Origin of the sequence: Parabacteroides leei (assembly GCF_023369805.1) — a bacterium.
Classification (GTDB): Bacteria; Bacteroidota; Bacteroidia; order Bacteroidales; family Tannerellaceae; genus Parabacteroides; species Parabacteroides leei.
Map to the genome: position 1 here is coordinate 1 of NZ_JAMBQG010000008.1, position 115343 is coordinate 115343.

The following is a 115343-nucleotide window of genomic DNA, read 5'->3' on the forward strand; positions in this document are numbered from 1 at the left end:
TAATCGCCCAAGAGGAATACCATGCTGAATTTTCGTTACAATGTTTAGTTTCTCTTCAAAACTGTGATGTCTATACATAAAAAATGCACCCCTAAAGTTTTATGTCTAACTTTTGGGGTGCACTTCAGTTGATAAGACAGGGGATTTTTAGTTTATATGGCGAAAGAAAAAATATTTACTTACATTTGTATGAATTGCAAGCAAACAATATAACACAATTGTAAAACATGAAAAAACATTTACATTTACTCTTATTAGCGTCAGGGCTTTTTCTTGTTCAGGGCGTGAGTGCACAAACAAATTCAGCAGACGATCCGCTTCCGGGTTATACGCAAGCGGAACGGTTTGCCGGTGATAAATTGCCGACGATGTTGTTTTCTACTTCAGTAGATCCACATTGGTTTAAGGCTGGTAATTGTTTCTGGTATGAATATAAAACCGGAAACGGGAATGTCTGGTATGTGGTTAATCCTTCTGCTAAATCGAAACGTCCTCTATTCGATCAGGATAAGCTGGCAGCAGAACTTACGGAGATCGTAAAAGACCCGTTTATCGCTCAACAGTTACCTATCCGGAAACTGGAGGCAGGAGAGGACGGACGTACTTTTACGTTTCAGGTGACCTCTTCACAGGATGCGAAGAAAGATAGTACGGATAAAGATAATAAAACGAAGAAAGAAGTTTTCTATTTCTCTTATGATTATCCTACCCGTAAACTGACGCATCTGGCCGATAAAAAGAAAGATACGGAATATCCCGACTGGGCTTCTATTTCTCCGGACGGTAAAACCGTTGTTTATGCAAAAGACCTGAATCTGTACCGTATGTCGCGTGAAGATTACGAGAAACTGAAAAAGGATGACAAAGACAGTACCGTTACGGAAATACAGCTGACAACCACCGGAGTAAAAGACTTTGGTTTCGGGCAGCCTTACAGCATTTTAAATACGGATACATTATGTAACGGCAAAAGAAAAAATCCGGGTTACTTATTGTGGTCACCCGATTCACGTCACTTTGCCGTATCTATCTCAGATAGCCGCGAGGTGAAAGACCTGTGGGTGATCAATGCCATGGCAACCCCGCGTCCGACATTGGAAACATACAAGTACCAAATGCCGGGTGAAAAAGAAGCGCCGATCAGCCATCTGTATCTGTTCGATATGACCAATAACTCTTATAAAGAGATCAACACCTGGGCTTTTAAAGACCAGACCATCCGCATGGCTCGTCAACCCCGCTTGCAAAAACAACGTGATATGAAGGAGCTGCCAAATATCTGGCTGGGTGATAATAACCGTTTCTTCGTTACCCGTTCCAGCCGTGACCTGCACCGTATCGACATCTGTACGTATACCATCGGTGAAGATTCGATCCGTCCGATCATCGAAGAGCGTATGAATACCTATATCGAAGTCCGTCCGCTGGCATCCGTAAACAATGGCAAGGAACTGATCCATTGGAGCGAACGCGACGGCTGGGCACATCTGTATCTCTACGATGATAAAGGCAACCTGAAAAACCGTATCACATCAGGCCCCTGGCATGTCGACCAGATCGTAAAAGTAGACGAAGCCAAGCGTGTCGTTTATTTCCTTGCCAATGGTAGGGAAAAGGACGAGAATCCCTATTATGAACATCTTTACCGGGCGAACCTGGATGGAAGCGGCTTGCAGATGGTTTCAGTCGGTGATTATTTCCATGATGTCCGCATAGATGATAATGCACAATTCATTGTCCATAATTATTCCCGCATCAATACGGTTCCTAAGACAGACCTGTTGGATAATACAGGCCGGAAGATTATGGACCTGGAAGAAAGCGATTTCTCACAACTGTTTGCAGCCGGTTACCAGTTCCCGGAACCGTTCAAGGTGAAAGCTGCCGACGGTGTGACAGACCTTTATGGTGTTATGTACAAACCGTTCAACTTCGACTCGACTAAAGTATATCCTGTTATCGATTACGTTTATCCCGGTCCTCAGGTGGAAGCAACCCGTTATCCGTTTACCCGTATGAGCGTTCGTACAGACCGTTTGGCTCAGGCTGGATTCATTGTTGTTTCTGTCGGTAACCGTGGCGGTCATCCGAGTCGTTCGAAATGGTATCATAACTTCGGATACGGTAATTTACGTGATTATGGACTGGCAGATCAGAAAACGGCCATTATCCAGTTGGCTGATAAAAATAAGTTTATCGATATCCATCGTGTAGGTATCCATGGACATTCGGGAGGCGGTTTTATGTCGACAGCAGCAATCCTGCAATATCCGGATTTCTTCAAGGTGGCAGTTTCCTGTGCCGGTAACCATGATAACAAGATCTATAACCGTTGGTGGAGTGAAACACATCATGGTGTGAAAGAAGTAGTATCGGAAAAAGGCGATACGACATTTACATACAATATAAAGAGTAATCAGGAACTGGCAAAACAGTTGAAAGGCCATTTACTGTTGGTTCACGGTGATATAGACAACAATGTCCATCCGGGTAATACGATGCGCGTTGTAGATGGTTTGATCCGTGCCAATAAGCGCTTCGACATGCTGCTTTTACCGCAGCAACGCCACGGTTTCGGCGATATGGACGAATACTTCTACTGGCGAATGGTCGATTACTTCTCTGAACATTTGTTAGGAAAATCGGATAAGTCGGTGGATATACCGAAGCGATAAGTTTTTCAGAAACGTTCGAAAAATCTTTTGACGGTAAGACTAAAGGGGCTTCTGCATCGAATGCGGAAGCCTCTTTTTGCATAAATAGGACAATAAAAATGAAACATAGATAAAAAAGAATAGTGCAAAAAAAGATGACAAGAGAGAAAAACGATCTCTTTTAGTTTATTAACTAATGAATTTAGTTTTAAAACTAAAACTTTTAGTTTCTTTGCCGTAAACAATGGAAATTATGAAGCGATTGACTGCAAAAGAAGAAGAGATCATGGGCTATTTCTGGGAGAAAGGCCCTTTGTTCGTGAAGCAACTGCTAGAATATTATGAGGAACCTAAGCCTCATTTCAATACCTTGTCGACTATTGTCCGGGGATTGGAGGAGAAAGGTTTTCTTTCACATAATACATTCGGTAACACTTATCAGTATTATAGTGCAGTCAGCGAAGCAGAGTACAGTAAAGGCACATTGAAAAATGTCATTGCCAAATATTTCAATAACTCTTATCTGGGAGTTGTTTCTTCGCTGATAAAGGAGGAGGATATTTCCGTGGATGAACTCCGGCAATTACTGAACGAAGTGGAACAAGCAAATAAGGATTAATATTATGGGAGATTTCTTTGTTTATATCCTTAAATCGTCTGTATGTCTGGCAGTATTTTACCTGTTTTACAGATTGTTGTTAAGCCGTGAAACATTTCATCGTTTTAACCGGATCGCATTGTTGAGTGTCGTTATTCTCTCCGTAGCCATTCCTTTTATCCGTATAATGACGGATGAGCCTGTAGCCATACAACGCCCGTTACAAAACTTGGAGTACCTTTTACAAATGGCGCAGATGCAGACGGAAACAGAAGTACAGACACCTCAGTCTTTCTGGCTTCCGTTCTTGTTTGTCGTTTATCTGGTCGGCTGTATTTTCTTTTTTCTTCGTTTCCTTTATTCTACATTCCGTATATGGCGGATGGTCGGGAAAGGAGAGAAGCAGGTTCTTTCCAAAGGATGCAAACTGGTAGTTACGAACGACCTGATCTGTCCATTCAGTTGGATGGGATACATTGTTATTTCCCGGAAAGATATGGAAGAAAGCGGCGAAGAGATATTGACACACGAACTGGCTCATATAGGTGCTCACCATTCTTTGGATATGTTGATTTGTAGTTTTTGTGTGATACTTCAGTGGTTCAATCCTGCCGTCTGGCTGCTGAAACAGGAGTTACAGAATATTCATGAATACGAAGCCGATGAGAGTGTGATCAATCATGGCATCGACGCAAAACATTATCAATTATTATTAATAAAAAAAGCTGTTGGTTCACAGCGCTTCACTTCTATGGCCAACAGCTTTAATCACAGTAAACTAAAAAAACGAATTACTATGATGTTAAAACAAAAATCAAACCCCTGGGCGCGGTTGAAGTATCTGTATGTACTTCCGCTGACTGCTGTAGCAGTAGTCGCTTTTGCCCGTCCTGAAATCTCTCGCGAACTGGAGAAAATTTCAAGTGCCAAAATTAGCGAAATTGTTTCGGTTAAGGAAGTTATTGAGCCTAAAAAAGCTGAACCTATGGCCGAGGCCGTACTGGCTCCTGTGGACAAACCGGTTGTTCCTGTTCCGCAGAAAACGAAAACCATAAAGACTGAAACGGTTCCGGAGGAGAAAAAAGAGAATGTGAATCCTTTGGAAACCATGCAAAAGCAACTGGATGATTTGGGAAAAGGATCTGAAGAGCGCATGAAAAAGATCAAGACGAAAGTGGAATGGTCCCGAAATCTGATCCTGATCGACAATGAAGTGGCAACTTATGACCAATTGGATGCTATCCCTCCGGAAAATATCCATAGCTTCTCGATAAGTCCAAAAGAAAAGTCAGGAGAACTTTTAGCCAAATATAACGCGACGGATAAACATGGCGTTATTTCTCTTATAACTAAAAAGGGGGTTGATTCCGGAAAAGTAAAAGCGGATGAAATAAAAGTTGTCGGGTACGGTCCGATAGAAGATCATTTGCCGGGCGAGGTGAGATTCCGTATTAGAAATGAAAAAAACGGCGCGGAAAAACCTCTTATATTTATCGATGGGGTAGAACAGATAAGAGAAGGTGCATTGGAAAAGATAAATCCTAACACGATTGAATCGATCTCTGTCCTGAAAGACGAATCAGCCAAAAGTCTATATGGAGAAAAGGGCAAGAATGGAGTGATTTTGATCACAACAGAAAATGCGTCAGCAAAAAAAGCAGTAAAATGAAGATGACTTATTTGTGTCAATTAACCGTTGCCTCCTGTCTTTTTCTTGCTGCATGCAATGGAGATAAAACAACAGACGGTAAACTATCCGTGATCCCGTTGGGAACAGCCATTGAAAGACCGGTAGAGCTGAAGGCATCCGATTATTTCAAACAGGTTCGTTATGTTCCGCTGGAAACGACCGACAGCAGCCTGATTGGGAAAGGTCCCTATGTACAGATTATCAAAGACAGGATATTGGTTTCTACTAACCAGAGTCAATGCCTGATGTTTGATAAGGGAACTGGAAAATTCATCAAACAGGTTGGGCATATCGGGAATGATCCGGAAGGGTATAATAGTGTTTTCTGTTGGGGTGATAACGAAACGGGAATGATTTATTTCAACGGATGGAATAAAGATTTGGTTTGTTATGACTCAGAAGGAAACTTTCGGGGGAAGATTAAGATACCTTTTGATGTACAGGGAGCCTCTTCGTCATCTTTTAGTTACCAGAATGACGGGACATTTGTTTTGCATAAGTCCGGATTATTCGGGAATGGGGAAAGTAAGCTGCTTTTTTTTAAGGACAATATGCCGATAGATTCATGTTCAACCATAGCAAGTAAAGGTGAGCCGTTCGATCCTTCTAATATAGCATCGATTTCTGTCTTTAAAAGTGAGACTGGCATCGAAGTTTTTGGCCCGACTGCGTATGAAGGTACGATCGTTATTGATTATAAAGAGCCGGAGACCGGTATTATAATTATTATTGCTAATACAAGTCTATGGTCCCGAGGCAAGGATATTTATTTCAAGGAAGCATACAATGATACGATATATCAGGTAAAAGACAGGATCTTAGTGCCTGCTGTTGTTCTTGACTTGGGTAAATATCATTGGAATTTTCTGGAACGCTTTATGAAGAATAAAGATAATGCCGTCCTGATAACGCAGATACTCGATAGTGAAGACCGGATGATCATCCGTTTTATCAGGGAATTATTTCATAAACCGACCCTGTTCAATGCCGTGGTTACCAAATCGACCGGAGAGGTTAAAGTCAGTTTGTACGTAAATGGTCTGAAAGATAACCTGACGAATTTTTTGCCTATACAACCTATGTCGGTTTCCTCAGCCGGAGAGTATGTGGGCTTGATTTCTGCAGGTGATGTGGTTGAATGGTTTGAAGATAATGAAGAGGTAAAGGATATTCCGCAGCAGGTAAAAGAGTTGAAGCGGATAGGGGAAGAAGATAATCCCGTGGTTGTAATAATGAAATAAAGAAAAGAGCCGTAAGTGTGTATGACCTACGGCTCTTTTTATTGTTTGATTGTCTAGTCCTAAAATATCGTTACACCTAACAAAGTAACGAAATGGAAAAGTCAGAAAGCAAGTACGTTAGACATACACAAAAGGATTACAGCATGTCCTTTAAATTATCAGTAGTTCACGAATATGAAACAAATCGGTTAAGTTTGGAGTCTATTCAGCGTAAATATGGTATACAAGGAAGCCATACAGTAAAGCGTTGGATTGAAAAATATGGTAACTTTGACGTGTCAAATCGATCTCATATTCCCATGAAAAAAAGCAAGGAACAGCAACTGCTTGAATTGGAGCAGAAAGTAAAATTATTGGAGCGCAAGAATGCCCGTCTAGAAAAGGAGCTTGAATTAAAAGATATGAAAACTGAATTTTTTGATATGATGATAGATCTCGCAGAAAAGGAATATCATATCGATATCCGAAAAAACTCCTTTCCCGAACAGTCATCCAATACAAAGAAAAAAAATCCGTAAGTATTAGCGGAATCTGCCGACTGCTCGGGATAAGCAGGCAGAAATATTATCGTCAGCACTGGAGTATAAACAAAAGTCGCCAAAAAGCTACTGAAGTTGTAAAGATGGTACAGGGCCTCCGTTTGGAGATGCCCCATATAGGTACCCGCAAACTCTATCATATACTTCAGCCGGTATTGAAAGAGAAGAAAGTCGGCCGTGACAGGCTGTTTGACATACTGCGTGCCAACCACATGCTTATAAAGCCTGTTCGTTCCTATCATGTGACGACTAACTCTCACCATCGGTTCCGCAGGTACAAGAACCTTGTGGCCAATATAGAGCCTACACGTCCGGAAGAAATCTGGGTGTCGGATATAACTTATATAAGGAATAGAAACAGGCACTTGTATCTCTCATTGGTTACAGACGCTTATTCAAAGAAAGTTATGGGATATGACCTTTCCTGCTCTTTGGATACTCTAGGTACCCTTAATGCCTTAAAGATGGCTAACCGCAACCGATTGTACAGGGAGGAGTCCTTAATACATCACTCAGATCGTGGTATACAATATTGCTCCGATGCATATCAGAGATTGTTGAAACGGTATCATATCATACCGAGCATGACTGAATCCTATGACCCTTATGCTAATGCCATAGCGGAAAGGATAAACGGGATACTCAAACATGAGTTTATGCTTGAAGATCTTAATCTCCCTTTGACGGAGATGAAATGTTTGGTAAAGGAGGCCGTCTATAAATATAATAATCTCAGGCCGCATTACTCATGCGGATACAAAACACCGCAGTATATGCACCATCAGAGGCAAATTAAAATTAAAAGTTATAAAAACAAACAGTTCAGCAAGGCTAGCCTTGCTGAACTGTTCTGAATGTTTTATTTTTGTCCAATAACTGTAACGGTTATTTAGGACTAGTCAGATTTGTCTTCTCGTATTAAACTGGTATATAGATCTATTTCATATTTAATACACTTCTCTCGTCACTGATTGTCGACTTTCCTGGAGTTGACTTACGTGTGCAATAATCAAACTCTGCTGATTTATCACCAGAAAACGATTTCCATTTCAGTTTCAGTTTAACCGTTTTACCATTCGTATCTGGTAGTTTAGCCAGATTAAATGCAACCAATCCGTCTCCTTCGATTCCATGAACATCACCATAAGCATTGTGACGGAATTCCACCTCATACGGATTTGCAGGGTCTTCGCTTACCAGCAGGTTTACAAAATGAGCCTTACTGCGATCTCCCCATAATGTTCTGAAACGAAGTGTCAAATAACCGTCTTCTGCAATTGTAACCCAGTCCTTAAGCATTTCGACAGGATCGGTACCATACACAGAGTCATTTTCTACTCCAAGATCCGGAGCTATTTGTTTGGTCAGGATACTGTCTATCCAATTCACGTACACAGCTTTGCTGTATCCTTCACTCGGCTTATCTACGAGCCTGCAATTAACCAAAGCTCTTACCTCCTTGTCACCATAAGGAGAAGAAGTTATGTTTACAGGGAATAATGTTGTAGTATCATCCAGTTGTAGGAAAAATGAATCATTGCTAACCGGCTTTACAGTTACAAGAGCATTTGCCCGCCAATTGCCACCATAGTAGTAATCATCATCATCCAAACAAGATTGGAAGGTTAGAGAAGTGAATAGAACTCCCGTGGCCATTAAAAATAATTTCAACGTCTTCATAGCTTAATATCACTAAATTATTAATTGTTATATGAATGAAGATGGATAAGAGCTTGAAAATGCTGCAAAGGAGAATAATAAAATATATTAATAGCATTCTTGCCCGCCACTTTGTAAATTGCAAAAACGATAGCCCATGAAATACCGAAAGCAACAACCGCTGCCAATGGAATCTGCAAGCCAAGAGGAACACCGATATCTTCTTTACCAACATAAATACCGGGGCAGTCATCATTACAACATTCAGGGAGTTATAGGTAAAGAACAGTTCCAGTTGTTCATCTGTGAAATCCGGCAAAGAAGTTACATGACGGAATCCCAAAAAGGTAACGGCATATCCGATAAGGAACATCGGAACACCTATAGCTAGTATCTTACTTACCGGCTAATCCTGTTTACGCAAGTAATGGCTTAGCAATAAAGCACCGGTAATCATAACAAAGAGGGGTACACAAGGACGAAGTAGTGCTCCATAAGTGGCACCCCAGAATTTAATATCTGCAATATTAGCTGGAACATCTCCTGGATAAAAGTTAAAAGGATCAGCACAATGACAACATACGACAGTAAACATAGCGACAAACCGCATCACATCCAGCCACACCACATGCGGCTTTACGGAAAGAATAGTTTTGTTTTCCATAAGATTTAAAAGTTGATATAAGATTGTTTTACATTATTGTTTAGTGTAATTGTAAATATCATTGATTTTGTAGAGCATCAAGCAGGAGGGTGATATTGACTGTAAATAATCTAACGGAAATAGCCAGCAAAATAATTCCAAAGAATTTACGTATGATATAGATACCGCCTTTACCTAGTAAGCATTCCACTTGCTTGGTCATACGCACCACAAAATAAACCCAAAGCATATTCAGAATCAGCGCTACAACAATATTGACACTGGCATATTCTGCCCTCAAAGATAATAAGGTAGTAAACGAACCTGCACCGGCCAATAAAGGAAAGACAAGGGGTACAAGTGTTGCTTCCTTGATAGGTCCCGTATTTTTAAAGATTTCAATATCGAGAATCATTTCAAGTGATAACAAAAAGATAACAAACGCCCCGGCCACGGCAAACGACTCTATGTCTACATGGAACAGTTTCAGTAAAAAGTCACCGGCATAGAAAAAGCCGATCATTAACAGAAAAGAGATAACCGTTGCCTTCAGGGCATTCACCTCTTTTCCTTTATCTTTCAAATTAATAATAATAGGAATAGAACCGATAATATCAATTACAGCAAACAGTACGATAAAGGCACTGATCATTTGTTGGAAATTAAAATCTTCAAACATAACTAACCTTCCCTTTAGAATAGAATAATAACTAATTTTGTGAAGATAACATTTTTTTGTTAAATGACAATTTTTGTAACCATGAATCTTCCTATAATTGCTGATTATTAATAATTATAATATCTTTGCTGCGAACAATCAGGAACCTGATATGAGGTTTTAAACTTAAATGTTATGGGAATAGTAATTGGTATAGACGTAGGAGGGAGCACTACCAAAATAGTAGGTATCGACGGGAAGGATATAAAGAATCCGATGTTTGTCAGAGCTACCGATCCTGTTACCTCATTATTCGGTGCATTCGGTAAATATTTATATGATAATGATATAGCCTTGTCGGCAGTCGAAAAGGTAATGCTAACAGGTGTTGGTAGCGCTTATATAAATCAACCGTTATACGGTCTGCCTACTGCCAAAACCGACGAATTCCTGGCGAATGGTCTGGGTGCACAATATCTGACCCGGTTAGATAAATTGATCGTTGTCAGCATGGGGACCGGGACTTCTTTTGTCAAAGTGGAAGGAGAGAAGATAGAGCATATTGGTGGTATAGGAATCGGAGGCGGAACGGTATTAGGATTATCCAAATTACTTCTTAAAACACAAGATATACGTCAGGTCGTGCAGTTGGCCCTAAAAGGCGATATAACAAACATTAATCTGCAAATACAGGATATATGTAATATTCCACTTCCAGGACTGCCTTTGGATGCAACGGCTTCTACATTTGGGAAAGCTGATGCCAACACTTCACAAGAGGATGTTGCCCTGGGTATCATTTATATGGTACTTCAATGTATTGGTCAGTCCGTAATATTAGCAGCTTTAAACAGCGATATACATGATTTTATTCTGATCGGAAATCTAACCAAATTACCTCAATGCGAAAGTATCTTCCCCAAACTCGAGGCTATGTATAATACTCGTTTCCATATTCCGGAATATGCAGAATATCGTACAGCTATAGGAGCGGCACTTACCTATATAAATAAAAGAGAATATATGAAAGTGATTTAATATAAAAAGGGTCGGAAACGTTTTTTATTTCCGATCCTTTCCTATTATATTAACCGAAATATAATCCTTGTTGAATACCGTTACTTACAAAAACCTGCCCATTCTTTCGTTGTATAAAAACCTTATTTTCACGGGCGAGCCATCCAATAGCTAAAGTGGTGTCTTCGTGACTCAGATCAATCAATCGACTCAATTCGGGGATTGATAATTCTCTTCCCTTATTCAACTCGTGCCAAACTTTACCGGCATGCTCTCCGATCTTTTCTAATTCCATAATCGTAACATTTTTGATAAAATAGATTTACTCTTTTATATAAAACAAAAGAAAGTGTATTCTGTTCATTTCGTTTTTCTTCTGAATTTTCTGCAAAGTACAAGGTTTTGACCGGATTGATCAATTCCTATTATTGGGTTTCTATGTTCTGTTTTTGCGATTATTCATTGTATAAAAATCAAATGTACTATCTTTGAAAATCATAAATCTGAACAGTATGGAGGAAAACATGCCTATATTTGATATTCCTACGGATTTTATTGCTAGTGACAATATTACGGGAGAGATATTGAAACGATATGTCAATTACTCTAGTAAAATGAAAGCCGTACTTTTTGCCTTATGTGTAAAGGGTAAAGTGCGTATTACACTGAATTTATCCGAACATACGATCAAACAAAATGATTTCCTGACACTTACTCCAGACAGTTTCATACAGATCAATGAAGTTTCACAGGATGCCCACTTTTATTACGCCTGCTTTTCCCGAGAATTCATGGATAGTAATAACCTGATCCTGACTACAATCAGGCTGCTTCCTATGTTGACAGAATACCCTGTTATAAACTTGTCGGAAGACCTTACACAACTCTATCTGGATGTTTTCAAGCCTCTTTTACATGCCTATTCTCTCCCTTGTACTCTGGAGAATAAAGATATCATTAAGTCCATATTCACCATCTTTATACAGGGCACGGCTGAGCTATACAAAAATCATGGGAAATGGAAAAATCCGTTCCATACCCGGAGTAAGGAAATATGCCGGGAATTTACAAAACTGGTCATGTCCCATTACACTACCCAGCGTAATGTAGCCTTTTATGCAGAACATTTGGGAGTTACCGTTTCTCATTTTTGTTCGACCATAAAAAAGGAAACGGGTAAGACTGCATTGGAAATCATCACAGCCATTGTGTTGATGGATATTAAAGCACAATTAAAATCGACTGATCTGCCGACAAAAGAGATTGCCTTTTCGTTAGGATTCAATAACATGTCTTTCTTTAACAGGTATTTCAAAAGACATACAGGAATGACACCCCAGGAATTCCGCAACAGCTAATACGATTAAGATTTAAGTAAACGGATAATATCTTCCATACGGATCACTTCGAAACCTTCCAGAGTAGGAAGGATTACCTGACGTTTTTCAGTTTCGATTCGCGAAGACTTTCTTCCAGTATTTTCTTCCGGTTGAATATTTCCCGGTTTATAATATGTTACTGTACTTTATTTACAGCCAGTATCAGTTCCTCATAACGATAATATACAATAAAAATCCCTTGTTCCAGCAATTATCTGAAACAAGGGGTTCTTATTTATCTATGGAAGATATTAAAACTTACATATATTTAGGTCTTTATCGACTAATAAGCCATCAATAGATTTCAGATTGAATTTTACTTTGCGTTTTGCTTTCAGTTTTAGGACAAACAGGTCGGTTGTTCCTTCTAGTGTTTCTTTGTCACCGAGATTTACAAAAGTAGGATACAATGCTTTCTGATCGTTTGTATGCAGACGGTCGTAAGTAAGATTTTCCATTGTTTTCAGATTCAACGGTTCCACTCCGACAAATTCATAATCCTGTTGATCATAAGGCAAGGCAAAGCTTAAAGCGTTGACAGCTTTCAGATCTGTTCCTTTTACCTTTACTTCTACGATTTCGTCTTTATTATACATCTGCTTCGGCGTACTGATCTCAATTGTGCCGGAAACCTTCTCTGTCCCCAGGTTTTCTATACCACCATCCAACTGAGTGGTAACAACTGAAATATCATAAGCATCGATCAAACCGTTCTGGTTAATATCTCCTGCACTGACATAGTCGAAATCACTGTCACCTTTACGAAGACCAGTATAGTTCATATATGAAGTCAGGTCGTTATTATCGATCTTCTTGTCCTTATTGATATCACCCGGCAGATAGCTTTCGGTTCCAGGAACTTTAAACACATACAATTCACGGCCTGAACCATAATTACCAACACCTTCGGTTACATTTAGTTTAATGTAACGTGCTTTGGGTTTATCCTTGAATTCGAAGATTTTGACATCACCGTTACGTTCGAAGCGGAAAGAGTCCACCGGAATCCAGTTTTCTTTATCCATACTATATGAAACGAAACCTCTCAGCATTGTACCATTGCCACCATCCTGACGAGACAAATAATGGAATTTATCCAGTTGATTAATTGTACGAAGATCGATAATCATATCAAACGGTATAGCATTCTTACGATATTTCGTATGGAACATATCGCCCAGTTCGGCAAAGTCAAATAAACGGAAAATCTCGAAACCTTCCTGTTCTTCGGCTGTCACTTCACCGCGAATACCTTGGATGGCAAATTCCAACGGATTGGATTTTGTTTTCGTACTGAAAGTATTCCAGTTTGAATGACCTTCTTTGTTTACGGCACGAAGTTTGAATGTGTAATCCGTTTCGGCTTCCAGTCCATCGAATAACAGTTCTGTATTCCTTATAGTAGTATACAACATGTTATTGAATTCGATTTCGTAGTAGTCGGCATTGTTTACCTTATTCCAAGTTGGTTTTAAGGTATAAGCTTCGACATTTTCGGCAGTAATCTGTCCGTTCGGGGCAGTCAGCGTTCCGGTGGTTACTTTCTGCGTATTTGCCGTATTGAAGTTATAACCTTCAACGTTCAATGTAATTTCATCGGAGGTAATATCGGTAGAAGCCAACTTCACCAGTAACTGCGGATTCTTTATTATCATGAGTTTTTCAAACTCGCTATCTTTAGTAGCGAACTTATTCAGGTTCGGGGCTGCATCATAGAAGTATGCGTTTTTTGCATTTTGGAACTCTGCCATTGAACGTGCCTCTGTCAGTTTTACTTTGTTCTTACCCACTTTGGCAGCAAGCTTTTTAGGCATTTCAGATACGTTGATCCGCAGTTCGGTCGCTTTTTCTTTTAAAAAACCGCTAAAGTCACCCACAGTCGGATGAATTGTGATCACCACATTGTTCTTACCGTCAACCTTCGATTCGATCAGCGTAGTTGTACCTTTTCCTAATTTGTATGCTTCTGTAAGTCCATCGTCATCATATTCAGTAAATGAGCTGTTACCGGCAGGATAGAATTCATAAATACGTAGATTCTTATTGATTTCAGAAACATTATTGTTCGGGTTGGTCATTGGTATGATCGCACCGCTTTTCACGAATACTGGAAGTTTCCAAAGTGGGGAAGCGAAGTTATTGATAACACAATTGCCTTCATATTTTTCTCCGGTGAAGTAATCGACCCAAACTCCTTCGGGCAAATAAATACCGTCGCGAATATCATTTCCTTTTTCATCTACTTGTGTTTCCTGATAGATAGGAGCGACCAGGAAATAGGGACCGTACATAAACTGATATTCAGTAGCCTTTCCATAGGTGTAAGGATTTGGATATTCCAGGAACATCGCACGGATCATCGGTTTGCCGTCAACAGCTTCTTTCGCGATACTGTAAGCATAAGGCATCAGTTCCGATTTCATTTTCAGATACCAACGGTTAATAGAAGTGGCCGGTTCGCCAAGAGCATGCGGATATTTCTCATTCGAACCCCAACCGTCCATATTCAGTTCCATTGGTGTCCATGTCTTCCACTGGAAATCGCGTGTATTCATTGCCAGATTTTTACCACCAAAGATACCGTCCATATCAGAGGTAATATTGGGTTGTCCGGACAGTCCGGAGCCGATATAAGTCGGGATATGGAAGCGGATATATTCCCATTGTCCACCTGTCTGGTCACCTGACCAGATACCGGCATAACGTTGTGTTCCGGCCCAACCATCCAGAGAGATGATAAACGGACGGGCATCGTTACCATAATAAGGCATGATATGACCAACATCAGCTACACCGTTCAGACCGAATGAATAACCATCGCCTACCCATGCCACATCTGTCTTAAGTACACGCACGCCGGCATCGCGAACCTCTTTCACTATGTCGCGTTGCAACAGTGCACTCACTTCGGGCTTCGGATGCAGATCCGATTGTGTCCAAAGGCCTATTTCCACTCCATTTTTATGGGCATAATCGGCAAGGTTTTTTAGATTCTGGATATTTCCATCCAGTGTTTCCGTTTGTCCGTATCCGGCGCCATAACCATCGTTTGGTAATAACCATCCGAGCGGCATATCATAGTTTTTATAACGGTCGATCACAGCACGGGCAGAGAACTGGTAATTATCCTTTTCTCCGTTCAACGATTCTTTAACACCGCCATTGTCCTTCTGACTTTCCTTATAACGTTTGCCGTCTTCAAAAAGAATACCTTTCTCATCTTCAACCCAATAGTCACGATTGTAGGCATTCAGGTGTCCCTGATAGAAACCAAACTTAGGCAATAATACCGGATTACCTGTCAACTGATAAAAATCATTTAACAAGGCCACAGGTCCGTCACTGATCATATAAAAAGCATCCAGGTAATCAGTGTCGTGGGATAATGTTACGATACCTTTTTCTGCTGCACCAAAATCATATTTACCTTGTTTAAAGGTGTACCACATAAAGCCATAACCATTGGTAGACCAGTAATAGGGAGTAGGAGAGGCCACACCGCCATCAGTCCAGCTATTTTGATTTTCTATAGCTATCGCTTTACCCTTATGGGAGAAACGCCCGTTCTGAACACCACCGCCATAGAAATATTCCCCGGGGTTCTCTTTCAGAGTGAGAACCGTTTTTCCTTTCTCAAAAAGGATCGGTTTCACTTCTTCCAGAACCACTTTATCGGTTTTAAGATTGGAGACTTTCAACAAAGACGTGTTTTTATCCAATTCTAGTTTTACTTTATCCGTACTGATAAAAATACAATTATTGTCTTCTTTCAGGGTTAACGAAGTTAGCGGTTTTCTGGGATTATCGACCAGTATTTGTGCTTCCGGTTTAGCTTCCGGATCACGTATGATACCTCCGTTTATATCCTGGAATACACGGAAGATGTTTTCTCCATAAAAGTCAAAAGCCATTCTTTGATTATCAGAGAACTGGATTTCGATGGTTGTAGAATTGATTTGTTTCGCTCCGACTATTTTCTTAGCCTGTTGCATTTCCATACAGATATTATCTGCTTTTTGTATGGCTTGCATGGACAAGGGCGAAAACAGCGGAAAGGCTAAAGCTAATATCAGCACTTTCTTTTGTTTCAGTTTTTTGATAGAATCATTCATGTTATTAAATGTTGTTTTAACGTATAAAATCTTTTAAACAACAAACTTACGGGATATAATTTTCATACGCAAGAATTTACAATATATCCTACAAGAAAATACTAACAATCAAGCATTGAAGGGGCATTTGAACAAAACAACTACACCCGTATCGACACCTCATGGAATTTAGGGATAAGATGAAAGAAGACAGAAATATACTTTCTAATATTCCGAAAACTTCCTGAAGAGTTGAAAGATAAATCGTCTGAAAAATAAATTATTCTTTCGGCAGGAAATAAAATTATCATATATTGTGATAATTTATTCGTACATATTATGCCAATGCTTTATCATAATATATGACAAAAGAATATTATAAAATGTGATAAGATACTGGCATATATTATACAAAAAAGGAGTCCCGAATGGAACTCCTTTTTGTTGTATTGGATTATATCCGGCTGTTATCCTATCATCTGAACGCTACGTTTAATGAATTGGCTTAACGCTTCACCTTTCAGCATACCGTTAGCTAATAAAGCCAAGTCGATCAACTGGCTGACCAGCTTGTTGCTACCGGCATATTCTGCCAGGATTGCATTACGTTGTGAAGATAGTTCGTCGATCTTATGATTTGTATTCGTCATATCTTCTTTTTCTTCAGAAGTGATCTCTTCCTCTTTCTTCTTGCTTTGTGCTTCGCGCAAATCAGTCTGGCGAGCTTTCCAGCCTTTCAGATCGGCGAGGATCGGTTTCAATTTGTCTTCGCAGTTCTGTTCTTCTTCGGAAAGTACTTTCTTAACCAATTCGTGATCTGTATTCAATACCAGATTATAGTTGTCCGGCATCTCACCGTAGAATGACATACCCGGCTGCATAGCGGACATTTCACGCATTCGGCGCATATATTCACTCTGGGTCAGCATCACCGGATTGGAGTTTTCCCCCAATGCTTCGAAAGTAACGATAAAGTCAGTCTTTTCGATCTTCGGTAGCTGGCTTTTGAACATTTCCTGTAAAGCATTCTTTTGATCTTCGTTCAGTGTTACCTGGTTTGCATTTTCCTTACGAATCAGATTGTCGACCGTATCGCTGTCCACACGAACAAAACGAGTCTTTTCAAACTTCTGTTCCATTTGGCTGATAGCATGAATATCCAGCTGGCCGTCCATGATCAAGACGCTGTATGCCTTTTCTTTGGCAGCATGGATATAGCTGTATTGGTCGTTGGCATTCGTTGTATACAAATAGATAAGATTACCTTCTTTATCTGTCTGATTAGCTTCAACCAACGCCTTATATTCTTCAAATGTATAATATTTACCATCTACGTCTTTCAGAAGAGCGAATTTAGCAGCACGATCATAGAACTTTTCATCGCTAAGCATACCATATTGGATGAAGAGTTTCAGGCTGTCCCATTTTTCTTCAAACTGAGGACGGTCGTTTTTGAACATTTCTTCCAGACGATCAGCCACTTTCTTTGTGATATGGTTAGAGATCTTTTTCACGTTCTGGTCGCTCTGCAAATAAGAACGGGATACGTTCAGAGGAATATCCGGAGAGTCAAGTACGCCGTGCAACAATGTCAGGAATTCAGGAACAATGCCTTCTACTGAATCGGTAACGAATACCTGGTTACTGTATAATTGAATCTTATTACGATGTAAATCGAGATTACTCTTGATACGTGGGAAATACAGGATGCCAGTCAGGTTGAACGGATAATCCACATTCAGATGAATCCAGAATAAAGGTTCTTCCGACATAGGATACAAATCCTGATAGAATTTTTTATAATCTTCATCCGTCATATCAGCCGGTTTGCGAACCCATGCCGGAGTGATATCGTTGATAATGTTATCTTCGTTGGTATCAACGTATTTGCCATCTTTCCATTCCTGCTTCTTTCCGAATGCGATAGGAACGGGGAGGAAGCGACAATATTTGGTCAACAGGCCGCTGATCTTTTCTTTATTCAGGAAATCCTTATTTTCGTCGTCGATATATAGGATGATATCTGTACCACGATCATCTTTCTGTGTCTCTTCCAGTGTATATTCGGGGGTACCGTCACAACTCCATTTCATAGGAACTGCACCTTCTTTGTAAGATTTGGTTACGATCTCAACTTTCTTAGAAACCATGAAAGAAGAATAGAAACCAAGACCGAAGTGGCCGATGATAGCAGCAGCATCGTTCTTATATTTTTCTACAAATTCTTCTGCACCCGAAAAGGCAATCTGGTTGATGTATTTGTCGATCTCTTCAGCTGTCATACCGATACCACGGTCGGATATCTTGATGATCTTGTCGTCAAAACTTACATGAACAGTCAGGTCGCCCAGTTCTCCTTTGAATTCACCGACAGATGAAAGTGTTTTTAATTTCTGTGTAGCATCTACAGCATTCGATACTAATTCACGAAGAAAGATTTCGTGATCACTGTACAAAAACTTCTTAATAATAGGGAAGATGTTCTCGCTTGTAACACCAATGTTTCCTTGTTTAGCCATATCGTTTATATTTTATTTATGTATTAATAATTCGTTTGACGTTACGGTATAAACAAAAAAAATGCCAGATAGGTTCTATCTGACATTTTGACTTTATAACCGACAGAAACGGCTTATGCCTGTTCTTTCTTCTGTACGGATGTTACTATTTTCTGTTCCTCCTTATTGAAGTCTACAACAATTTTGTCGCCTTCGCCAACGGAAGCGCGGATAATCAATTCGGCCATTTCGTCTTCCAGATATTTCTGGATAGCACGTTTCAGCGGACGGGCACCGAACTGTACATCGTAGCCCTTTGTGGCGATGAAGTCTTTAGCCTCATTGGTAAGAACCAACTCGTAACCCAGACCACAAACACGCTTGTAAAGTCCCTGTAACTCAATATCGATGATCTTATGGATAGCATCTTTATCAAGCTGGTCGAACATGATGATATCGTCTACACGATTTAGGAATTCCGGAGCAAAAGCTTTATTCAATGCTTTCTGAATAACGCTGCGTGAGAAATCTTTATCCATTTCACCGGCTGCTTGCGAACTGAAACCGACACCACGGCCGAAGTCTTTCAACTGGCGTGTTCCGATATTGGAAGTCATGATCAGGATCGTATTTTTAAAGTCAATTCGTCTGCCAAGACTGTCAGTCAGGCGACCTTCGTCTAATACCTGCAACAACAAATTGAATACATCCGGATGCGCTTTTTCGATCTCATCGAGCAATACGACAGAGTAGGGTTTACGACGAACCTTTTCGGTCAGTTGACCGCCTTCTTCATAACCGACATATCCCGGAGGTGCTCCGATCAAGCGTGATACCGCGAACTTTTCAAGGTATTCACTCATATCAATACGAACCAATGCATCTGCCGAGTCGAACAAATATTCCGCCAACTTCTTAGCCAGATGCGTCTTACCGACGCCCGTCGGACCAAGGAACATGAATGTTCCGATCGGTTTGTTCGGATCCTTCAATCCTACACGGTTACGCTGGATAGCTTTCACAATCTTCTGAACGGCATCATCCTGACCAACAACCTGCTTTTTCAAATTCTCGGCCATTTCCAGCAGTTTCAGATTTTCAGCCTTTGCTATTCGTTGAACAGGAACACCTGACATCATGGCTACCACTTCGGCAACTTTGTCTTCGTCCACTGTTTCGCGATGTTCCTGTAATTCCTGTTCCCACTTGGCTTTGGCAGCTTCCAGTTGCAGCAGGTACTGACGTTCCTTATCACGGAAACTTGCAGCCAACTCAAAATTCTGGGACTTGACGGCCGTCAGTTTTTCGGTCTTCGTTTCTTCAATCTTTGCTTCTAATTCTTCGATACTTTTCGGAACTGTAATATTAGATATATGTACGCGAGAACCAGCTTCATCCAGTGCATCGATCGCCTTATCCGGGAAGTTACGATCACTGATATATCGTTCTGTCAGCTTCACACAAGCATCCAGGGCGTCGTCAGTGTAGATCACATTATGATGTTCTTCGTAACGGGGTTTGATATTTTTCAGGATCTGCAATGTTTCTTCTGCCGTAGTCGGATCAACGATCACTTTCTGGAAACGACGTTCCAATGCACCGTCTTTCTCGATATTCTTGCGATACTCGTCGAGTGTAGTTGCACCGATACATTGTATTTCTCCACGTGCCAATGCGGGTTTCAGCATATTAGCAGCATCCATAGATCCGGAAGCCGAACCTGCACCTACAATTGTATGGATTTCATCAATGAACAGGATGATATTCGGATTCTTGGAAAGTTCGTTCAGGATCGCTTTGATGCGTTCTTCAAACTGTCCGCGATATTTTGTACCGGCTACGATAGATGCCATATCCAAACTGATCACACGTTTGTCGAACAATACGCGGGATACTTTTCGCTGGATAATACGCAACGCAAGCCCTTCTACAATAGCAGATTTACCAACACCCGGTTCACCGATCAACACCGGATTATTCTTTTTGCGGCGGCTTAGGATCTGGGCCAGACGTTCAATTTCTTTTTCACGGCCTACAATCGGGTCCAGACGATTCTCGGAAGCGGCTCGTGTCATATCCGTACCGAAATTATCTAATACCGGGGTATCGTTCGGTGATTTCGGCTGTGCTGCACCTGTACCGGAAGAGGAGCGGGAAGACTCTTTACGGGAAGAGAAGTCTTCTTCTTCTTCATCTTCGTCGTCAGTGTAACCATCACTGATTTCATCCACTTCTTCCAGTTCTTCCATGCGATTCATATCTGTTCCGCTTGCTAGATTATTGTATACATTGCGGTAGTTTATACCAACTTCGCTCAACGCTCTGGCAGCTACATTGAACTCTTCTTTCAGGATAGCCAGAAGCAGATGTTCCGTACCCGTCTCGTCTGTTCTGAACAAACGCGACTCCAGCATACTCATACGTAGCACACGTTCTGTTGTTTTACTGATAGCGATATCGTGAAGTTCGGACTCTTCCGTATCAAACGTATTTTTGATCTCTTGTTCAATTCTCTTCTTTATATCGTGTACGTTAGCGTTCAGATCACGCAATAACTGCATGGCTCTTCCTTCTCCATCGCGTATGATACCAAGCATCAAATGTTCCGGTCCGATATAACTGTTCTGAAGCCTGGCAGCTTCCTCGCGGCTATATTCAATAACGTCCATCAGTCTTTTTGAATAATTATTTTTCATACCTATATGAATCCTATCTATTATATTAATGTACTGTGAATGCAAAATTAATAAACTCTCCCTATATATCTAACAAAATTCGTGCCATTATTCCTTAAGAAAGGCTCAATATTTCTGAATAATAAAATTTCAGGGTAAAAACTTTCGTGATAAAGGGAAAAGCGTTACCTTAGTGCACTTTTTGAAAGGTGAGATATTGAGTGTAATTAATATAAAACTAAATGGTTGATCAAGACAGAATTATTAAGATTAACATCGAGGAGGAAATGAAATCAGCATACATTGATTATTCAATGTCTGTAATTGTTTCGCGCGCCCTTCCGGATGTTAGGGATGGTTTTAAACCGGTTCACCGTCGTGTGTTGTTCGGGATGAATGAATTAGGTAATACATCCGATAAACCTTATAAGAAATCTGCGAGAATTGTTGGAGAAGTTTTAGGTAAGTACCATCCACATGGAGATTCTTCCGTGTATTTTGCGATGGTTCGTATGGCACAAACATGGTCCTTACGTTATCCGTTGGTGGACGGACAAGGTAACTTTGGTTCAGTCGACGGTGACAGTCCGGCGGCAATGCGTTACACCGAAGCACGTTTGAGCAAGCTTGCCGAAGAAATGCTTCGTGATATTGACAAAGACACAGTAGACTTCCAGCTGAACTTCGATGATACGCTGAAAGAACCGACAGTACTCCCGACTCGTATCCCGAACTTGTTGGTGAACGGTGCTTCCGGTATCGCAGTAGGTATGGCAACGAATATGCCACCTCACAACATGAGTGAAGTGCTGGACGCGTCTATGGCTTATATAGATGCCCGTGGAGAAATTGATGTAGAAGGTTTGATGGAGTATGTAAAAGCTCCTGATTTTCCGACAGGCGCAACAATCTACGGCTATGCAGGTGTGAAAGATGCTTTCGAAACCGGTAGGGGACGTATTGTTCTTCGTGGTAAAGCAGAAATTGAAGTAGAAAACAATCACGAAAAGATTATCATTTCGGAAATCCCTTACCTTGTTAATAAGGCTGAACTGATCAAGTACATCGCCGACTTGGTAAACGAAAAACGTATCGAAGGTATTTCCAATGTAAACGACGAATCAGACCGTAATGGTATGCGTATCGTCGTAGATGTGAAACGTGATGCAAATTCAAGTGTAGTACTGAACAAGTTGTATAAGTTAACTGCTTTACAATCTTCATTCAGTGTTAATAACATCGCTTTGGTTAACGGTCGTCCGCGTCAGTTAAACCTGAAAGACATGATCAAGGCTTTTGTTGATCACCGTCATGAAGTCGTGATCCGCCGTACAAAGTTCGAACTGAAGAAAGCCGAGGAAAGAGCTCATATTCTGGAAGGTTTGATTATTGCTTCCGATAATATCGACGAAGTAATCGCTATCATAAAATCATCCAAGAGCCCGAATGAAGCGATCGAACGTTTGATGGAACGTTTCTCATTATCTGATGTTCAGGCCCGTGCTATTGTAGAAATGAGGCTTCGCCAGTTAACTGGACTGGAACAGGACAAATTGCGTGCTGAATACGAAGAAATTGAGAAATTGATTGCCCGCTTGAAAGATATCCTGGAAAATGAAGACACTCGTATGGTAGTGATTAAAGATGAGTTGCAGGAAATTAAAGATAAATATGGTGACGAACGTAAAACCGATATCGTATATGCTTCTGAAGAATTGAATCCGGAAGATTTCTATGCCGACGACGAAATGATTATTACGATCTCACATATGGGATACATCAAACGTACACCGTTGAGTGAATTCCGTGCTCAGGGTCGTGGAGGAGTAGGAGCTAAGGGATCAGAAACCCGCGATGAAGACTTCGTTGAATATATTTATCCGGCATCTATGCACGCAACCTTGTTGATCTTTACAGCAAAAGGTAAGTGTTACTGGCTGAAGGTATTTGAAATTCCAGAAGGCGCTAAGAATGCAAAGGGTAGGGCAATTCAAAACTTATTGAATATCGAACCGGATGATAAAGTAAATGCTTTCATCCGTGTTAAGAAACTAACAACCGATACGGAATTCATTAATTCACATTACCTGTTATTCTGTACGAAGAAAGGTGTCATCAAGAAAACATTGCTCGAGGCATATTCACGTCCGCGTCAGAATGGCGTGAACGCTATTACTCTCCGTGAAGACGATGGCCTGATTGAAGTCTGTATGACAAATGGTGACAACGAAGTCTTAATCGCAAACCGTAACGGACGGGCTATTCGTTTCCACGAAAGTGCAGTTCGCGTTATGGGACGTACTGCTTCCGGAGTGAGAGGTATGACACTTGACAATGACCCCTCTGACGAAGTAGTGGGAATGGTATGTATCAAAGATAAAGAGACCGATACTGTGTTGGTTGTTTCTGAACAGGGGTATGGAAAACGTTCGGTTGTGGAAGACTATCGTATGACCAATCGTGGCGGTAAGGGTGTTAAGACACTCAACATTACTGAAAAGACCGGAAAACTTGTTGCCATTAAAAATGTTACGGAAGAAAATGATATCATGATCATTAATAAGTCTGGTATTGCTATTCGTATGAAGGTAACCGACCTGAACGTAATTGGTCGTGCAACACAGGGTGTCCGTTTGATTAACTTAGGAAAACGTAATGATGAAATAGCCTCTGTATGTAAGGTTTTATCCGAATCGGAAGAGCAGGTGAACGAAGAAAATGCTGAACAAGACGCTCAAAATGAAAACAAAGGGGAAATAACCGGTTTTGGAGGATCTGAGGATATCGCTAAGGATACTGAAGAGACAACAAATGGATAATTTAAACAAATAGAAATATTAATCTCAAATTACTATCACAATGAAACGATTATTATTAACAGTTGCATTATGTGTTGCAGCATCTGCCTCTTTCGCTCAAAAGAAAGCCGTTAAGGAGGCACAAGGAATAGCAAAAGGAGACAAAGCTGACTTCACTGAAGCCAGATCGTTAATCAAGGGTGCCCTCGAAAATCCTGAATCAAAGGATGACGCTCAGACCTGGTATGTTGCTGGCTTTATCGAAGATCAACAGTTCAGTGCAGAGAGAACTAAACAAATTCTCGGACAACAACCGAACGAACCCGTTATGTATGATGCATTGATCGCTATCCTTCCTTATTTTAAGAAGGCTTACGAACTGGATCAGCTTCCTAACGAAAAAGGTAAGATCAAACCGAAATATACAAAAGACATCAAGAGCATTTTGAGTGCTGACCATGTATATTATTTCAACGGTGGTGCTTACTACTTCGATCAGAAAGATTATAAGAAAGCATACGATTTCTTCAACCAGTACCTGGAAATCTCTGAATTACCAATGTTCGAAGGAACTCAGACAGCAGAAAAAGACTCTACATTCATGACTGTTCAGTTCTATGCAGCCGTAGCTGCTACTCAATTGGGTGATTCTCCTACAGCTATCAAAGCTTTGGAACGTGCAAAAGACACAGACTTCAGACAGAATGACGTTTATCAGTATCTGTGCTACGAATATCAGCAGGCTAAAGACACTGTAAACTTCGAAAAGACACTAGAAGAAGGTATGGCTAAGTTCCCGAACGAAGAATATTACCTGATGAACCTGATCAACAACTATATCTATTCAGGAAGAAACGAAAAAGCTATCGAGTACCTGAACACAGCTATCGCTAAGGATGCTAACAATTCTCAGCTATATCACGTAATGGGTATGGTTTACGAAACAGGTTTGAAAGATTATGCAAACGCCGAAAAATATTTCTCTAAAGCATTGGAACTGAAACCGGATGCAGTAGAATCTCTGTCAAGTCTTGGCCGTGTATATTACAACCAGGGGGTAAACAAACAAGGTGAGGCTAACATGATTAACGACAGCAAGAAATATCAGGAAGAACTGACAGTTGCTAAAGATCTTTTCAAGAAAGCTCTTCCTTATTTCGAAAAAGCTCACCAACTGAAACCTGAAGAATCAGAATATATGATCGCTTTAAGAGGTATCTACTATAATCTGAACATGGGTCCGGAACTGGAAGCTATCGAGGCTGAAATGAACAAATAATAATCATTTCCATTAGATATAAAAATAGCCACTCCCAATGGAGTGGCTATTTTTATATAAATAAAGTCCGTATATAATCGCTTACATACGGACTAAAATAACAAACTCTACTTTTTATATAGTCGAAACAATATCCTTATTATAAATAAGGAATGATTGTAATATAAATACCTGTAATAATTGCAGATGTAATAACACCGGATATATTAGCACCTAATGCATCTCCCAAGATGAAAGAGTCTGGGTTTTCTTTACTTACCAGTTTCTGTGCGACTTTAGCTGTTGTAGGAACACAACTCACGGCAGCAATACCGATTACCGGATTATAGTTACCACGTTTAATAAAATACATGATATAGCCGCCCATAATACCTCCGATACCGGAAAGGAGTAATGCCGTAACACCTAACACCAACAATTTTAAAATTTTGGGATCAAGAAGTAGTTGAGCATCACACAATACACCAAGCAATAACCCCAACATAAAAGTAGAACCATATAATAACGGTCCGCTCACAAAGTCATAAATATGTTTCATACCTGATTCGCGAACTGCAACTCCCAGGAATAATGAGAAGAAAAGGGGAGAGGCAACAGGAAACAGAAAGCATAAAACGGCACACAAAATAACAGAGAATGCCAGTTTAACCTTTGCATCGTAATTCTTAGGTGGCTTTGTATTCGTCATCTTTATTGCACGCAACCGTTGCGGAATCAGTAACTTTACCAGGTAAGGATACCCTCCATAAGTTAACCCCAGATACAAATAAGCAACGACAGTAATAGGAACGAACAGGTGCTTAGCCAAAATCAGTGATGTAAACAAAACCATCGGGCCATCAGCACCACCCACCATAGCGACAGAGGCACTTTCCTGTAAAGATAATCCAAAAGCACTGGCGATTGGAACAGTCAGGAAGGTTCCCAGTTCGGCACAAAGAGCCAGAAAAAGACTGGCAAACGGTTTTTGGAGTAAGAAACCGACATCCAATAAGGTGCCGATTCCCATAAACACAAAGCAGGCAATTAAACCATTACTAAACGTAAGCGTATAAACTGGTTGAAGAAAGTCTATCTGCATAGTATTCATTAATTCGTCTGTATCGGAAAGCATTGGGTCTAGAAACAGGTTTCCAAGACCACCTTCCGGCATAATCAGCGTACCACAATTGATAGCAATCATACCTAATCCCATAGGGATCATTACCATTGGTTCCAAAACACCTTTCCAGCCCAGATAAACGAGCAGGCCACCAAGGGTAATCAAAAAAACACGAGCGATAGCCAGTATCCATCCACCGGCAACCATTGTTCCAAATCCTTGGAACAAACTTAAAAAATCAACGTTTTCCATATCTGTCTTTATTTTTCGGTAGAAGGATTCTCCTCTTTGTTTGTATTGTTTTTTCTCATCATCTGTTCTTTTTTCTTCAGATACATGATACGAGTATCCTGTGGATAATAATAATCCATCAGATCCAAATGAGATGCACCATGGCTTACACCATGATAATAACCGGATGGTTTTATATGAAGAAGATCGCTGTTTACACCTTGACGAAATTCTTCACGTTCGTCATCCACCTGTTCTTCTTCTTCATTAACTGAATCCAATCCGAGTATTTCTCCAATTTTGGCACGTAATTTGTTCAACTTGCTAAACTGTGAAAGTTCTTCATTATGATGAAACTCCAGAGAGTCGGCCCAAACTGCGATAAGTTTGATCACACCGGCTACAACAAACCCGATAATGAAGGTCAACGCCATCATTTCCAGGGTAGAAAGTAATAGACTTAACATAATTATTTAATTTAATATCTGATATAATGTACTCCAAAGAGCACATGAATTAATCATTGTTTACAATTCCGCGTAAACAATAAAGAAACAATGATAAATAGTAAACTAAATAATGATTTTTCGTAATACGTAGATCCAATGACCAGATCGCATACGAAGAGACGAGAAGTTTATAGATTGGGTTATTAAATAGGTTTCAGAGATTTTATTCAGAATATTTTGTTCTTTCTGTAAAGACAACTCTAAAAGCCGGGTAGTTACTTTAAATGGACGATCACATCTGGTAGATATAACTAAAGAACGTGTAGTGAGACAAAAAACAGTATTATGGGTTTGATTCAAATCATAATTTCTCAATTCATCCTGTAATGGATGCTTTATATTATTGCAGATATAAGTAGTTTCTTTTGGAGATAAAATATCTTCATCTTCAATCTTTACCTGCATATTCAGTAACAACAGGAAGAGAAACGATAATATCAACACTATTTTTTTCATCAAGATGCGAAGATAGAATAGTTATTTAACATACAACACTCTTTAGATAATAAATGTTGAAAAAATTTGCATCGGCTGGAGAATTTGGGAAAGAATAGGCAAGGATAAAGAGTTTACAAAAGTCTATTAAACATAATCGTAATCAGCTATATAACTATCACTACGCCACTATTTTAACGAATCCCGTATCAAGTGTTATAGATAGGAGAGGGGCACTCGTAAAGCTATCCAATCGTGAACTGTATCAACCCGACTTTTCGTATACATTTGTCAACTTCCTAGCGCTTTACGGCTTGAAATTTAAGTCGATCAGCCGAATAGATTTATGCTATGACTGCAACGAATTTGTAGGTGGAATGTCGCCACGTCGCTTGATCAATTCGTTCTTGTCCGGTAAATTCTTAAAAAACGGGCAACCGTCGTACACGTTACAAGGCGATACGACCTCCGATAAACGCGAACAACTGGTCGATGCAATAATAGGCGCTCTACGCGATCAATCACCCGAAACAGAAAGTGACACAAAACGAATTTTACAGTCAGTTGTAAATGAACGTATTAAGCGAACAGACGACAGTCGATGCACTTTAAGAGGTTCCGCCAAAAACATACGCGACATTAACTATATAGCATTCGGAAGTCGATCGAGTTCCGTGTGTTCCTATATGTACAACAAAACGAAAGAGTTGCGAGAGGTAAAGGAAAAGCCCTATATCCGTCAGTTGTGGAAGTTGAACGGCATAGACGATAGCCGCGACGTTTGGCGTGTCGAAATATCTATCAAGTCAGACGCGAAAACGCTTCTTAAAACAGATACAGGCGAAATATTTACGATTAGTACTGATATGCTTAAATTGCAGGCAGATATAGAATCACTGTTCTACATCTACGCAGCCAAATACTTCGATTTCAGAATTAATGATCTCACCAAGAATAAAAGCCGAATGCGGTCAGTTCCTATATTTGAACATATGCCAACGATCACAACGCGTCCTATCCGGCTTACTCTAAGGCAGGATAGCACTAAAGCAGATAAAATATTCTTGCGTAAGCTGGTAAGCATTGAGTGCGAAGTACCGCACCCAACAGACCAATTTCGTGACGCTCTTAGAATCGTACAATATGAATATACATTTGCTAAGAACTTAGCCGCCTATCTCGCGTATAAAGCCTACCCCGAACAACGGCGACGACCCTAAAGGCGTGCCATAGGCAACCGTATGTTTTCCCCCCCCCTTAGCGGAGCGTAATTAAATAATCCTATTGATATATGAGCAAAGATATTCTATTAAGTAAACATTTTAAACTGTCTGAATTTACAGTCAGTCCGACGGCTTTAAGATTGCATATCGACAATTCCCCAGGTATCGAAATTGTTGTTGCGTTGTCTACTCTTGTTGCTTGTTGCCTGCAACCCCTGAGAACCGTTGTTAATACTCCGATTATCATCAATAGCGGTTATCGTTCGGAACTATTGAATAATGCAATAGGGGGTACCTCGCGATCTCAACACCTCATAGGCGAAGCCGCCGACCTATCAATCAACGAAGACATAACAGTATTAGTGTCAGCATTATTAAAAACTGGAATACCCTTCGATCAATGTATTGTTTACGTCTCACGTAAGTTTATGCATATTTCCTATAAACGACTATCAACCAATCGTTATAATCTTATATACAAATAACAGCCATGAAGAAAAGAACAGCTAAAAAATCACTTAAAAAAGCAGGTTGTCAAATCCTATATACCGATGGTCAACCAACGTTAGTTATCGACCAATACGGATTAATAGAATTTGCAGGTACATGGACTAAAATAAAAGCATATCTATGGGAACAATAATAGCTGACGGGAAAGAACTTGATAGCTTTGAAAATATGGACTTATTAGTTTATTATTCCCTTTGTGCTTTAGAAGCTATTAAGTCAGTACATCAATACCTAGACATAAGCGTAGATAACCAGCGGAACGCAATTGATCTCGCCCTATATTTTATGTCCCATGACCCGGAATGCATTATCATGGATATAGAGGTTAGCTTACAGTCCATTAGGCTCATTAAGCGAAAATCGAACCAAATACCCCTGCGTCGCATCATCATCTCTTGTTAAGCCTGTCGAGTTGAACCGCGCGCCCAAATATGGTCGTCCGGTTCGCACTTCGCGCGCCCCGACCTCCCGGGCGCGCTCCGCCTGTTCTATCCTGTAACGCCCTCATAACTGGACGCCTGTTATCAACCTTAGCGCCTTTTCGTCGTTCTCTGCCCGGTTCCTATACTTCCGCCGTCGTGCCGTCCGGGGCGCCCGTGTCGCCCCCTGCTGCGCCCCGATCGCCCCGAAGGACACCGCAGGTGTTTCCCCTTGGCGCCCTCGTAACTGGACGCCTGTTTCAATACGTACGCCTTTCAGTCGTTCTCTGCGTGGGCTATATCTATCCTAAAGCGAAGCGCCTGTGAACCGGGCTATATAACATAACGAAAGTTGTTAGTGTCCGCTTATACGCCGCGTCCCGCGTGCGCAGCGTCCCCTAAAACTTGGCGTTATGTTAAATAGCCCTACGCCAGTATTATTATTATCCGCAGGCACCAATACCGTCAGCAAGCTGCCGTTATCCGTGCCTGCGGATAATAATAATACTTACTCTGTTTGCCTTAATGTCTGCTCCGTTCAAAGTTGCTCTCAGTCGTTTCCTCTGCTTGTGTGTTGCGTTATGCCGTGCCCGTTCGCCTTATGCGGTGCCGCAAGCGCAAGCGCTTGCTTCCGCTCCGCAGGCGCCCGTTCCCGGCTACCGAACGGGGTAGGGTAGCGCCTGTTCTATTCTCAGTTACTCCCGTCGCTAATGTGCCACCGTCGACCCAACCTCTGACCGATACCGCCTGTTTCGCCTGCCGCGGGGCGTCTCCGTGCCGCTCGCGCCTTGTCCCAAGCCGCTCCCGTCCCGGAGCCTTAGCCGGGAAATTTCGAATAGCCAAATTATTTTCTTATCCAGTTAGTTCTTTTATCCCGCCTGTTAGAAAAGTAGCCTTTGTTGCCCCCTTTTACAGCGCTGACGCGCTGCCTTGTGCGCCTCCGGCGCTCCATTTATATAACATATATTAATATAATACATATAGTTATTAACATGCCTATTTGCTATCTTAGTGTATTGAAAATCATCGCATTAACGTTTCACGTGAAACATTTTGCACCAGTATTAATTATTAAATATTGTATATTATGGTTTATAGGCAAGCTTTAGAAAAACTGGATGAGTTCAGAGAATCCCCCTTTTCATCAACTCTGTTCCCGAATTTTGAATATTACGCGATTCGTGTCGCAAGGGCTAAACCTCGTGGTTTATGCTGGTGGGTAGACGATATGCCGAAGACTATTGAAAACATAATAGTGATCTCGCGTAACGGTAAGCATTCAACGTATATCAAGTTATACGGTGATGTTCACGCCTATTCTCCGGCGTGCCTGTTCGAATCCTACGAAGACGCTATCGAGGAATGTATAACCCGGAACGGTGACCGTAATAGTACCAAACTATTAGATGTTAATGGTTTGGAAATACGTTATCAGGAAGTTTTGGAGCTCGTCGCCCGTTAAGTAGAACGGGCGTAGATTTTACGCCCAACCCCTAATAACATTTTATTAATCAGATAATTAATATTAAAACTTACAAATATGATTGTTATACAAAGTCTCGAAGAAGTTTTGGCAGAAGCTAACAAACATTTCGAATCAGAATTAAAGAAAAGCGTCTTACTCAAGGAATCCGATCGTATACTATACGTCTCTGCATGGCTTAGATATGCCTATAATAATTTGTACATAGCATACACCTTAATAAAACCTGAATCGCCATGTACAGAATGATAGTTTATCCCTCTGACCGCATAATAGCCGTTGCTTACACCGACGCCGGGCGCTTCGTCGCCCGTCTCGACGGCGACCAATATCGCGGAATAGGAGAGGTCTTCGCCGACCTCCGTCGCGATCAATCTCTTTTGATCGACGAACCTGTCAACGTCCTAGTCATAAACTGTTGCCGAAACCTGGTTCACAACTATATTCTAGCTCTCGACTTTTGGCGAAATGCTTAATCGGTATAAAGTATAAAAAAGATAGGGCGGCAAACATTCGAGTTGCCGCCCTATCTTTATGATTACAAAAACATATAGGCAGTTAAACAAACGTCCTCCGCGTTCATCATGCAGATAACTATCGCAGGTATATCCGGCGCCCGGATAATAAGAATCGAATGTTCATCTAGTATTCCCGGAGCCTTGTTGATTTCCAAAGGAGTTAATCTACCTCTAATCTCTTTCTCCGATAAACCTTTGTAGGTTTCAATAACGAAAATCTTTGTTTTTTCTGGGTTTCCCCACGTTTCTGACAATGACATAATACTAGTGCATTGGCGCTCTCTGTCCCTGCGGAGCGGTTAACAAACGAAAAGCGTGGGACGTTAACCCATCGGTCGTAACAGGTACCGCCAAGCACCTAAGTACACGAATGAGAAACACCCACGCCATGCGCAGGCATCTAACATTTTTTCGTGTACTCGTAGTTCAATTGGCGGTTTCGTTACGACACAAAAAAAGCTAAACGCTTTTATATTTTCAATACAATTGTCCCAAATTTGCCCCCTTTCGGGCGCTTTTCGGGTGCAAATATAGGAATTAGTTATTAATCCCTATATAAAAATAACAATCCAGCATGAATAAAGTTTCCCCTAAATACATTTTCTCCCCATGAAATTTATACTGACTGGAATACGAAACCAACAAAACAAACCACAATACAGTTAATTATATATAAAAATGAATAGAGTAGGGGTGTGACTGAATTTGACAATATGTTACGCAATACGGATATTTGGCTATCATATTGCAATGTTCTTCGGTCAATCTCCGTGTTCCCTCCGGTCTTGCTCCGTGTCGATCAATTTTGCACCTTTGCCGGACGCTGGAACTCGTTCAGGACTTAACCTCTCGGATAACCCCAGCGTATTCCGTTTATATGGGTATATATAAAACATCAAGTATTGGCGTCCGTCGTAAGAGTGTAGGAGAAGTCACCTACAAGTCGGTTAGGGGTCGCGTGATCGCATCTGCTAAGATCACCGAAAACGCATCGAAGACTTCGGCGCAAACTGAGCAACGATCAGCATTCGGTATCATGGGACAGTCTGCGAAAGTAATGGCGTCTTGGATTGATTTAGCATTTTCAAAAACGAAGTACGGTTCACAGCGCAATCAGTTTGTAAAACAAAATTCGCTGGTTATGTCATGGTTGAAAGAAAACAAGAAAACTTTAAAGGGCAATTCCTTAGAAAAATTTTCTATGGCGGTTGCTTCCGGTATTTCTGTTCTTTCCGGTTATGGCCCTAATTTTGCAGAACCAACATTCACTCAAGCTGGTTCGGGGTTGACTGTATCTGTCATGTTTTCAAAAGACTTTATCGTAGGTGACATTGTGAAAATTGGTGTTATGCAGACCTATTCAAAGCCCGGTGCAAATGGAAATGGTCTTGTTCTTATTTCTCATTTTTCATCTGTAAAAATATATGAATATGTGATTACAGATGATGATCTTGGTAACAATATTATTTCTATTGGTGTCGACAAAATCGCTGGATTAGGAACGGCAGTTCAAGCGCCTGCAGGTTTTACACAGGAAAGTATTATTGCGGCAGTTTCTGTATTATCCAATAAAGAAACATGTCAATCTTATTTCTCGTCTCTCAATGTTTATAATAGTGGTGGTGACGATCGTCCCGAAATAGAATAATCGTGAAACCATTTTGGAAATATACCGTAGGTTTGTTGATCGAGGTTGTGATTAAGGTTTTACAGACTATTATAGGTAAAGATGACAATATAATCAAGGGTACAGGGAGTAACAGTTCGCGCAAAGACTAAACTGTTAACGAATTATAAAACAAAAAGGTGAGCTATTGTAGTTCACCTTTTTTTTGTTTTGCTTTGTGACGGGTAGAGATAACCTGACGGCTGGGGGGCTGTCAGCTAACGGTAACCCAACTAAGGCAAGCCCGGCGACCTCGAAAGGGTCGCCGCTTCTGTTTGATCTTGGTTGATTATGTTTAATTCCCCCAAAAATATACGGGTTAGTCCCGGCAGAAATACAGCCTTATGAGAAGCACGAATACAACCCCCGAAAAAGTGCAGCCATACGCGATAAGTGTAGACTGGTTGCAGGTATATTGCTTTGTTGACAATCCTAATATAGAGGAATTTACGCCTTTATTTTGTTCACAATTCGAAATTGTCAAAATGTCACACGGTACAAGGCAGTTTAGTAATGTATATGAAGTATATACCACTGATAAAGAGCAGAATAGCAATAAAAAAAGCCCAAATAATCCTATTAAACATAATCGTAATTATAAATAATAGGATCATAAAGATATCGAAGGCATTTCTAGGCAATAAAAAATCCGTATATAACTTCACAGTTACATACGGACCAAACAAATAACAAACTCTACTTATATGAAAAAACAAATACTACTAACATAATTATTACAGAATCTTGTAAATCCTGTGTTTATCATTATAACAATGATAAACTTTATTTGGTTCTGACTCCCGGAATAATTTTCTATTATTTTTTCTATACCTTATAATGTATATCCTAAAACTAATTCCGGCACAAGAACTATTTTTTATTTGATATTATAACAAGACATTTATTCTATATGTTTTGGAATCATATACTAATAAATGCTAAAAAGGCATGTGTGTACCTTTTCCTGATACTTTACATGCCTTTTCATTCAATATTTATTCTTTTCAAACAAAAGCAATATACATATCCATATATTTAATATTCTGCCTGTTAGCTAAATTCTCCTTCGCTATTTTTTCGCAATCTTCTATATCCATTCCATTTTCAGGAACACTCCAGTACCACAGCATGGGTGCTTGATTTTCTCTTTCTGTTGTTTCCATTTTTTTCCATTTTAAATTCAACTTCATATATAAGACAGGAAAAGATAAAATACCCCTATTGTCTTCCTATATATTTTTTATACAACCTATTTCTTGCACTTTTTGTTATTTTATTTCACATCAACAGTGATTTACATGCACTTTTGCCAAACTAAATTTTAACGATTATGATGAATACAGAAACTTTGAAAAATTATCCGCGACTAAAGGATTGCTTTGAAAAGCAAATCCACATGAAAGAAGAAGCGGGCAAAGAAAGAACTGCTGCTAATTACCGAAGCGCATGGAACAAATTTTCATCTTTTCTTGGAAAGAAAAGATCTGAGGAGATAACTTTAGTCGATTTGACTATCAATCTCATTCAACACTATCTGTTGTGGCTCCTACAGGATGAAGATACAGGTAACGCTCTTCTTTCTCCCGGCAGTCAGGATTTTTATCTGCGCAATCTGAAAGCCATGTATAACAAAGTGATTAAGGAACTGCGATTTATATCTCCGTCAGGTAGTCCCTTTTCAAATCTTTATATACAGGTCCCTCCCACTCGCAAACGAGCTCTAGCGAAAGAGGAATTAAAAAGATTATCTGAACTCGATCTTTCTGATAGCCCTGAGAAGTTTGCGGCTCTTCATCTGGCTTTGTTTCTTTTCTATGCCAGAGGAATGTGTTTCGTCGATGCATTCAAACTAAAAAAAGAAAATCTGAGCGGTGATTATATACATTATATACGTAGTAAAACCGGAGCGACCCTACAAGTTAGGATCACACCGGAAATGAATAAGATTATCCATATGTATCACCGTAAAGACAGTCTCTGGCTTTTTCCTTTCCTTCATGATAGAATACAGGGAAAAGGTACGGTCACGGCTCAATCGTCACTTCACCGTATTAACAGCTATCTGAAACAAATTGGTGATGACCTGGGTTACCTTCAGCCGCTTACGACCTATGTCATGCGTCACAGTTGGGCCTCCATGATGCTTGAAGCTGGTGCAGAGATTGGGGTAATCAGTCAGTCTATGGGACACACTTCGTTGCATACGACAGAGATTTACCTCGGCCAACTATCCATTACCAAGATGGATAAGGCAACAGACAAAATGCTCGACATCTTGGTCCGCAAAACAGGTCCGGAAAGAAAAGGGACATATTCGAAAACGGCAAATAATAAACGGTCCAAAAAGACAACATCCCATCCCCACGTAAAAACATTGAGAATGAGATGTAAAAACATGCTGGCATCGATAGCCAAAATATTAATGCTTACTACTTAACCGGATCAGTTTTCCTGTTTAGAACTTCCAGTAATTGTTTGCCAGGTTTAAACTTGACACTATTGCGTGCCCGGATAACAGCCGGAACTCCTATCCTGGGGTTCCGGCCTTGTCGCTCTGTCTGCTTCCATAAAGAGAAAGTTCCGAATCCCTGAAAGCCCAGAGATTCTTCCTGAGCCAGCGATTCAGTGAGCACCTTACCTAATGTTTCTATAAACAGTAGTGCCTCTTTTTGAGGTACAGACATACGTTTTGCCACTATTTTTGATAATTCTGTTTTGTTCATTGCTTAAAAATCTACTTCGTTTGTTATTTCCTGTACTTCGTCAAAAACGGCAACATTGCCGTTGGTAATAGTGACACGCAGGTCGGCGCTATTGGCACCTGTTATATTAACCGTTAGATTATAATGATGATCCCGGCGGATATTATAGTCGTTAGTCAGGTTAGAACCTAAATAGAAACGATATTCGACATCGATCGGGGTTTGAATATAACCGCCACCTGGTGCTTGAGTTTTATCATAATAATACTTCCCTTTTATCGTCAAGTATGTGCACCCGTTTAGGTTACCATCCGGTCCGTTGGCAACCTGGTTTTTTCCTTGAAAAGTAAGCGAACTTCCTGTTCCACGGATATTTTCAGGCATGTAAAAGCTTTGTTTTCCTCCATTTACAACAATGTCTTTTATACTGATTGAACTCGTATACATCGTTGATAACTCCGGATAAGGAGTTTTACTTCCTCCTCCGGCAAATAAAGCCATATTTTTAGGGATATTTGTTACTGTCGCACTCTCTACAACAAAGATATCATTTGCAATTGTCGGAAACGTTACACTTAATGACAGTTTAGCAAAAGCCCTGTACACCCGCGATATCACTATAACCTTCTCCGCTTCGCCTGTGACCGTATATTCCGTTGGCCCGGCAGTTAATAATATAGGCACAGAAGTAATTGCCGGACTACCATCAACGTTGCTTGGTGCCGCACATATCTTTTTTAACAAAGCTTCTTTAGAGTTATCAGAAGCACTCTCAAAATCTTTTAACAGCTCTGCTCCTCCATTCAATATCACATAAAAAGAACTGCTAACCAATGAAAATTGATCGTTTTTAGTTGTTATTGTCACCGTATATCCAGTGTTCTCTGTCGTAAACCCACTGTTTATATAAACACAATGAAGCAGATTGTTACCGGGAGAAGCATATTGAACGATCCATGCATCTTTAATATCAATTTTTTCATCTCCTCCTCCCAAAGAAGCCTTCGTTTCGACTTCTAATGCTTTAGGTATTTGTACACAAAACTGAAACCCGTTTTTATCGGAAATATCTTCGTCAACGGATGTACTGCAACCGGTAACGAACAGCCAAAATATTAATGTAACCAATCCAGTTGTATATATAATCACTCTATTTTTCATATTCACTATTTTTTATTTGCCGACATCATCCGTTGATAAATCTTCCTCGGTATATTCCAACAACGACACTGTCATATCTCCCGGTGTAAGTATACCGAAGAAGGTTAACGTAAATTCAAATTTATATTTCATACCTTTTAACAAAGCCTTGGCGGCAGAAGCCTGATAGTTAAATATCCGGGAGGTCTGAGTTCCTGTGCCTTCTGCATCATAAACCATATAAGACACATTCAACGCCAAGTCGAATACCAGATCAACCGAACCATCAACCGGCAACAGGACTACCGGATCGGTGTTGTCATGCGGTTGAGTCGGTTGACCCGAACCAAATTTGATTACTGAATATTCTGCATTATAGGAAGAACTGCCACTATTCCAATCCGAAGCTCCTAACCGATAGGCTAAAGGAGATGACAAACTCTTAATCGTTATTTTTTGAACAGCTAGCCCTGTTACCGGTACGGGTGAACCGGCATTTGCTTTCACAGACAGATCGACTTTAGTCCCCAGACGAACAAACGGAGTTCGCAGTGTTACTGTCATCGTATTCTGGCCGGGGCTTTCAGGCTGTATGACTTCATTGGTAATGGTATTATACATAAAGTCGTTGCCATTATCGACTGTTACATAATTAACGCCGGCATCCAGTGACGGAGCCTGATTCGTATTATTGGAAATCAGATAAAAGTCATAATTTCCACGATAAAGCGACAAGTTTCCGGTCGATTTACCATTTGTGTCCACAACAGTATACATGGCTGTGGCAACAGGGTTGCTAAGGTTCATTTCACCGGCCTTAAAGGCATAAATCCGGAAAGTGGATCCGACAGGCATTACCGTCTTTGTATTTTCGCCAGCCTTGGATACTACCGCGCTGTATAAATTGAAAGCGAGTTCGATCGGTTCTCCTTCTCCCTGCTGTTCGCCGGAGTCGGGCAAGCTACTATTGCAGCCGACCAGCAAAACACTGCCAAGCAAGATTATTAGTTTACTTATCATTTTCATACCTTTCTATTTTTATTTTTCAGATACCTACACTTGTATTCTGGCTGGCATCGTTCCTCCAGTCCTCGATCAATACGCCCTCCACATCGCCACTCATTTTGTTGACTGTGATTTTGTATACATAATGGAAACCGGCCACCCACTTTACTGCCGGAGAAATAGAAGAAGTGAGAAACGTACGATTGACAGAACTACCTTCTTCGCCTACAGTCAGACTGAAAGAAAGAACCGACTCGGCCGTATTCATCGGAGCCACCAGGCACGTCACATTTGCTCCCGCATGTGAGGTTTTCAACTCCATTCCCACACTATTATCCAGTGTTATCTCGGAAGTCGAAGCAAGACCGTTTAAGGCTCCGGTTGTAGTACCGTTCAACAACATGTATCCCGTACCCGCCTGCAGCAGGTTGGTGCCACTCAGGATCTTTACTTGCTTTAGCACCAGAGGAGCGGTAACATTGGTTGCTTTGACGATATCGAAACTTACTTTTGCCATCGCATGCTTCATAGCAAGTGAAATTGTTCTGTTCTGATAAGAGGCATCAACTTCTCCCGAATACAAATAATCGTTTTGCTGAGTCCCCTGGAAATCCAACGTATTCCCCCCTCCTTTCAGAACTTCCACACTTACCTTCAGGCTTCCGCCTTCATCGGTTATGGGAATATTATCGGGGTATACACCATATACTTTGGCAGGCGTACCATCCAGTATAACAACCGATTTATCAGAAGTCCAGTTACCGGATTTATTGGTAAAAACCAGGGATGGGACAGTTGGATCATACACGGTATTGTCAGTTTTTGCAACATATACATTTACCGTATTGACAGTAGTACCGGCAACGATTGCTTTCGATATGCCTTCCTCATGTATTGAGACAGAGCTTAGCTGCAATGCTGTTTCAGCCTCATTATTTTCCGGCAGGTTACCGGTACACCCCATACAGGCTACCAGTAAAAATGTTTTATATATTATTGTTCTATTCATAATTCATACGCGATTAAAAATTAAGATGCCCCCCAGTCTGTTCCGGTACCATTTCCCGTACCGGGCTTAAAGGCTTCCACAGTAACGTTATTCAGGATCAGTCCAAACGTAGAAGTAAAATTGTATATATAATTATGTCCGGCCTCAAGGGTTTGTGTCTCATTGCCGGTTGACGGATATGTTTTTGTATCTTCTGTACCACTACTTGCTGTTGCTTTACTGGTTACTGCTATTTTATATTGTTTACTTACCCCCGGATAAACAATGGCAACATACATATGTGTTTTACCAGTCGCTGTCACCGGATAGAAAGTAATGGGATTGGATGAAGATGCTCCGGTCAGATTACTGCCTGTCAACTGGACCTTCACACCGACATGCACATCATCCGTATAATCGACAATAACCGTAACTTTTGCTGCGGCAGGAGAAAAAGAGAAATTTATCCTATTCACGGAAACAGGGGTTGCATCGGTAATCAGCCTGTTGCTTTTTATGTAATTTACCGCAGCAGTTGCACTTTGATCCGCAAGAATACCGATATAGCCAATTGGGGAGTAAGAGGCATAATAATAGCCACTGCCGGTAGTTGTCAGGCCATCTCCTCCGCTTGTCGGGAGCCACCGCAGGGTCTGAGCCACATCTTTTTTATATGTATAGGAAGTACCCGATGTTTCGAGGGAAGTCGCTGATGTTCCTATCTTAATTACGTCATTTTCTGCAAACGACGACTTCTCATAGTTGACTGCCCCAAGTGCACGGCTTACAACCGGCTCCGAAATGGAAGCCCCGATTTCAAGAGGCAACCTTGCTCCTTCTCCGTTATTTACCGGTTCTTCGCTACTACAGGTAACCAGCAACAAAAGCAGAGATCCTGCCAGATAAATTGTTTTTATATTCGTTTTATTCATGATATTTCAATTTAGAGGTCCTGTATGAGCATTGTCATCGATCCACCCGGCTATGTTACTCTCCTCCGGCACCAAAATATCATTATGAAGTTGCAACGTATATTTATAATGTGTACCGGCTGCCAAGGCACAGTCGATGGTCGAGCTGTAAGTCACCTCATCGTAGGTCATCTTAATGGAAACAGAGGTTGAGACTCCTTTGGGATAAACGATACCGCACCAGGTCAAATCGCCCGGATGATACAGCTTGATTATTTCAATAGTTGTTCCTCCTGTCAGAAGTCCGGCACCGCTCACTTGGAAACTAAAGTCGGCAGGTAGAGTACCTGTTTGCTTTGGTTGAAACACAAGTGTCAGCTTTGTATTCTGATGCCCGAAAGAAAAGTTCAGCTTTTCCGTAGCAGGAGCATTAATAATAGCGGAGACAAGCCGGTTGCTTTTTATGTAATTAGCAGCCGATGACTGGTCATACATAATTCCGGCATCACTACCTGCCGGATAAACGGCCTGATAGGAAGCTCCGGCCAGTAGCGTGAGTGGTGTGGCTACAGTCCATTGATTGTCTGCTCCCAGTTGATAATCTACCGCCTCGCTCTTACTAGTCCGGGTCGTTCTCGTAATACGTATCCTATCGTTGGTGATAAACGTCGATCTGTCATAAGTATTTTCTTCTGCCAATGCGCGGGAGGTTATCTCCGAAACCGGTTCGTCGCTTATTTCAGCATTCACTATGACCGGCTTTCCCTCTCCGGATGGAGACAGCAGTGTCTCACCGGTACAGGCGGTCAGGGCTGCCAACAGTGAAATACCTGTCAGCAGACATAGCCATTGTTTGTTCTTTTCTTTTTTCATATTTATTGTGTTTTATCTTTTAGAAGCCATCCGGGCGAAGTTCTCCGTTACCGGTTGCAGGTGTCCAGGCAGTAATGCTTGTTTCGCTCACTACTATCGCACGGTCGGTCAGGGTCAGGTTATAAACATATCGTTTCCCTTTTTCCCATTGTACACTAAAGGCAGCGTCGTTTGTTACGCTCAATATCCGTTTATTCGTGTCGGAGGTTTTATCTCCGATCTCGATCGTTAAAGTAACGTTGGATAATTGGGCGGATAGAGGAGCTACTAACCCGTAAGCAACCACTTTTGCCAGACCGTTCGCACCGCATTGGACAGGATTGACCGAAGGTGTAAAAGAAATCTCTTTTGCTGTACTGAGTGATGCTATCACCCCGTCTTTGAGTTGCATCGTTCCCGAGCCTGTCAGGAAAGAAGTGCCGCCGTCAGTCTTCATCGTGATCTTTTTGATGTAATCGTATGTATCTACCGGACGTCCGGAGGCTGTTTGCATCTTAAACACCACCTGTGCCAATGCATGACGCATCCAGATGGCAGGTTCGAAGGATTGGTTACTGGCTGTAATCGGAGCATCGGATACCTGTTGGGCAGAGCCATATAGATAATCCGTCACATTGCAATTCCAGGTGTTTGCACCGTCAAAAGTCTGGGTGTCGGTTATATTTGTTACCGGAATTGTATGTGTATCGCCGGAAGCATGTGTTGGAGTCACATTTACCGGATAATAAGCATAAATTCGAGCCTCCTCATTATGAAGATTCACTGTAGGATTGCCCGTCCATGCCGTACCATTGTAGGTAAATTGCGAGAGGCCGGTTGTCCCGTTCAAAGTTATACCGGGATAGACAGCATTATCCGTATTTTTGGTGACATACAGGTTTATCTGATGGACGTTGCCACCACCGGTTGTGGAGGCGGTGCCGCTCACCAACGAGCGGGTATCCGTCGTTCCGGTCAGGAAATGTGGCTGGAGGGAGACTACTCCCCGACCGTCGTCCGGCAATTCCTGCCCGGTACAACCGATAAGCAGGAAACCGAGTCCTGCGGTCGTGATTTTGTTTGCGATGTGTTTCATATTCTTATTCTTTATTTTTTCGTTATACATTGACATCGGGACGCTGTTCATCGTTCCAGCCTGTTATGTTAAACCCATCCAGGGTAAGCCCTGTCGGGTTGATTATGATTGTATAGGTATAGATATTGCCGGCTGTCCATACAGGATCGGTATAGGGCAATAGTGTCATTTCTTTGCCGTCGACTGTTACTACGAGTGTGGATTGCTTGGCAGTGGTGCCGTACGGTATTACATAGTTGGTAAGGGTAATCTGGGTGATGGTAGAAAGAATTGGAGCCACGGCATTGTCAAACGTATATGAATATGTTACCTCGGCTACGTCTGCCAGACTTTTCAGTGCTCCATCAGTCAGGTTCATGGTCGTGGTGTTGTCGGCTTTTAATGCCGGCATCTGGCGCGTATGGGTCACCTTGGTGACCTTGGCCATACCTTTATAGGCATCACTCTTTTTGATAATAAAAGAGACTTGGGCAAAGGCATGCTTAAGGCCGATAGAGACTTCATGACCGACGGGGGGAACAGCCGGTGTAGTGGCCGACTGGTGGCCGTTGTCGGCTACGGGTTGTATCGAAAGGTACTTATCAGTTTCCGTTGGCTGGCTATTATCGTATTTTACACCATACATATAATCGTTGGAAGGGAGGGCGAAGTCATAGAGGTTATCAGCCTTTGCCGCACTGATGGTTTGCGCGGGTATGATGGCTGATGCCGGGATTGTAATGGTTGGGACAAGAGCCGTGCCATTTCCTCCGGAAGTAACGGAAACACCTGCTGGAACCGGGTGCCAGGAGAAGATAATAGCTTGCTCCTGATTTAGCCATAACGCTTCTCCATCGGGGGTAGCACTACCGTTATTCAGCGTATATTTACGAGAAGTACCTGCGGGTGAAGTCCCGTAAAATGTTTCGCCGGCATTTTTGTTGACGGCGTAAATGCCTAAAATCCGGATAGCATTGGCATCACCGGCTCCTCCACGGGTAATGAGGGATACCCCGGCAATACGGGGGGTCAGTGCGGCAGAGGCATTCGGGTCTTCTCCAACCTCCCGTGAACAGGATTGAATGGCGAACAAAGGGGGTATCTGTAGCAGGTACTTATATAGTTTCATATATTCAATGTTGTCTTATTGTTAATAGATTAATTGACATTCAGATCTCCACCGGCCGTTGTATTCCATGCAGCAACTTTAATACTGGTGATGGATAGTTCCTTACCGCTCAACTTGGCTGTATAGAGATAATTCTTTCCTGATTCCCATTTTGAATTTGCATCATCAGGCAGTATGACCGGATAGTCTATATTATCGATCTTAAAAGTAACCTTTACAGTTTTTTTGTTAGAAGTCGCTGTTTCAGGCATGACGAGGATACTGAACTTCTGAGAGGCTTCTTTGGCTTGAGTATCTGTTGTTACATTAGCAGTTGTGTTCACTTTTACTAAATCCAAACCGGAATCACCGATAAAACGAGTATACGTAACTGCTGCTGCGGCACCCGGAGTAACCCCACCGTCTGAAATCTTCATCGTAGGACTTGTTCCTTTTGTTAACACTGTTCCACTTTCATTTTCCAATGTTATCTGCGTTAACTTTCCTGCTAAAGTATAAGTACCATCATTATAGATACGGAAGCTAACCATCGACATGGCATGTTTCATCTCTAATGCGACTTTCTCATCAGTAGTGGCGCCAGAAGCTTTTCCATTACTGGCCTGCACATTAGCCGGCGTTGTACGATCAGCCCACATATAATCGACTTCACCGGGAGCGGATGCAATTTTTCCGGCATTGGTATTAGAGACCCAACCGGTAGTATACGTTTTATCTGCATTGGAAATATTCGCAGGTATCTTATTATTGGCATCACTAGTGGTTGCGCCCGGATATACAGATATAGCAATCGTAGTATTTGTCAATGTGGCAGGGTTAGCGGCCTTCAATGCGGTACCGGAGCCCTGCATAACACCTGCAGCAGTCGGCTGATAAGCCGGATGGTAAGCATAGATATCGGCAACATCAGCCGTCAGATAGATTTTATGAGCAGCATCACTATTAGTCCAAGTTCCCGAACTTTGTTTATAAATAGCATAATTATTATTGGTCCCGTAAGAAGTTCCCGTATTCACATTCCCCGCATATACTGCCACACTTTGCATCACATCGGTGCCTGTACCGCTTTGTGCGGCATTATCTCCATTTATCGCACTTTTCGTCAGCGATACACCGGCGGTGATACCCAGTTCTACGGCATCGGTTTTGTCGATTGGGTTTACCGGGTCGTTCTCATTGCTACAACTTGTGGCAACGAGGGTGGCAAGGAGCAGATAGGATATTTGTAATTTTTGTTGTTTCATTTTGTTTACTTTTTGAATATCGTTTACTAATGTGTTGTTTATCGGGCGGTTATTTTACCAATTCCATATCGCCGTCCGATTTAACTGTAATCCAGTCGGCTACGGTGACGGAGATGACTTCTAACTCGCGGTCACCGATATTGAGGGTGATTTCGTATGAATGCCCCTTGGCAAAATGACCGTTGCTGCTACCTCCTCCATTTACAGCGTCGAAGTTGATGTCGAGATCCTTGAAGGTGCCGATTGAGGTTTCGACAGTCAGCTTGTAAGCCTGACCGCTTGTCAAAGGTGGCAAAAGCAGGCAACCGAGATCGGTAGCCGATGTCGTTCCACTAACCTCTGTCCCTCCACTTGCCAAGGTCAATTTCAGTGCTCCTTTGCTACCGCTAAAGGAGGTTTCACCGGAAGCCAGATTGACCGTTACAGCCTTTTGTCCTTCTACGGCGATGCTTTTCACTTTTACAGCCAGTCCCCCCGTTGTTTTTTTCAGTGCCTTAAACTTAAGCTGGGTAAGCAGATGGACATATTCGAGCGGAGTATCTTTCGTTGGATCCGTATTACAGAAACGGCTCCCATCCCATCGGTTTCCCCTGATTTGTTTGGCATACATCAGGTCGGTCAGGCCTGTGAGGGTATAAGATACCGAGCCGGCGGAAGTGTTGTATGCAGACGTTTCGGGGGCAACGGCAACCAGATAGATCCAATCGCCGTTTTCCGGATAGAAAGGATTATCAGGCAATGAAACCGAACCGTTTGTCTGCACAGTCGCGTCTTTCTGCCATTCGTCGTTGCCGGCCAGTATGCCGGTATAAATGCCATTGCGTTTGGTGGCAAAGATGGTTGTTTTGAAAGCCTGCCCGATAGCCTGATATGCTTTCGTATTCACCTCCCCGTCTCCTGATACACGCAACTCGATCGGTACTTGTTCAAACCCGGAATGCTCCGGGTCTGAACAACTCGATACCGACAGCAAAGCCGGAACTAACAGCAGATATATGCTTTGTAGTTTCATTTGCTATTGGTTTACTTGTGAATTATTTAATCTCGACATTACCCTTTTCTCCTGCTGTCCAGTCTACAATTTTGGCAGTGGCTGCGATCGCTGTACCATCAGTAGCTGATTTCGGCGGAGTAATAGTGAAAGTGACTTCATGTGATTTAGCTTCCTCTGTCGTCAAATCGCCGGTACTTGTTGAATTTTGGATTGTCAGGTTATTGTACCACTTGATATCACCATCAACCGACAGTTCCAGATTAACCTTTATACCGGAAGTAGGTTGCACCATTACAGGAACGCTCGGTTTACAAGCGGTGGTTGTCAGTTCTGTATTACAACCGGCAACTGAAAGATTTGCTCCGTCTGTCCAGGAAACTGTTCCACTGCTAAAATTCAAAGAAGCCGGAACTTTTGCACTTTGGATAACAATACTTTTCACAGTCACTTTCTTTCCATTCCAATCGCTACCGGTCAATACATCGGAAAGTTTTGCAACGAAAGTAAGTTGGGTTGTTTTGTGTTTGAATGTTAGTTCAGGACCAGAAGCATGACTATCCTTACTACCTGCGTCAGCCTTTTCTGCATACATCACATCCTGCAAACCGTCTGTTTGAGCGAATGTTACTATCGTTCCGTTTACGCCCCCCATCGGAGAAACGCCGAATAAGAAGGTTTTCTTAGTACTGCTGCCTGTTTCTACCGGATAATACAATTTGGGAGTCAATGTAATAGTTGCTGCAGCTGTTTTTGCTTCAAACTCGGTTGTGGCTACGGTGGCACGGTTAGCATCCTGCTGTAATTCAGTACCGCTTCCACCCAGCGTATTTTCCGTTTTTGCAGTGAATGCTGCAAAGTCAGGATTTCCGTCGTTTCCTGCATCTACCATTATAATATTCGCCTGCATCTTAGTCCCCGGCGTTACCGCCGCTTTCGACTCTACCCCGGCTACTTTCTGGCTGATCCGGATAGCGACGGCATTTGTTGCCTCGCCATTGTCGTTCTTTACATTTTCATCGTCATTCGAGCAGCTTGCCATCAGTAAGGCCAATGCTGCCATACTCAAAATCTTTTTCATGTTTTACTAGTATAAATTATTAATAATAAGTGATATATATATTCTTATCCGATTGATTGCTTTAAACACCGACGTTGCCGCCGTCTCCCTTGTTCCAGTCGATCACTTTGGCTGTTACCGTTACCTTTACGCCGTCTGTAGCATCCGGTTCCGGGGGCGTCGGGGGATCAGGATCAGGACCTGGGCCGGGAACGTCGGGTGCTACCGGATCATCGGGATCGGGAGTCGGATCAGGGTCCGGGTTAGGTTTAGGCGTATCGGGCACTTCGAGTGAGATCTCTACCTCATAGGCACTACCGCCCGTTGCACCGCCTTCACCGAATTGTACGGGAAGATCTTTGAATGTCAGGTCGTTCGCCGGGTTGTTGTCTACAGCCAGTACCAGATCGAGCATCAGACTGGCTTCGGGCTGCACCAGTACATATCCCGGCAACGTAACCACTCCGTCCACTACCGGAAAACCGCCTGTGCCCGGGTCGGCATACACCACCACAGGGCCTGCCATACCGACCGGTTCCACCTTACCCGAGAAGAGGTTGACTACGGCAGTGGCCGCCATTCCATTGAGGTGTACCGAACGTACATGGTAAGTATTCGGGACCCCTTTCAGGCGCAATGTGAAGTTGAGTTGCGAAAGCAGGTGGCTGTAGGTCAGCGGTGTCTTAACGGCACTGAAACGGTTGGCCAGTGAACCGCTTTGTTCGACCGACAGCATCAGGTCTTCCTGTCCTGTCAGGGTATATTTTACTTCCCCGTTGGTCAGCGGAGCCACCGGATGGTAACCGCGCAGGAAAACGGGGGAACCATCCACCGGATAATATCGTTCAGGGGTCAGCGTGATCTCTTCTTCGTTAGCTATAGCGTCCCAATTTTCGGTGTACTGACCGGCTGAAGTTCCGACGGCTATACAAACGGGGGTTTGTTGAAATTCGTCTATCAGGGTGCGGGTCCGGATGCCGGTATACAGCCGGATAGGTACGCGGGCACTGGCATTAACTGTCAGGTCGAGCGTATCGGCACCGGACTGGCTGGGCTTAAAGAGTTGTTCGGAGACGTCTTCACTGTACGTTTGTTTCGTTCCGTCGGCCGCTTGCCAGGTGAGCGTTAATAGATGGCCGTCGGTAACGGCTGCCGATTCGTTTTCGCGCGGCCAGGCGATACCGAGTATACCGGCCAGGACACCGCTGGTTTGTTTCGCTCCGGGAGCCGGAAGAGACAGACCTAAGGTTGCTGTTGAAACGGGTTCGCCTGTTGCCAGGTTTACCTCCCGGGCTACGCCGTTCAGGGTGGCTTCGACAGGGCCGGAAATAAGACCGTCGGGAGCCGTCACGGTGAGGCGCAGGATCTTACGGATATCTTTCGGGGCAAGCGTCAGTGTCATGGCTTCTTCTGCGGAGATGGTAATACCGGAACTGACAGCTGCATAGACTGGTTCGCTTAAGGCTGGTAACGCGGATGAACCTTCGGGGATATTCAGGCTGACGGTAGCCGATTCGAAACGGTCGGTTCCGCTAACGGTGATCTCTTTCTGTGCAGTGGGAAAGACAAGGGCCCTGTACTCTCCCACCGGTAACCATGTATCTAATGCACCCGTGGTGCCTGCTGCATCGAAACGGCTTTCGAGCGGCTCTTTCATTCCTTCACCAAAGATACGAAGGGTTAGTGCCTGCCCGCCGGGATTCCCGACCGTGACAAGAAGTTGCCCCTCCCCTTCATGTCCGGTTCCGGGCTTGTCATCATCGTGGCAGGCAGCCAACAAAGCTACGGCGGCCAGCAGAAACGGTTTAACAACTAAGTAATTCAGTCTCATATTTTTTGTTTATAAATTTATCTTCTTGTTTTGCATCAACTGTCGATGCAGCATTGCACCTGATATCGATGCAACGTTACACTTGGTGTCGATGCAACGTTACACTAGATGTCAGTGCAACGTTACATCGATTATCAATGTAAATTATTCAATTACAGGACGGTCGTCTTCTCCGCCACCGCCACCCTTGCCTACAACCAACTTCGTTGAATATTCGAGGGTACGAGGTTCTTTCAGGGTGGTGCTGCTTTGACTGAACTGTGTAACGATACGCAACGTATAGTTACCGTCGGCCAATGCCGGAACACGGGCGATCAATTTGCTGGGGTCGTTCTGGGTGAGACGGCGGGTAACCTTGGTTGCCGTACCGTCTGCGGCTACGAAGAAAACGCCTACCACTGCATCGTCGCCAGTTATTTTAATGTTATTTCCTGTGATCATAATGTCATCGTTTGCCGTGATCGATCCATCGAACAGACCGGTCAGGGTATCGGTGACAAGGCCGATACGGGCTACAGTAGCTTTTGCGCCCATGTTGATGACTTTGACGTTTTTCAAGGCGTCGCGAAGTCTCTTCGTGGGAGTAATGTCGAATGTCAGCCGATGGATTGCCGGGTCGAATTGGGCTTCGGAATTTGCAAAAACACCCAGGATACGCGGTGTAAACTGGCAGAGGTCGGTTATCACGCTATCGCCGTTCAACAAGGCCTCGAGTATAATATCACTGTCCTGCGATGTAACCGAAAGGATAGTCGGATATTTCAGTTCGGAACCGGTACGTTTGATTTCCTTGGCCGTATCTTCTTTGGTCAGGGTCTTCGGACCGGTTTTCACTTCGGCAATACAGTCTTTCGTATTGTCTTTTGTCAGTGGGTTATCACGCAGGGTGAATTCCCAGTAATGGTCTTTTTCGTAATCAGCCATGATGTTTCATGTTTAATTGTTAATACTAGTTGTTTATTTGTCCGGCACGGGGGCCGGAGGTCGTTATTTTTCTTGTATGCAGCGGACGGACATGCCGTAGGATCTAACTGCAGTAGCACCTGTTGTAAACATCAAAACTCCATGAGCTTTAACCTCTGTATAATAAGCAGTCGGGAAACCTAAAACAGAGTTTGATACACGCGCTGAATACATGACAAAGCAAGCATCGGTTCGTCTTAAGTTTCCTGAATCGCGTTCTCTCATCCAATACATCGGGAACCAGGCCGATTTCGTGGTATAATCCATATACGTTTCTCCCGGATACAAATACAAAAGTCCGTTGGTTGCATTTATCTTTGCGGAAGATTGAGATATAGCCGTAGTAAACCACCTTTGGTCATTGAGCAATGCCAGATTGGAACCAAAAGCAAAGCCATCGAACATCACTGTTGTTTCGCCCGGATAAAAATCGGGGACTTTCCACCCTTTCGGACAAGGATCATAGATTGTTTTTGTTATTGGCCCCCATGAATCATCAGCTAAATACATATTATAATAAAAAGTAGATGGATTAGCAATGGAGTTTTCCTGGTTTCCTCCACCTGATTTGCTCAATGGTATCGTTACTCCATCGGCATTAAAGATGGTATTGATTTCTTCGTATGAGCCATCGGCCGAACCCGGCATCGGATCTTTACGCCCCCACTGGTAAAGTACGCCGTAGGTACGGGCCGATTCAATATTGCTATTCAGAGCCGGAACAGCGCGGATAGCTCCCAAGTTACGATCCATGATGATCTTTTTGTAGAAAGTACCGGATGAATTAGTCCAACTGGCCCCCTGATACGTATGTACCATCCCCCCGCGGGTGGCATTTTGGGCAATGGCTATTGCATTGGTACGGCTGTTTACATCGCCTTCAGTAAAGTTGCCAAGCAGAGCGGGTACATAATCCGAAACCCAGATATGCCAGCTCCAAAGAGCTTTTGCTTCATCGTCACCATAAGCGGCTACTACTGCGTTTCCTCCACTGGTAACGGGTACTTTCAGATGTATACGAGCGTTATCTACCCTGTTTCCGTCAGTGAGATTTACAAGATTCTGATGATTGCTTTCACTGATAGCATAGCCCATCACAAGCTCACCCGATGTTCCTGTATCTTTATTCTGCCAAAGGACTTTCACCTTTTTTATTTCTTTTCCGGGCTGTATCGAACCGCTTGATGCCAGTACCGTATTCCAACCATCCGGTCCGGCCTCATGCTTATAGGGGTTAAAACAGATGTTTGTACCCGGACGCATCATGAAGCAATTGGCAGTCGGTTGCAGGTTGGTGCTGATTACCGGGGTCTGGTCGAGCAGCTGGATGCGTGGATCGTTGGTATAGTTGGCATTGTTGATATTCACTGTCCAGTGATAGTTATTGTTTTCCAGCAGGTTGAAATCATTCGTTTCGTTGCCGCCCAGATAGGCGCGGTAATAAAGACGTTCTTTCTTGACACTGTTATCTACCACAAATTCGGCATAAGTAGCAGCTGCATTGGCGTTCTCTTTATTCCGGTAGATCGGTGAAGTGGCATAAGAGGATATACCACGGGCATTAGCTGGGATCCAAACAAATTTCGAATTACCGGCGTTAACCAGATCCGTTCCTGTCAAGCGGTAGACATCGACAAACTCGGCTACAGAGGTCGGATATACATCGCCCCATTTATCAGTTGTTTCTGTTTGTGGCACCAGGCGGTAATGGGCCGGAGCCTGGCAAAGTTTGACCTCTTTCAGGACATATCCGGCATTTATCATAGCAGGACTGATAGTCCAGTCTAACTGAACCTTTACGGCCAGACGTTTGAGCAGCAGGCGGACGTCTTTGCCTGCTGGGCTCTGAATCTTGCCGTCGGAGGTGATATTGACGTCTTTCAGCAGGAGATAATATGGCATGTTTGCTAGGCCACTACCAGTAGCATCGGTTGGGATGGCGTTGATTTTGCTACCTTCTACTTTCACGGCCATAGCTTGTACATCGGATAGGCTTTTATTGGATAGTGAACTGAAATCGGCAATTGCTCCCCTGGCAATGAGCAAAAGTTGGCAGTTGTCTGCTTCCGTCAGGGTGGCGGTGAAGGATGAACCGATTGCTTTATTACCCAATACCTGACCGTATTTCTGGCTGTTTATTTTATTCCCATTTGCATCATATTGCCATATTTCAAGATTGTACAGTTGATCGGGTTTGTCTGTACCCGCTTTGGTTTGCACACCGGAAACGGGCACTACCTCGAAGGCAGACCGACTGTTGCTTCCATACCCCGTCTTACTACCCGGAGAAGTGCTTGCCCCTGTCCCGTCCTCTTCATCGGTAATACCCAGATCGAGCATAACTTCAACAGTCTTTCCTTCCGACGGATTCACCGCCGGACTGTCGATCTTGTCCTCGCAACCTGTGTTCATTAATACCAGTGTTAAAAGTGTCATTGCAATAACTCCTTTCGTTTCTAATTTTCGTCCTATACTTACCATCCTCATATCATTTTTTAACTACATCATTTATGTTAAATCCAACCGTTTCGATTGTCTCTTTATTCCGTAGAAAGAGACAGGGGACTGACGGTTTCTTATTAACCACTGTATACCAGTGATTTAAATAATGCAGTTTGTCAATGATCGCTTACACTCCGAAGGATGGCGTAACTTTAATATTTCTGAATTCTAATCAAAATGTCACCAAATACTTGCCCTACTCGTTAAAAGTTGCTACTTTAGCCCTCGAAATCGAATAAAAATCAAGCAATCTGACCGCCTGTCTCTTTCTACGGAATAAAGAGACAGGCTCTTTTTTTTCTATCCGTTGATTGTCATTCTTTATGTTTACTTCCTTTGTTTCCATTTTTATACTGTTTTCAATCATTATCTCTTTCCTTTTTTGATACACATTAACATATGTTCCAATGACACACCCCCTGCCCCCTCTCGAGAGGGGAAAATGTTACTCTTAGACACACAAAAAGCGGCGCAACACCCGGCAAGATGCTGCGTAACTATTGGTGCATCTGTTATCTTTTACAGATGCGATTGATAAGAGAAAAGGTTGCTTATTTCAAGAATCTCCGGTTACCCGTATCCTCCAAGATTCTCATTTGCGAAATGGCTATTTGATTCAACTTCAAAAGACGCTCTTTTTGAGTCAGGCCTTCGTCGATAAATACGGCATTCAGGTTCTCCATGTTCGATAGGCAGATCAGTTCGTTGATGGAAGCATAGTCACGAATATTCCCTTTCAGTTCGGGATGTTGTTCGCGCCACTCTTTGGCTGTCAGACCAAACATGGCGACATTAAGCACATCGGCTTCACTGGCATATATAACAGATGCTTGCGCTATCGTTAATTCAGGCGGAACCAGATTTTGCTTAACAGCATCGGTATGTATATGGTAATTGATCTTTGAGAGTTCGCGCTTGGCACTCCAACCGATTTGAGCTTGCTCCTGGGCTTTGAGACGTTGGAATTCTTTGATTATGTACAGCTCAAATTCGATGGATATCCAACTTGCAAATTTGAAAGCAATATCCTTATGTGCATAAGTTCCGCCATAACGCCCAGATTTAGTAATTAATCCGATAGCATTTGTCGATTCAACCCATTTTTTAGGAGAAAGTGTAAATGCATTCAGTCCTGCTTCTTTTCTAAACCTATCGAATTCGATAGGTTTAAAACTTGGATTGTACAAAGTTTCCCATACACCTAAATACTCAATTGTATTTCGGTTCCTTAACCAATTACAAACAACAATAAATGTATCTGTTGTTTTAAACCGTGCTATATCCGTAATACAGATATAATCTTCTTCATTCACTTTGATAACTGTTACCTCCGTGTCTTTTACCGTAATTTTTGCCATAGTGTTCTATTTTGTATTAAACAGTTGTAAAGGAACAAAATATATTACGAACTGACAAAAATCGGCTGTTGATTTTCCTCTTATCTATCTCATCATGTCAAAGAACTCGTCTTCCCCGGTTACTGGCAGGTTCGGGGAAGAACCTGATATGTTGTTTATTTGAATCCGGCTTGCACCGGAGGGATATTGTTATTCACTTTCCTGAATGCAACGGAGTACTTGACCATCCTGAATAGAGTAACTTTGGAAGATCCCAAAATATAGTAGAGTCCCTGCATTATTATAATACATATCCAAACCATTACTATAATATTGATCAACACCCATTGCTGAATATTCTCGTGACCAAATAATACAACGTAAACCAATAAATTCAAAAGTATCTGCAGAGCGCCTATACCCCGTAAACCGAAAATAACTGGCTTCTCCCGATCCTGCGTTTTCGAAATAAAGATATAATCCACCGTCAGCAACAGCCCTATTGACATTTGATGCATTCGGTGTTACATTTCCTGAAATTGAAGTACTTTTAGATAGTGCTTTTAGTTCTGTCCCTGATACGACCCGCCAACCAACCGGACAAGGATCATTTAAGCCTTTCAGTCCTTTTTCATCATTCCACAGAGTCTTTATGACAGATACATCTTCGGCACACCATCCCAAAGCAGAGTTACCTAACATAATATAATCAGTTGGTATTTTATAGGCATTCCGAAGTGTTTGTCTCGAAGTTTTAGTAATCAGAGACAGGTAATTAATACCATCAGGACCATATCTGTTAAGCATACCTTTCGGAGCAATCGTAACCGAAGTTAACCCAGTTATCTTATCTATGGAAATGGCCGAATAACTACCGGTAAAAGGATCTTTACGCCCCCATTGATAATGGAAACCATTGGCCTTCGACATATCGAGTGTATTTTGAGGAGGATCTGAAAGTGTATATCCTTTTATTGCACCCAAATTACGATCCATCATAGGAGGTTGATTAGAACCGTTGTTTGTAAATTTAAGTTTACGTTTATTGACAGGAGTCAATACAGTTTCATCACCTGTCGATGTAGGGGCATAATCTGTTACCCAAATGTGCCAACTCCAAAGAATCTCATTTTTCGAGCTGTAGGCGGCTATCAGACCGTTTCCTCCCGTTGTATTAGGAGCTACACGACAATAGATCAGGCCATCTTTTAAATCCACAATATTGGTATGATCGCTTTCCGAATTGACTACACCCATAACAGGATCACCTACATCACCGTTCTCTTTGGTCTGCCAAAGTAACTTGACATAGGCTATGCCGCCTTCCGAATCCGACCAACCTTTCAGAGTACTGTTGGCTATTGTCGTTCCATTTTGCTGATATTTAAGCGGGTCGAAACAGAAAGCACCACCGGGAACCACCATGAAACAGTTGGCGGTCGGTACCAGATTGTCATTATTCTGTGAAGCTGGTATCGGGTCGATGATCGTTACGCGACGATCGTTGATGGGTAGCCCGGTATGATTTATCTTTACTGTATAGTTATAATCTGTATTACCATACATATTAAAGTCTGACGATTCGGAACCACCCAGATAAACGCGGTAACTTAGTTTTTTCTTTGACTCAGTCGTGTTAAATGCGATGAAATCGACATACGAACTCCCTGTAGGGGCATTCGACTTGATACGGTAAGTTTGCGAAGTGGCGGCCGGGTTTGTGCCTCGTACATTGGCTGGTATCCAACAAGAATATGTTTGGGCTGTTATTTCGGCGGCTGTCAATTGGATTGTGGTGAACTGGTCCAACAGGGAGGGATAAGTATTATCGGTCTTATCGGGTGCTGCCACTACTTTATAATCAGTAGGGATACTTTGCAAAAGGATTTGTTTTAACCCATAACCGGTATATGAATAAGTCCAATTCAATGTCAGTCGGGTAGCCAGACGGTGAAGCAGCAGACGGACGTCTTTACCTTCAATACTTTTGATCGTGTTGCCTTCCACACAGACATGTTCAAGGTGCAGGACATAAGGCATCTTGTTCATATCAGCTTGGCTATTGGGCTGAAGAGATGATATAGTGGAGGCTGCGACACTTTTAGTTTGGGCAGAAGGCAGGTTACCGGTTCCCAATCTGGTTGTGTTTCCATTTCCCCAGGCTACGATTACCAGTTGGCAGTCGGAGTTAGCTGCCAGAGACAGATTAAGGGTGGAACCGATTTCTTGCTCTGCAATTGCAGTTGACATACCACCGATCCGATCGCCGGAACGGTCATATTGTTGTATTTCCAGATTATAGAGTTTGTCCGGTTTTATAGAAGTTGTTTCTCCTTTTGTTAGTTTTGACAATTGAAGTGCATAATTAAATCCGGCTACATCCGATTTAGTAGTCGGTGATGCAGACAGCGTATATCCGTCTGCTTCGTCAGCAAAACCAAGATCGAACGTTACCTCCACCGTTTTTCCCTCCGGTGAATTTTCCTTCGGGTTGTCGATCTTGTCCTCGCAACCTGTGTTCATTAATACCAGTGTTAAAAGTGTCATTGCAATAACTCCTTTCGTTTCTAATTTTCGTTCTATACTTGCCATCCTCATATCATTTTTTAACTACATCATTTATGTTAAATCCGACCGTTTCGATTGTCTCTTTATTCCCAAGAAAGAGACAGGGGACTGACGGCTTCTTATTAACCGCTGTGTCCTAGTGATTTAAACGATGCGGTTTGTCAATGATCGCTTACGCTCCGAAGGATGGCGTAACTTTAATATTTTTGAATTCTAATCAAAATGTCACCAAATACTTGCTCTACTCGTTAAAAGTTGCTACTTTAGCCCTCGAAATCGAATAAAAATCAAGCAATCTGACCGCCTGTCTCTTTCTTGGGAATAAAGAGACAGGCTCTTTTTTTACTATCCGTTGATTGTCATTCTTTATGTTTACTTCCTTTGTTTCCATTTTTACTACTTTTTTTGTACTTGTCTCTTTCCTTTTTTGATACACATTAACAGATGTTCCAATGACACACCCCCTGCCCCCTCTCAAGAGGGGAAAAAGTTACTCTTAGACACACAAAAAGCAGCGCAACACCCGGCAGGTCCGGGGGAGACCTTATACCTTATACAAGTCCGGCTTACATCGGGTGTTATTTACTATTCCTGTTCCTGGATGCAACGAAGAAGCAGGGATTCGCGCGTATTGCCACCAGTAAATCGCCACATTGCTGACTGCGACGAATAGATATATTTTCCTCTGCTGCTACCATCTACTAATGCATCCCCACCCCAAAAGTGCATCCCTGTATTGATCTCTATCATCCCAGTTAACTCCCAATAGCCTGCCAGATAAAAGTATGTAGTGTTTATTCCTGCTTTATCGTAATAGAGGACGTAGCCACCATCTTTTACGCCGGTTCCTGTTTTTAGTCTCGGATAATATAGATTGCCACTGGTTTGACCTGTAAGTAATGGAGTATAATTATTTCCGTTTGCAACACGCCATCCTGCCGGACAAGGGTCATGAAGGCCTTTAGTGATGCCGGCTCCCCAGGCATTCCTGTACTCATCTGTTTGACTGCTAATCCAGGAAGTACTGCTATTGCCTTTATACATATTCCCCGGGTCTTTATAAACATCCCGATAAGAAGCAAGCCTTTGGACAAGCCCGGTTGGATGAAATGTAATTCCATCCCCTTCAAACAGGCTTAATAATCCCTTTGTAGGAGCATCTTTCTTTATTTCTGTGTATGGAATCTTTTCGATCTTGGTATTTGAATAGCTACCTATGAAAGGATCTTTTCTCCCCCATTGATAGTAAAAACCGTTCGTCTTTGATTTTTCCAGTTCATTGGGGGGAAAGTCTATATAGCCAGCGGCTGCACCCAGATTACGATCCATCATGGGCAGGAAACTGGAGTTTTTATATTCAAACTTCAGTTTTCGTTTATTCACCGGAGTCTGTACATCTTCACCGCCTCTCGGATCGGGGCTATAATCGGTTACCCAGATGTGCCAGCTCCACAGAATTTGATTACTTTTATTATAAGCGGCGATTGCTCCGCTACCACCTGCGGTATTCGGGGCTACACGACAGTAGATATATGCCTGATCGATATTATTTACCGAAGATTCGGCAGACACATCTCCCCCACCGATCATTTTTATATCGACAACATTCGTATGGTCGTCATCGGAGTTTACAACACCTAACACCGGGTCACCCAAATCACCGTTTTCTTTCGTTTGCCAGAGCACTCTGACATAAGCTATCCCCCCTTCGCCGTCAACCCATCCTTTCAATGTTGTATTCACATTATTGTCATTTCCTTTTATCTGATATTTGAACGGATCAAAGCAAAAAGCACTACCGGGTACTACCATAAAACAATTAGCGGTAGGTACCAGGTTGCCATTGTTCTGTGATGCGGGTATCGGGTCGATAATCGTTACACGACGGTCGTTGACCGGAAGTTCTTTATGTTTAAAAGAAACAGTATATGTATAGTCAGTATTGCCATACAAGTTAAAATCGGTATAATCCGGACCACCGAGGTAGACGCGGTAGTTGAGCTTCTTTTTGGTATCGCTTTTATGGCCTGCAATAAAACTGGCGTAGCTGCTTCCCGTCGGGGCATTCGCTTTGATACGGTATAGGGCGCTGTTGGATTCATTACTCGTACCACGTACGTTAGCCGGAACCCAACAAGTATAACTACCTTTCTCTATATCTTTCTTAGATAGCTGTATCGTAGTGTACTGATCCAGTAAAGAAGGATAGGTATTGTTTTCATTCTCGTCGGGCTTAGGTATTACATTATAATTAAGGGGGATACTTTCCAACAGGATTTGCTTTAGGCTATAGTCTGTGTTGGTTGGATACTCCCAATTAAATGTCAGGCGAGTGGCCAGACGTTTGAGTAGGATGCGTACGTCTTCACCGTTGGGACTGCTTATAATACCGCTTGCGCCACTACCTGTTACGTTTATATGTTTCAGATGGAGTATATAAGGCATAACATTCATGTTGTCATCTTTTATTGATTCGATTGTGGAAGCATCGATCGAAACTTCCTGTGCTTTGGAAAGGGTTGTACTACCTAAGGATTTGCCACTACCCTGTCCCCAGGCAACAAAAACGAGTTGGCAATCGGTTGCTTCCGATAAACTGACGGTCAGCTTTTGACCAATGGCTTGATCGATGGGATCATTTCCGTTAAGATAGTTACCATCTTTATTGTATTGCCTTATCTCCAGTTTATAAAGAGCATCCGGTTTTGAAGTAGTAGTAGCACGGGGTGTGAGCGTCGGAGTCAATTCCACGTTGAAAATTCCATCCTCTCTGGATAGTGCTTTGGTTGATGCGGACAGTTCATAGCCGTCTGTTTCATCAGCAAAGCCGATATTCAGCGCTACCTCGACAGTCTTTCCCTCCGAGGGATTGACCACCGGACTGTCGATTTTATCCTCGCAACCTATGTTCATTAATCCTAGTGTTAAGAGTACCATAATGACTCCTTTCGTTTCTAATTTTCGTTCTATACTTGCCATCCTCATATCATTTTTTAACTACATCATTTATGTTAAATCCGACCGTTTCGATTGTCTCTTTATTCCCAAGAAAGAGACAGGGGACTGATGGCTTCTTATTAATCGCTGTATACCAGTGATTTAAATAATGTAGTTTGTCAATGATCGCTTACGCTCCGGAGGATGGCGTAACTTTAATATTTTTGAATTCTAATCAAAATGTCACCAAAAACTTGCCTTACTCGTTAAAAGTTGCTACTTTAGCCCTCGAAATCGAATAAAAATCAAGCAATCTGACCGCCTGTCTCTTTCTTGGGAATAAAGAGACAGATTCTTTTTTTATCAGTCGTTGATTCTCATTTATTAGCTTCATTTTCTGTTTTTTCGTTTTTATGTCTGTTTATATCATTATCTCTTTCTTTTTTACGCACATTAACAGAGGGTGATTTCCTTGTGGTTGTTGTATAGAGATTGGAAGAGATAACAAAAACAGCGGAGTATACTTCATCGAAAGTATACTCCGCTGCTCTGTTATAACAATAAAAACGTTATGCTTTACTTTTACTTCTCGTCTTCCATATCCCTATTTACGTTCTGTGCATTAAGAGAATTATTGATCTCCTGACTAAACTCATTCAACAAGTCAATATCATGGATATCTTTGATATCAAGTATTTCACGGATTAATTCAACTTTACCATTTTCCAGTTCAGTGTTAGGTATCATAAGCCTTTCTTATTTTAGATTGATTAATTATTGTATTATCTTATCACTTAACAATATAAGCTTAACATTGTTCATCAGAATCCGGTATTTCATATACATTTTAGGAAAATTGATATCATTTCCGGTAATATTGCTATTTCTTACATGAAATGAAATACGGAACTTTACGACGTATTAAAACCTCAAACAAATCGGACTTATGAAACGTTATATATTTATTCTATCAGGATTACTGATGTCGATTATGATATTCGCTCAAAAAAAAGAAATAAGTATGTTGGTAAAAAGTAAAAGTCAGTTTAGCGTAGACGAGACAGTCAGCAGAATAGAGACTAATCTTAAGGAAAGAGATATACAGGTTTTTGCCTTATTCGATCATAGCCAAAATGCCAGGGAAAGTGGCCTGGCATTAATGCCTAATAAAGTAATTGTTTTTGGTTCACCCAAGGCAGGAACCCTGTTGATGCAGGAAAATCCGGAGATATCTATTGAACTCCCGTTAAAAATATCTGTATGGCAGGATGCTCATGGAGACGTCTGGGCTGCATTCATCAGCATGAAGTCTATAGCCGGCCAATATGGGTTGGATGATAATCCGACCATAATGAAGATGCAAGATCTATTGGTCAATATTATAGGAGAAGCTACCAGTAAACATTGACTCACAATTTCCACAAAATAAAAAGGTGATTAGCCGATGCCGGCTAATCACCTTTCCTTTTACTTAATAAGTTTTATTACTTAGAAGCTTCGATAGATGCTTTTCTAAATTCTTTCAATAATTTTTCCAGTTCCAGAGATGCTTTACGAGCACGAGTACCCGCAGCCTTGTTACCGTTTTCTACCTGAGCTTTAGCATTTGTACTGAACTCTTCAATTGCCACATTGATTTTTTCTACTAATTCTTTCATTTTACTTTTATGCTTTTATTGTTATATTGAGCCACAAAAGTATAAATAATTATATTATATGCAAGAAAAATGTATCTGCCAAGTTATATTTTATTTTGTCTGCAATCGGATACATGTCGTAAAGCATATTCATTTTCGGTTTATTTTAACTAAATAATTTGTCCTCTTGGTAGATATTGCCTAAGTTAGTGGCATAAATAATTAACCGAAGTATTAACCTTCAAAATAAGGGAACCATGACAAAGACAATCACTTTTAATGAATTGCGCAGACTGAAAGACCGTCTGCCTGACGGAAGTACTCATCGCATTGCAGATGAGTTGGGTATATCAGTAGAAACTGTTCGTAATTATTTTGGTGGATATAATTATAAGGACGGTAAAAGCTGTGGGATACATATCGAACCAGGTCCAGATGGTGGCCTTGTCGTATTAGATGACACGACGATATTTGAACGTGCTTTACAGATACTCGCCGAAGTACAGGACGTATCTGAAGCACAAGAAGCGTAAAGAAATTCAAAGCAAAAAAAATCCCATAGCAAACGAAAGAAAAACGCTGTGGGATTTTTTATTTAGCAACATTTCGTATTTTCCAATTGTTTAATTTATAAAACGCACGAATTATGGAAGATAAACTAGTAACATTAGCTATTCACACGTTTGAGAAAGCACAAATTCTTAAGACGATACTTGAAACAGAAGGGATCGAAGTCTATATACATAATGTAAACCAGATCCAACCCGTCGTATCGGCCGGTGTACGTGTGAGAATTAAGGAAAGCGACCTGCCTCATGCTTTGCGTATTATTGAGGATAGTAAATGGCTTAGCGAAGACGCGGAAGAAGAATCTACAACCCCGCAGACTAAAAAGATTCTGATTCCGGTCGACTTCTCCGACTATTCGATCAAGGCTTGTGAACTGGGTATTAATTATGCCCATCAGGCTGGTGCCGAGGTGATGATCATGCACGCTTATTTTAGCCCTTATTTCCCATCGGCTATTCCTATGGGTGATACGTTGGCTTATCAGGTGAATGAAGAGGAATCCGTACAAAACGTATTGAAACGTGTTCAGATCGATATGGAAAATATCTGTACAATGATCAACCGCAAAATACAGACCGGAGAATTACCCAAAGTGAAGTATAATTATGTGCTTCGTGAAGGATTGCCGGAAGAAGAGATCATTGCCTACTGCAAAGAATATCACCCGACCTTGATCGTTATGGGTACTCGTGGTAAGAGTCAGAAAGATATGGATCTGATCGGTAGTGTAACTGGAGAGGTGATCGAGGTCAACAAGGTTCCGGTACTGGCTGTTCCGGAAAATATACGTTTTAATGATCTAAGTGACGCAAAGAACATTGCTTTCGCTACCTCATTCAACCAACGTGACCTGGTTGCATTCGACGAGTTCATGGAAATAATAAAAGGATACGACATTAATATCCATTTATTCAATATCTCGACAAGCAAAGACGAATGGAATGAAATTCGCCTGACCGGTGTAAACGAGTATTTCAAAAAACAATATCCCGAAGCGAATATCAGCCATACCGTTTTAGCAGATGGTGACTTGTTGCTGGCTATCGAAAAATTTGTACGCGACAAACAGATCGATGTCATTGCATTAAGTACCTATCGCCGGAATATCCTGGCCAGAATGTTTAATCCGTCTATCGCACGTAAAATGTTGTTCCATACTGATACTCCGTTATTGGTAATGCATTCATAAAAATACAGGAAAACAGAATTAAACTATTCTGAATAAAAAGCCGCGGATAAATTATCAAAAACGATTTATCCGCGGCTTCATTATTATTTGAAAACTGTTTCTTATCTTAGGCAACCGACTAAAGGTACATTAAACACCGCAATCAGTAAAACTGCAATAAAGATGGCATAAACAATAATACGTTTCTGCTTATCCGAATACAAAGTACTTGCCTCCCCGCTTGTTCCGGGAACAAATGCACGAGCTTTTATATATAACCAATACACCAGCCATCCGAAGAATACACCGGCAATGGCTCCCGGTACAATATCTGAAATAAAATGGACTCCAAGATAAACCCGTGTATAAGCAGTCAATGCAGCCCACAGGAAGATAGTCCATGTAAATAAGCGGTAGCGGAAAAGCAATGACATAAAAGTGGCAAAACCAAAAGCATTGGCTGCATGGCTGGATATAAAGCCATATTTTCCACCACGATAATCGAATACAGTTTTTACCTGATCCATAAAGTCCGGATGATGCGTAGGACGGAAACGGGTAAAAATAGGCTTACACACATGTGATGCGAACTGATCACAAAAGGTTATAACAAGTACGATCGCCAGCAAAATCAGAATAGATTCCCGCCACTTCTTCTTATACAGTAATACAATCAGTATAAAAGCAGCTAACGGCAGCCATACTGCCTTTCCGGAATACAACCACATGAAGCGGTCAAGGAAAGGAGAATCGCTGCCGTTAAGCATAAAGAACAAATCTCGTTCGTAAACTAATATTTTTTCTACCATCAGATTATTTCAATGTCTTTGGTTGGCATCCAACCAACATTTCCGTCTTCCAACGCGATTTCACTCCAATCACCTAACTTACTTTTAACCGAAACTCTAGTTCCTTCATGCAATACGAACAAATCTGTTCCACTGGCATCAGGAGAACTTTTCACAGTTACTGTAGGAGCAAATACGATCGCATACGAACGGTTTACTAATTCTGCTTTCTGATTGGCAGCAAAGATGTTCGTCATGATTACGCAGAACAGCAGAAGTAATCCTACATAAAAACCAGCTTTCTTCAAATGGATCTGTTTTGAAAAGAAGAATAGGATCAAACAACCAATGAACAGAATAAAACAGACTATTCCCATTTTAGCCCATGAATCGGCTGCTCCCATATTCTGAACCGAGTCAAACCATCTTGCCAGGAAAAAGCCATCGACAGGTTCGATCTTATCGACAGTCTTCTGACGAGCCATTTGCAGGTTGAAGCGGACATCGCTGTCACCCGGATCAAGCACCAATGCCCGTTCGTAATTCAGAATTGCAGAAGCAGTCTTACCGGCTTTATAATAGGCATTCCCCAGATTATAATATATTTCAGGAGAATCTCCGTTACTTTTCAATAGGCCCTCATACAATTCAATCGCTTTCCCATAATCTTCCTTGGTATATGCAGTTTCAGCTTCTTTGATTACCGCATCCTGTGCGTAAGCAGTCCATGCCAGACACTGAATCAATAGGAAAAACAATATCTTTTTCATATTTATATTCGTCTTCATCTTATTGCTTTTTAATTGTATTCTCCATCTTACCAATGGCGTCTACGGTTAATTCATATAATTTATCCATAGCATCAGAAGCCTGTGCCGGAGCATAACGGGCAAACTCACAAGTATTCAGGATATCCATGAACTCATTCGTCAGCGTATCGTCTACACCATATTTCGACAGTTCGGTTTCCACATTGTCTTTAGTAAGACTAGCCTGCGGGATATTCAGCTTATCACTCAAATAACCCCACAAAGCGCGGAGAACTTCATCGTAGAATTCTTCCTTTTTGTTTTCCTTCATCAGCTTACCGGCATTTTTCAATCTCCTTACGGCAATCTTGTTCGCTTTCTTAGTTCTAACCAACGCTATATTAGAGTTTTCTTTTACCTGCTTGCGATAGATAAAGAAGAAAACGATAAACAATATACCCGGTACGATATAACACATGTAATACATGAAAGAACCGAAGAAAATATCGTTATTGGCAATGAAGTTAAAGTCCTTCACCTTTAGGTAGCGGATATCTTTACCCAGATATTTCACACTTTCCCGATTACTGAAATTAGATACAGCCGGAGAAGAACCGCTTCCCTCCTTACCTTGCTCTACATGCAGTTTATAAGGTTCGGATTTCAGTGTCTTATAAGTTCCCGACTTCGGATCGAAATAAGAGAAAGAAATAGCCGGTATTTCGAAATCACCTGCATAACGGGGAATAGCCATGTATTCGATCGTTTTGCTTCCGCTCACGCCAGCTTCCGTAGTCTTAGTGTCAGTCTCTACCTTCGGGTCGAAAATATCAAAATCGTTAGGGAAAACAACTTCCGGATTCTTGATCAGTTTGATATTTCCATTACCTGAGATCTTTAACTTAATGGTAACAGCATCATTCGTTTTTACGTTTGTCGAATTGATATCGGATGTCATGTTGAAATTACCAACCGCACCCGAGAATGAAGCCGGTTTACCGGATGGCAACGGTTTCACATCGATCGTTGCAGGATTCGACACCAGCGTCTTCTGAACATTATCATACATATCCCTGAATTCATCAAAAATACTACGTACTTTCCGTTGCGTCGGGACACTGATTACAGCATCGAATTTACCGCTCTCTATGGTAATTTTGCCTGCACGTTGCGGATAAAGAACCGTCTGTTTCAGAACAACAGTAAAATAATTGCGGCCATTGTAATGATCCTGCGACCATTGTGGATCGGGCTGTTCTATTTCCTGAGCAAGAAAACCTTCAAATTCGGGGAACTTGGCACTCGTCATACTACACATCCGGGCAGCATATAATTTAAATGTCACCAGGAAACCTTCCTGTTCGTATACATTCCGGTTGGAGACTTCCATCCTTACAAAATAATCATCCTTACCGATAGAAGCAGCCTGTCCGCCATTTCCTCCATCAGCTTCGGCTGCTTTATCCGGCGGAAGTACTTTAATTGCTAATGCATTGGATGTATAATTAGCACCTTTTACCTTGATCGAAGCCGGTTCGATATTAAACGTACCCTCTTTCTTCGGCATCAGAATATAAGTAAATGTATAAGCGACTTCTGATGATACATTTCCATTAATAATCTGAGTACTTGAACTTGTAGCCAAAGAAGGTCCCATCAGTACATCAAAATCCGGAAGTTCCGGCACACGCAAGTCACTGGCTTTCGCCTCTGCGTTTACAGTATACGCTAATCTGAATTGTTGCCCCATCACGACAGCATTCGGAGCAACAGCCTTAAAGGTCACGTTACCGGCGGCCTTTGACATCACTCCTGCTGTGAGAAAGAGAACGAATAAGAAAGCTAATCTTCTCATTATATTGTTGTTTTTTCTGTTTTCAGTATCCAAATTACCATTCTTTATCTGTCTTACGACGTTGTTGTTGTTCAGCCTGAGCCTTCTTTACCTTTTCCTGTGTATTCTTTTCATCTTGTAGGAAGGCATCCAACATTTGCTGCGCATTATCCTGACTCATCTGTTCGTTCTGTTGTTGTTCCTGCTGAGTCTTATCTTCTTTCTTGTCGTCTTGCTGCTGCTGTTGTTGTTGCTGCTGCTGATCGTCTTTATTTTCCTGGTCTTCTTTTTTATCCTGATTCTGCTGATCCTGATTTTGATCCTGGTTTTCGTTTTGTTGATTTTCCAGCAACTTCTGGGCCAAAGCCAGATTATAACGCGTCTCGTCATCTTTCGGATTCAGACGCAAGGATTGTTTGAATGCTTCCACACTCTTCTGATATTCCTTGCTCTGCATACTGATATCTCCCAGGTTATGGAACACGCTGGCAAGACGGGCTTTTCCCTCTTCGGTTTCAACCATCTTTTCTGCCTGACCGGTCAACAATTGATATTGCTCAGCAGCTTCCGGAAACTTCTTCTGCTTATATAAAGAGTTTCCTAAATTGTAAGTACCTTCAACGGAACGGGGATTTACTTCCAGGCTTTTGCGGTAAGCGATTTCCGATTCGGTAAATTTTTCCTCGGTGTACAACTTATTACCCGCACGTACATTTTTACGTTCAGCCTTCTGGGCAAACACTGCTCCTGAGCAAAACAGAAGCGCTCCCATCCATATCATTGATTTTCGTATACGTCTCATCTTATCCATTGAATTAAGAGAACAATTTTACTTTTCTGAAAATACGGTTCTTCCTGTCTAATGTAAGGAAGTCAGCAATCAGCAGGATCAGTGCGATCCATGCCAAAGTCTGAAATTGTTCGTTATATTCGGAATATACTTTACTGTCTAATTCCGACTTATTCATCTTCTCTATCTCCGTCTGCAATGCTTTCAATGCAGAGTTCGTGTTGTCGGCACGGACATACATACCGTGTCCTGCCGCAGCAATCTCCTGACACATTTCTTCGCTCAACTTAGTGATAACGACATTGCCGTCTTTATCTTTCATATAGTTGTTGGCTCCTACCGGAATAGGCGAACCTTTAGGGTCGCCCATACCGACAATGTTGACATGAATATTTTTTTCCGCAGCAGCGGCAGCCGCTTTTACGGCATCGCCCTCATGGTTCTCACCGTCGGTTATCAAGATAATTGCTTTATCCGATGTTTCGCTCGGAGTAAACGAGCGCATAGCCAGATTAATGGCAGAACCGATAGCCGTGCCCTGTGTCGAAACCATCGACGGGTTGATGGATGACAGGAACATCTTCGCCGAAATATAATCGGAAGTGATCGGTAACTGGGTAAATGCATCACCTGCAAAAACGATCAGCCCCATCTTGTCATCTTTAAATCCATCCGTCAGTCTTGATAACATCTGTTTTGCCTTTTCCAAGCGGTTGGGCGAAACATCTTCGGCCAACATCGAATTGGATACGTCCAGACAAACCATTATTTCCACGCCCTGACGTTTTACGGTTTCCAGTTTAGAACCAAATTGCGGACCCGCAATAACAAAGATAACCATTGTAATGGCTCCGAACAATAGCCAAAACTTCAGATGCTGGCGTTTCGGAGATACCTCCGGCATCAACTCTGCCAGCAATTCGGGATTACCATATTTCTTTATTGCCTTTTTCTTCAGGATCATTGCATACACATAGAATGCAATGAGTACCGGAAGGATAAAAAGCAAGTACAAAAAGTCCGGATGTGCAAAACGAAACATAAGCCTTTATATTTACGGTATATTTCTTAACAATGTATTTCTCAATAAAATCTCAACCAGAAGCAACGCGAATAACAACAAAGCCCAGTTCTTATATTCTTCCTGTTTCTTGCTGTATTGCTGTACGCTGATCTTGGTCTTTTCCATTTTGTCGATCTCTGAATAAATCTCCTTCAGGCTGGTATTATCCGTTGCACGGAAATACTGTCCGCCGGTTGTTGCCGCGATCTGCTTTAATGTCGGCTCGTCGATCTCGACAGGAACATCCTGGTACTGTATACCGAATGCTGTCTGGAAAGGATAAGGAGCCATGCCCTTTGTCCCTACACCGATTGCATACACACGGATACCGAATGTCTTGGCAATTTCGGCTGCCGTAACAGGGGCAATTTCACCGGCATTGTTTACACCGTCGGTAAGCAGGATGATCACTTTCGATTTGGCCTGGCTGTCTTTAATACGGCTCACCGCATTGGCCAGTCCTAAACCAATCGCTGTTCCATCCTGGATAATACCCGGCTGAACATCCTTGAAGAGGTTCAACAACACGGTATGGTCGGTAGTAAGCGGACATTGCGTAAAACTTTCAGCCGCAAATACGACCAATCCGATATTATCGTTAGGACGACCATTGATGAAAGAAGCAGCCACATCTTTCGATGCCTCCAGACGGTTCGGCTTCAGGTCCTGTGCCAGCATACTGCTCGAGATATCCATCGCCATCACAATATCGATACCTTCCGTAGAAGTATTCTGCCAACTATTTGTAGACTGCGGACGTGCCAATATGATAATAAGTACTGCAACTGCCGCCATTCTCAAGACAAAAGGGACATGCCTCAGATACACCTTCCAGGAAGTAGTTCCCGGTGCATCGAATGCTTCCGAAGATGATACCTGCAAACTTGCCTGACTTTTACAGAGCTTCCAGATATACCATCCTATCATCGGGATAAGCAGCAATAACAAATACAGATATGTAGGATTTGCAAATACCATTTTATTCTTTTGTTATATTTGAATCGTTAGTATCAGTTGCCTCTTTCTCCTCTGTTTCCGGAGTTACAACTTCTTCAATCTTAGTCTGGTTGATGAAGAGATATGCATTCATCAAACTCAGGTCGTTTTCATCCGGCAGCGGGTTCATCTTCGCGAACTTCACATAATCGGACAAATTCAATATTTGTTTCAGATTTTCAAATACGGAATCAGCGTCATGTTGCTTACGGATAATATCGAGAATTTCACCGGAAGTCATTTCCATTGCGTTGATATCGAAACGTTCTACGATATAACGACGCAATGTTTCCGTGATCAATGTGTAATACTCTTTATTACGGCCTTGCTGCCACAACTTCTGTTGTTTGATCTCATCCAATTCCTTAATAGCCTGTTCGTGAGGCGGAAGCTTGGGCTCCGGCTTCTTAAACGGAATAAGGGATTGTTTGTTACGCAAGCGCTTGATAATGTATGCAATCACACAGATCAGGAAAAGAGCCAGTAAAATGCCGTAGATTATCGGATAATAATCTGCCAGCACAAAAGGCGGTTTCCAGATATCTTTTATATCATAAAACTCTTCCGGTTTGTCTACATTCACAGGAATGGTCGACACTTTCAACGCAATCTGGTTCGAATAAATAGTATCTGCTCCGTCTATCACTTTGAACGGGGGCAACAGATACAGTGAAGAGTCGAAAGAAGTGACCAGAATATCCTGTTTGATCAACAGGCGGTCGTTCTCGATCACTGACGAATCGGCCTTCGAAAATTCGAGCACCTCTACCCCACGCATCAGTGTGTCGCCCGGTATCACGATCTGAACCGGCTTATCCTTGTCTGTCGTAACCGTCAAATGTAAAACAGTCTGTTCTCCGATCAGAATGGCAGCAGAATCGACCTTTACATCGATTAAGGTCTGCTGCGCAAACATCTTCCCTCCTGCCAGCAAAAACAGGAGAAGGAACAGAAAGCTTTTATTTATAAATTTCTTTTGCATGCTTAATTACGTTTATCAAAAAGAGCAATCAGTGCTTTCACATAATCATCTTCGGTACGAATAGAAACGGAGTCGACCCGGCATTTCTTGAACGAATCGTTCATGGCAGCCTGGCGGCGATCCCACCATTCTTTATAAGCCTCGCGTACACGGGTCGAAGAACTGTCGATCCAGCGTTCTGCTCCTGTTTCTGCATCCTTCACTTTCATTAATCCGACTGACGGCAGTTCTGTCTCACGACGATCGTACACCTGAATAGCCACAACATCGTGTTTACGGTTGGCTATTGTCAGCGCATCTTTAAAACCGCCTTTATCGATAAAGTCGGATATCAGGAAGGTCGTACAACGTTTCTTTATGGCGTTAGTCAGAAATTTCAAGACCTGGCTGACATCGGTCTTCGTATCCTGAGGCTGGAAGTCGATCAGTTCGCGAATGATATAAAGAATATGTTTTTTCCCCTTCTGAGGCGGAATAAATTTCTCGATCTTATCAGAGAAGAAAACCACACCGATCTTATCATTATTCTGTATGGCAGAAAACGCCAGCGTAGCTGCAATCTCCGTAATAACCTCTTTCTTCATTACGTTCACGGAACCAAAGTCTCTACTGCCGGATACGTCGATCAGCAACATCACGGTCAGTTCGCGCTCTTCTTCGAACACCTTTATATAAGGGCGTACGTAGCGGGCGGTCACGTTCCAGTCGATATCGCGGATATCGTCGCCGTATTGATACTCGCGCACTTCGCTAAACGCCATACCACGGCCTTTGAAAGCCGAATGGTATTGTCCCGCAAAAATATTGCGCGACAAGCCACGAGTCTTTATCTCAATTCGACGAACTTTTTTTAATAGTTCACTTGTTTCCATTGCTCTCTTAATTCTTTATTAATTCCTTATTTGGCGGATCGTCAGAAACTTCTGAAACGGATAATCCGTTCTTTTGAAGCCGTCAGAAGCTTCTGAAATGTTTTTTTTGAAGAAAATATGATTTCAGAAGCTTCTGAAAAGATTTTTTCCCCGAAAACAAGCTGTCAGAAAGTTCTGAAAAGGTTTTTCTTTCAAAAAAAACTATTTCAGAGAATGCTGAAATTATTTTTTTCATGAAATGGAGCTTTCAGAAAGCTCTGACAATTATTTTTCCACCTTTGCATTAAGGTACTTCTACCTTATTAAGGATTTCACTGATCACCTCTTCGGAGGTCAGGTTGTTTGCTTCCGCTTCATAGCTCAGACCGATACGGTGACGCATCACGTCGTGGCATACGGCACGGATGTCTTCCGGGATCACATAGCCTCTGCGTTTGATAAATGCATAAGCGCGGGCAGCCAGTGCCAGGTTGATAGAAGCACGCGGAGATGCACCGAAAGCGATCATGTTCGACAAGTTAGCCAATCCATGTTCCTGCGGGAAACGGGTTGCAAATACGATGTCGACGATATAACGTTCGATCTTTTCGTCCAGATAGACTTCACGAACCACTTTACGGGCTTCCAGTATTTCATTCTTTGTCAGGATCGGTTTGATATCCGGTTTGACGCCTGAGATATTCTGACGGATGATCAACTTTTCTTCTTCTTTCTTCGGATAGTTGATAATCACCTTCAACATGAAACGGTCGACCTGTGCTTCAGGCAGCGGGTAAGTACCTTCCTGCTCGATCGGGTTCTGGGTTGCCATAACCAGGAAAGGTTCCGGCAATTTATAAGTATTTTCACTGATTGTCACCTGACGTTCCTGCATGGCTTCCAAAAGAGCACTCTGAACTTTAGCCGGAGCACGGTTTATTTCATCCGCCAACACAAAATTAGCGAAGACCGGGCCTTGTTTTACCTGAAATTCTTCGCTTTTCTGACTGTAAATCATTGTACCGATCACATCGGCCGGCAGTAAGTCCGGGGTAAACTGTATACGACTGTATTTGGCATCGATCAGCGACGCCAATGTTTTAATGGCAAGCGTCTTTGCCAACCCGGGAACCCCTTCAAGCAGGATATGCCCGTCGGAAAGCAGACCAATCATTAATGATTCAACCAAATGCTTTTGTCCAACAATTACCTGGTCCATGCCCATCGTAATCATGTTTACAAACGAACTTTTACTCTCAATTCGCTCGTTCAACTCACGAATGTCTACTGTCTGACTCATAGATTTTCTTATTTATATTATTATTGTTTCTTGCTTGTTTTTATAGCTGCACAAAATTAGAAATGTTAAATTCGTATTCTTCACTTTTGCAGTTAAATAATACTAACCCAACAACAACTATTTTGTTTTATTTTACTTAAAAGAATGGAGTTTTGTTACAAATTTCCAGCCAGTATTTCCGTCTGGCGTGCTGCGGCTTTGTCTATTGAAGCACGACTATGTTTATCGATGCCATACAGTCTCGGAGCTGGTACCAGGATTTCAGTACCGACCGGTATGTTATTAGGGTCTTTTATGGCGGCTTTATTGTAGTCATACAGATAGACCCAGAATATTTTACTACCGTAATATTCGAGGGAGATCAGGGTTAAACGGCTACCTGTTTCTATTTTTACTTTCGCCAATACTTCCGGTGTTTCTACCGGTACTTCGGGAGCTATTGCTGGTAATTCGGCTGTGATAGTATCTTTGTCTTCCTCGATTCCTGTATTAAGTTCCGGTTCCAGAAGCGTATCGACCGAAGCAACTGCCTGGTCAGGTAAAGATCTACCGGTTAACGCTTTCGTCGGTATTTCAGGCCCTAGGAAAAAACTCCGGTTAAGATACAGCAGTGTACTACCGGCTACAATAATGGCAATAATACCAACTGCCACCAATCCTTTTATCCAAGGTGAAGCAGACGGTTCTTCATCGTCAAACTGATAATCGGTATCAGGAAAATCTTTTGCCAAAGGAATTGGCCTGCTTTCTTCTTTCACTTCCTCTGTTGACTCTTCTATTGATTCCTCAACCGATTCTTCTCCGGTAGGCTCTACTACTTCAGATGGCGAAGATTCGTTTTCGAATGGTGGCTCCGATTCGGTATCCGAAATGTCTTCCGACTGAATTTCTTCTTCTGGCGACTCCGGAGCTTCCGGTGATTCAGCTATTTCTTCCTTATTATCATCTGTGTTTTCCGGGATGGATTGTATTTCCGGCTTTTCAACAGACAGGATGTTTTCCGGGATAATATCCTCTACCGATTCATCTTCGGCTTCTTTCTCTTCTATCTCCGCTGACACATCCAGATCTGTAAAATCTATGTTTTCATTCAACTCGGTCGTCTCAAAGAATGAAAATGGCTTATTTACTAATTCGCGCAACTCCTTATCAGGAAGAAAAGAGAACTTATAATGTGCAGGAATCAAAAAGCGTTCTCCTGTATTCACATGAATGCTTTCCCGCTTCTCTACCAAAACTACTTTAAAGGAACCAAGTCCCTTCACTTTAGCAATCTTATCGGTAAAGACTCCTTTTGAAACGATTGCAATAAATTCTCTTAGAAACTGTTCTGCACTGTTTCTGTCCTTCCCTGTACGTTCCGCTAATAAAGCAGCCAGATCCTGTATTGTCAGCCGACTATTCATTGTCGCTTAATTCTTTTAGTTTAGATTTGATAGTAGCTCCCGGTTTAAATACCGGAACGAGCTTGGGTGGTACCAGATAACGCTTTCCATTTGCCGGATTGACAGAGATACGTTCAGCCTTCTTCTTTATTTCAAACAGGCCTAATCCTTGCAAATAAATAGCATCATTATCTACCAGTTTCGAACCAACCACAGAGCTAAAAGCAGACAGCATTTCGGTTACTTCCTGTGCAGTCCACCCCAGTTTTGCGGACAACTCTGTTATTAGCTCCTTGTTTTTCATACTTACCTCATCAATAGATTCAGCAGCGATATTAGTTATTTTTTTGTAAACAGACAAACTTATTAATGGTTTTTATATCAAAGAAACACTTTTCCGTAAAGGTCAAAAGCCTGTGATTCTTCGATATTTACGTTATAAAACTCTCCTGGATTTAGCGATAGTTGTTTAAAAACAACAACTTCCGGATCGACCTCCGGAGAGTCGAATTCGGTACGTCCGATATAACAATCTTCTTCCTCCCGGTCGATTATAATTTTAAAGGTTTGGCCTACTTTGGCCTCATTTATCTCGTTAGAGATCCTTTCCTGTATCCGCATCAGGTAGTCTAAACGTTCCTGTTTAACTTCATCAGGAATATCATCCGTATAATTCTTGAATGAATAAGTACCCTCTTCATGACTGTAAGCAAAAGCACCCATACGTTCGAAACGCACTTTCTTTACAAATTCGACCAATTCCTCGAAGTCCTGCTCCGTTTCACCCGGATGTCCCACCATTAATGTCGTTCGGAGATGGATGCCCGGAACTTCTTTCCGGATACGTTCAATCAATGCGTATGTTTCTTCCTTCGTGATATTACGACGCATCTTCTGTAACATATTGTCGCTGATATGCTGCAAAGCGATATCCAGATATTTACAAACATTATCACGCTCACGCATTACCCGCAACAGATCATAAGGGAAATGGGAAGGATAACCATAATGCAAACGAATCCATTCTACTCCGGGAATATCCGAAATACGTTCAACCAGTTCGGGTAATGCATATCTTTTATATATATCCAACCCGTAATAAGTCAGATCCTGGGCAATAACCTGAAATTCCTTTACTCCTTGTGCAACAAGCAGACGCACCTCCTCTTCTATCTGTTCCATCGGGATGGATTGATAGTGTCCGGTACTAATAGGAATGGCACAGTAGGAACAGGTACGATTACATCCTTCTGCAATTTTCAGGAAAGCATAATGTTTCGGGGTGGTCAACACACGGTCGGAAGCTAATTCACGATGATAGGATTTGCCGATATCGGATATGAGTTCCTTCCAGTTGAACTTTCCGTAAAAATGGTCTACTTCGGGTAACTCCTGCTTCATTTCTTCCAGGAAACGCTCGGTAAGACATCCCATCACATATAATTGACCTATCTTTCCTTTCTTCTTAGCTTCACCCAATTCCAGGATCATATTGATCGATTCTTCCTGGGCATCACCGATGAAACCGCAGGTATTCACTACAACGATCTCTCCGTTTATCTTATGTGGGTCATGTTCAACGGTATAGCCGTTTGCGACAAACTGACGCATCAACTGCTCCGAGTCGACCAGGTTTTTCGAACAGCCCAGCGTGATAATATCTACTTTATTTTTTCTCATCTTATCTATTACGAACAAAGAGTAACTAATTCCCCTCTTGAGAGGGGGAAGGGGTGTGTAAATCAGTATCAAACACACTATTATCACACACACCCTGCCCCCTCTCAAGAGGGGAAAAGTTACTCTTAAATATTATTCTCCAAATAATGAATTTACAAATTCCTTCTTGTTAAAGACCTGCAAATCTTCAATGCCTTCACCCAAACCGATATATTTTACCGGAATACGGAAGTGGTCGGAAATACCGATCACGACACCACCTTTAGCTGTTCCATCCAATTTAGTGACAGCCAATGCATTCACTTCGGTAGCTGCAGTAAATTGTTTAGCTTGTTCAAAGGCATTCTGTCCTGTTGAACCGTCCAATACCAGCAAAACTTCGTGAGGAGCATCAGGAATAACCTTTTTCATCACGTTCTTTATCTTGGTAAGTTCATTCATCAGGTTTATTTTATTATGCAAACGACCGGCTGTATCGATAATTACAACGTCGGCATCATTTGCCTTGGCAGAACTAAGTGTGTCGAATGCCACAGAAGCCGGATCGGAACCCATTTTCTGCTTTACAATAGGAACACCTACACGTTCACTCCAGATCACCAACTGTTCAACTGCGGCTGCACGGAATGTATCGGCAGCACCCAGGTAAACAGTTTTACCGGCTTTCTTGAATTGATATGCCAGTTTACCGATTGTAGTTGTTTTACCTACTCCGTTCACACCGACAACCATGATAACATAGGGCTTCTTATCTTCCGGGACAATAAAGCTTTCAGCATCTTCCGTGTTGTTTTCGGTAAGTAATGTCGCAATCTCGTCACGCAGCAAGGTGGTGAGTTCCTGAGTAGTGACGTACTTATCCCGGGCTACACGCTTTTCGATACGTTCGATAATCTTCAACGTAGTATCTACACCGACATCGGAAGTAATAAGTACCTCTTCCAGGTTATCCAATACTTCATCATCTACCTTACTCTTTCCGGCAATAGCCCTGGTAAGTTTAGAAAATACATTTTCTTTTGTCTTAGATAACCCTTTGTCTAAAGTTTCTTTTTTTTCTTTACTGAAAAAGCTAAAAATACCCATATATTAAATCCGCTTAATTTATTTCTGCTTAGAATGAGGCTGCTAAGTTACAACTTTTTTAGTTGACAGTTGACAGTTGACAGTGGAAAGTTATTTAAAAACATCTGTCAACTCAGCCGTTTCTTCCTTTATAGTCTTCGTAGCCGAACGTCCGATAAAGTACCAATTCATCGTCTTTACTCCAAAGAGCCAGTGACGGATGCGGTATTCCGTTAAACATCGAAGTCTTCACGATGGTATAATGAATCATATCTTCAAAAATGATCTTATCTCCGACTTTCAGAGGTTCGTCAAACGACCAATCCCCCATATAGTCGCCACTCAGGCAGCTATTTCCCCCAATACGGTAAGTCGGCTTTCCTTCCATCTTATCGGTTGCATTACGAATAACCGGCTTATAAGGCATTTCCAGGCAATCCGGCATATGGCAGGTAAATGAAGCATCTATAATGGCTGTTTTTATCCCATGATTTTCTACGATGTCCACCACGGTGGTCAACAAGAACCCGGTCTGCCATGCGAAAGCGCTTCCCGGCTCCATAATCAATTCCAAATCAGGATACTTAGCCTTGAATGATTGAAGTAATGATATTAAATGTTCGATATCATATCCTTTCCGTGTCATTAAATGTCCGCCTCCCATATTCAACCATTTGATATGCGGTAAAAAACGGCCGAAGCGTTTCTCGACTTCCGATAATGTTTTCTCCAGATCAAATGAAGTAGACTCACATAACGTATGAAAATGTAACCCTTCTACCCCTTCCGGCAATTTGTCGCCTAACAGGTCGGCAATAATTCCCATCCTCGAACCGGGTGCACAGGGGTTATACAGATCGGTTTCTACATCCGAATACTCCGGGTTAATACGTAAGCCGCATGAGATACGGTTTCCGTCTGCTTGCACCATCGGATAAAACCGCTCAAACTGCGATAATGAATTAAATGTGATATGACTACTGTACTTTAGTATAGCAGGAAAATCTGCTTCCGTATAAGCCGGTGAATAAGTATGTGCCGGACTTCCCATTTCCTCGAAAGCCAACTGAGCTTCAAATTTCGAACTGGCTGTCGAATATGGTATATATTCGCGGACGATCGGAAAAGATTTCCACAGGGCAAAAGCTTTAAAAGCTAGAATTATATTCACTCCAGCCCGTTCCTTTACGCTCTTGATAAGAGCCAGGTTGTTACGGAGCAGCTTCTCTTCCATCACATAACATGGAGATGGTATTACGTTGAAATTAATCATTTAGTTTCTTTATTCGTAAATAAATTACAAAGATAATGTTATATTCAGAATATCCCAGTATACTGAACAGAAGAAGATACTCACATTCTTACGTTTCACCCTTCACTGCTTCCATCTTCCTGATTGTGTATCGTCCTTGTATCTAGAATGTGAACCTATTTTACTATCGTCAAGCGGGCAAACTTCAATAATAATTGTTTTTGTCCAAAGTGAGTGAATGCCACCGTTGCCTTTGCATTGCCTCCATCTCCCTCGATAGCTATAACCTCGCCTTCACCGAAACGATCGTGCCGAACCTTAGCCCCGACAGATAAACCGGAAAGGTCGGATGAAGGTGCTGCAGACGTGGTAGGAGCCGAAGTTGCTGTTTCTACCTTTGTAAGACGTTGACGTTGCGCGGCCTGGGCAATAGGAGAAACAAAAGAGGGCTCCTCTTTTTCCACTGCCCGTGGTTGCTGGAAAGGAGATGCAAATGCCGGACGCTGAAACCGTTCGCGGGCCGCAGCAAAAGTATCTGACGACGTATCTGTCGGAAGTTCCAGGAATTGGACATCGATATCTTTCAGGAAACGGCTGGGGGAACACATGGCACTCTGTCCGTTCCGAAAACGGCTCTTGGCATAGGTCAGGACGCAATTCTCTTCGGCACGGGTAATTGCAACATAAAACAACCGGCGCTCCTCCTCTACTGCACGAGGATTATCTTTCGCCATTTGCGAAGGGAACAGATCTTCTTCCAGGCCTACCACAAAAACATTTCTGAACTCCAATCCTTTGGCTGCATGAACAGTCATCATAGTGACTTTATTAGCTTGTTCATCTTTATCGTTATCCTGATCCGTCAACAGGGAAACTTCAGAAAGGAAATCTGCCAGGGACACTTGCTCTATTCCTTCTTCGCGACGGAGTTCACAAAACTCTGCAATACCTTTCAGTAACTCTTGTAAGTTTTCCTGTTTACTGATCCCTTCCACCGAACGATCCTGAAAAAGTGTACTGACAATTCCGCTCTCCTTGACTACCATAGCAGCCATTTCTTCGGCAGACAAACGAGTATTCTGTTCAATGAACCGTTCGATCATTTCGCGGAAATCACTTAATCTTTTGGCTGTACCGCTATTGATCTGCAAACTGTAATCGATGGGAGCATTCAATACTGTCCAGAGGCTGACATTATTTTCTGTAGCAGCACTAACCAATTTGCCGACAGTCGTATCACCGATACCACGTGAAGGATAATTGATAACCCGCTTAAAAGCTTCTTCATCATGCGGATTAACGATCAGACGCAGATAAGAGATAATATCTTTTACCTCTTTACGCTGATAGAAAGACAGACCGCCATATATTTTATAAGGTATTCCTCTTTTGCGAAGCGCCTCTTCCAGAATACGTGATTGGGCATTTGTCCGGTACAGGATGGCAAATTCAGAATAATCATAATCCTTGCGCATCCGCATTTCATTGATCATAGCAGCCACAGCGTATCCTTCTTCATAATCCGAATAGGAAGAAGAAACACGGACTTTATTTCCCTGTTCTTTCTCCGAATACACATTCTTGAATATCTGTTCTTTATTTTTATGAATTAGGCTGTTCGCCGCATTCACAATATTCTGCGTAGAACGATAATTACGTTCCAGTTTAAAGATACGGCAACCCGGATATTGATTTTTGAATTGCAGGATATTATCGATATTGGCTCCACGGAAAGAGTAGATACTCTGTGCATCATCTCCCACCACACAAATACGGCGGTGTTGCTCACAAAGCTTCTGGACGATCAAATGTTGGGCAAAATTGGTATCCTGATACTCGTCGACCAATACGAACTGAAAAAAGCTACGGTATTTATCCAATACCTGCGGATGATCGCGGAACAGGATATTCGTTTGAAGCAACAAATCGTCGAAATCCATCGCTCCTGCCTGCAGGCAACGATTCTGATAACGTTTATATATTTCACGCAACAAAGGGACTTTCGAATCTATATCATGTTGCATCAACTCCTTGGACTGTTCGTAAGCCTTCCAGGTAACCAACGCATTCTTAGCATTCGAAATACGGCTTTGTATCATTCCGATACGATATACTTTATCGTCCAACTGCATCTCTTTGATAATTGCCTTCAATAAACTTTTCGAATCGGCAGCATCGTAAATCGTGAAATTGGAAGGATAACCGATATGTTCTGCTTCATAGCGAAGAATACGTGAAAAGATCGAGTGGAACGTTCCCATCCACAACCGGCGTGCCGTCTGGTCACCGGTTATCCTGGCAATACGTTCTTTCATTTCACGTGCCGCTTTATTGGTAAAAGTAAGTGCCAGAATACTTTGAGGTGGCAACCCCAAATGTGCCAGATAAGCAATCTTATAAGTAAGTACTCTTGTCTTACCGGAACCGGCGCCGGCAATCACCAGCGACGGGCCCTCGTTATATATAACAGCTTCGCGCTGACTATCATTCAGTTGATCCAGATATTTTTCCACGTACCTTCTCTTTTTAGGAATACAAAGGTACTAATTTTTATTTATCCGAATCTTACAATAAATTCTTATCTTCGGGCGTTAATAAAAGAAAAACGATGAACACACGGTTAGCAGCAAATCTATCGGTTATTTTTACAGCCTGCATGCTTGTACTATCATTCAGTTTCGGCTTTCACAATTATTCGGAAACACAGAAAGCAATCGTTTCGGATCTGAACCAGGCATTGCAACAGACCATTATGCAAAATTCTGAACAATGGATGAATCAGGATACACTCAAGACTTATTCACGCTTGTCTGCCCTTTTCGGAAATCCGGTTTCTATCGAGAGTTATAATAAAGATTTTGCCGAAGCATTGAAGTTTGAACAACTGAAAGAGAAAAGCGGTATTATCGTTCACGTAAAAAATAAAAAAGCGACGGATAAATCTATCGCATACGTAACTCTTGAAAAAGATCAGACACAGAATTACCTGGAAAGCGATACCGTTATCTGGCTGAGCGCTAATTTAAATTTCCCCGAAGCACCACAGGAAGAATTAGGAATTTCTTTTCAAGGATATATCAATTATTCGACTAAGGATATTCTGGCACTTACAGACAAACGGATTCCTTTAGTACTACTGATAGCTGCTATCTTATCCGGAGCCCTTTCTATCTTTTTATTTCGTCGCAGAAGCACAAGTCTGCCACAAGAAGAGAAAACTCTGGTTTTCGGTAATCTTACATTTTCTTGTCACCATGCCTGCTTCTATAAAGAAGACCGGGAGAAATTGAAACTTACTCCGCAACAATATAAGATCATGGAAATGTTTTTCCTTTCCTCCTCTCATATCCTGCCCAGAGCAGATATCTGTGATACGCTATGGCCGGGTAAAAACAATGCCGACGAAACGCTGAACACTTTGATCCGCCGCCTGCGTCCGTTGGTGGAGGATAACAGCAATCTAAAAATAACGACCGACAGAGGAAGAGCTTATCAGTTGGAAATAAAAGAAAGCCTTGCGGTATAAAAGTTATTCATTTTATATTTATGAAACACATACGTATTATTCTTTTCGTTCTTTGCAGCTTCTGTTGCATTACACCGTAGGAAGTTGCCCGTTTATTAGAAATTCTGCTTACCCGGCTATTATTCAAAGATGAATATCAGGAATTGCTGTATTTATCAAAGATTCGAATGAGAGGTTAATATCCGAAACGTTCAGCCGCCTTTTCCATCTGTTCGATGATGGCAACTCCGAAAGGACAATTCGTTTCACATTGTCCGCAAGCGATACACTCAGAGGCATGATGCGTAAGAACCTTATAATGTTCCCGTACCGTTTCCGGTATATCATTTTGTGCGATGGTCAGATTGTAATATTTATTGACACTGGCTACGTCTATCCCGACAGAACATGGAGCACAATGACCACAATACATGCAATGCCCCTGCCAGCTGAATTTTTCCATTCCTGCCATAACCGACGCATAATCTTTCTCTACTTTTGTAGCACTGCACCAATTTACTGCAGCCTGTATCTCTTCCTTATTTTTACATCCGATCATCACCGCAGCGACACCGGGACGCGTCAGGGCATATTCAATACATTGCACAGGGGTCATAGCTATTCCGAATGGAGAATTTATTTCACTTAATAAGTCTCCCCCGCCATACACTTTCATAACATCTATTCCTACGCCTCTCTGTTCGCATAACTCATAGAGTTTTTCCCGGTCGGGATCTATATTATGCAAAGCATGGGCATAGTTTTGGTCAGCCCATAGATCCTCAATATCTTCACTGGCCGGTTGCATGTCATAACAAGGATTGATAGAAAAAAGCAGAACATCGATCAGACCGGTTTCTACGATTTTACGTGCTATCACAGGATTATGGCTACTCACTCCGAGATGACGTATCCGACCTTCTTTTTTCAATTGTAAAGCCAGTCGGATGACAGGGCCGTTGAACACTTCCTGGAAGTCCTGCTCGGCATCTATATAATGGATCATTCCGACATCCAGGTAATCCGTATTCAATTGTATCAACTGGTCGTTGAAAGAGGTCTTCGCTTTTTCCACATCACGGGTACGAAGGTATTGTCCGTCTTCCCAGGCCGTACACAAATGTCCCTGGATGATAAACTGTTCGCGACGACCAGTCAGCGCCTTGCCGATATTGCTCCGCAGATCCGGATTAGAACTATATATATCGATAAAATTAATGCCTTTATCGATGGCAAAATCTATTCCGTCACGAACCTGTTCTTCCGTCTGCCCCATAAAACCTTCGCATCCCAACGAGATAGCACTGACGGACAATCCTGTATTTCCCAATGATCTGTATTCCATAATCGCTCTAAATAAAAAATCTTTTCAAAGATATTAAACTATTATTCAATTAATTATTTTTCATGCTACAAAAGTAACTGGTCACAAAGAGATTCTTTGTAGACGAATTACAGGTAATATAACCCAAATTACAGATTATGTTCTCTCAAGTTCTCCGGAAAAGGTAACAATACATATAGATTTATTCGTATTTTTACAAGCGTACCAGGAAAACAAAAACAGTATGAATGAAAATCAACAACCGAAATGGCTCGAATGGGCGAAAGAATTGCAGTTCATTGCGCAAGCAGGATTAACTTATTCAAAAGATGCTTTTGATATTGAACGTTTTGAACGTATCAGGGAGATATCTGCCGAGATACTGAGTCTACAAAGTGGCTTGCCTTTAGAGAAAATAAAAAACTTATTCTGCAATGAAGAAGGTTTTCAAACGCCCAAACTCGACAGCAGGGCGGCTATCTTTAAAGACAACAAAATATTGCTGGTAAAAGAAAAGAACGGCACCTGGTCTTTGCCCGGTGGCTGGGTCGACGTAAACCAAACCATAAAAACAAATACAGTGAAGGAAGTAAAAGAAGAGGCCGGATTGGATGTCGAAACCATCCGGATAATAGCTGTACAGGATCGAAACCTCCACAACCTGCCTCCGTACGCCTATAATGTCTGTAAAGTTTTTGTCCTCTGTGAAGTAAAAGGCGGAGCTTTTCAGCCGAACATAGAAACAGTAGAAAGCGGATATTTCAATCTCGATGAAATTCCTCCGTTAGCAGAAGAAAAGAATAATAAAGAACAGGTAGAGATGTGTTTTGCAGCGTATCATGATAAAGATTGGGTGGTACAATTCGACTAAATCTTACCTGAAAACAACTCATATTATATGAAAACCAACTATCAAAGATTCTTATCGGGTGAATACTGTAACCGGCTTGATAAAGAAGTTTTGGATATGATTATCCGAAACAAAAGATTGCTTTCAAAATTTAATGCGACAGACATTTCCGATGTAGCAACTAGAACGGAACTCTTGCATGATATGTTCGGAAAAGTAGGTAAGCACGTTAGTGTAGATATTAATTTCCATTGTGAATGCGGGAAGCATATCTTTATTGGCGATAAAGTTGTTATCAATATGAACTGTACTTTTTTAGACGACAATATTATTACGATCGGAAATAATGTATTGATTGCTCCCAACGTACAATTATATACAGCAACACATCCGGTAGCCGCCAACGAAAGGTTTGTAGAAGACTGGGACGAAAGTTCTGGAGAACTCTTTTTCAGAACCAAAGCCCTTCCGATCACCATCGGCGATTATACCTGGATCGGTGGCGGCACAATCGTCCTGCCGGGTGTTACGATTGGAGACAATTGCGTTATCGGAGCCGGAAGCGTAGTCACCAAATCGATTCCGGCCAATAGTATTGCAGTAGGAAACCCATGTAAAGTTATTAAAGAATTGTAATACTCAATCTGCGACTATCCCCACCGTCACGAAACTCACAAAGATAAATACCCTGCCAAGTTCCCAGGTTCAGACGATGATTTTTTATCGGAATAGTTACGGACGAACCCAACAATGAGGCTTTGATGTGGGCAGACATATCGTCATCCCCTTCCAACGTATGGGTAAAGTAAGAAGTTCCGTCGGGTACCAACTTATTGAAAAAAGTATTGAAGTCGTGACGGACAGACGGATCTGCATTCTCATTCAAGGTAAGTGCGGCAGAAGTATGTTTGATAAATACAAACAACAGGCCGCTTTCCGGCAATTCGGGCAAGTGGGAAACAATATTCCGCGTAACTAAATGAAAGCCTCTGTTATAATGAGGTAATTGTATATCGAATGTTGTAGCCATTTTATTTCATGATTTTGTCCAAAAATAGTCCAAATTTATCCAATTGGCAAATATTGGATTAATATGATTCATTTTTAGACACTATTCTTATCGCCGTCATCTACTTTTACACAAAAAATAAATATGCTCAAAATATTTAAGATTATATTATTAATATGGATCTGCACAGTGTTTTTACTATCCTGTTCACGTTATCCCCAGAGAGTAGAAGAAGCCCTTTTATTATCTGGGGATAAAAAAGCAGAATGGGTGAATCTATTAGAATATTATAAGAATAATGATAACAAACTTAAATATGAAGCCGCATGTTTTTTAATAAGCAATATGCCCTATCACAAAAGTAAAACATCAATTAATCTATCCGGCAAATATGCAGAGTATTTTAATAGAGTCGATTCTTTATATAATTCAGACCCTTCGTTAGCATTAAACGATTCTTTAAAACATGAATTAAGCAGGCAGTTTGGATTGATCCCCCCTCCCTCAACTGAAATATCTAATACTACTGATATACAATCATTGTCAACTCATTTCATTAAGGATAATATTGAACAATCATTCTATCTATGGCAACATTCTCCATTATTAAAAAATATATCTTTTGAAGATTTTAAAGAATGGATTTTGCCATATCGTACTGTAGATGAGGTATTAACGTACAATAAACAGACATTATATTCAATTCTATATAGAAGAATATCAATAAATGGGATGGAGGATATCCGAAAACCCATTGAATGTTATAAAGGGTATATCCGAGAACAAAAGGAAATGAATAAATACATAAAATCAATGTATCATATCGGTTGTTTTGACTTATTTCTTCCTGCGTTTAAAATGGATTGTAGCAACTTGGCTGCAAGAACATGTAATTACTTCCGTGCATGCGGAATCCCTGTTGTATATGAATTCACTCCGCAATGGCCGGATAAAGACAGTAGGCATTATTGGTGTGCTTCTCCTGATAGTAGTAATAAACTCCTGCCATATACCCCTCCATATAATAATTTACAGGAAGATTGGTTATTAGATCTGAAATATGCAGGAAAAGTTTTTCAAATGACATTTGGCACAACAAAAGATTCTCCATACTTTCTTAAACAAAGAAATGAAATAGTACCTAAATATTTTAATATTCCAACAATAAAAGATGTAACAAATAGATATCATCTATGTTCTTCTGTTGAAATAAAACTTAATTACAAAACACTGAACAATTTGGCTTATTTATGCTTCTTTAACACCGGGAATAATCTATCAGCGGTTGCGTGGGGAAAAATAAATTATAGAAAAAATCTTGTTATATTTGAGAACATTCCATTAAATATGCTATTTTTCCCTTGTCTTATGAATGAGGAAGGTGAAATGTTCTCCATAGGAAATCCTTTCATGTTAAGAAAAGATAGTATATCAGGAGATATTAATAAAAAAGAAATAACATGCAACCAAAATCATCTGAATCAGATGCATTTATTGCGTAAATATCCATCCAAAAGACATTTAATAAAAAACCGAGAGAACTTAATCGGGGCACGATTGCTTGGCTCAAACAGTTTAACAAAGGCGTTTGATACTCTTTACATTATAAAAAATATTCCTGAGCCTTACTGGCAAGAATATCAAATAAGCAATTTTAGGAAGTATCGATATTACAAATTTGAGACTGATAACAAATCTGCTGTAAACATTGCGGAATTTGAATTTTTAGGAAGATCCGATAGAATACATAAACAATCTAAACCTACCTCATTACCTATATTCAGTTTAAATGATCAAAAGATACTAGAAAATAGTAATTTTGTTAAAATAGAAGGGATACCTCTAAAAGCCGGTCCACATTCTTATGATTTTAGCAAATATTTTTCGATAAAATAGGTGAATAAAATTCATCTCTTTTGATGACAGCGAACATTCTCGCCACAAGTTTACCCCGTAATGCATTGATGATGGACATTTTATTTTTACCTTCATCTACTTTACGTTCATAGTACGCTTTCAGTTCACCGCCTTTTCTATGTACTACAGCGACAGCAGCCATATGTAATAGTGTTTTGAGATATTTACAGGCTTTCTGTGATACTTTATTTTTTGAGTGCTGGCTACTTCCGGAAGTATAAGCAAACGGAGCAACACCGGCGTAACAACAAAATTGGCGTGGATTATCGAAGCGTGTAAAAGCTTCCGTCACAATTATCATATTCCGGGCCACTACAGGACCAACCCCATCAATAGAGGTCAATAGATCCATCTGCCGACTTAATACTTTGGTTGACTCTATGATACTGTTCATTTCTTCTTCTATTGTTTTTAGTACCTGTTCCAGGGACTTCATTAATATTTTAAATCTATCGGATTTGCTTTTGTATAATGCTTTAGGCATAAACTCCTTCTGATCTGTCAGCTGGGCTTTATATTTGGATAAGTCCACCAAGTATAATGTACGCTCTGCTTCCAACTGGTTTAACCTGGTTAATTCCTCAGACGGACGTTTATAATAAGTCGCCCGATCGTAAAAGCGGGAGGCATATAAGGCTATCCGTTTAGCATCTACTTTGTCATTTTTACCACGGGTTAGACCCGAACAATACTTTATCTGGGTTGGATTTTCTATCCATAATTTACAATCTACTGATTTACACGCGCAAATTAATGGGTATGTGTATTGACCAGTATGTTCCGCACAGATCAAAAAATTATCGTTTGTCATATTCAAATCCCGTTTTAATTCATTTATCAGCTTTATGATAGCTTGCTGATGATTACTAACTAGCTCCTCTGTTACTACTTTGGAACCACACATTACGCAGATATCCAACTTCTTTTTCGAAACATCTACACCGATAAAATAAAAGTTTTCCATATTTTTGTATTGGGAAAAAAGAGAGAAAGGAACTTGAACTTAGCCTAAAAGCCTTAACAAAAGGTGTTACATTCTTATATAGGTCTGGGTTCAGGATAGACAGAGAGTCCAAAAGTGAACATGAATCTTATTCCAACTTTTTACTGGTTCACTCTTTGTCTTCCTTTCTTTCAATGGTTTAACATTCTACAAATCTATCTTTTTTATCTTATCGAAATACTATGTGCCAAAACTAAGGCTATTTTTTAGAGCTTATGACAATAATCCTGAAACATTCGTGGAATCTCCTTATTTGGGAATGGACTTTACAGTCCCAATTTGTATTACCGGATTCAGAATGTTACCAAGGAATGCAATGAATGTAATAGAGCCGAAAGAACATTATCAATTATTATATTATAAATGTGGGGAATGGATCAAATTGTCTGATTACACATCTAAATATAACTATTTAGATATCGATTCTGTACCTGAAGGAACAATTTATTGGCTACGGAATTTAGATAAAGGGAAAGAAGAACTTCCGTTTTTTTATAAGAAGGGGAAACAAATATTTATCAATCAGTATATGTAACTGCCATGAAAGTATATAATATAAATGAGATCTTACCAGGAGTAATCATAATTAGTCTCACCGTTAATTCGATTGGAGGAGTTATTGATATTTCTTATTCTTCTATTTTATTCATAACAATCGTTTTTGCAATTATTGTAGGTATATCTTCCACATTATTGCTAATTAAGTCATATCTTAGTTTCACAGCTACTGATTTTGTCATAGCAATCATTACCATAGGCTATTTCTTCTCCCATCAACCGTTCGATAATTTATGGAATATGGCAAGCATCGCCTTATTTTTCATTTATTGGATGCTTCGGCTAACCGGTAAACTAAATTACTTCTTTCTTTATACTTCCATATTGATTTCTGATATTATTTTAATTATTACAGGTTATTTGCAATATATAGGATATATAACTTCAGATAGTTCTTTTTGCAAAATAACAGGCCCATACCAAAATAGTAGCATATATGCCGGAGTATTATGTCTATTAATGAGTGCAATAATTGCTTGGTGTTTATACCCTGGATACCGTCTGCGTTATCAAAAACTATATATTACATCTGTTATTCTTTTTATTTTAAGTATTCCACCATTATTAATAACAACATGCCGATCGGCATGGCTTGCTCTTTTATTGGTTTCCATTATTATGTATTGTACGCATTCTCCCCAAATAATAAAAAGAACTATGAAATGGTCATTATTTCATATAAAACTGGGGACTATAGGATTAGTCCTTTTAACAACGATCTTTATATATGGGTTATACATCTTGAAAAAAGATTCTGTCGACGGCAGACTACTTATTTGGAAAGTAACCCTACAAATGATTAAAGACAAACCTATTACAGGATTTGGGTCAGATGGTTTTATTTCTAACTATATGTTTTATCAGGCTTCTTATCTAAAGTCAAACGGGAGCGACCGGGAAAAATTCTTAGCGGGAAATAATCATATAGTTTATAATGAACCTTTAAGATTTACCGTAGAATATGGATTGCTTGGTTTATTATTGTATATTGGAATAGTTCATATGGTATTGAAAAAACAAAAAACAAATATTTCCATTTTATTAGCTCGTTCTGTATTGATGTCTGGAGTTATCTGGGGATTCTTTTCCTATCCTGGAAATGCATTTCCTGTTTTAGTTATTATTATGTTAGCCTTTTTAGTTACTATAATGAATAAAAAAAGAAAATATATCAAACATAAATCTTTAATAAATGTATTAAAAAGTATTCGGCTATTAAATCTTTCGATCAGCTGTATATTTTTAATATCAGGTATTTATATATATCACAATCATCATATTTTTTTTAATTCCCTCAAACTCATACATGAGAATAAAATAGAAAATTTTATATCTGAATGTTCAAAATTAGAAAGAATAATGAAAAACGAAACGTTTTTTTGGATGATTTATTGTAAGGCATTAGAAAGAGAGAAATATGATTGTCTATTGTTGGAAAAGATTACAAACTGGGAAAGACTCTATCCCTGTTCTGATGTTTATATAATGAAAGGAGATCTATTACAACGAATGCAGAAAAATGATCAAGCAGAGGATGCCTATTGGTTAGCACATTATATGGTACCATCAAGACAAAAAGCACGGAGCAGATTAGCCCTGCTATATAAAAAAGAAGGGCTAATGGATGATGCTTTAGTACTTGTTCATGATATACTTTCTGAAAAAGTGAAAATATATGGATTTGAAACATATGAAATACATCAGGATTTAAAACGGATTTTCGAAAATCAATTAAAATAAAGTATTAATATTTAAGTAGTAAAACATGAAAAAGAACACGAAGAGTCCCAGATGGCTACTAAGTACACTCATTCTTTCATGTATATTATGTTATTCCTGTTTAGAGGGGAGGACTGGCATAATAACAATGTGCAGGATGATAAAATGATCGTTGGCAACAACAAAGAATTAACACGATCCGCAGCCCAACAATGGTACGAAGAAAATAATTTGCCAGTAACAAATTTTCGCTCATCAGAAAACAGTAAGCAATTCTTGACTAAGCCAGACTGGGAATATGCCAAAGAAAGTAAAAAAGCTAAGTATGAAGTTGTTGAGACTCCGTTAATGGTCAACGGAGGTATTATGTTTATGGACGCTGACACGAAACAGAAGTTCAATTTGAAAACAGATGCTAAAAGAGTTCATAATATTGCTCGTATGGTAGTTATAAAAAATTTAAAAACTGGTGACATCTGCAATTTTATTATGATCTTTGTTGGAAAGTACGATTATTTAAAGTCTACCAGGACTGTAGGTAAAAATAGTTACTTACATAGAGAACCTGATTTTGATGGAGATGTATATTTTTACAAACCGGGTGAAGGATTCGTCAATGGCTGGAGATATGAAAAAGGGAAGTTAGTCGCCAAAATTTCTCCGGGATCAGAAGAGGGATTCCTTATTATCACTACCAAAGGTATGCATCAAGAATGTTATACCGATGTTACATGGGTGGAATACAATGACTGTTGGGGAGAACCTTCATATGATGAAGAATTTGGTTGGGGAGTAACTTCTACATGTCAAACTGTATCTTATCCGGAATATACCGAAGTATGTAATTGGGTAGATGATGGTTCTGATGGCGATTGGCCTCCGGGAGAAGGAGGCGGGGGAGGATATAATCCACCAACCAATCCGCCAGATATCCCTGCGGATAAAAAACCAATTGACTATATAAAACGTGACGATGATCATATGGCAAAAAAAAATCTTCCTACTACGATGAATAAACAGATCCTTTATACTTGCGTTACTGCTATAATGGAATATGCAAATAATAAGGTATACGGAGGGAATACGAATGAAGGCGTCTATTGGCAGTATTATCTAAATAAAACAGATAAGTGGGTACCAAGAGAAGGAGTAGATATTAACGACATCAATGATCTTGTTAATAAATACTTTATTGTTGATTCATTTACTGATTATAAAACGGCTATAGATAAAAGCGAAGTGGTAATGACAGATATACCTAGTAATATACCCAATTCTTCTCATAATGTACTAATTACTGGTTATCGGGCAGATGGGGATTTAATATACATGGATCCCGAAGATGGAAAAATGAAAGTTGTAAATGAGTCTTATTTGTCAAAACATTACAACATTGTTATTAAAGGAAATAAATAAATTAGAATATAGCATGAAGAATTACAAATTATTATTAAACTTAAGTAGTGTTTTAGCATGCCTATTTATATGCGTAGGTTCTATTTTTGCACAGTCAACAACAATAGAAATGTTAGGTAATGCTAAAGTATGGCGTGCACAATTTCCAGGAAAAGATAAAATAATATTTGAAATTAGTTTTTCTAAGACTGAATGGACTGATCAATTTACTTATGATGGAACAATTGCAAAAAGGAAATCTTATTTCTACTTATCAGATCAGCTTGTAAAAGAATTTGATCAAACTAAAGTTGGAACAAGTGATAATGGGAAGTATATCATCCAAAATTTGATTAATAGAAAATCAGGTGAAAAGACTCTTAAAGTTTATGAAATAGTGGAATTGACTTCCTCTGAAATGAAATTGAAAGATCTTTCAACCTACGATATTATTTTTTATAAGGCAATTTAAAACTGAAGTATTATTAGGAGAGGTATTTTCACCTCTCCTGCAATCCTTCCAGATAACGTTCCGGCGACAAACCGATACGTTGCATAAAACCGGCAAGGGCACTAAAGTTCAATTCTTCTTTTTCACTGTTGAGTAAAGTTACTTTACAGATAACATTCAGCGGCAAAGAAATGGGAACGAAAGGTCTCAGTTGCCCGTCCTCATACCGGTAACCGGCATCGACCGGACTACGAAGGAGCGCCAAACGCCATTCTTTTTCCGCTGCACACGACGGTTCCTTTACTTCCAGACAAGCATTACATAAAAGCGAGAAGAAATGGGAATCGGATGTAAAACCACTGTGTTCATCATCGAAAAAGAACTTATCGTATTCACGTTCCATCTGCGTAATAAAGTTATCGAGTACCTGTCTTTCATCGTATTTACAACGAACCAGGAACATGTTTTCGAAAAGGCAATATTCCGCCAGTTGCTCATAATCGAAAGACAAACGCAGGTAGGGTTGTTTAGCGGACTTTACCTTTTCCGGGAGCTCCGTTTCATTTTCATAGAAAGACAATTTATAAATATCCATTTCCGGTCCGATCAGCAGACGACGCTTCTCACGGAAAAAAGGAATAGCCTGTTTACTCTCTTCTGCCGGAATTCCTTTTTGTATTTCATACGCTTCTATCGCCTTCCGGAGTAGCGACAATCCATATTGATATTCTTCCAGAGGAACGGTATACAATAAATTATCAGCCTGTAAAATAAGTGCCGGTTCTCCGGTTGCCCCCATGCATCCTTCGACAAAGGAATGCAATGATATATAAGCATATAATTCCATTAAATTAATATTTTTTACGGGCAAAGATACACTATAATTCAGAGAATTACTACCTTTGTTACATCTATAAACAATTCTAATAACCAATTACAACAAAATGAAACGTCGTGATTTCTTAAAGACCAGTGTAGTAGCTGGTGCCGCATTATCCATAGACTTTAAAGGGCTGCAAGCCGCATTGTCAACCAACACCATGACAGTAGAGCAGGCTCCAGAAATGGTTGCTGTGATGGGTGGCGAACCTGAGGCTATGCTTGATAAAGCATTGGAGACCCTGGGGGGAATCGGTAATTACATCAAGAAAGGGCAAAAAGTGGTTATCAAACCGAACATCGGATGGGACCGTACACCGGAACTGGCAGGGAATACCAACCCGCAGCTTATCAAAGCATTGGTAAAAAAATGCCTGGCTGCCGGGGCTGAGAAAGTAACTGTTTTCGACCATACCTGCGATAACTGGCAGAAATGTTATGAAAGCAGTGGTATAGCTGCTGCCGTGAAAGAAGCCGGAGGTATTATCATGCCGGGTAATGACGAAAAGTATTTCAAAGAAGTATCCATCCCCAACGGAGTAAAAGTAAAGTCTGCCAAGATACACGAAGCACTGATCGAAGCGGACGCCTGGATCAATGTGCCTATCCTGAAGAATCATGGCGGGGCAAAACTTTCCTGTGCCATGAAGAATTATATGGGTATCGTATGGGACCGTCGTTTCTTCCATCAGAACGACTTGCAGCAATGTATCGCCGACATCTGTACCTGGCAAAAGAAACCGGTTCTGAATATCGTGGATGCTTACCGTATGATGCATCAGAACGGACCGCAGGGCAAAAGTGCAGCCGATGTAGCGACATTGAAATCAATGATCGTATCTCCTAACATCGTTGCAATCGACACGGCAGCCCTCGCTTTATTCAACCAGGTAAAGAAACTGGACATGGAAGCTGTAAGCCATATCGGTAAAGGCGAGGAGCTTAAACTGGGATCAACGGATTTGAAGAAGATCAATATCAAACGTATTAAAATATAAATGAAGCGACCTAATTACTTAAAAGGACTGCGGGTACTCCTCGCAGCCCTGTTTTTTATACCTATACTTCTTTTCTTTCTGGACTTCACGAATAAGATGCCGGTCGACGTACACAAGTTACTGCATGTACAGTTATTACCGGCTATTCTTGGGGGCATGTTCGGGATTGTTGCCGTATTGTTTCTCCTGACATTGCTATTCGGACGTATCTACTGTTCGGTATTATGTCCTGCCGGAGTTTTTCAGGATATCATCAACCGCCTGTTCTGCATAGGAAAAAAGAAGAAAAAAGGGGTGCGGCGATTTAAATATCATAAGCCATTAAACAGGGTACGATATGTGCTGCTGGCGGCAACTGCGATAACAGCCTTGCTGGGATTCTCCGGTTTATGCCTGTTACTCGATCCGTATAGTAACTTCGGACGCATTGCGGCAAACCTGTTCCGCCCTTCTGTTATGTGGGGGAATAATGTATTGGCCGACTGGCTGATGAAGATGGATAACTATTCATTGTTCCATGTAACGATCAGTACGGTAAGTATTGCCGGCCTGGTGTCCGGTATTGTGGCTCTGGTTGTTTTTGCCGTTTTGGTTATTTTCCGCGGACGTTTGTTTTGTAACTCATTATGCCCGGTAGGTGCATTGCTTAGCCTGGTGTCACGTTATTCATTCTTCCGTATTTCATTCGATAAAGAGGCTTGTACCCATTGCGGAAACTGTGAACATACCTGCAAAGCAGAAGCGATCGATACCAAGAATCTGACAGTCGATACTTCTCGTTGCGTGGATTGCTTCAACTGCGTTTCTTCTTGTGCCAAAGGCGGATTACAATACCGTTTCAACCCTCCTTTCAGGAAAGGTGAAAAGAGAATTGCCGAAGCTACCATGAATATGGAAGCGGAACAGCAACCGGCAGTAAACAGCCGCCGTACTTTCCTGGCTACCGGAGCAACTGTTGCGGCTACCTTGCCGATTGTATCGGCTATTGCGGAAGGTGTCGGACAATGCGAAGGACACGGACAGGGAAGTGGGCATGGAAAAGGAAAAGGACGCAAAAAATGGCCGCCCATCACCCCTCCCGGATCATTGAGCCTGGAGCGTTTCAAAGACAAATGTACCGGATGTCATATCTGCGTCGTGAAATGTCCGAGCCAGGTATTACGTCCTGCCGGACTGGAATATGGTTTCGACTATCTGTTGAAGCCTCGTATGGCCTATATCAATAGTTATTGCAACTACGAGTGTACAGTTTGTTCGGAAGTTTGCCCCGCCGGAGCCATCCGGCCTATTGCGGTGGAAGAAAAAAAATCGTTGCAGGTAGGTATTGCCACTTTCTTTATCAACCGTTGTATTGTGAAGACAGAAGGGACTGACTGCGGTGCTTGCTCCGAACACTGTCCGACACAGGCCGTACACATGGTGCCTTATGAAGGGACACTGACCATTCCGCAGGTAAACCCTGACTTATGTGTAGGTTGTGGCGGATGCGAATCGATCTGTCCGGTACGTCCGATGCGGGCCATTATCGTGAAGTCGAATGTAGTGCATCAGACCATTGTTTTGCCGGAAGAGGAAGAAGTCAAAAACGTAGAAGTCGATGACTTCGGATTCTGATAGAAAAATACTACCTTTGCTGCAAATTTTGCAGAATGAAATTCGAATTACAACACAACGATACTAAAACAAATGCAAGGGCGGGCTTGATTACTACCGATCACGGGGTAATCGAGACGCCCATTTTTATGCCTGTCGGAACACAAGGCACAGTAAAAGGCGTCCACATGACCGAGTTGAAAGAGGATATCAATGCCCAGATCATCCTCGGTAACACCTATCATCTTTATCTGCGTCCGGGTCTTGAAATCCTGGAGAAAGCAGGCGGATTGCACAAATTCAATACATGGGACCGTCCTATCCTGACCGATAGCGGAGGTTTCCAGGTGTTCTCGCTTTCCGACAATCGTAAATTGCATGAGGAAGGTGCCGAATTCCGTTCGCATATCGACGGTTCGAAACACCTCTTCACCCCGGAAAAAGTAATGGATATCCAACGTATCATCGGTGCCGATATCATTATGGCTTTCGACGAATGTTGTCCGGGAGATGCCGATTACGATTATGCCAAAAAATCATTGGGACTGACCGAACGTTGGCTGGACCGTTGTTTCGAACGCTTCAACTCTACCGAACCGAAATATGGCTACGGACAATGCCTCTTCCCCATCGTGCAAGGTTGCGTATATCCTGACCTGCGTCGTCATGCTGCTGAAAATGTAGCAAAGAAAGGCGCTGACGGAAATGCCATCGGTGGTCTGGCTGTCGGCGAACCGACGGAGAAGATGTACGAAATGATCGAGGTTGTCAATGAAATATTGCCCAAAGACAAGCCCCGTTACCTGATGGGAGTCGGTACGCCGATCAACCTGCTGGAAGCGATCGAGCGCGGTGTGGATATGTTCGACTGTATCATGCCGACCCGTAACGGACGCAACGGGCAGATCTTCACGCAATATGGCACGATCAACCTGCGTAACAAGAAATGGGAAGACGACTTCTCCCCTGTCGATCCGGATGCACACTCGTACGTGGATACGCTTTACAGCAAAGCATATCTGCACCATCTGATCAAAGTGAACGAACTGTTGGGTCTGCAGATCGCTTCTATCCATAACCTGGCTTTTTACCTGTGGCTGGTAAAAGAGGCACGCAAGCATATCATAGCCGGCGACTTCGTCACATGGAAAAGCGGCATGGTACAGCAACTAAACAATCGGTTATGACTATACATCCAATGATCCTATTAAGGAACGCAGAAAACGTTGGACGCCTCTAATTACCAAATAAAATTGAAAATGAATTTTAAATTAAAACGGATAGACTGGTATATCATCAAGCAATTTCTCGGAACGTATGTTTTCGCGCTTATTCTGATTATCTCTATCTCGGTAGTTTTCGATATAAACGAGAAGATCGACAAGTTCCTGAAGCCCGATGTACCTTTGCAGGCAATCATCCTGGATTATTACATGAACTTCATACCGTATTTTGCCAACCTGTTCAGTTCGCTGTTCACGTTTATTGCGGTAATCTTTTTTACCTCCAAGCTGGCAGACAACTCGGAGATCATAGCCATGCTTGCCAGCGGGATGAGTTTCCGCAGGCTTATGTTGCCGTATGCCATTTCGGCCGGGATCATTGCGACTGCAAGTTTTATATTAAGTGCCTTCATTATTCCTCCGGCCAATATTACGCGTATCGATTTTCAGAATAAATATATCCGAAACAAAAAGGTGGAGTCTGCCCGCAATATCCAGATCGAAGTGGAGCCGGGTGTGATCGCATATTTCGACCGTTACGACTCGCGTCCGAATATGGGTTACCGCTTCTCGCTCGAACATTTCGAAGGAAAGAAGCTGATCTCCAAACTAACGGCCAACTCCATCAAATACGACTCTTTGTATAAATGGACTGTCATCGATTATATGATCCGCGACTTTGAAGGAATGCGCGAACATATCTCCGAGGGCTCCCGTAAGGATACGACACTGACGATCATCCCGTCCGACTTCCTGATCTCCGCAACCGACTGTGAAACGATGACATCGCCGGAACTGGCCACCTATATCGATCGTCAGAAAACACGCGGTATCGGGAATATACAAACTTTCCAGATCGAATATCACAAGCGTTTTGCCTCTATCATGGCAGCGTTTATCCTTACCTCCATCGGAGCCTCCCTTTCATCGCGCAAGATCAAAGGAGGAATGGGACTGAACATCGGTATCGGCCTGGCATTAAGCTTCTCATATATCCTGTTTACGACCGTCACATCGACCTTCGCCATTAACGGCTATGTAAGCCCGATGGTAGCCGCCTGGATTCCTAATATTCTTTATACGTTTATTGCAATTTATTTGTATCAGAAGGCACCGAGGTAAAGGATAACTGAACTATAAAAATGAAAGGGTTTCGTATCTGATACGAAACCCTTTCTTATTTTATTAAATATTTTCTGATTATTCAACTTCAACTTCAAAATCATCTACGATCAAAGTACTACCCGGAGCACCATTGAAATTATCACCATCACTACTGGATGAACACATAATAGCGAAACGGTATTTTTTCGTAGGGTCATACTCTTTTTTAAATGTGAACGGAATCTCAAATGAAGTCCAGTTTGCTTTAGCAGTTCCGTCTTGCAATTGGGCAACAGCAACAATTCTATCTGATGTCTTAACATTCAGACCTGTTAGATATTGACTTTCATCTTCGAAGTCTGTTACTTCATACAGAACAGCATTGATAGCACATTTATCCACACTGTTGGGATCTACAACGGCTTTGTCACAAGTGGCAGGAGATTCGCAACGATAGAATTTTTCGCCCGGAGTATATTTATAAAAACCTTTGAGTGTAACAGGCTTCTTACTATATGGGATACCAAACTTTGTACTATTTAATGTGTTAGTTGCATCTGTTTTAAACTTACCCTGGAATAAACTACCCGTCGTAACTGTAGGAACAAGCATTCCAAAGAAATTCGCTCCCTTTGAATAAACAGTCTCAATACGGGCAGCCGACTTTCCGCTATGAGCATCATCTGTTTCAGTAACAACGTAACGATCAGTAAAAGACAATGCTTTCAACAATTGTGCACCTGCATTACTGGAAGACCATCCTCCGGCTACTTCATAGAATGTCATTTCCGGTTTTTGTCCTTCCACACCAGGAACCCATGTTTCAAAATTGTAAGTACCATTTAATTCAGCAGTCACTGTATATTTAGTAGTTACAATTCCATCTTCGGATGTTACAGTATAAACCACTGGTTTTGTAAAGTCCTGCGCAACACCACTGGCTGGAGTAATTGTGGCTTTGTCGGAAACAGTGATAGTTGGAACCAGTATTGCCAATTCTTCACTTGTGATTGTATCTGCTACGACAAAAGAAATATTCGTACCATCAATAATCGGCTGAGTAACCACTAGATCTGTATCGAAAGTAAACTCCGTAATCTTCGCTTCCGAGCTCTGGTCGGCCGCCAGCTTCGTACCGCTAAAGTCTACTTTGACTGTGATGGCTGCACCTGCCTGGGTTGCTTTTACGTCGATTACCATTTCGAGCTTTTCGCCAACGATCGTTCCGTTCATTACAACATCACAATCGCCAATCAGAGGTAAAGACAACGTTTGTTCGCCATCGAACTTACAAGCGTTTTCACCCTGCATTTCTGCATTACATTTATCGACAGAGATGTTTCCGAGAGCCATCTGACCGAAACTAAAATTCTTCAGTTCCATCTTGATCTGGTTATCACCGACTTTGGTTACATACACTTTCTGGGGAAGGCCTTTGCCCACATTTGTTCCGTCCAAATCGACATCCAGAGCACCTTTATACACTCCGTCAAATCCTGTTCCGATCGGTTCCGTCTTGTCGTCATCGCTACAACCGATGAACAAATTCAGCATACAAAGCATGCTGAATACATACAGTAATTTTGTTCTCATAAATTTTTGTCAGTAAACTAATACCATTTAATTAATAAAAATTTTTACTCAAAAAACACTTGCGAAGATACGGATTATTTTTGAGAAAGCATTTTTATCCGGTTTTTATGATTTTCCGGTTTTAATTGTCTACATTTAGAGCGTCCGTCGGGTGGAAAGCTTGAAAAACGGCTTTTGCTGGTTTATTTCCTGTCGGAAAAGGCTAAAAAACAGTCGCAGAAGCTTTCTGTAAGAAAAAAACGTCGAAAAACAGGTTTTCAAGCGTTCCGGCTGTCGGAAACAGCGAAAAACGTTTTTTTTAACTTTCCGACAGTCGGAAAATGTTTTTATCGTCTTTTTTGACGATTTCTCCGGACGGGAAGGCGCTGCGACACAATTCCGGTGTTTTCCCGACTGTCGGAAGAAAACGGGGAGACAATCCGGAAGCTTTGTTTCTTTAATATGATTTTTTTTGTTCATCCATTAATACAATTAGTATGAAAAAAATTCCTGAAATCCTCTATCTGAAAAGCGCCCGTAATGCCGAGCACTACAATCTGCAAGAGGCTTTATTGAAAGCTGTCCCCGCCGATTTTGCTACACAGTACAAGCTGACCGAACTGCGCGACAGTTACCTGTCGTTATTTGAAAAAGAAGACTCCATCTACCTGCAAAACAAAGGGTTTGTCGACACAAAGGAGCTGTCTGATAAAGATGCCGCACGCGACAGGCTTTTCCGCCTGGTCAGACTCACGATCCAAAGCAAAGAACTGAGCCTGACACCGTCCGAAGCTACGGCAGGTAACAAGCTTGCTTACGTCATGAAGCCTTATAACAAGGCTGCATCAAAACCCGATGCTGAAAATACGGCAATGGTGTCCGACCTGGTGAAGAAATTACAGTCGGATGAGTATTCTTCTTATGTACAAACTTTAGGATTGACTGAAGCGGTAGCCTCACTGAAAGCGGCTAACGACGAATTTGCAGAACTTTACTCGCGCCGTGCCGACGAAAAACGTGTACGCACTGTGACTGAAAACCTCTTGCAGATCCGTCCACAGGTCGATGAAGCTGCCCGTAAGTTGTTTGAGGCAATCAATGCCATTTATATGGTAAGTGAAGTGATCGAAAAAGATGCTGCGAAGATTGCTGCTGTCGGTGCCGTGATCGATGCTGTCAATGCAGAGATCGTGCAGTTCTCCGAAACGCTGTCGCGCCGCGGAATCGGTTCGAAAGCGAATGTTAATCCTGACGATGACAGACCGGTTATTACTCCCGACGAGCCCGGCGGCGGTGGCGGCGAGGATGATCGTCCGGTAATCGAATAACAAAGAAATTTATACTAAAACACAAAGCGGGGTTGCCTTTGAAAGAGGCAACCCCGCTTTTCCTATCAATAAAATCTTTTATTCCTTTACAAGACTCAATCCAAGATCCATTTTAGTTGTAGCTTGCAATAATGCCGGAAGTTGAGCTAAAATACCTCCTACCATTTCTTTTTGTTCTTCAGGTATTTTTTTCATAATCATACCAGCAATAGCTTCATTACCCAATATAGATAAAAGAGGCACTAATAAATCCTTATCCATATAAATTTTCGCCTTTCCATCTGCTATTTCACAGTTCAGAGGAACACCAGCCGATAATAAAGGATATAAATCAGACAAACCAGGAATAGTTGCTTCTGCCTTTGAATTGCCAGACTGAGCAGTAGCCATGATCATATCTATGTTCAATTGTACATACATTTTTTTATCTTTGAAATAATATTGAGCCAAATTGATCGGAGATGTTTGCCAAGAAGGAGCTTCACCTGCTTTGGAGTAAGAAGCTACAATATTTCCATCCTTCTGAAAAGTGACATTCTGAAGCACTTTTTGAAGTGTAGGCGAAAGCATCGTACCTATGAGCATAGAAGCATCTTTTGTAGGCCAAGGTTGATCTATCAAACCGGGAATAGTAATACCCTCATGATCAGACTCCCATAAGAAATATATAGCAGCTGTTCCTGTATTCCAATCCATTTCCGGCAACGTCCATGTCGTATCGGTTAAATCGTTCTCCGGCATAGTAACATTAACCGACATGGTCAGTTTATCCTTTTGTACCTCTCCTGAATACTTAACTTCGCGGCCATTATTGTTGTCTGTTCCTTCAAAAGTGTACTTTTCACCTGATAATGTTAAAACGACATTAGACAATGTAGTAGTAACTTCTCCCGGAATCACACCTGGAGCCGTTGAAATAACAGCAGTTGATTTTGACATAAGAAGTGATAACAACTTATTTATGTCCAATATACCTTTCATCGTAATAGTAGCAGTCTTACCATCTTTTGTATCGAAAGTAATTTCTTTACCTAAGAGCGGACTGTCGCTATACTTTAAATCTAACTTATCACCGCTATAAGCAGTATTCACATCCAAAACGTTCGGATTTTTCTCATCGTCGTCATCGCTACAAGCCGTGAAAAAGCTTAACGTACATAACACGGTAAACAAATACAATAAATTTTTCTTCATAACTCTCTTTTTTAATAAACAAAATCTCAATAATTAAGATTAATACCTTACAAATTAACGTCGCGAATATACTTATTATTTCATTACGCCAACCAAAAAATCAAAGGCTTAACATTACATCGCCCAAATCTTTAGCATTTATAACCAAAGAAAATCCGTGCCTCTTCAGGAGATACGGATTTTCCGAATGTAAGAGTATATCTACTATTACCAGGTTACAATTTCATATGCGACCCGTCACAAAACGGTTGGTTCTTTGAATGGCCGCAACGGCAAATCGCCGTTCTTTCCATGATCATTTCTTTTCCATCGGGTGTGATCAGTTTTACCGGGCCTTTCACTAACAACGGACCTTTATCCATTGCTTTCAGTTCTACTAAAGGTTGTTCTTTGTTTTCCATAACTCTAATTCTATTGGTTTATACTTAAAAACTGTTTTGAATTTATTGTTTGGTTCATTTCTTGACAAATTTGAATGTAGTGCGTTGGTAGGGGCGGTTCGCGAACCGCCCTTACAGGCGCTGTCACAATGGAACAGGCAGGTTCGGCCGTAGGGGCGGGGTCTGCCCGCCCTTCTTCACCGGTTGTTATATTATTGTCGTAAAGGGTGGGCAAACCCCACCCCTACAAAACCTGTCATTTTGGTTCACCTTTTCCTACATCCGAGCGCGAAGCCCAATTATTCATTATTAATTATTCATTATTAATTGAAAAAGGTTCCCCTTTTACTCGACCACCAACATCTTGTCATTGACAGCGACTTTGTCGCCACCGACAATATAGACCTCCTTCACTACCCCGTATATCGGGCTGCGTATCTCGTTTTCCATCTTCATGGCGACCAATACGCAAAGTGGAGTTCCCGCCGTCACTTCATCGCCGGGCTTCACATTCACTTTCAGGATCACACCCGGCATCTGTGCAGTAATCACCTGGCGGCCGACAGCCACCGACTGGATACGCGACAGGCGCATCTTTTTCAGTTCATCGATCACCTGTACCTGGAAATAATCGCCTTTGTTCTTTACCTCGTATATGTCGTCGGACATATTGGATATCTGTACGCCGTGCGATTTATGATTGAGGATGATCGAATAGATGCTATCCCCTCCCACATTGTAATCTACATTATATATTTTGCCGTTTACGGAGACTTTCTTTACCGGGCCGTCTTCCAGTATTTCCACCTTGAATTCGGTGTCGGGCATATCATTTACTGTTGCGAAATAGGTTGCTAATGCTTTTGACATAATCAGATCCTCCTTTTAATAGTTATTGGCAGTCATCTGCAGTTTACCGTAATATTTCCATAAGGATTCGCCTACCAACGGGACTGTCGTCATACGGGCAGAGGCCTCTTTCTCCTGTTCGAAATGCTTGATGGCCGCAGCAATTACGGCAACCAGCGGGTCGTTGTTCTGACGACGTTTCAGATCTTCCTTATCGAACTTGGTGTCGATAAAAGTGGTATCGTAATTCCCTTTCAGGAACGTCTCGTTACGCAAGACACGCTGATGGAACGGGATCGTCGTTTTAATCCCCAGAATCTTATATTCCCGCAACGCACGTGCCATATTGGAGATAGCAGATTCACGGTTACGTCCCCAGGTACACAACTTGGCGATCATCGGGTCGTAATGCAAAGAGACTTCAAATCCGGCATAAGCGGCACTATCCAGACGCACATTACGTCCTTCGGGTGCTTCACGAACCTTGATGATACCCGGCGAAGGCATAAAGTTGTTTTCCGGGTCTTCCGCATAGATACGGCATTCGATAGCGGCTCCCTTGAATTCTACATCTTCCTGTTTGTATGGTAACGGATTACCGGCAGCCACCAGGATCATATCGCGTACCAGATCGACCCCCGTAACCTCTTCCGTCACCGGATGTTCCACTTGCAGACGGGTATTCATCTCCAGGAAATAGAAGTTCTGGTCTTTATCCATCATAAATTCCAACGTCCCGGCACTATAATAACCGATCTTCTTACAGGCTTCCACCGCCACGGCCAGCATCTTCTTGCGCGTCTCTTCCTTTACAAAAGGGGACGGCGATTCCTCGATCACTTTTTGGTTACGGCGTTGGATAGAGCATTCACGTTCATACAAATGGATCACATTCCCATATTTATCACCTAAAACCTGCACTTCGATATGATGCGGATTCTCAATATATTTTTCAATGTAAATAGCATCATTCCCGAATGAATTCCCGGCTTCGGAACGCGACAGACGGAAAGCTTCTTCCAGTCCTTCTTCATCACGGACCAGACGCATACCTTTACCGCCTCCGCCGGCCAATGCTTTCAGCATGATCGGATAACCGACCTCTTTAGCCACCTTGCGCACTTCGGCTATATTGTTAACCGGCTCTTCAGTTCCGGGAACGACAGGCACGCCGGCTGCTTTCATAATCTTGCGAGCCTCAGTCTTGATTCCCATTTTGGCAATAACATCGGCACTCGGACCAATAAATATGACGCCTTCTTCTTCACATCTGCGGGCAAAATCTGCATTTTCAGACAGAAAACCGTATCCCGGATGGATAGCGGCACCGGTCTTCTTGGCGATTGCCAGGATCAGGTCGGGTTTCAGGTAAGAAGTGTCTGTTTCATCTTCCGAGATACAGTAGGCTTCTTCGGCATACCGTACATGCAAGGCACCCCGGTCTACATGTGTATAGATCGCAACGGTCGGTATATTCATTACGCGGCAGGTACGAAAGATTCGCATCGCAATTTCGCCGCGATTGGCTACTAATACTTTCTTAATCATAATCGTTCGCGTATTAAAGTGGTAAATTGGAATGTTTCTTAGGCGGATTGGATTGCCGTTTATTAGCCAGCAGTTCGAAACTGCGGATCAGGCGGGCACGTGTTCCCGATGGCTCGATGATCTCGTCTACATAGCCCAGTTCGGCTGCCCGGTAGGGATTAGCGAATTTCTCACGGTAATCATCCTGCAATTCCTTGCGTTTCTTCTCTACATCCTCGGCCTTTTTCAGTTCTTTGCGGAAAAGGATATTCACGGCACCGTCCGGTCCCATTACAGCGATCTCGGCAGTCGGATATGCGAAATTGATATCACCGCGGATATGTTTGGAGCTCATTACATCATAGGCTCCACCGTATGCTTTGCGGGTAATCACCGTTACCTTTGGCACAGTTGCCTCGCAATAAGCATACAACAACTTGGCTCCGTGACGGATAATTCCTTCATATTCCTGGTTAACACCCGGAAGGAATCCCGGCACATCCACCAATGTCAATAACGGTATATTGAAAGCATCGCAGAAACGGACGAAACGGGCCGCCTTTACCGATGAATTGATATCAAGCGTTCCGGCCATGACGGATGGTTGATTGGCTACAACACCAATTGTTTTTCCATTCAACCGGATATATCCGACAACGATGTTCTTGGCGTATTCTTCCTGTACTTCAAAAAAATTATGATCGTCGGCTACCGATTCGATCAGTTCTTTCATATCGTAAGGCTGATTCGGATTGGTCGGGATCAGATTATTCAGCTGTTCGTCGATCCGGTTCGCACTATCGGTTGTCGGGATGAACGGAGGTTCTTCCATATTATTACTTGGAAGGAATGACATGAGTTCGCGTATCTTCAGGATACAATCCATATCGTTATCCCCCGTAAAATGTGCTACACCCGAACGGCTGCTGTGTACTTCCGAGCCTCCCAATTCCTGCATCGTCACTTCTTCCTGTGTCACACTCTTTACCACTTCCGGTCCCGTAATAAACATATAGCTGGAATCTTTCACCATAAAGATGAAATCGGTCAGAGCCGGTGAATAGACTGCACCTCCGGCACACGGTCCCATGATCGCACTGATCTGCGGAATAACTCCCGATGCCATCGAGTTGCGCAAAAAGATCTCTGCATAACCGGCCAACGAGCGTACGCCTTCCTGAATACGTGCTCCGCCCGAATCGTTCAGACCGATCACCGGTGCACCCAATTGCATCGCCATATCCATGATCTTACAGATCTTCCGTGCGTATGTCTCGGAAAGAGCACCGCCGAATACTGTAAAATCCTGGGCAAAGACAAATACCGTACGTTTACCTATCAAGCCGTAACCTGTCACTACCCCATCGCCCAGCGGACGCTGTTTTTCCAGTCCGAACTCTGTACAACGATGGGTTACAAATTTGTCGACTTCAACAAAGCTTCCTTTTTCAAGAAGTAATTCGATTCTTTCACGGGCAGTCAGTTTACCCGCTGCATGTTGTTTTGCGATACGGTCTTCGCCGCCTCCCAGCTCTGCCTGATGGTTCAGTGCTGACAATTGTTCAATTTTCTCTTTCATGGCGATTGTCGGTTTATTGTTTGATGAACTTTAATTTTAACTACGGTGACATATACAAAAGTAAGAGTAACATTCCTCTTAAACTGTATCATATATTACACAGCATATATTCCATGATCTTAACGCCTTTACAAGATAAACATTTGAAGGCACGAAAGAGTTACAGAAATCGATCGAATTTATCAATGTATTTATTGACAGAATTTATATAGTGGAACTTACAGGGTACAAAAAAAACTCTCAACCCCAATAAAATGAAGTTGAGAGGTCAAAGTAATGAACAAAAACAATCTTTTAGCAAGACTTGCCTGTCATAATATCTAATACCAATTTATCTGTTTCTTCCATTCCGCGGGAACCTATCGCTGTCAGGTTCGAAATGCATTTATCCACATCTTCGTCGATAATGCCTTCAACAGGGGTTACCACCTTATTCTCCATTGCCATCAATGCAGAGATCATAGCCGTAGAAACACCACTCGAAACCTTCAGTGCACAACTGGGTTTGGCCCCGTCGCAAATCATCCCCGTAATATTTCCGATCATATTCTTGATCGCGAACGAAATCTGTGTCTTACTACCACCCATCAGGTAAGTAATACCACAACTGGAACCGGTAGCCGCAACTACACAACCGCAAAGGGCAGACAACCGTCCGAGACTTTGCTTAATATAAATGACCATCAGATGGCTAAGTGTCAGGGCGCGTATCAGCTGTTCTTCCGTACAATTGATATCTTCAGCAAAAGACAAAACCGGTAATGTGGCCGCAATACCCTGGTTTCCGCTACCGGAGTTGCTCATAACCGGGATCATCGCTCCGTCCATACGGGCATCGCAAGCTGCAGCCGTCATTGTCAACATATGTGTATAGGCTGAATCACCCATATATTTCCGTCCGTATTCTCCGGATATAGTTTTACTGACGGTATGCCCGTAATGGCCTTTTATAGAGGCCTGTGCGGCATTCTTATTCAGTTCGGCTGTTTCAAGGATAAAACGAATTTCGTCGAGCGGCATTTCCATCGCAAATTCGTAAACGGTAGAGAAGGATAATTTTAATTCTTCTTCATGACATACAGTATCACCGGATATCTCTTTTCGCAGATCCGCCAGTACCACTCCGTTTTTCTCTACATATATTATATGTGTATGCTCGTGGCAAATGATGACCTTGGATGTTTCCTCCCCGGCAGTACAAATTACTTCTATATATAATTTGTCGACATTTTCTTTTAAGGTAATATGGATAATCTTATTGTCAATCATAGCTTTTCCGGCTTCCAATGCTTCCGGAGTTATATCCCGCAGGACTTCCAACTCATAAGCAGACTTTCCGATCAGCGTACCCAAAGCGACGGCAATAGGCAATCCTACCATTCCTGTTCCGGGAATTCCCACTCCCATCGCATTTTTCAGAATGTTGGCACTGAGTAACACTTCGATCTTTTCGGGACGGTGTCCTAAAACTTCGGCAGCTTTAGCGGCAGCCAAAGCTACAGCTACAGGTTCCGTACAACCGATAGCAGGAATTACCTCCTGATGTATAAGGGATATAATTTGTGATTTTGTCGTATTATCCATGATAATTATGTTTTACGCGTTAGATGGAGCAAAGGTAATGATTTAATTAATTCCCAGACTTTTTATAATTAAAATTATCACTTGTTTTCGATTGAAACGTCAGATACAAAATGATTTGTAATTAATGTTATACGTTTCACCAAATTCAGAATGAATATAATAAATTCGCAGCGCCCAACGTCATAGGGGGGATACTAAATGAATTAAAAATAAAAGATTGTTTATGGAAAGGAAAAAGTTTATTTTCTACGGGTCAGCGATACTCGTAGCATTATTATTAGTGGCCAAAATATTAATACCGGCATCGGCATCGCCACCTCTCTCTTCACCACCGGAAAGCCTGTTGTTTGAAAACGACGATCTTCTGGGATGTACACTTCCCTCACTCGAATATATCCAGACCCACCAACCGGAAGGTATTCCTTCCTTACATTCCGTATCTATTTATTCTCACAACGATTCGCTGAAACTAGATTACTGTTATCCCGATACACTTGTCACCAGATTAATCTCCCCGACTTTTGCCCCCTCTACCCATACTCTTCATTCGGGGCATCATTATCAGACATTCCTTGCAACCATACCGGAAGGCGAAGAAGGTTTTTTTAATATAGAATATCCGGAATTATGGATACCGACAACCATCTATGTTGCATTTTTTCTTTTTTTACTATCAGTACGCGGAATTTGTCTTACTACAGGAAAACTTCGTCGGAAATGGGTACGCACTGACAAAGATAAACCCCACCCCCTTCCCTGTCGTTGGGGGAAAGGCCAGTGGATACAAATAACAGAAACAGGGGTCTACATTTGTATCGGTACATTCATCATGACAGGATTACTATCCATGTCACCGATCCCGAAATGGTTGGGGGACAGTCACTGGGAGACAGAGAAGAACAAACTGCATCCACCTCTCCGTCTGGAAAATTTCAGTATGGATCCCGGCAAACTACTCCAACCGGATGCTTATGGCATATCGGCAACAGGCAGTGAAAAAGTTTGTATGCTGAAACTAAGTTCATATCTAGATAAACCACTAATGGAAATTATCCGGCAAAAAGAGGACTGCACAATACAGTCAGAGTACATCTATGTAGCACATAATATTCCACAACGCTTTATTGTTAGCCGTCCTGATATTCTCCATTCGCTAAAAAAGCTTTACGGTACACCTATTCCTTTGCAAAAAATGTCCTTATTAAAGGAATATGATGAATATTATAACCCAGGCTCCAACCTCAAGAGTTTGCCATTACCTGTATATAAAGTAGAAATAGACAATAAATCGCAAGATCTTTACTATTTCCCGGTTTCTAAACCAACATATTATCATTATAATTCGAATACGAAATTACGAAAGAAGATATCCTCCTTACCTGGATGGTAGTAGTTTTTATAAGGTTATCTACTGGGTGAGCATTCTATAGAAAGAAGAGGTAAATTGGTATTTGCCTCTTCTTTCAGTATTTATCATTTTTATTATTAGAAGTAGAGCTAGTGTCCTAAAGTCTCAGCGGTAAATATTTCCTCTTCCGTGCCATTGCCACGTCCTTCTTCCAAGCGTACACTGAAAACAGCTTTGCCGGTTTCTAATTCAGGTGAGGCATATACCATGACCTCATAAGTGATAGGATCATCGTGTGTGATACGTGGAATCCGTACCGGTTCCGATAAATCCAAATGTGCACCTTCCTTTATTTTCACTATGGGGGTTACATCCAAAGCATCCTGAAAACTGTTATTCACAATCGTAAATGTGATACGACAAGTTTCTCCTGCATCAATCTTCTGATTACAAGATACACTGTCCTCTTCCAAAAGAATATCTTCAATATACAAATCAGGAAGAAGTGTATGGGAAGAGGATGTATATTTACCCGGACTCCTTCTTTCAATATATGTATCGTCCTCCACACTTGCGGCAATCGAAGCACCGGCAATGCCTCCGACAGCTGTCCCGATAAACGAGCCTATATCTCCCCCCCTCTCATCATCGATAGCTTCCCCGATCAATCCACCGAAAAGCCATCCTACAAAAGATCCGACCTGAGCACCCAAACCTGCCCGATCTTCGCGACTCATATTCTTCATCGACCCGCATCCTGGCAGGATCAGTAAAGAGATCACTATGGATAGAACTGTCTTTTTCATATCTCAATTATTTCTGTCTACTCTACATTGTTTACAAAGAAAATCCTTCTGTTTGATTTTATGACAACGGAAAGGAGAAAAACCCCTATCCGATTGCATTTTTTTGTGTAAGTTTGCGCCCAGTTAAACAAAGAATTAATGACAAATCAAATCCAGACTCCATCTGCAGATCTGCAACGCCAATATGATCTCCTTCAAATGGAGTATGAATATGAGAAAGAAACATATAGGCAACAGTCCGAACGGATAGGCATTCATCGCAAAATACAACAGGGACTTTGCTGGTATCCTGTTATTCCCGGTAAAAGCTATTACAACTCACTTAACCAGTTTGTCATTGAAATCGAACGTAAGGACGACAAGGAGATAGAACATAATTTTGAATACGGCCGGCCAGTCTGCTTCTTCACGACCAACGGGACCGGTAGTCCGCGTTACCTGAATTTCTCCGGTATCATCAGCTATGTACAGGAAGACCGGATGATTGTCGTTTTACCGACACCTTCAGCCTTATTCGATCTGCAAGGTGTAAACAGTGAACTGGGTGTCCAGTTATACTTTGACGAAACAAGTTACAAGACTATGTTCACTGCGTTATCCGGCGTAATGAAAGCGAAGAATAATCATTTGGCCCATTTAAGGGACGTATTGCTTGGGAAGACACCCGTTAGCCGAAGAAGTTTGTTCCCTGTTCGCTTCCCCTGGCTGAATACAACCCAGGAAGAAGCCGTCAATCATGTATTGGCTGCAAAAGAGGTCTCCATCGTGCACGGTCCTCCCGGAACAGGGAAAACGACAACATTAGTAGAAGCCATTTACGAAACATTGCACAGGGAAAATCAGGTGATGGTCTGTGCACAAAGTAATACGGCAGTAGATTGGATTTCTGAAAAACTGGTGGACCGGGGTATCAATGTCCTCCGTATCGGTAACCCGACACGTGTAAACGATAAAATGCTTTCCTTTACTTACGAGCGGCGTTTCGAGTCGCATCCGGATTATTCCGAACTATGGGGCATTCGTAAAGCGATCCGCGAGATACAATCCTCTTTCCGCAAGAAAAGTCACAGCGAAAAGGAAACGGCACGTAACCGTCTTTCCCGGTTGCGCTTCCGGGCCACCGAACTGGAAGTGCAGATAGATGCCGACCTGTTCGGCGAAGCCCGTGTTATTGCCTGCACATTGGTCGGTTCAGCCAACAGGGTTCTGACAAATCATACTTTCACCACTCTTTTTATCGACGAGGCGGCACAGGCTTTGGAAGCTGCCTGCTGGATTGCGATCAGTAAAGCAGACCGGGTTATCCTGGCGGGCGATCATCATCAGCTTCCTCCTACTATTAAATGTATAGAGGCGGCACGTGGAGGACTGGATCGTACTTTGATGCAGAAAGTAGCGACCAATAAACCGGAAACAGTTTCATTACTCAAAATACAATACCGGATGCATCAGGATATCATGTGCTTTTCATCCCACTGGTTTTATCAGGACGAGCTCAAAGCTGCTCCGGAAGTAAGTGATCGCGGTATCCTGACGTATGATACACCCGTCGTCTGGTTCGACACGGCTGATTGTGATTTTGAAGAAGACCAGTTATCCGAAAGTTTGAGCCGCATCAACAAACAGGAGGCTGCTCTTCTGGTAGAACAATTACAAATCTACATTGAAAAGATTACTAAAGAGCGGGTACTGGATGAGCGTATAGACTTCGGACTGATCTCACCCTATAAATCGCAGGTACAATATATCCGTGGACTGATCAAACGAAACGCCTTTTTCAAACCGTTCCGCAAATTGATTACCGTACATACGGTAGACGGTTTTCAGGGACAGGAACGCGACGTCATCATGATCAGCCTGGTTCGTGCCAATGATCAGGGTAATATCGGATTTCTGAATGATTTACGCCGTATGAACGTTGCCATCACCCGTGCTCGTATGAAACTGATCATTCTGGGAGATGCTTCCACTTTAACAAAACATACTTTTTACAGAGAATTATACAAATATATCACTGCCCGCGGCCATGTGATCCCAATAAATAACAACATATGAAATATAAGCTACTGGTCCTCGACCTGGACGGAACACTGACAAACAGTAAAAAAGAGATCACTTCTTATACCAAAGAGGTCTTGATAAAAGCACAGGAACAAGGCCTTCACCTTGTTCTTGCATCCGGACGTCCCACATATGGTATTGTTCCATTGACAAAAACATTGGAAATGGAACAGTTCGGTGGTTTTATCCTCTCTTTCAACGGAGGTAAAGTGATCGAAGTAAAAACAGGCAAAGTATTCTACGAACAGGCGTTGCCACCGGATGTAATGCCGTTATTGTATCAACGTTCGTACGAAGCCGGCCTGACCATCCTTTCTTACAACGGGAAATATATCCTGACAGAGAATGCAGACGACAAGTATGTAAAATACGAGTCGTTCCTTACCAAAATGAAGATCAAAGAAACGGATAACTTTCTTCGGGACCTGCAACTTCCCGCCGATAAGTGCCTGATCGTAGGTGAACCGGAAGATCTGGTTCCATTGGAAGAAAAGTTACGCCAGGAATTAGGTTCTCGTCTCAACGTATACCGCTCGGAGGCTTTTTATCTGGAAGTCGTACCTAAAGGGATAGATAAAGCAGCGTCACTGGAGCGTTTGTTAGAGCGTATTCATATAAAACAAGAAGAAGTTATTGCCATCGGTGATGGCTTTAACGACCTCACAATGATTAAGTTCGCTGGTCTCGGAGTAGCGATGGCAAACGCCCAGCCGCCGGTAAAAGCAAACGCTGACAAGGTTACTCAATATACGAATGATGAAGACGGAGTTGCACATTTCATGGACGATTTAATGAAAGCGTAATTGTTAATTTCGTATATTTGTAATCTAAACAAAAAAACAGCAAGCCATGAAGTACAAATTATTAGTTTTAGACATAGACGGGACATTGCTCAACAGTAATAAAGAGATAACTGCCCGTACCCAGGCAGCTTTACTGAAAGTACAGCAGATGGGAATACATATTGTATTGGCATCCGGCAGACCGACCAACGGGGTCATGCCGCTGGCTAAGGCTCTGGAACTGGATCACTACGGTGGTTTTATTCTCTCATATAACGGTGGACAGATCATCAATGTACAAACGGGTGAATTGCTTTTTGAAAAACGTATCAATCCGGAAATGCTATCCTATCTGGACAAGAAAGCAAAGAAAAACGACTTTGCCATTTTCACTTACCATAAAGATTATATCCTGACCGACAAACCCGACAACAAGCATGTGAAGGAAGAAGCAGCCCTGAACAATATGCGTGTGATCGGTGTTGATAATTTCCCGGAGGCTGTCGACTTCAGCCCCTGCAAATGTGTCCTCGCCAGTGACGATGAAGAGGAACTGGTTGGTCTGGAAAATCATTGGAAGAAACGGCTGAATGGCGTACTGGACGTATTCCGGTCGGAAGATTATTACCTGGAAGTGGTTCCCCAGTTCATCAACAAAGGAAATACCCTGGGCGTATTGATGGAAAAGCTGAAAATAACGACCGAACAGGTTGTTGCTATCGGTGACGGTATTGCCGACGTTCCGATGTTGCAGCTTGCAGGCACCAGTGTTGCGATGGGTAACGCCCGCGATTCAGTGAAGAGTTGTACGGATTTTACCACCTTGCCTAACGACATGGATGGCGTAGCTGTAGCTGTGGAAACTGCGATCCTGGCAGCCATCAAACCGACAGAAGTTCCTTTGGACCAGCTGAACATGCGTGCCAAACATGCATTGATGGGTAACCTGGGTATTCAATATACCTATGCCTCCGAAGATCGTGTGGAAGCGACAATGCCGGTCGACGAACGCACACGCCAGCCTTTCGGCATCTTGCATGGCGGTGCCACGCTGGCCCTGGCTGAAACCGTTGCCGGACTGGGTTCCATGATCCTGGCAAAACCGGACGAGATCGTTGTCGGCATGCAGGTAAGTGGTAACCACATGTCATCGGCCCATGAAGGAGATACCGTTCGCGCTGTAGGAACTATTATCCACAAAGGCCGTTCTTCACATGTATGGAACGTGGATGTGTTTACCTCTACCGACAAACTGGTATCTTCCATTCGTGTAGTAAATAGTATATTAAAAAAGAAATGATTGACTCACTGATCAGGCAGGGCCGCAGTTTTGCCATATACCGCATACCCGGGGAAGAAATTCCCCGGTTTGTGATGCAGGCCTCCGGTTCGCCCCGTCTGTTTTCTAATATAGAAGAACTGAACGAACAGCAGGGATTCGTTATTGCTCCGTTCAGGCCAGGCCGTGAATGTCCGATCGTACTGATCAGACCTGATTATTCCGAATTGCCCGAGAACAGTAAAAAGGGATTCTTCCCGATGGATCCGGAATTTCATTCGAATGAAACTGAAAACGCATCCGAGCGAAAGACAAAAGACAATTATATTCACTGCTTTGATGCTTTCATAAAACCTTTGCAGGAGAATACACTGGATAAACTAGTCCTTTCGCGCAGTCTGACACTTGACCGGGAAGCCAGCTTTTCTCCTGCAAAGGCTTTTTACAAAGCCTGCAGACGGTACATCCGTTCCTATGTATATCTCTGCCATACGCCGCAAACGGGAACCTGGCTGGGTAGTACTCCCGAAATCATCTTATCGGGAGAAAAAGGAGAATGGCATACCGTTGCCTTGGCCGGCACACAGCCGCTGCAAAATGGGAAACTGCCAACTCACTGGGATGATAAGAATAGAAAAGAACAGCAACTTGTATCTACTTACATCCACGACCGGCTCAGTTCACAGGGCATCAACTTGACGATGGAAGGCCCCTATCCGGCACGTGCCGGCGCACTGTGTCATCTGAAAAGCGATTTCAGGTTCAGGCTGGAACACAACGACAAGTTGGGTGACTTGCTTGCTCTACTCCATCCCACACCAGCCGTATGCGGGCTGCCGAAAGAGGAAGCCTACCAGTTTATCCTCGAGAACGAAGGATACGATCGCCGTTACTATTCGGGCTTTATCGGCCGGCTGAACCCCAAGGGCAGAACCGACCTGTATGTCAATTTGCGTTGTATGAATATCAGTGAGCAGCTACTGACACTGTATGCCGGAGGAGGTTTACTATCCTCTTCTGAACCTGCCGACGAATGGCAGGAAACGGAAGATAAGTTGCAGACAATGCGAGCACTGCTTTAGGCAATAACTCCCAACTTTGACACATTGGAATTACAGATATAGCTGGTAACTCGCAGAAAAAATAAGTGCAGACAACTTCGAAAATTTTGCCTGAGTTCGAGTAGAACTCTTTCGCTCACCAGGCGTTCCCAACAATGTTTCACACATTGTTGGGAAGTAAGCCAGGATCACACTTTTTAGATCTTATATTTATATTCAACTCAACGCGGATTCTGTACCATATTCGGATTAGCATCAATCTCTGTTTGGGGAATGGGTAATGCTACCCTCAGGTCAGACGGAGTAATGACTGCCGCTCCGGCAACGGAAGGTAAGTGCCACCCACCAGTACGAGTTATTGTCAAACCATTCCTCATAGCATCAAAGAAAGCATGTCCCTCTCCAACTAATTCCTTACGGCGTTCTTTCAGAATACGCTCCAAGTTCAGTTCCGATGCCTGCACCGACTTCGCCGGGTTGGCACGGCTCACGATGGCGTTAAGACAATCCAGGGAAAATGACAGGTTCTCTGCCCCGCCCAACTTAAAGGCCGCTTCTGCAGCATTCAGATAAACTTCGGAGAGACGAACCACACAGATGTCATTATCCTGGGGATTTTCACCTGTTTTCCCCGGATACTTGTTCAGATATTTAGGATGACTGGTAGAACCTTCGGGTAATATGTCCTCATCCGGTTTCTGCGGCAAACGGTTCAACACATGACGCACATCGTCCGGATCTTCTCCCAACAAATCGAGGAAAGCCTTGGTAAGTACAAGATTGTTCCAGTCTTTCACATTATCGGCATACACCATCGGAGCCCCCTCGCCCCCTGTTCCGCCATCCGGCTCGGAAAGGGTGTAATAAAACTCAAAAAGTGACTCCGAATTAAAATCCTTTCCCCATACAGTTGGATATTCCTCGTGTGTGAACAGTTTATATAGTCCTCCGTTATTTATTACTTCTTTAGCCAGTGTAAGTGCCTTTTCATTATTATTCATATAGAGATAAATACGTGACAGCAATGCCTTCACACTCCATACATTGAGAAAGCCGTCTTTCTTGTCGGCAGAGAGGACGGAGAGGTTCAGCGCTTCCGTCATATCATCTATCGCCTGCCCATAGCATTCAGCCACCGTGTTGCGGGCTGGCTGATGAGTGGGTAATGTTGTTTCAATCTCGATAGACACCCCCAAAGAGGCACCGTTATCCAGGGTATAAGGCATACCGAACAGGCGAGTGAGGTCGAAGAGGGCAAGTCCGCGCAAAGCAAGCGCTTCAGCTTTGATGCAGTTGAGAGCCGCGGTGTTATCCGTTGCTATCGTACCCGACTCGATTCTTTCCAGCAGACTGTTTGCTTGGTGGATCACATTATAAGGCTGGTTCCACACGCGGGTAATGTTCAGGGCATCGTCTGCCGTAACATTAAACTCATAATAAGGAGACACACGTTTGCCGGGTCCTTTGCTGATACGTGCCTGTACATCTTCACCACGGCAATCGGCATAATAGAGATAATTATCACCATAGTAGCTATGTGAAGCGGCAATACGATAGATGCCGTTCAAAGCGATCTGAGCCTCTTCAAGTGTGCGGATAGCCTGC

General features: G+C 42.0%; 92 protein-coding genes and 1 pseudogene (1 of these 93 running past the window's edge). 36 read left to right on the forward strand and 57 right to left on the reverse strand.

The annotated features are described in order from the left end of the window. The first annotated feature begins 227 nt into the window (after positions 1 to 227). The 6 genes from M1P97_RS12810 to M1P97_RS12835 all read left to right on the forward strand — a co-directional run bounded on the left by M1P97_RS12810 (position 228) and on the right by M1P97_RS12835 (position 7576). On the forward strand, positions 228 to 2675 hold the full coding sequence (locus M1P97_RS12810; RefSeq protein WP_249389290.1) for a S9 family peptidase: 2448 nt from the start codon (positions 228 to 230) through the stop codon (positions 2673 to 2675). Positions 2676 to 2907: 232 nt separating this feature from the next. Further along, on the forward strand, positions 2908 to 3273 hold the full coding sequence (locus M1P97_RS12815; protein ID WP_122354511.1) for a BlaI/MecI/CopY family transcriptional regulator: 366 nt from the start codon (positions 2908 to 2910) through the stop codon (positions 3271 to 3273). Between the two features lie 4 nt (positions 3274 to 3277). Next, complete coding sequence (locus M1P97_RS12820; RefSeq protein WP_249389291.1) at positions 3278 to 4921, forward strand: M56 family metallopeptidase; 1644 nt, start codon at positions 3278 to 3280, stop codon at positions 4919 to 4921. Next, positions 4918 to 6183 carry a DUF4934 domain-containing protein gene (locus M1P97_RS12825; protein WP_249389292.1) on the forward strand — a complete coding sequence of 422 codons (1266 nt, stop codon included), beginning with the start codon at positions 4918 to 4920 and terminating at the stop codon, positions 6181 to 6183. The genes M1P97_RS12820 and M1P97_RS12825 overlap by 4 nt, the downstream gene beginning before the upstream one ends. A 92-nt stretch (positions 6184 to 6275) precedes the next feature. Continuing rightward, a complete protein-coding gene (locus M1P97_RS12830; protein WP_249389293.1) occupies positions 6276 to 6701 on the forward strand; it encodes a hypothetical protein in 426 nt (141 codons plus the stop codon). A gap of 20 nt (positions 6702 to 6721) precedes the next feature. Beyond that, positions 6722 to 7576, forward strand: coding sequence for an IS3 family transposase (locus M1P97_RS12835; protein ID WP_249389393.1), 855 nt, complete (start codon positions 6722 to 6724; stop codon positions 7574 to 7576). Between the two features lie 82 nt (positions 7577 to 7658). Here M1P97_RS12835 and M1P97_RS12840 read toward each other — a convergent pair whose 3' ends face one another. From M1P97_RS12840 to M1P97_RS12850, 3 genes and pseudogenes are all read right to left on the reverse strand, one after another. Further along, positions 7659 to 8402 (reverse strand): NigD1/NigD2 family lipoprotein, encoded by a 744-nt coding sequence (locus M1P97_RS12840; RefSeq protein ID WP_195375486.1) that lies wholly within the window; start codon positions 8400 to 8402, stop codon positions 7659 to 7661. A gap of 20 nt (positions 8403 to 8422) precedes the next feature. Next, positions 8423 to 9045 (reverse strand): annotated as a pseudogene (locus tag M1P97_RS12845) (acyltransferase family protein). Between the two features lie 58 nt (positions 9046 to 9103). Then, positions 9104 to 9703 (reverse strand): MarC family protein, encoded by a 600-nt coding sequence (locus M1P97_RS12850; protein ID WP_195375487.1) that lies wholly within the window; start codon positions 9701 to 9703, stop codon positions 9104 to 9106. A 174-nt stretch (positions 9704 to 9877) separates the two neighbouring features. On the opposite strand from M1P97_RS12850, the gene coaW reads away from it, so the two are divergent. Further along, the gene (gene coaW / locus M1P97_RS12855; protein WP_249389294.1) at positions 9878 to 10720 is read left to right on the forward strand and encodes a type II pantothenate kinase; all 843 of its coding nucleotides are present in this window, start codon (positions 9878 to 9880) and stop codon (positions 10718 to 10720) included. Positions 10721 to 10769: 49 nt separating this feature from the next. On the opposite strand, the gene M1P97_RS12860 is transcribed toward coaW, so the two are convergent. Continuing rightward, positions 10770 to 10994 (reverse strand): winged helix-turn-helix domain-containing protein, encoded by a 225-nt coding sequence (locus M1P97_RS12860; RefSeq protein ID WP_075557524.1) that lies wholly within the window; start codon positions 10992 to 10994, stop codon positions 10770 to 10772. 217 nt (positions 10995 to 11211) lie between these two features. Here M1P97_RS12860 and M1P97_RS12865 point away from each other — a divergent pair, with 217 nt between their 5' ends. Then, complete coding sequence (locus M1P97_RS12865; RefSeq protein ID WP_249389295.1) at positions 11212 to 12057, forward strand: helix-turn-helix domain-containing protein; 846 nt, start codon at positions 11212 to 11214, stop codon at positions 12055 to 12057. A 272-nt stretch (positions 12058 to 12329) separates the two neighbouring features. Here M1P97_RS12865 and M1P97_RS12870 read toward each other — a convergent pair whose 3' ends face one another. The 3 genes from M1P97_RS12870 to M1P97_RS12880 all read right to left on the reverse strand — a co-directional run bounded on the left by M1P97_RS12870 (position 12330) and on the right by M1P97_RS12880 (position 21363). Further along, the gene (locus tag M1P97_RS12870) at positions 12330 to 16190 is read right to left on the reverse strand and encodes a TIM-barrel domain-containing protein (RefSeq protein ID WP_249389296.1); all 3861 of its coding nucleotides are present in this window, start codon (positions 16188 to 16190) and stop codon (positions 12330 to 12332) included. A gap of 446 nt (positions 16191 to 16636) precedes the next feature. Further along, entirely contained in the window at positions 16637 to 18688 is a 2052-nt protein-coding gene (gene htpG / locus M1P97_RS12875; protein WP_249389297.1) for a molecular chaperone HtpG, read from the reverse strand. A 113-nt stretch (positions 18689 to 18801) separates the two neighbouring features. Further along, entirely contained in the window at positions 18802 to 21363 is a 2562-nt protein-coding gene (locus M1P97_RS12880) for an ATP-dependent Clp protease ATP-binding subunit (RefSeq protein WP_249389298.1), read from the reverse strand. A gap of 221 nt (positions 21364 to 21584) precedes the next feature. Between M1P97_RS12880 and gyrA the strand changes: the two genes are divergently transcribed. Both gyrA and M1P97_RS12890 read left to right on the forward strand, forming a co-directional pair. Then, positions 21585 to 24161 (forward strand): DNA gyrase subunit A, encoded by a 2577-nt coding sequence (gene gyrA / locus M1P97_RS12885; protein ID WP_249389299.1) that lies wholly within the window; start codon positions 21585 to 21587, stop codon positions 24159 to 24161. 40 nt (positions 24162 to 24201) lie between these two features. Then, positions 24202 to 25419: a tetratricopeptide repeat protein gene (locus M1P97_RS12890; protein WP_195375493.1), complete on the forward strand. Its 1218-nt coding sequence runs from the start codon at positions 24202 to 24204 to the stop codon at positions 25417 to 25419. Positions 25420 to 25558: 139 nt separating this feature from the next. Here M1P97_RS12890 and M1P97_RS12895 read toward each other — a convergent pair whose 3' ends face one another. Both M1P97_RS12895 and M1P97_RS12900 read right to left on the reverse strand, forming a co-directional pair. Then, entirely contained in the window at positions 25559 to 26773 is a 1215-nt protein-coding gene (locus M1P97_RS12895) for a sodium ion-translocating decarboxylase subunit beta (protein WP_075557534.1), read from the reverse strand. An 8-nt stretch (positions 26774 to 26781) separates the two neighbouring features. Then, the gene (locus tag M1P97_RS12900) at positions 26782 to 27219 is read right to left on the reverse strand and encodes a LapA family protein (protein WP_195375494.1); all 438 of its coding nucleotides are present in this window, start codon (positions 27217 to 27219) and stop codon (positions 26782 to 26784) included. Positions 27220 to 28987: 1768 nt separating this feature from the next. On the opposite strand from M1P97_RS12900, the gene M1P97_RS12905 reads away from it, so the two are divergent. The 5 genes from M1P97_RS12905 to M1P97_RS12925 all read left to right on the forward strand — a co-directional run bounded on the left by M1P97_RS12905 (position 28988) and on the right by M1P97_RS12925 (position 33497). Then, positions 28988 to 29404: a D-Ala-D-Ala carboxypeptidase family metallohydrolase gene (locus tag M1P97_RS12905; RefSeq protein ID WP_249389300.1), complete on the forward strand. Its 417-nt coding sequence runs from the start codon at positions 28988 to 28990 to the stop codon at positions 29402 to 29404. Positions 29405 to 29409: 5 nt separating this feature from the next. Continuing rightward, positions 29410 to 29562, forward strand: coding sequence for a hypothetical protein (locus M1P97_RS12910; RefSeq protein WP_249389301.1), 153 nt, complete (start codon positions 29410 to 29412; stop codon positions 29560 to 29562). Next, a complete protein-coding gene (locus tag M1P97_RS12915) occupies positions 29550 to 29831 on the forward strand; it encodes a hypothetical protein (protein ID WP_249389302.1) in 282 nt (93 codons plus the stop codon). Before M1P97_RS12910 ends, M1P97_RS12915 begins: the two co-directional genes overlap by 13 nt. 1104 nt (positions 29832 to 30935) lie before the next feature. After that, positions 30936 to 31310 (forward strand): hypothetical protein, encoded by a 375-nt coding sequence (locus M1P97_RS12920; protein WP_249389303.1) that lies wholly within the window; start codon positions 30936 to 30938, stop codon positions 31308 to 31310. Between the two features lie 1416 nt (positions 31311 to 32726). Next, a complete protein-coding gene (locus M1P97_RS12925; protein ID WP_249389304.1) occupies positions 32727 to 33497 on the forward strand; it encodes a hypothetical protein in 771 nt (256 codons plus the stop codon). A gap of 1022 nt (positions 33498 to 34519) precedes the next feature. Here M1P97_RS12925 and M1P97_RS12930 read toward each other — a convergent pair. Further along, positions 34520 to 34678, reverse strand: a complete 159-nt coding sequence (locus M1P97_RS12930; RefSeq protein ID WP_195372939.1) for a hypothetical protein — start codon at positions 34676 to 34678, stop codon at positions 34520 to 34522. Between the two features lie 167 nt (positions 34679 to 34845). Between M1P97_RS12930 and M1P97_RS12935 the strand changes: the two genes are divergently transcribed. Continuing rightward, positions 34846 to 35952 (forward strand): tyrosine-type recombinase/integrase, encoded by a 1107-nt coding sequence (locus M1P97_RS12935; RefSeq protein WP_249389305.1) that lies wholly within the window; start codon positions 34846 to 34848, stop codon positions 35950 to 35952. Here M1P97_RS12935 and M1P97_RS12940 read toward each other — a convergent pair. The 18 genes from M1P97_RS12940 to M1P97_RS13025 all read right to left on the reverse strand — a co-directional run bounded on the left by M1P97_RS12940 (position 35945) and on the right by M1P97_RS13025 (position 59497). Beyond that, on the reverse strand, positions 35945 to 36238 hold the full coding sequence (locus M1P97_RS12940; RefSeq protein ID WP_249389306.1) for an HU family DNA-binding protein: 294 nt from the start codon (positions 36236 to 36238) through the stop codon (positions 35945 to 35947). The two genes, M1P97_RS12935 and M1P97_RS12940, sit on opposite strands and share 8 nt — an antisense overlap. A gap of 3 nt (positions 36239 to 36241) precedes the next feature. Beyond that, positions 36242 to 37378, reverse strand: coding sequence for a DUF4906 domain-containing protein (locus tag M1P97_RS12945; protein WP_249389307.1), 1137 nt, complete (start codon positions 37376 to 37378; stop codon positions 36242 to 36244). Positions 37379 to 37390: 12 nt separating this feature from the next. Next, positions 37391 to 38383 (reverse strand): fimbrillin family protein, encoded by a 993-nt coding sequence (locus M1P97_RS12950; protein WP_195372936.1) that lies wholly within the window; start codon positions 38381 to 38383, stop codon positions 37391 to 37393. Between the two features lie 19 nt (positions 38384 to 38402). Beyond that, the gene (locus M1P97_RS12955; protein WP_195372935.1) at positions 38403 to 39371 is read right to left on the reverse strand and encodes a fimbrillin family protein; all 969 of its coding nucleotides are present in this window, start codon (positions 39369 to 39371) and stop codon (positions 38403 to 38405) included. A gap of 20 nt (positions 39372 to 39391) precedes the next feature. Further along, a complete protein-coding gene (locus M1P97_RS12960) occupies positions 39392 to 40282 on the reverse strand; it encodes a hypothetical protein (protein ID WP_195372934.1) in 891 nt (296 codons plus the stop codon). Positions 40283 to 40288: 6 nt separating this feature from the next. Next, on the reverse strand, positions 40289 to 41134 hold the full coding sequence (locus M1P97_RS12965) for a fimbrillin family protein (RefSeq protein WP_195372933.1): 846 nt from the start codon (positions 41132 to 41134) through the stop codon (positions 40289 to 40291). Positions 41135 to 41153: 19 nt separating this feature from the next. Next, positions 41154 to 42209, reverse strand: coding sequence for a fimbrillin family protein (locus tag M1P97_RS12970; protein ID WP_249389308.1), 1056 nt, complete (start codon positions 42207 to 42209; stop codon positions 41154 to 41156). 22 nt (positions 42210 to 42231) lie between these two features. After that, positions 42232 to 43317, reverse strand: coding sequence for a fimbrillin family protein (locus tag M1P97_RS12975; protein ID WP_249389309.1), 1086 nt, complete (start codon positions 43315 to 43317; stop codon positions 42232 to 42234). Between the two features lie 29 nt (positions 43318 to 43346). Further along, on the reverse strand, positions 43347 to 44561 hold the full coding sequence (locus tag M1P97_RS12980; RefSeq protein WP_195372930.1) for a fimbrillin family protein: 1215 nt from the start codon (positions 44559 to 44561) through the stop codon (positions 43347 to 43349). 49 nt (positions 44562 to 44610) lie between these two features. After that, entirely contained in the window at positions 44611 to 45573 is a 963-nt protein-coding gene (locus tag M1P97_RS12985; RefSeq protein WP_195372929.1) for a fimbrillin family protein, read from the reverse strand. A gap of 22 nt (positions 45574 to 45595) precedes the next feature. Then, positions 45596 to 46633 carry a fimbrillin family protein gene (locus M1P97_RS12990; protein ID WP_195372928.1) on the reverse strand — a complete coding sequence of 346 codons (1038 nt, stop codon included), beginning with the start codon at positions 46631 to 46633 and terminating at the stop codon, positions 45596 to 45598. Between the two features lie 61 nt (positions 46634 to 46694). After that, positions 46695 to 48443: a fimbrillin family protein gene (locus M1P97_RS12995; RefSeq protein ID WP_195372927.1), complete on the reverse strand. Its 1749-nt coding sequence runs from the start codon at positions 48441 to 48443 to the stop codon at positions 46695 to 46697. Between the two features lie 144 nt (positions 48444 to 48587). Next, positions 48588 to 49367 (reverse strand): DUF4469 domain-containing protein, encoded by a 780-nt coding sequence (locus M1P97_RS13000; protein WP_195372926.1) that lies wholly within the window; start codon positions 49365 to 49367, stop codon positions 48588 to 48590. Between the two features lie 63 nt (positions 49368 to 49430). Further along, positions 49431 to 51887 carry a DUF4906 domain-containing protein gene (locus tag M1P97_RS13005; RefSeq protein ID WP_249389310.1) on the reverse strand — a complete coding sequence of 819 codons (2457 nt, stop codon included), beginning with the start codon at positions 51885 to 51887 and terminating at the stop codon, positions 49431 to 49433. Between the two features lie 572 nt (positions 51888 to 52459). Further along, positions 52460 to 53266, reverse strand: coding sequence for a KilA-N domain-containing protein (locus M1P97_RS13010; RefSeq protein ID WP_195372924.1), 807 nt, complete (start codon positions 53264 to 53266; stop codon positions 52460 to 52462). Positions 53267 to 53455: 189 nt separating this feature from the next. Continuing rightward, positions 53456 to 55837 carry a DUF4906 domain-containing protein gene (locus tag M1P97_RS13015; protein WP_195372923.1) on the reverse strand — a complete coding sequence of 794 codons (2382 nt, stop codon included), beginning with the start codon at positions 55835 to 55837 and terminating at the stop codon, positions 53456 to 53458. 561 nt (positions 55838 to 56398) lie between these two features. Beyond that, positions 56399 to 58792, reverse strand: a complete 2394-nt coding sequence (locus tag M1P97_RS13020) for a DUF4906 domain-containing protein (protein ID WP_195372922.1) — start codon at positions 58790 to 58792, stop codon at positions 56399 to 56401. A 540-nt stretch (positions 58793 to 59332) separates the two neighbouring features. Continuing rightward, entirely contained in the window at positions 59333 to 59497 is a 165-nt protein-coding gene (locus M1P97_RS13025) for a hypothetical protein (RefSeq protein WP_195372921.1), read from the reverse strand. Positions 59498 to 59771: 274 nt separating this feature from the next. Between M1P97_RS13025 and M1P97_RS13030 the strand changes: the two genes are divergently transcribed. Then, positions 59772 to 60158 (forward strand): DUF302 domain-containing protein, encoded by a 387-nt coding sequence (locus tag M1P97_RS13030; protein ID WP_229058500.1) that lies wholly within the window; start codon positions 59772 to 59774, stop codon positions 60156 to 60158. Between the two features lie 76 nt (positions 60159 to 60234). Here the strand turns inward: M1P97_RS13030 and M1P97_RS13035 are convergent, their stop codons facing one another. Beyond that, complete coding sequence (locus M1P97_RS13035) at positions 60235 to 60408, reverse strand: histone H1 (RefSeq protein ID WP_195372919.1); 174 nt, start codon at positions 60406 to 60408, stop codon at positions 60235 to 60237. A gap of 236 nt (positions 60409 to 60644) precedes the next feature. On the opposite strand from M1P97_RS13035, the gene M1P97_RS13040 reads away from it, so the two are divergent. Continuing rightward, positions 60645 to 60920 carry a hypothetical protein gene (locus M1P97_RS13040; protein WP_028729268.1) on the forward strand — a complete coding sequence of 92 codons (276 nt, stop codon included), beginning with the start codon at positions 60645 to 60647 and terminating at the stop codon, positions 60918 to 60920. Between the two features lie 113 nt (positions 60921 to 61033). Further along, positions 61034 to 62146 (forward strand): universal stress protein, encoded by a 1113-nt coding sequence (locus M1P97_RS13045; protein ID WP_195372918.1) that lies wholly within the window; start codon positions 61034 to 61036, stop codon positions 62144 to 62146. 101 nt (positions 62147 to 62247) lie between these two features. Here M1P97_RS13045 and M1P97_RS13050 read toward each other — a convergent pair whose 3' ends face one another. From M1P97_RS13050 to M1P97_RS13120, 15 genes are all read right to left on the reverse strand, one after another. After that, entirely contained in the window at positions 62248 to 62934 is a 687-nt protein-coding gene (locus M1P97_RS13050; protein WP_195372917.1) for a phosphatase PAP2 family protein, read from the reverse strand. Continuing rightward, entirely contained in the window at positions 62934 to 63701 is a 768-nt protein-coding gene (locus M1P97_RS13055; protein ID WP_195372916.1) for a tetratricopeptide repeat protein, read from the reverse strand. The genes M1P97_RS13050 and M1P97_RS13055 overlap by 1 nt, the downstream gene beginning before the upstream one ends. Position 63702: 1 nt before the next feature. Continuing rightward, the gene (locus M1P97_RS13060) at positions 63703 to 65517 is read right to left on the reverse strand and encodes a BatD family protein (protein WP_195372915.1); all 1815 of its coding nucleotides are present in this window, start codon (positions 65515 to 65517) and stop codon (positions 63703 to 63705) included. Between the two features lie 34 nt (positions 65518 to 65551). Beyond that, positions 65552 to 66298: a tetratricopeptide repeat protein gene (locus M1P97_RS13065; protein WP_195372914.1), complete on the reverse strand. Its 747-nt coding sequence runs from the start codon at positions 66296 to 66298 to the stop codon at positions 65552 to 65554. A 13-nt stretch (positions 66299 to 66311) separates the two neighbouring features. Beyond that, positions 66312 to 67328: a vWA domain-containing protein gene (locus tag M1P97_RS13070; protein WP_195372913.1), complete on the reverse strand. Its 1017-nt coding sequence runs from the start codon at positions 67326 to 67328 to the stop codon at positions 66312 to 66314. Positions 67329 to 67340: 12 nt separating this feature from the next. After that, entirely contained in the window at positions 67341 to 68327 is a 987-nt protein-coding gene (locus tag M1P97_RS13075; protein ID WP_195372912.1) for a vWA domain-containing protein, read from the reverse strand. Between the two features lies 1 nt (position 68328). Continuing rightward, positions 68329 to 69327 carry a hypothetical protein gene (locus tag M1P97_RS13080; RefSeq protein ID WP_249389311.1) on the reverse strand — a complete coding sequence of 333 codons (999 nt, stop codon included), beginning with the start codon at positions 69325 to 69327 and terminating at the stop codon, positions 68329 to 68331. A 2-nt stretch (positions 69328 to 69329) separates the two neighbouring features. Then, positions 69330 to 70199 (reverse strand): DUF58 domain-containing protein, encoded by an 870-nt coding sequence (locus tag M1P97_RS13085; RefSeq protein WP_249389312.1) that lies wholly within the window; start codon positions 70197 to 70199, stop codon positions 69330 to 69332. A gap of 283 nt (positions 70200 to 70482) precedes the next feature. Continuing rightward, the gene (locus tag M1P97_RS13090) at positions 70483 to 71478 is read right to left on the reverse strand and encodes an AAA family ATPase (protein ID WP_195372909.1); all 996 of its coding nucleotides are present in this window, start codon (positions 71476 to 71478) and stop codon (positions 70483 to 70485) included. Between the two features lie 155 nt (positions 71479 to 71633). Continuing rightward, positions 71634 to 72884, reverse strand: coding sequence for an HU family DNA-binding protein (locus M1P97_RS13095; protein WP_195372908.1), 1251 nt, complete (start codon positions 72882 to 72884; stop codon positions 71634 to 71636). After that, entirely contained in the window at positions 72877 to 73167 is a 291-nt protein-coding gene (locus M1P97_RS13100) for an HU family DNA-binding protein (RefSeq protein WP_075559989.1), read from the reverse strand. The genes M1P97_RS13095 and M1P97_RS13100 overlap by 8 nt, the downstream gene beginning before the upstream one ends. Positions 73168 to 73244: 77 nt before the next feature. Then, positions 73245 to 74543 carry a 30S ribosomal protein S12 methylthiotransferase RimO gene (rimO, locus tag M1P97_RS13105; RefSeq protein WP_195372907.1) on the reverse strand — a complete coding sequence of 433 codons (1299 nt, stop codon included), beginning with the start codon at positions 74541 to 74543 and terminating at the stop codon, positions 73245 to 73247. 132 nt (positions 74544 to 74675) lie between these two features. After that, complete coding sequence (gene ftsY, locus M1P97_RS13110; RefSeq protein ID WP_195372906.1) at positions 74676 to 75629, reverse strand: signal recognition particle-docking protein FtsY; 954 nt, start codon at positions 75627 to 75629, stop codon at positions 74676 to 74678. 112 nt (positions 75630 to 75741) lie between these two features. Next, positions 75742 to 76881, reverse strand: coding sequence for a carboxynorspermidine decarboxylase (gene nspC / locus M1P97_RS13115; RefSeq protein ID WP_249389313.1), 1140 nt, complete (start codon positions 76879 to 76881; stop codon positions 75742 to 75744). Between the two features lie 155 nt (positions 76882 to 77036). Next, entirely contained in the window at positions 77037 to 79373 is a 2337-nt protein-coding gene (locus M1P97_RS13120) for an ATP-dependent helicase (RefSeq protein WP_249389314.1), read from the reverse strand. 95 nt (positions 79374 to 79468) lie between these two features. On the opposite strand from M1P97_RS13120, the gene M1P97_RS13125 reads away from it, so the two are divergent. Further along, positions 79469 to 80386: a helix-turn-helix domain-containing protein gene (locus M1P97_RS13125; RefSeq protein WP_249389315.1), complete on the forward strand. Its 918-nt coding sequence runs from the start codon at positions 79469 to 79471 to the stop codon at positions 80384 to 80386. 175 nt (positions 80387 to 80561) lie between these two features. On the opposite strand, the gene M1P97_RS13130 is transcribed toward M1P97_RS13125, so the two are convergent. Continuing rightward, positions 80562 to 81710: an aldo/keto reductase gene (locus M1P97_RS13130; RefSeq protein ID WP_249389316.1), complete on the reverse strand. Its 1149-nt coding sequence runs from the start codon at positions 81708 to 81710 to the stop codon at positions 80562 to 80564. 223 nt (positions 81711 to 81933) lie between these two features. Here M1P97_RS13130 and M1P97_RS13135 point away from each other — a divergent pair, with 223 nt between their 5' ends. Then, complete coding sequence (locus M1P97_RS13135; protein WP_249389317.1) at positions 81934 to 82560, forward strand: NUDIX hydrolase N-terminal domain-containing protein; 627 nt, start codon at positions 81934 to 81936, stop codon at positions 82558 to 82560. Positions 82561 to 82587: 27 nt separating this feature from the next. Further along, on the forward strand, positions 82588 to 83175 hold the full coding sequence (locus tag M1P97_RS13140) for a sugar O-acetyltransferase (RefSeq protein ID WP_249389318.1): 588 nt from the start codon (positions 82588 to 82590) through the stop codon (positions 83173 to 83175). On the opposite strand, the gene M1P97_RS13145 is transcribed toward M1P97_RS13140, so the two are convergent. Further along, a complete protein-coding gene (locus M1P97_RS13145; RefSeq protein ID WP_249389319.1) occupies positions 83162 to 83569 on the reverse strand; it encodes a secondary thiamine-phosphate synthase enzyme YjbQ in 408 nt (135 codons plus the stop codon). The two genes, M1P97_RS13140 and M1P97_RS13145, sit on opposite strands and share 14 nt — an antisense overlap. Before the next feature lie 123 nt (positions 83570 to 83692). Here M1P97_RS13145 and M1P97_RS13150 point away from each other — a divergent pair, with 123 nt between their 5' ends. Beyond that, positions 83693 to 85444: a hypothetical protein gene (locus M1P97_RS13150; protein ID WP_249389320.1), complete on the forward strand. Its 1752-nt coding sequence runs from the start codon at positions 83693 to 83695 to the stop codon at positions 85442 to 85444. On the opposite strand, the gene M1P97_RS13155 is transcribed toward M1P97_RS13150, so the two are convergent. Beyond that, positions 85419 to 86429 (reverse strand): IS110 family RNA-guided transposase, encoded by a 1011-nt coding sequence (locus tag M1P97_RS13155; RefSeq protein ID WP_249389321.1) that lies wholly within the window; start codon positions 86427 to 86429, stop codon positions 85419 to 85421. The genes M1P97_RS13150 and M1P97_RS13155 overlap by 26 nt on opposite strands. Positions 86430 to 87008: 579 nt before the next feature. Here M1P97_RS13155 and M1P97_RS13160 point away from each other — a divergent pair. From M1P97_RS13160 to M1P97_RS13170, 3 genes are read left to right on the forward strand one after another with little or no spacing between them, the layout of a single operon-like run. Beyond that, on the forward strand, positions 87009 to 88766 hold the full coding sequence (locus M1P97_RS13160) for an O-antigen ligase family protein (RefSeq protein WP_249389322.1): 1758 nt from the start codon (positions 87009 to 87011) through the stop codon (positions 88764 to 88766). A gap of 51 nt (positions 88767 to 88817) precedes the next feature. Beyond that, positions 88818 to 90161 carry a cysteine peptidase family C39 domain-containing protein gene (locus M1P97_RS13165; protein ID WP_249389323.1) on the forward strand — a complete coding sequence of 448 codons (1344 nt, stop codon included), beginning with the start codon at positions 88818 to 88820 and terminating at the stop codon, positions 90159 to 90161. A 13-nt stretch (positions 90162 to 90174) separates the two neighbouring features. Next, entirely contained in the window at positions 90175 to 90612 is a 438-nt protein-coding gene (locus M1P97_RS13170; RefSeq protein ID WP_249389324.1) for a hypothetical protein, read from the forward strand. 28 nt (positions 90613 to 90640) lie between these two features. Here the strand turns inward: M1P97_RS13170 and M1P97_RS13175 are convergent, their stop codons facing one another. Continuing rightward, the gene (locus M1P97_RS13175; protein ID WP_249389325.1) at positions 90641 to 91438 is read right to left on the reverse strand and encodes a hypothetical protein; all 798 of its coding nucleotides are present in this window, start codon (positions 91436 to 91438) and stop codon (positions 90641 to 90643) included. Between the two features lie 79 nt (positions 91439 to 91517). Between M1P97_RS13175 and M1P97_RS13180 the strand changes: the two genes are divergently transcribed. The 4 genes from M1P97_RS13180 (at position 91518) to M1P97_RS13195 (ending at position 96406) form a co-directional block, all read left to right on the forward strand. Further along, positions 91518 to 92468, forward strand: coding sequence for a DUF362 domain-containing protein (locus tag M1P97_RS13180; RefSeq protein ID WP_293651201.1), 951 nt, complete (start codon positions 91518 to 91520; stop codon positions 92466 to 92468). Continuing rightward, positions 92469 to 94082 carry a 4Fe-4S binding protein gene (locus tag M1P97_RS13185; RefSeq protein WP_249389326.1) on the forward strand — a complete coding sequence of 538 codons (1614 nt, stop codon included), beginning with the start codon at positions 92469 to 92471 and terminating at the stop codon, positions 94080 to 94082. 35 nt (positions 94083 to 94117) lie between these two features. Further along, on the forward strand, positions 94118 to 95248 hold the full coding sequence (gene tgt / locus M1P97_RS13190; protein ID WP_195372894.1) for a tRNA guanosine(34) transglycosylase Tgt: 1131 nt from the start codon (positions 94118 to 94120) through the stop codon (positions 95246 to 95248). Positions 95249 to 95320: 72 nt separating this feature from the next. After that, positions 95321 to 96406 carry an LptF/LptG family permease gene (locus tag M1P97_RS13195; RefSeq protein ID WP_195372893.1) on the forward strand — a complete coding sequence of 362 codons (1086 nt, stop codon included), beginning with the start codon at positions 95321 to 95323 and terminating at the stop codon, positions 96404 to 96406. Between the two features lie 78 nt (positions 96407 to 96484). Here the strand turns inward: M1P97_RS13195 and M1P97_RS13200 are convergent, their stop codons facing one another. Then, positions 96485 to 97981: a PCMD domain-containing protein gene (locus M1P97_RS13200; protein WP_249389327.1), complete on the reverse strand. Its 1497-nt coding sequence runs from the start codon at positions 97979 to 97981 to the stop codon at positions 96485 to 96487. A 476-nt stretch (positions 97982 to 98457) separates the two neighbouring features. Here M1P97_RS13200 and M1P97_RS13205 point away from each other — a divergent pair, with 476 nt between their 5' ends. After that, the gene (locus M1P97_RS13205) at positions 98458 to 99288 is read left to right on the forward strand and encodes a DUF6261 family protein (protein ID WP_249389328.1); all 831 of its coding nucleotides are present in this window, start codon (positions 98458 to 98460) and stop codon (positions 99286 to 99288) included. Between the two features lie 78 nt (positions 99289 to 99366). On the opposite strand, the gene M1P97_RS13210 is transcribed toward M1P97_RS13205, so the two are convergent. From M1P97_RS13210 to M1P97_RS13235, 6 genes are all read right to left on the reverse strand, one after another. Beyond that, entirely contained in the window at positions 99367 to 100482 is a 1116-nt protein-coding gene (locus M1P97_RS13210) for a DUF4925 domain-containing protein (protein ID WP_249389329.1), read from the reverse strand. 215 nt (positions 100483 to 100697) lie between these two features. Further along, positions 100698 to 100883 (reverse strand): CDGSH iron-sulfur domain-containing protein, encoded by a 186-nt coding sequence (locus M1P97_RS13215; RefSeq protein ID WP_122356703.1) that lies wholly within the window; start codon positions 100881 to 100883, stop codon positions 100698 to 100700. 324 nt (positions 100884 to 101207) lie between these two features. After that, positions 101208 to 101732, reverse strand: coding sequence for a biotin/lipoyl-containing protein (locus M1P97_RS13220; RefSeq protein ID WP_249389330.1), 525 nt, complete (start codon positions 101730 to 101732; stop codon positions 101208 to 101210). A gap of 15 nt (positions 101733 to 101747) precedes the next feature. Further along, positions 101748 to 103259 carry an acetyl-CoA carboxylase biotin carboxylase subunit gene (gene accC, locus M1P97_RS13225; RefSeq protein ID WP_195372888.1) on the reverse strand — a complete coding sequence of 504 codons (1512 nt, stop codon included), beginning with the start codon at positions 103257 to 103259 and terminating at the stop codon, positions 101748 to 101750. A gap of 13 nt (positions 103260 to 103272) precedes the next feature. Next, a complete protein-coding gene (locus M1P97_RS13230; RefSeq protein WP_195372887.1) occupies positions 103273 to 104817 on the reverse strand; it encodes an acyl-CoA carboxylase subunit beta in 1545 nt (514 codons plus the stop codon). 294 nt (positions 104818 to 105111) lie between these two features. Then, complete coding sequence (locus M1P97_RS13235; protein ID WP_249389331.1) at positions 105112 to 106401, reverse strand: L-cysteine desulfidase family protein; 1290 nt, start codon at positions 106399 to 106401, stop codon at positions 105112 to 105114. A gap of 223 nt (positions 106402 to 106624) precedes the next feature. On the opposite strand from M1P97_RS13235, the gene M1P97_RS13240 reads away from it, so the two are divergent. Then, positions 106625 to 107791, forward strand: a complete 1167-nt coding sequence (locus M1P97_RS13240) for a hypothetical protein (protein WP_249389332.1) — start codon at positions 106625 to 106627, stop codon at positions 107789 to 107791. A gap of 107 nt (positions 107792 to 107898) precedes the next feature. Here the strand turns inward: M1P97_RS13240 and M1P97_RS13245 are convergent, their stop codons facing one another. Next, positions 107899 to 108555, reverse strand: coding sequence for a glycine zipper family protein (locus tag M1P97_RS13245; RefSeq protein WP_249389333.1), 657 nt, complete (start codon positions 108553 to 108555; stop codon positions 107899 to 107901). Between the two features lie 138 nt (positions 108556 to 108693). Here M1P97_RS13245 and M1P97_RS13250 point away from each other — a divergent pair, with 138 nt between their 5' ends. From M1P97_RS13250 to M1P97_RS13265, 4 genes are read left to right on the forward strand one after another with little or no spacing between them, the layout of a single operon-like run. Further along, a complete protein-coding gene (locus tag M1P97_RS13250) occupies positions 108694 to 110610 on the forward strand; it encodes an AAA domain-containing protein (protein ID WP_249389334.1) in 1917 nt (638 codons plus the stop codon). Next, on the forward strand, positions 110607 to 111419 hold the full coding sequence (locus M1P97_RS13255) for a Cof-type HAD-IIB family hydrolase (RefSeq protein WP_249389335.1): 813 nt from the start codon (positions 110607 to 110609) through the stop codon (positions 111417 to 111419). The genes M1P97_RS13250 and M1P97_RS13255 overlap by 4 nt, the downstream gene beginning before the upstream one ends. A gap of 46 nt (positions 111420 to 111465) precedes the next feature. Next, positions 111466 to 112698, forward strand: a complete 1233-nt coding sequence (locus M1P97_RS13260) for a Cof-type HAD-IIB family hydrolase (protein ID WP_195372882.1) — start codon at positions 111466 to 111468, stop codon at positions 112696 to 112698. Beyond that, positions 112695 to 113759 (forward strand): isochorismate synthase, encoded by a 1065-nt coding sequence (locus M1P97_RS13265; protein WP_249389336.1) that lies wholly within the window; start codon positions 112695 to 112697, stop codon positions 113757 to 113759. Before M1P97_RS13260 ends, M1P97_RS13265 begins: the two co-directional genes overlap by 4 nt. Before the next feature lie 200 nt (positions 113760 to 113959). On the opposite strand, the gene M1P97_RS13270 is transcribed toward M1P97_RS13265, so the two are convergent. Beyond that, positions 113960 to 115343, reverse strand: partial view of a RagB/SusD family nutrient uptake outer membrane protein gene (locus tag M1P97_RS13270; protein WP_249389337.1) — the 3' portion only. Its footprint extends 104 nt past the window's final position; only the last 1384 of its 1488 coding nucleotides appear in the window; its start codon lies beyond the right edge, outside the window; it ends in the stop codon at positions 113960 to 113962.

What these genes read in the sequence shown, in the direction of transcription:
- M1P97_RS13060 (WP_195372915.1), bottom strand. Translation starts at nt 65,517, where the DNA reads ATGAGAAGATTAGCTTTCTTATTCGTTCTCTTTCTCACAGCAGGAGTG.
- M1P97_RS13080 (WP_249389311.1), bottom strand. Translation starts at nt 69,327, where the DNA reads ATGCAAAAGAAATTTATAAATAAAAGCTTTCTGTTCCTTCTCCTGTTT.
- M1P97_RS13205 (WP_249389328.1), top strand. Translation starts at nt 98,458, where the DNA reads ATGAAAAAAATTCCTGAAATCCTCTATCTGAAAAGCGCCCGTAATGCC.
- M1P97_RS13200 (WP_249389327.1), bottom strand. Translation starts at nt 97,981, where the DNA reads ATGAGAACAAAATTACTGTATGTATTCAGCATGCTTTGTATGCTGAAT.
- M1P97_RS12825 (WP_249389292.1), top strand. Translation starts at nt 4,918, where the DNA reads ATGAAGATGACTTATTTGTGTCAATTAACCGTTGCCTCCTGTCTTTTT.
- M1P97_RS13240 (WP_249389332.1), top strand. Translation starts at nt 106,625, where the DNA reads ATGGAAAGGAAAAAGTTTATTTTCTACGGGTCAGCGATACTCGTAGCA.
- M1P97_RS13210 (WP_249389329.1), bottom strand. Translation starts at nt 100,482, where the DNA reads ATGAAGAAAAATTTATTGTATTTGTTTACCGTGTTATGTACGTTAAGC.
- accC (WP_195372888.1), bottom strand. Translation starts at nt 103,259, where the DNA reads ATGATTAAGAAAGTATTAGTAGCCAATCGCGGCGAAATTGCGATGCGA.
- M1P97_RS12905 (WP_249389300.1), top strand. Translation starts at nt 28,988, where the DNA reads ATGAGCAAAGATATTCTATTAAGTAAACATTTTAAACTGTCTGAATTT.
- M1P97_RS13000 (WP_195372926.1), bottom strand. Translation starts at nt 49,367, where the DNA reads ATGGCTGATTACGAAAAAGACCATTACTGGGAATTCACCCTGCGTGAT.
- M1P97_RS13220 (WP_249389330.1), bottom strand. Translation starts at nt 101,732, where the DNA reads ATGTCAAAAGCATTAGCAACCTATTTCGCAACAGTAAATGATATGCCC.
- M1P97_RS13160 (WP_249389322.1), top strand. Translation starts at nt 87,009, where the DNA reads ATGAAAGTATATAATATAAATGAGATCTTACCAGGAGTAATCATAATT.
- M1P97_RS13250 (WP_249389334.1), top strand. Translation starts at nt 108,694, where the DNA reads ATGACAAATCAAATCCAGACTCCATCTGCAGATCTGCAACGCCAATAT.
- coaW (WP_249389294.1), top strand. Translation starts at nt 9,878, where the DNA reads ATGGGAATAGTAATTGGTATAGACGTAGGAGGGAGCACTACCAAAATA.
- M1P97_RS12955 (WP_195372935.1), bottom strand. Translation starts at nt 39,371, where the DNA reads ATGAATAGAACAATAATATATAAAACATTTTTACTGGTAGCCTGTATG.
- M1P97_RS13245 (WP_249389333.1), bottom strand. Translation starts at nt 108,555, where the DNA reads ATGAAAAAGACAGTTCTATCCATAGTGATCTCTTTACTGATCCTGCCA.
- M1P97_RS13130 (WP_249389316.1), bottom strand. Translation starts at nt 81,710, where the DNA reads ATGGAATACAGATCATTGGGAAATACAGGATTGTCCGTCAGTGCTATC.
- M1P97_RS13265 (WP_249389336.1), top strand. Translation starts at nt 112,695, where the DNA reads ATGATTGACTCACTGATCAGGCAGGGCCGCAGTTTTGCCATATACCGC.
- M1P97_RS13055 (WP_195372916.1), bottom strand. Translation starts at nt 63,701, where the DNA reads ATGAAGACGAATATAAATATGAAAAAGATATTGTTTTTCCTATTGATT.
- M1P97_RS12920 (WP_249389303.1), top strand. Translation starts at nt 30,936, where the DNA reads ATGGTTTATAGGCAAGCTTTAGAAAAACTGGATGAGTTCAGAGAATCC.
- nspC (WP_249389313.1), bottom strand. Translation starts at nt 76,881, where the DNA reads ATGATTAATTTCAACGTAATACCATCTCCATGTTATGTGATGGAAGAG.
- M1P97_RS13260 (WP_195372882.1), top strand. Translation starts at nt 111,466, where the DNA reads ATGAAGTACAAATTATTAGTTTTAGACATAGACGGGACATTGCTCAAC.
- M1P97_RS12990 (WP_195372928.1), bottom strand. Translation starts at nt 46,633, where the DNA reads ATGAAAAAGATTTTGAGTATGGCAGCATTGGCCTTACTGATGGCAAGC.
- M1P97_RS13145 (WP_249389319.1), bottom strand. Translation starts at nt 83,569, where the DNA reads ATGGCTACAACATTCGATATACAATTACCTCATTATAACAGAGGCTTT.
- M1P97_RS12975 (WP_249389309.1), bottom strand. Translation starts at nt 43,317, where the DNA reads ATGAAACTATATAAGTACCTGCTACAGATACCCCCTTTGTTCGCCATT.
- ftsY (WP_195372906.1), bottom strand. Translation starts at nt 75,629, where the DNA reads ATGGGTATTTTTAGCTTTTTCAGTAAAGAAAAAAAAGAAACTTTAGAC.
- M1P97_RS12850 (WP_195375487.1), bottom strand. Translation starts at nt 9,703, where the DNA reads ATGTTTGAAGATTTTAATTTCCAACAAATGATCAGTGCCTTTATCGTA.
- M1P97_RS13020 (WP_195372922.1), bottom strand. Translation starts at nt 58,792, where the DNA reads ATGGCAAGTATAGAACGAAAATTAGAAACGAAAGGAGTCATTATGGTA.
- M1P97_RS12935 (WP_249389305.1), top strand. Translation starts at nt 34,846, where the DNA reads ATGATGAATACAGAAACTTTGAAAAATTATCCGCGACTAAAGGATTGC.
- M1P97_RS13140 (WP_249389318.1), top strand. Translation starts at nt 82,588, where the DNA reads ATGAAAACCAACTATCAAAGATTCTTATCGGGTGAATACTGTAACCGG.
- M1P97_RS13015 (WP_195372923.1), bottom strand. Translation starts at nt 55,837, where the DNA reads ATGGCAAGTATAGAACGAAAATTAGAAACGAAAGGAGTTATTGCAATG.
- M1P97_RS13025 (WP_195372921.1), bottom strand. Translation starts at nt 59,497, where the DNA reads ATGATACCTAACACTGAACTGGAAAATGGTAAAGTTGAATTAATCCGT.
- htpG (WP_249389297.1), bottom strand. Translation starts at nt 18,688, where the DNA reads ATGGCTAAACAAGGAAACATTGGTGTTACAAGCGAGAACATCTTCCCT.
- M1P97_RS13085 (WP_249389312.1), bottom strand. Translation starts at nt 70,199, where the DNA reads ATGGAAACAAGTGAACTATTAAAAAAAGTTCGTCGAATTGAGATAAAG.
- M1P97_RS12965 (WP_195372933.1), bottom strand. Translation starts at nt 41,134, where the DNA reads ATGAAAAAAGAAAAGAACAAACAATGGCTATGTCTGCTGACAGGTATT.
- M1P97_RS12860 (WP_075557524.1), bottom strand. Translation starts at nt 10,994, where the DNA reads ATGGAATTAGAAAAGATCGGAGAGCATGCCGGTAAAGTTTGGCACGAG.
- M1P97_RS13070 (WP_195372913.1), bottom strand. Translation starts at nt 67,328, where the DNA reads ATGTTTCGTTTTGCACATCCGGACTTTTTGTACTTGCTTTTTATCCTT.
- M1P97_RS12930 (WP_195372939.1), bottom strand. Translation starts at nt 34,678, where the DNA reads ATGGAAACAACAGAAAGAGAAAATCAAGCACCCATGCTGTGGTACTGG.
- M1P97_RS13170 (WP_249389324.1), top strand. Translation starts at nt 90,175, where the DNA reads ATGAAGAATTACAAATTATTATTAAACTTAAGTAGTGTTTTAGCATGC.
- M1P97_RS13155 (WP_249389321.1), bottom strand. Translation starts at nt 86,429, where the DNA reads ATGGAAAACTTTTATTTTATCGGTGTAGATGTTTCGAAAAAGAAGTTG.
- M1P97_RS12985 (WP_195372929.1), bottom strand. Translation starts at nt 45,573, where the DNA reads ATGAAACTACAAAGCATATATCTGCTGTTAGTTCCGGCTTTGCTGTCG.
- M1P97_RS13010 (WP_195372924.1), bottom strand. Translation starts at nt 53,266, where the DNA reads ATGGCAAAAATTACGGTAAAAGACACGGAGGTAACAGTTATCAAAGTG.
- M1P97_RS12840 (WP_195375486.1), bottom strand. Translation starts at nt 8,402, where the DNA reads ATGAAGACGTTGAAATTATTTTTAATGGCCACGGGAGTTCTATTCACT.
- M1P97_RS13135 (WP_249389317.1), top strand. Translation starts at nt 81,934, where the DNA reads ATGAATGAAAATCAACAACCGAAATGGCTCGAATGGGCGAAAGAATTG.
- M1P97_RS13030 (WP_229058500.1), top strand. Translation starts at nt 59,772, where the DNA reads ATGTTGGTAAAAAGTAAAAGTCAGTTTAGCGTAGACGAGACAGTCAGC.
- M1P97_RS13165 (WP_249389323.1), top strand. Translation starts at nt 88,818, where the DNA reads ATGGCTACTAAGTACACTCATTCTTTCATGTATATTATGTTATTCCTG.
- M1P97_RS13185 (WP_249389326.1), top strand. Translation starts at nt 92,469, where the DNA reads ATGAAGCGACCTAATTACTTAAAAGGACTGCGGGTACTCCTCGCAGCC.
- M1P97_RS12995 (WP_195372927.1), bottom strand. Translation starts at nt 48,443, where the DNA reads ATGAGACTGAATTACTTAGTTGTTAAACCGTTTCTGCTGGCCGCCGTA.
- M1P97_RS12815 (WP_122354511.1), top strand. Translation starts at nt 2,908, where the DNA reads ATGAAGCGATTGACTGCAAAAGAAGAAGAGATCATGGGCTATTTCTGG.
- M1P97_RS13045 (WP_195372918.1), top strand. Translation starts at nt 61,034, where the DNA reads ATGGAAGATAAACTAGTAACATTAGCTATTCACACGTTTGAGAAAGCA.
- rimO (WP_195372907.1), bottom strand. Translation starts at nt 74,543, where the DNA reads ATGAGAAAAAATAAAGTAGATATTATCACGCTGGGCTGTTCGAAAAAC.
- M1P97_RS12950 (WP_195372936.1), bottom strand. Translation starts at nt 38,383, where the DNA reads ATGAAAATGATAAGTAAACTAATAATCTTGCTTGGCAGTGTTTTGCTG.
- M1P97_RS13095 (WP_195372908.1), bottom strand. Translation starts at nt 72,884, where the DNA reads ATGAATAGTCGGCTGACAATACAGGATCTGGCTGCTTTATTAGCGGAA.
- M1P97_RS13040 (WP_028729268.1), top strand. Translation starts at nt 60,645, where the DNA reads ATGACAAAGACAATCACTTTTAATGAATTGCGCAGACTGAAAGACCGT.
- M1P97_RS12890 (WP_195375493.1), top strand. Translation starts at nt 24,202, where the DNA reads ATGAAACGATTATTATTAACAGTTGCATTATGTGTTGCAGCATCTGCC.
- M1P97_RS12870 (WP_249389296.1), bottom strand. Translation starts at nt 16,190, where the DNA reads ATGAATGATTCTATCAAAAAACTGAAACAAAAGAAAGTGCTGATATTA.
- M1P97_RS12810 (WP_249389290.1), top strand. Translation starts at nt 228, where the DNA reads ATGAAAAAACATTTACATTTACTCTTATTAGCGTCAGGGCTTTTTCTT.
- M1P97_RS13005 (WP_249389310.1), bottom strand. Translation starts at nt 51,887, where the DNA reads ATGGTAAGTATAGGACGAAAATTAGAAACGAAAGGAGTTATTGCAATG.
- M1P97_RS13215 (WP_122356703.1), bottom strand. Translation starts at nt 100,883, where the DNA reads ATGGAAAACAAAGAACAACCTTTAGTAGAACTGAAAGCAATGGATAAA.
- M1P97_RS12915 (WP_249389302.1), top strand. Translation starts at nt 29,550, where the DNA reads ATGGGAACAATAATAGCTGACGGGAAAGAACTTGATAGCTTTGAAAAT.
- M1P97_RS13150 (WP_249389320.1), top strand. Translation starts at nt 83,693, where the DNA reads ATGCTCAAAATATTTAAGATTATATTATTAATATGGATCTGCACAGTG.
- M1P97_RS13050 (WP_195372917.1), bottom strand. Translation starts at nt 62,934, where the DNA reads ATGGTAGAAAAAATATTAGTTTACGAACGAGATTTGTTCTTTATGCTT.
- M1P97_RS13195 (WP_195372893.1), top strand. Translation starts at nt 95,321, where the DNA reads ATGAATTTTAAATTAAAACGGATAGACTGGTATATCATCAAGCAATTT.
- M1P97_RS12865 (WP_249389295.1), top strand. Translation starts at nt 11,212, where the DNA reads ATGGAGGAAAACATGCCTATATTTGATATTCCTACGGATTTTATTGCT.
- M1P97_RS13125 (WP_249389315.1), top strand. Translation starts at nt 79,469, where the DNA reads ATGAACACACGGTTAGCAGCAAATCTATCGGTTATTTTTACAGCCTGC.
- M1P97_RS13175 (WP_249389325.1), bottom strand. Translation starts at nt 91,438, where the DNA reads ATGGAATTATATGCTTATATATCATTGCATTCCTTTGTCGAAGGATGC.
- M1P97_RS12980 (WP_195372930.1), bottom strand. Translation starts at nt 44,561, where the DNA reads ATGAAACAACAAAAATTACAAATATCCTATCTGCTCCTTGCCACCCTC.
- M1P97_RS13075 (WP_195372912.1), bottom strand. Translation starts at nt 68,327, where the DNA reads ATGGTATTTGCAAATCCTACATATCTGTATTTGTTATTGCTGCTTATC.
- M1P97_RS12895 (WP_075557534.1), bottom strand. Translation starts at nt 26,773, where the DNA reads ATGGAAAACGTTGATTTTTTAAGTTTGTTCCAAGGATTTGGAACAATG.
- M1P97_RS13255 (WP_249389335.1), top strand. Translation starts at nt 110,607, where the DNA reads ATGAAATATAAGCTACTGGTCCTCGACCTGGACGGAACACTGACAAAC.
- tgt (WP_195372894.1), top strand. Translation starts at nt 94,118, where the DNA reads ATGAAATTCGAATTACAACACAACGATACTAAAACAAATGCAAGGGCG.
- M1P97_RS12880 (WP_249389298.1), bottom strand. Translation starts at nt 21,363, where the DNA reads ATGAAAAATAATTATTCAAAAAGACTGATGGACGTTATTGAATATAGC.
- M1P97_RS13035 (WP_195372919.1), bottom strand. Translation starts at nt 60,408, where the DNA reads ATGAAAGAATTAGTAGAAAAAATCAATGTGGCAATTGAAGAGTTCAGT.
- M1P97_RS12945 (WP_249389307.1), bottom strand. Translation starts at nt 37,378, where the DNA reads ATGAAAAATAGAGTGATTATATATACAACTGGATTGGTTACATTAATA.
- M1P97_RS12820 (WP_249389291.1), top strand. Translation starts at nt 3,278, where the DNA reads ATGGGAGATTTCTTTGTTTATATCCTTAAATCGTCTGTATGTCTGGCA.
- M1P97_RS13090 (WP_195372909.1), bottom strand. Translation starts at nt 71,478, where the DNA reads ATGAGTCAGACAGTAGACATTCGTGAGTTGAACGAGCGAATTGAGAGT.
- M1P97_RS13230 (WP_195372887.1), bottom strand. Translation starts at nt 104,817, where the DNA reads ATGAAAGAGAAAATTGAACAATTGTCAGCACTGAACCATCAGGCAGAG.
- M1P97_RS12940 (WP_249389306.1), bottom strand. Translation starts at nt 36,238, where the DNA reads ATGAACAAAACAGAATTATCAAAAATAGTGGCAAAACGTATGTCTGTA.
- gyrA (WP_249389299.1), top strand. Translation starts at nt 21,585, where the DNA reads ATGGTTGATCAAGACAGAATTATTAAGATTAACATCGAGGAGGAAATG.
- M1P97_RS13235 (WP_249389331.1), bottom strand. Translation starts at nt 106,401, where the DNA reads ATGGATAATACGACAAAATCACAAATTATATCCCTTATACATCAGGAG.
- M1P97_RS12830 (WP_249389293.1), top strand. Translation starts at nt 6,276, where the DNA reads ATGGAAAAGTCAGAAAGCAAGTACGTTAGACATACACAAAAGGATTAC.
- M1P97_RS12970 (WP_249389308.1), bottom strand. Translation starts at nt 42,209, where the DNA reads ATGAAACACATCGCAAACAAAATCACGACCGCAGGACTCGGTTTCCTG.
- M1P97_RS13100 (WP_075559989.1), bottom strand. Translation starts at nt 73,167, where the DNA reads ATGAAAAACAAGGAGCTAATAACAGAGTTGTCCGCAAAACTGGGGTGG.
- M1P97_RS12910 (WP_249389301.1), top strand. Translation starts at nt 29,410, where the DNA reads ATGAAGAAAAGAACAGCTAAAAAATCACTTAAAAAAGCAGGTTGTCAA.
- M1P97_RS12960 (WP_195372934.1), bottom strand. Translation starts at nt 40,282, where the DNA reads ATGAATAAAACGAATATAAAAACAATTTATCTGGCAGGATCTCTGCTT.
- M1P97_RS12900 (WP_195375494.1), bottom strand. Translation starts at nt 27,219, where the DNA reads ATGTTAAGTCTATTACTTTCTACCCTGGAAATGATGGCGTTGACCTTC.
- M1P97_RS13065 (WP_195372914.1), bottom strand. Translation starts at nt 66,298, where the DNA reads ATGAGACGTATACGAAAATCAATGATATGGATGGGAGCGCTTCTGTTT.
- M1P97_RS12925 (WP_249389304.1), top strand. Translation starts at nt 32,727, where the DNA reads ATGGGTATATATAAAACATCAAGTATTGGCGTCCGTCGTAAGAGTGTA.